Below are 112,519 nucleotides of genomic sequence, written 5' to 3' on the forward strand. Positions count from 1 at the left end.
ACGTCGTCCCACCGGGGGTCGTCCTTCACCGACCGCCGGCGCTGCTCCCGGAACACCCGGTCCAGCTCGCTGCGCAGGTAGTCCCGCGTGGCGACCTCGCCGACGGCGATCCGCAACGCCGCCAGCTCCCGGGCCAGGTACTCGGTGTCGGCCTTGGTCTGGGCGGCCCGCGCCCGGTCCTCCTCCAGCGACACCCGGTCCCGGTCGTCCTGCCGGTTCTGGGCGAGCAGGATCAGCGGCGCGGCGTACGCGGCCTGCGTGGAGAACGCCAGGTTGAGCAGGATGAACGGGTACGGATCCCACCGCAGCGACACCGCGACCAGGTTCAGCGTGATCCACACGATCACGGTCAGCGTCTGCCAGAACAGGAACTTGCCGGTGCCGAGGAACCTGGCGAGCCGTTCGGAGAACCGCCCGAACGCCTCCCGATCCAGCTCGAACCGGAACCGGCCGGGCGTGCGCGGCTGGTCGAGCCGGCGGCGGGGCAGCAGCTCAGGCATGGGTCAGCCCCGTTTCCCGCCAGTTGTCCGGCAGCAGGTGGTCCAGCACGTCGTCCACGGTCACCGCGCCGAGCAGGTGGTCGGACTCGTCCACGACCGGCCCGCAGACCAGGTTGTAGGCGGCGAAGTACCTGGTCACGTCGCTCAGCGACGCGTCAGGCCCCAACTTCGCCAGGTCGAGGTCCAGCACACCCGCCACCAGGTCGGAAGGGGGCTCCCGCAACAGCCGCTGGATGTGCACGCAGCCGAGGTAGCGGCCGGTCGGCGTCGCGGTCGGCGGGCGGCACACGAACACCATGCTCGCCAGCGCGGGCGTGAGGTCCGGATTGCGCACGTGCGCCAACGCCTCCGCCACGGTCGCGTCCGGGGCCAGCACCACCGGCTCGGGCGTCATCAGCCCGCCCGCCGTGTCGAAGCTGTACTCCAGCAACCGCTTGACCGGCGCGGACTCCTCCGGCTCCATCAGCTCCAGCAGCCGGTCCTTGTCCACCTCGGGCAGCTCGGCGAGCAGGTCGGCGGCGTCGTCCGGGTCCATCGCCTCCAGCACGTCGGCGGCCCGCTCGTCGTCCAGGTGCGCCAACAGGTCCTTCTGGTCCTCTTCGCCCAGCTCCTCGATCACGTCCGCCAGCCGCTCGTCGTCCAGCGCCTCGGCCACCTCGTACCGCCGCTTCACGGGCAGGCTGTGCAGGGCCAGCGCGACGTCGGCGGCCCGCATCGTCTCGAAGACGGCGACCAGGTGCTGAGCGCCCTGCGGCTGCCCGGCGAGTTCCGTCACGGAGAGCCCGGACAGCTCCTCCCACCGCAGCACCTGCACCGGCCCGCGCCGCCCCAGCCGCCCGGTCCGCTCCCGCACGGCGACCCGCGTCATCCGCCAGTCCCGCGTCCGCGTCGGCTCCATGGCGGCGTCCACCAGCACGGCGCCGGTCCCGGAGTCCATCCGCACGCGGGCGTCCAGCAGCTCCCCGACCACCAGCACCTCGTTGGTGCGCTGGTGGAAGTGCCGCAGGTTGACCGACCCGGTGGCCAGCGTCACGGCGTTGGGCTCGATCGAGGTGACCCGCAGCATCGGCACGAAGATCCGCCGCCGGGTGGCCAGCTCCAGCACCAGCCCGAGCACTCGGGGCGGCTGCCGGTCCACGCGCAACCCGATGACCAGGTCACGCACCTTGCCGATGGATTCCCCGTCGGGCCCGAAAACGGGCAGTCCGGCGAGCTGAGCGGCGAAAACCCGGTTCACGGCGACCACGCCGTCAGGCTAGTCAACGGAAGGCCGCGCCGCCGCGCTCGACGGGTCGCGTGAGTCCACCGCCACCTCGAAACCCCGTCGCGGCCCGGTGCTGGGGCTAGGGTCGGTGCCGTGCGCAGCTACGACGTGGTGGACGTGTTCACCGACCAGGCCTTCACGGGCAACCAGCTCGCCGTCGTGCACGGTTGCGAGGATCTGACCGACGCGCAACTCCAGGCCATCGCCCGCGAGTTCGGCTACTCGGAGACGGCCTTCCCGCTGCCGCCGACCGATCCCGCCGCCGACTACCGGCTGCGCATCTTCTCCCCGCTCGGCGAGATGCCGTTCGCGGGGCACCCCAGCATCGGCACGGCCTGGCTGCTCGGCAGCACCGGCGCGCTGCCGCTCGGCCCGGTCACCCAGCAGACCGCCCGCGGCCTGCACCGGGTCGTCGTCGACGCGGATCGCGCCACGTTCTCCGGTGACGTGCCGACGGTCGGCGACTACCTCGACCCGGCGCCCCTGGTCAACGCGCTGGGCCTGTTCCTGTCCGATGTGGACGGACACGCGGAGGCCGGGGTCGCCGGCGCGGGCCTGGACTTCACGTTCCTCCCGGTCCGCGAGGACGCCGTCGCCCGCGCCCGCCCGTGCGCGGACCTGACCACGGTCGTCGCGACCCGGGGCCTGGTCCCGGTGTCCTACGCGGCGGGTGTCGCACACGTCCGGATGTTGCGCGCCACCGGCGGCGAGGACCCGGCCACCGGCTCCGCCGCGCTCGCGCTCGGGGTGTGGCTGGTCGACCGGGGGTTGCTCCCGCCGGAAGGCGAGCACGACTACACCGTCCACCAGGGCGCGGAGCTGAACCGACCGTCTACATTGGACTGCTCGGTCACCGCGGTCGGCGGCGTGGCGACGCACGTCAGCGTCGGCGGCCGGGTGGTGCCGGTGGCCGAAGGCCGGATCAGAGTCCCTTAGCGCTCAACGTCCGCGCGAAGCCCTCGCACACCGCGGCCATCTCGGCCTGACCCGCGTCGGTGCACCACAGCCAGTTGTCCACCGCCCGGTACACGGTCCACCGCCGCGCCCGCTCCGCGTCCAGCTCACCGATGTCGCACAACGCGGCGAACCGGTCCCGGAGGCCACGCGAGCCGTCCATCTCGGCCGCCCGGTTCCACAGCAACGGGATCACGCCGAACTCGCGGTCACCGCTGAGCGGCTTCGGGTCGATCATCAGCCACGGCTCACGCGTGCCCCGCAACACGTTGGCGTAGTGCAGGTCCTCGTTGACCAGCGTGTTCCCGGCCGTGGCGGCAAGGTCGCGGCCCAGCTCGTCGGCCATCTCGATGAAGTAGCCCGGCACGGGATTGCCCAGCTCCGCGTTGTCCTCGGCCAGGTCGTCCACCTCCACCCGCCGGAACTCGGGGCCGGCAGGCAGCCGAAGGCGCCGCAACAGCCCGCCCGTCACCTCCAGCGCCTCCTCCATGGAGGTGTCCAGCAGCGACCGGGTGTGGTCCAGCCGTTCCAGCAGCAGCGCGCCGTGCTCGTCGTCGTTGTCCAGCAGCCGCACCACGCCGGCGCCGTCCCACGCCTTGAGCGCCAACGGCTCCTGCCTGGTCTCGGTGTCCAGCCAGGTCAGCTTCAGCACGGCCGGGTGCCCGTCGGCCCGGCGCACCGGCAGCACGACGGCCACGTAGCCGTTCATCAGCCCGCCGTCGGGCGTGAGGTCCCAGCGCGCGCAGAACTTCGTGGCCAGCGCGGGCAGGGTCTCCCGCCACGCCAGGGCTTCCTCGCCGAGTTCGACGGCGAAGTCGGGCGGCACGGTGATCACGCGAACTCCCAGCGGTAGACCGACTCCCAGCGCGGCGTGGTGTTCAACCGCGCGGACCGCAGCGCCGCCGCGGTCTCCTCGTCCACGTCCACCAGCCGGGCGGTCGCGGTGACCTCGGCGAGGTGGGAGTGCGTCGACGGCGAGCGGACGGTGAGCACGCACGGCACGCCGTCCGCCAGGCCGGGCACCTCCTGCTCCGTCCCGCCGACCGCCACCAGCAGGGACTCGTCCCGCCACAGCGCCCACACCAGCCGGGCCGCGTGCCCGTCCGGCGCGACCCAGACGGCGGCGGCCTTGCGCAGCGCGTTGTCCAGCACCCGGGTGATCTCCACCGGTTCAGCCTGCCACGGACCTGTGAGTCGGGACTCACGAAATAGCGGGGGACCATCCCGCGTGCCACCCTTCGCACGACGAGAGTTACCGGTCGGTACGAGGAGGTACCCCAGTGGTCGACCAGCAGCGTCCCCGTCGCTCGTGTCTGGCCGTGCCCGGATCGAGCCAGAAGATGATCGACAAGGCCCGCACGCTGCCCGCGGACCAGGTCTTCCTGGACCTGGAGGACGCCTGCGCGCCGCTGGCCAAGCCGGGCGCGCGCAAGACCATCGTGGCCTCGCTCAACGAGGGCGACTGGGGCGACAAGGTCCGCGTGGTCCGCGTGAACGACTGGACCACCGAGTGGACCTACCGCGACGTCACCGAGGTCGTGGAGGGCGCGGGCGCGAACCTGGACTGCATCATGCTGCCCAAGGTGCAGACCGCGGAGCAGGTGCACGCGCTGGACCTGCTGCTCACCCAGATCGAGAAGACGATGGGCTACGAGGTCGGCCGGATCGGCATCGAGGCGCAGATCGAGAACGCCCTCGGCCTGACCAACGTCAACGCGATCGCCACCGCGTCCCCGCGCGTGGAGACCATCGTCTTCGGCCCGGCCGACTTCATGGCGTCGATCAACATGAAGACCCTGGTGGTCGGCGAGCAGCCGCCCGGCTACGACGTCGGCGACGCCTACCACTACATCTTGATGCAGATCCTGATGGCGGCGCGGGCCCACGACAAGCAGGCCATCGACGGCCCGTACCTGCAGATCCGCGACGTGGACGGGTTCAAGCGGGTGGCCGGCCGGTCGGCGGCGCTGGGCTTCGACGGCAAGTGGGTGCTGCACCCGGGCCAGATCGACGCGGCGAACGAGGTGTACAGCCCCAAGCAGGAGGACTACGACCACGCCGAGAACATCCTCGACGCCTACGACTACTTCACGTCCGAGGCGGGCGGGAAGCGCGGTGCGGTGATGCTCGGCGACGAGATGATCGACGAGGCGTCCCGCAAGATGGCGCTGGTCATCTCGTCCAAGGGCCGCGCGGCGGGCATGTCCCGCACCGACATCTGGTCGCCGCCCGAGCAGTGACGGTGGGTGCCGGTGGGGCCACCCAAGGGTGGCCTCGCCGGTGAGCATGCACACAAACCACCTCGCGGATTGGCGATCAAGGGGTGGTGCGTGTGCATGGTGACCCCCATGTCACGTTCCCGTAACGCGAGGCCCCGGATGCGCCTGTTCCGCCGTCGCCCCGCCGACGACCTGCTGGAGCGCAGCTTCCGCACCTGTCCCGGGTGCTCGGCGGAAGTCCACGTGTTCGCCGACGTGTGCCGGCACTGCGGCGGCACCTTGGAGCAGTTCGCGTCCTGACCGGCCCGAGCCGTCAGCGCGTGGTCGGGAAGTCGGTCACGACCACGTTGCCGGTCTTCACGACCCAGGCGACGAACACGAACCACAGCACGACGGCGATCACGCTGAGCAGCGTGAACACGGTCCCCAGCACGATCCCGGCAGTGGCCAGCCCCCGCCCGTCCTCGCCGGTCTGCTTGATCTGGTTGCGGGCGATGACCCCGAGCACGATGCCGGCCGGTGCGACCACGAACGCGCAGACCAGCGCGGCGATCGCGAGGCCGTTGGTGCGTCTGGGCGGCGGGTGGTAACCACCCTGCTGGTAGTAGCTCATCCGGGGCTCCCCTCTCGGCGGTGGGGGCACACGGTAACGGCTGTTTCGGTTCAGCGCGTGGCGATGAGCACCTTCGTGACGCGAACGCGCGTTAACCGGTCCATACTCGCCGGTAACCCGGAGCTACGAAGGGATTGAGTGCGATGGCGCGCCTGGCCCAGACCGCTGGACTCACCGATATCCAGGAGGAGATCCTCGCGACGGTCCGCTCCTTCGTGGACAAGGAGATCATCCCGCACGCGCAGGCGCTGGAACACGGCGACACGTACCCGGCGGACATCGTCGAGGGCATGAAGGAGATGGGCCTGTTCGGGCTCACCATCCCCGAGGAGTTCGGCGGCCTCGGCGAGTCGCTGCTGACCTACGCCCTGGTGGTCGAGCAGATCGCCCGAGGCTGGATGTCCGTCTCCGGCGTGATCAACACGCACTTCATCGTGGCCCACATGCTCAAGCAGCACGGCACCCCGGAGCAGCAGCAGAAGTACCTGCCCCGCATGGCGACCGGCGAGGTGCGAGGCTCGTTCTCGATGTCGGAACCCGAACTGGGCTCCGACGTGGCCGCCATCCGCACCCGCGCGGCGAAGGAGGGCGACGGCTACGTCATCAACGGCCAGAAGATGTGGCTGACCAACGGCGGCACGTCCAACCTGACCGCCGTGCTGGTGAAGACCGACGAGGGCGCGGCGAAACCGCATCAGAACCTGACCACGTTCCTGGTGGAGAAGCCCGAGGGCTACGGCGAGGTCCTGCCGGGCCTCACCATCCCGGGCAAGATCGACAAAATGGGCTACAAGGGCGTGGACACCACGGAGATGGTGTTCGACGGCTTTAAGATCGAGGCCGACCAGATCCTCGGCGGCGCCTCGGGACAGGGCTTCCGCCACATGATGGACGGCGTCGAAGTAGGCCGGGTCAACGTGGCGGCCAGGGCGTGCGGCATCGCGCTGCGCTCGTTCGAACTGGCCATCGAGTACGCACAACAGCGCCGCACCTTCGGCAAGGCGATCGCCGACCACCAGGCCATCGCGTTCAAACTGGCGGAGATGGCGACCAAGGTGGAGGCGGCCCACCTGATGATGGTGAATGCGGCCCGCCTGAAGGACTCGGGCGCCCGCAACGACGTAGAGGCAGGCATGGCGAAACTGATCGCCTCCGAGTACTGCGCCGAGGTAACCCAGGAAGCCTTCCGCATCCACGGCGGCTACGGCTACTCGAAGGAGTACGAGATCGAACGCCTGATGCGAGAAGCCCCGTTCCTGCTCATCGGCGAGGGCACGAGCGAAATCCAGAAAACCATCATCAGCCGAGGCCTACTCCGCGACTACCAGTCCCGAGGCTGACAGACCAAGACCACCGCCCCTTCGCAGTGGCGCGCGCAGCGCGCACACCCCCGGGTGGGCTGCGTGTCATCCCCGTATGGCCTGCCCGCAGGGCAACCGCGCTTGGGTGGGGAGTGCAAGCACGCTTTCCGCTTGCGCTCCCCACCCAAGGGTGGTGGTCTTTGACCAGGCCATACGGGGATGACACGACGCCCGAGTCCTGCTTTTGTGATCATCCTTGGCGGCCAGCCCAGCGGCGAGCGTCGCTCTTCGTCACGAGCCAGCGAGCACGCTCGAACGCTCTTCAACCACACCCAAGCCCTCACCCACCCGCACCCAAACCTTCACCCATCCGCCACACCACCCCACCCACAAGCACCCCGCTTACCCACCCCAACCACCCACCCCACCCCTTCAGCATCGGCCAATCGAGGTCACGGAAGCGTTGAGTTCCGCGTCACCCGTTTCGCGCTGTTCGCCCGCTGTTGGCAGGATGGGGGGTGATCAGCAGAAGAGGTGGTCACCGTGACGAGTTCCTTCTCCGGCCAGAACCGACCCGGTATGCCGCCGCGCCTGCCCACACCCCCCAGCGGCTGGCCGATCGGGTCCTACGGCACCTACGAGGAAGCGCAACGGGCCGTCGACTTCCTCGCCGACGACGACTTCCCGGTCCAGGAGGTCACCATCGTCGGCGTAGACCTGATGCTCGTGGAACGGGTCACCGGCCGCCTGACCTGGGGCCGAGTCCTGGGCACCGGGGCCGCGTCGGGCGCGTGGTTCGGCTTGTTCGTGGGTGTGCTGCTGTCCCTGTTCAACACCAACACCGGGGCCAGCTTCGGACCCATCCTGGTCGGCCTGGTCGTAGGCATCGGGTTCGGCCTGATCTTCGCGGCCGTCGGCTACGGCTCCGCGCGCGGCAAACGGGACTTCCAGTCGGCCAGCCAGCTTGTCGCCGGGCGATACGACGTGCTCTGCCAGCCACGCAGCGCCGAACGCGGTCGGGACCTGCTGGCCAAGCTCGCCATGCGCCCCACTGACGCCCCGAAAGACTGACCCAGAACCGACCCAGAACCGACCCCGCGCGGCTGGCCCCCAACCGCGGCCCCAACCGCGGCCCCAGCCGCGATCCCCTAACCGAGCCCCCCGAAGCCCCCCGAAAGAGCAACCCGCACCCCCGCCAACCCGAAAGATCCGCCCGACCTCCCCGAAGTCCGGAGGTTTCACGGAAGTGATCACCGGGTAGAGCCGTTCCGGGCTTCGGTGGTTGCGGCACCTGATCACCGGGCCTACGTTCGTCCCACCGGTCGGCCCACGGCTGACCGGCGGGGCACGACGAGGTGCCGGGCGCTGCGGTCTGGCTCCTCCGTTGTCGGGAAGGGAGGCAGGGCCGATGAAGCGCTCAGGTCATCGGTTGGCCGCCGCCGGGAGCGCCGCGCTGGTCGCGGCGTCCGTGCTGGCGGGGTGCGGCTCGGGTGACGGCGGGATCACCATCAACGTCTACAAGTACCCGCAGGAGAACTTCCAGAAGATCGTCGACGGGTGCAACGAACAGGCCGACGGCTACCGGATCGTCTACCACAAACTGCCCCGCGAGGCGGACGGGCAGCGGGAGCAGATGGTCCGCCGGCTCGCCGCCGAGGACACCGGCATGGACGTCCTGGCGCTCGACGTGACGTGGACCGCCGAACTGGCCAAGGCCGGGTGGATCAAGGAATTCACCGGCTCGGCCAGGTCGCAGGTCGAGAACGGCACGCTTGAGACGCCCCTGAACACCGCCCGCTACGAGGGCAAGCTGTACGGCGCGCCGGACAACACCAACGTCCAACTCCTGTGGTACCGCAGCGACCTGGTGCCCACTCCGCCGAAGACCTGGGACGAGATGATCGCCCTCGGCACCCAGCTCAAGCAGCAGAACAAGCCCGGCCTGGTCGAGGCGCAGGGCAAGCAGTACGAGGGCCTGGTCGTGCTGTTCAACACCCTGGTCAACTCCGCGGGCGGCCAGATCCTGGACGAGAACGGCACCAAGGCCATCGTGGACGACAAAGCCGTGCAGGCCTTGGAGGTGCTGAAGAAGTTCGCCACGTCCGAAGTGGCCGACCCGTCGTTCTCGAACTTCGCCGAGGACGACGCGCGGCTGGCCATGGAGGGCGGCAAGGCCGCGTTCATGCTCAACTGGCCCTACGTCTACGCGGCGGCGCAGAAGCTGCCGGAGTTCGCGCCGAACTTCAAGTGGGCGCCCTACCCGTCGATCGACGGCGGCGACGCCAAGGTCACCGTGGGCGGCATCAACTACGCGGTGAGCGCGTTCACCGAGCACTCCGAGCAGTCGTTCGACGCGGTGATGTGCTTGCGCAGCGCGGAGAACCAGAAGTTCGCGGCCATCAACGACGGCGTGCCGCCGACCATCGAGTCGGTGTACGAGGACCCGGAGATGGCCAAGCCGTACCCGATGAAGGACGTGATCCTGGAGACGCTGAAGAACGCGAGCGTCCGCCCGCGCACCCCGGCGTACCAGAACGTCTCGACGGTGATCTCCACGATCCTGTCGCCGCCCGCGGACATCGACCCCCGACCCACCGCCGACCGGCTGCGCGCCGAACTGCAGGACGCGCTCGACTCGAAGGGGGTGCTGCCGTGAGCCACGCACTGACCGAGGAGACCGACCAGGTCCCCCCGAAGCCGGACGCCAAGGCGAAGGCCGCGCTGTCCGAGGGCAAGAAGGCCGAGCGCCGGCTGGGCCTGCTGCTCTGCGCGCCGGCGGTCATCGTGATGGCGGCGGTCGCGGGCTGGCCGATCATCTACTCGCTCTGGCTGTCCCTCCAGCGCTACGACCTCAAGTTCCCGGACCGGCAGGAATTCGTCGGCCTGGACAACTACGTCACCGTGCTGACCAACCCGTACTGGTGGAACGCCATGTGGATCACCATCGTGATCACCGTGGTGTCCGTGGTGATCGAGTTGGTGCTGGGCATGGCACTGGCCCTGATCATGCACCGCACGCTGGTCGGCCGCGGCATCGTCCGCACGTCGACGCTCATCCCGTACGGCATCGTCACGGTGGTCGCCGCGTTCTCCTGGCGCTACGCGTGGACGCCGGGCACCGGCTACCTGGCCGAGACCATCGCGGGCGGCGACCCGGTGCTGACGCAGAAGATCCCGGCGCTGATGGTGGTCATCCTCGCCGAGGTCTGGAAGACCACGCCGTTCATGGCGCTGCTGCTGATGGCGGGCCTCGCGCTGGTGCCGGACGACCTGCTCAAGGCCGCGGCGATGGACGGCGCGAACGCGTGGCAGCGGTTCACCAAGGTCATGGTGCCGGTGATGAAGCCCGCGATCCTGGTCGCGCTGCTGTTCCGCACGCTCGACGCGTTCCGCATCTTCGACAACCTGTTCGTGCTGACCGGCGGCTCGCAGGGCACCACGTCGGTGTCGATGGTGACCTACAACAACCTGATCAAGGGCCTCAACCTGGGCATCGGCTCCACCATGTCGGTGCTGATCTTCATCGCGGTCGCCCTGATCGCGCTCATCTTCATCAAGCTGTTCGGCACCGCTGCCCCCGGCAGCGACAACGGGAGGCGCTGATGGCCGGCATCGGTGGCGCCGTGACCACGGGCCGCAAAGCCCGCTGGACGGTGCTCAACATCCTCGTCGTGGCGTACGCGCTGTTCCCGGTGCTGTGGATCGTGTCGCTGTCGTTCAAGACCAAGGCCACCCTCGCGGACGGCAACTTCATCCCGCGCGAGTGGACCCTGGACAACTACACCGCGATCTTCGCCACCACGGAGTTCGTGCGGGCGCTGGTGAACTCGATCGGCATCGCGATCATCGCCACCGCCATCGCGGTGGTGTTCGGCACGATGGCCGCGTACGCGATCGCCCGGCTGGACTTCCCCGGCAAGCGCGTGCTGGTCGGGATCTCCCTGCTGGTGTCGATGTTCCCGCAGATCTCGCTGATCTCGCCGCTGTTCGAGATCGAGCGGACGCTCGGGCTGTTCGACACCTGGCCGGGCCTGATCCTGCCCTACATCACGTTCGGGCTGCCGCTGGCGATCTACACGCTGTCGGCGTTCTTCCGGGAGATCCCGTGGGAGCTGGAGAAGGCGGCGAAGATGGACGGCGCGACGCCCGGCCAGGCGTTCCGCCGGGTGATCGCGCCGCTGGCCGCGCCGGGCGTGTTCACCACGGCCATCCTGGTGTTCATCTTCTGCTGGAACGACTTCCTGTTCGCGATCTCGCTGACCTCCACCGAGAACTCGCGCACGGTCCCGGTGGCGCTGTCGTTCTTCACCGGCAGCTCCCAGTTCGAGGACCCGACCGGGTCGATCGCCGCGGCGGCCGTGGTGATCACCATCCCGATCATCCTGTTCGTGTTGTTCTTCCAGCGTCGGATCGTCGCCGGGTTGACCTCCGGCGCCGTCAAGGGGTGAAGCAATGGCCGAGATCGTGCTGGACAAGGTGAGCAAGCAGTACCCCGATGGCGCAGTGGCCGTGCGGGACGTGGACATCGAGATCGCCGACGGCGAGTTCATCATCCTGGTGGGCCCGTCCGGCTGCGGGAAGTCCACGACGTTGAACATGATCGCCGGCTTGGAGGACATCACCGCCGGCGAGCTGCGCATCGGCGGCGAGCGCGTCAACGAGCGCGCGCCCAAGGACCGGGACATCGCGATGGTGTTCCAGTCCTACGCGCTGTACCCGCACATGACGGTGAAGGAGAACATGGCCTTCCCGCTGCGGCTGGCGAAGGTGGACGACGCGACGGTGGAGAAGAAGGTCCGGGACGCGGCGGAGATCCTCGACCTCATCCAGCACCTGGACCGCAAGCCGGCCAACCTGTCCGGCGGCCAGCGGCAGCGGGTCGCGATGGGGCGGGCGATCGTGCGCAGCCCCAAGGCGTTCCTGATGGACGAGCCGCTGTCCAACCTGGACGCCAAGCTGCGCGTGCAGATGCGGACGTCGGTGTCCCGGCTGCAGAAGCAGCTCGGCACCACCACCGTGTACGTGACGCACGACCAGACCGAGGCGATGACGCTCGGCGACCGGGTCGTGGTGATGCGCGGCGGCGCGGTGCAGCAGATGGGCGCGCCGCAGTACCTGTACGACCACCCGGCGAACCTGTTCGTCGCGGGGTTCATCGGCTCGCCGTCGATGAACTTCGTGCCGGCCGGGCTGGAAGGCGGGACGCTGCGCTCGCCGTTGGGCGACATCCCGCTCACCGACCGGGTGCGGGGGCTGCTGGCCGCCGCGGACGCGCCCCGCGAGGTGATCGTGGGCCTGCGGCCCGAGCACTTCGAGGACGCCCGGCTGGTGGACGAGTCGGTGCGGTCCGGCGGCGTCACGTTCACCAGCCACGTGGACGTGCTGGAGTCGATGGGCTCGGACAAGTTCGCGTACTTCAGCCTGTCGGGCGAACAGGCCACGTCGGCGGAACTCGCCGAACTGGCCGCCGACGCGGGCTCGGCCGACGTGCCCGGCGACGGCGTGTCGCTGGTGACGAGGCTGTCCGCGGCGTCCACCGCCACCGAGGGCGAGCAGGCCGAGATCTGGTTCGACGCCGACAAGGTGCAGCTCTTCGACCCCGGCACCGGACGCAACCTCACGTATTCCGGGGATTGAGCGGTTTCGGGGGCCATCCGACCGGCGCGGATGGCCCCCATTTGTCCTACGTCACGCGGAGTTACTGACCAGCCGGGACCATCGGTCGGACCGAACTCCATAGGCCATTCAGCGCAGCAAACGCGCAGTTCACCGCTTTCGTGCGGCGCTCGCTCCGGTCCATCTCCACCCTGGTCGAAGGCGGGGATAACCCCGAACAACGGCGTCGGGGCAGGGGAGACCGCCGAGCACAGAAGAGAGCGCGCGATGGGGATTCTTGACGGAAAAGCAGTCGTGATCACCGGTGCGGGGCGTGGGTTGGGAGAGGCCTACGCGATGCACGCGGCGCAGGCCGGTGCCGCGGTGGTGGTCAACGATGTCGATGCCGACCTCGCCGAACAAGTCGCGGAGCACATCCGGGGGTACGGCGGGCGGGCGGTGGCCAGCACCCACACGGTCGCTGACCCGACCGAGGCGGAGAAGATCGTCGGAATGTGCGTGACGGAGTTCGGCAGGCTGGACGGCTTGGTGAACAACGCCGGGTTGAACTACGAGACCCAGCCGTGGGAGGACGATCCCGACTCGGTGCGCCGAACGGTCGAAGTGAATCTGCTGGGTGTCATATACACCGGAATGGCCGCCATGCGGGTGATGCGTGAACAAGGCGGCGGTTCCATCGTGAACATTTCGTCCGGAGCGTTCTTCGGTCAGCGCAAACTGGCGACCTATGCGGCGACCAAGGGCGCCGTGGCGTCGTTGAGCACGTCCTGGGCGTTGGACCTGGAAGCCGAGGGCATCCGGGTCAACGCGGTCTGCCCGGTGGCCCACACCCGCATGGTGTGGAAGTCCGAGCGGTCACTGCGGGCGATCCCCGCCGACCGCACCCCCGGCAAGGTCGCGCCGCTGGTGCTGTTCCTGCTCAGCGACGCCGCCGAGGGCATCACCGGCCAGATCGTCCGGTGCAACGGCCGGCAGTTGCACCTCGTCGGGCACCCGTACTTCAAGCAGCCGATCCTGGAGAGCGACACCTGGGACACGACCTCGGTGAAGCGCGCCTTCGACGGCGTCCTGCAGGCCCACTTGGAACCGTTCGGACTGGAGAAGCGCATGCCGCCCCGGCTGCGCGAGTTGGTGGAGCCCGGCCAGACGGCCTGATCCGGGGCACGGGAAGTGTTGTCGGCTACCCCTGGGCGACACTTCCCGACCGGTGACTCCGCGGGCCGGTTTCGGCGCGATTCCCGCGTGTTCACTCAGTTGGGTGATCGCAGAATTGTCGTACCCCCCTGCCACCATCAATTCATGGGTACGCGCAAACCGAGGGTCACAGATTGGCGGCTGGTGGTGCAGTCGCGGTTGGACCGTGTCCGGGCGGATCTGGCCGCGCTGGGGCCGCCCGATCCGCTCGATCCGGAGAGTGCGCAGTGGCGTGCGGTGGCCGAGCAGGAGGCGGCCGTGGTCGAGGACATGATCACCCGGGAGGAGCCGCGGTGGCGTGCGGTGGCCTCGTGGTGGTCCGGGTGGCACATCGAGCGGGCGTGGCGGTCGCTGCACGAGGCCGAGATCGCCGTGGTGGCGGCGGGGAGCGGCTTCCTGGGGCGGTTACCCGGGTTGCGCGCGCGGGTCGCCGAGAACCTGGACGAGGACGATCCGCGTCGGCGCGCGTTGGAGGAGCTGCGGCCGGGCGAGTTCCCGTTGGCGATCGAGCGGGAGCTGGTGGTCGACGCGTTGCGGGCGGCGTTCGACCGGTCCGACTTCGCGCACGTCGGGTCTCGTGCGCTGCGGAACAAGCTGATCGCCGCGTCGGTGGTGTTGTTCGCGGTCAACACCCTGTTGGGGATCATCGGGCTGGCGAAACCGGGGCTGATCCCGATGTGCGTGGGGTCGGAACGGCTGCCGACGGTGTGCCCGTCGGGGAAGGCCGCGGCCGGCGCGGACGTGTGGCTGATCCAGGTGCTCGGGGCGTTCGGGGCGATCCTCTCGGCCGTCGTCCTGCTCCTGCGGCGGCGGCCCAGCCTCTCGCCGTACGTGATGATCGGGTACCAGGCCACGATCAAGATCCTGTTGGGTGCGGCGCTCGCGGTCATCGGCATCCTCGCGTTGGGTGCGGGGGTCACCACCGGGTTGATCGGGGTGGCTTCGCAGGCGGCGTTGTTGCTGTGGGCGGTGATCCTCGGGTACTCGCAGCAGGTGGCCACGCGCTTGCTGGACAGTTATGCCGATCGGGTGATGGATCAGGCTCGTCCATTGCCCAGATTGGAGGGGCAGCGATAGCGAATCGGTTCGTCGGTGGTCTTCGCTCGGGCGCGTGATCCCTCTGCGGTGTCGCTGTCGCGTGAATCCGATCGCGGCTACAGGTGATCCCGGTGGCTGGTGGTTGCTGTGGCCGGCGGGCTGTTGTGGCTGGTGGTTGCTGTAACTGGTGGTTGCTGTGGCTGGTGGTCGCTTTGTCGGTCAGCGGTAGATGAGGCCGGAGAGGCGCATGGCCAGTTTGCGGCGTACTACGGGCAGCGTGCCCAGGGCTCGTAGCACCGCGTTGCGGATCGGCCTCAGCTTGCGGTCGGCGGTCGCCAGGCGGGTCAGGCGGTCGGCGAAGGTGACGACCTGTTCGGCGACGGGCCTGCGGGTGGCCTCGTAGGTGTCGAGGGGCTGCTTGTCGCCGCGCAGCGCGTCGGCCAGGGCGTTGCCCAGTTGGACGCCGTCCTGGATGCCGGTGTTCATGCCCTGCCCGCCGGCGGGGGAGTGGACGTGCGCGGAGTCGCCGGCGAGGAGCACCCGACCTTCGCGGTAGGCCGAGGCGACCCGGTGGTGCACGCGGAACCGGGAACCCCAGACGACCTCGTGCACCTGTGCCTTGGTCCGCTCGGGGCCCCGGGTGTCCAGCAGGTGTTGGACGAAGTCGGTCGTCGGGTGTTCGGGGGCCTCGTCCACCGTGGCGACGATCCGGTGCACGCCGCCGGGCAGTGGCGCCACCACGACCATGCCCGCCGGGGAGAAGTACAGGATCACCTCGTCGGCGGGGAGGTCTCCGGTGAGGCGGACGTCGGCGAGGCTGAACGACTCGGCGTAGGTGCCGCCGGCGAAGCCGATGCCGGCCTGTTCGCGCACGGTGCTGTGCATGCCGTCCGCGCCGACCAGGTATGCCGCCCGGACGGTCTCGCCGTTGTCCAGGGTCGCCGTCACGCCCGACCGGTCCTGGATCAGCGTGGTGAGCGTCCGAGGGCGCAGGACCGTGCCGCCCAACGCGGTGAACCGGGCGAGCAGGGCTGCCTCGGTCTGCGCCTGGGACACCAGCAGCGTGTACGGGTACGCGGTCGACAGGTCGGTGAACCCGATCGGCAGCAGCACCCGGTCGCGGTCGCGGATGGTGAAGCGGCGGGCGTGGATGCCCTGGTCCACCAGGATGTCCGCGACACCCAGGGGTGCCAGCACCTCCAGCGTGCGGGCGTGGACGACGGCCGCACGGGACGTGTTCGCGCCCTCCGCCTGGTTGTCGATCACGGTCACCGCCACGCCGGACCGGGCGAGTGCGGTCGCGGTGGCGAGTCCGGCCGGGCCGGCTCCGACCACCAGCACGTCGGTCGTGGTCATCAGGTCCTCCTTCGAAGTCAACGGGTGTTGACTTCGAAGTTAGGGCCATGTCGACGGCCTTGTCAACGCTTGTTGGCCAACAAGCGTTGACAAGGCGTCGGGCAGTGGGTGCTAGCTGCGGCGGGACGTGCGGATGGCGTCGATCACAGTGGAGTCCCAGCGGTGGGTGCGGATGAGCCGGTAGCGCTCCGCCGCCACCCACATGTAGGCCTCGGTCTCGGTGCGGTCGCCGATCAGGTCGGCCTGGCGCAGCATGTCGACCACGGGCACGTACTCCTCCTGGTACCAGCGCAGGGCCACGGTCGGGCGGTCCAGGAAGGCGCCCTCGTCCTGCATCAGGCGGAACCCCCAGGCTTCGACGTGCTCGCCCAGTTCGGCGTAGTCCCACGGGTCGGAGAGCAGCACCGCCGCGCGGGCCTCGCCGGACAGCGGCACGCGTTCCAGGAACAGCCGCCGGTAGTCCTTGACGATCAGGTCGCCCCGGTGGCGGATGCCGTGCGCGTCGATGCGGGTCACGATCTCCGTCACGTAGGCGTCGATGACGGCCAGGCCGAGGGCGTGGGCGACGGACACGCGGTGGTGGCCGTCGTGGACGAAGTGCAGGTCACCGACCCGGTAGACCTCGATCGGCGGCACGGCCTCGCCCCGGCGGGCGGCCAGCGCCAACCGCTGCCACCGCTCGCGCACCCGCGCGGACGTGGGCCGGAAGCGCCGGTCGAAGTCGCGGGTGCGGTCGACGCTGCCCACGATCGAGTCCAGCCGGATGGTCTGGAGCCCCCGCCGCCGTTCGCTGAGATACCCCAGCGCCTCCACCACCTCGTGGAACGGCAGCATGATGTTCACGTCGTCCGGCTCGCGACGCAGCCACGTCGCCAGCCGGGACAGCACCTGCCGGCGACGGGCCCGCAGGAAGTCGTTCTCCGCGTCGGCGGCGGGGAACCCGGTGTCACGACGCATCGCCGTCCTCCTCTCGCCTCGACCCGGACCCGCCGGAAGCCCGCTCCCGCCGGTCCGGGGCCTGTTCCGGCACGTCCAGCACCTGGTAGCCGACCACGTTGACCACCCGGGTCCGCCCTAGCCGCCGGTCGGGTCTGGGCGTGCCGTGCGGGTGGATGTGCCCGTGCAGCAGCAGTGAGGGGTGCAGCCGGCGCACCGCCTCGTGCAGGCACGCGAAGCCCCGGTGGGGCGGGTCCGGCTCATCACCGCAGTCCAGCGGTGGTGAGTGGGTCAGGAGGAGGTCCACCGCCCGGCCGTCGCGCAGCCTCCGCCACGCCGCCAGCCGCACGACCCGGCGCATCCGCCGGGCCTGCTGGCGCTCGGTCCACTGGTTCGGCCCGGCGTTGTAGCGGATCGAGCCGCCCAGCCCGGCGATCCGCAGGCCCGCCACGTCCACCACCCGCCCGTCGGCGTTCACCCCGCCCGCCGGGCCCGGCCACCGGGACGGGATACCCGCCTTCGTCCACAGCCCGCGCACGTTCGCGTAGCCGGTCAGGTCGGCGTCGTGGTTGCCCGGCACGAACACGCACGGCCGGTCCAGCGCCGAGGACAGGAACTCCAGGTAGTCGAACGGCAGGTCACCCGCCGCGACGATCAGGTCGACCTCGTGCCGCCGCACCTGTTCGGTCCACAGCCGCTCGACCACCTCGTCCGCCACCGCGAGCACCTTCGGCATCCATCGAGCCTAAAGCCACTCGCGGCGGGCTACCCGTCGCCAGTGAAAGGGTGAAATGCGGGATTCCCCTGCTGCCGCACGGCAAAAATCGGACTAGCGTCCTGAGGGTGCTCGCCGAGCTGTTCCTCGACGCGGCCCGCGTCTGCCAGGACTACAGTCCGCTCACCCACACCCTGCTGGTGTCGGCGGCGGACGATCTGGTGCGCGGCGGCGTCACCGCGCAGGTGATGGCAGGCGCCGAATGCGACCGGAAGAGCACCGTGCCCGGCCTGCGGTTCGCCAGCGCCCTGCACCGCCTGGTGCTGGAGGGCCGCGCGCCCGGCCTGGCCAAGCACTACCCGACCGCCGGCGGCCAGCCGCACCTGCACACCCTGTGGGACGACGCCCTGCCCGTGCTGCGCGAGCACACCGACGACCTGCGGGCACTGGTCAGCTCGACCGTCATGCAGACCAACGAGCCGGGCCGCAACGCGCCGCTGTTCGGCGGCCTCCAGACGGCGACGCACCTGGCGGCGGGCGTGGTCGGCAGGCGCACGACGTTCCCGGTGCGGCTGCTGGAGGTAGGCGCGTCAGGCGGCCTGAACCTGCGCCCGCACCGCGTCGCGTACCGGGCCGGCGACGAGGTGTTCGGCGACGCGGGCAGCCCGTTCGCGCTCGACACGCAGTGGACCGGCCGGCCACCCGTCGACCTGTCGCACAATCTCCGCCTGGTCCGCCGGGCAGGCTGCGACCTCAACCCGGTCGACGTGTCCACCGAGGACGGGCGGCTGCACCTGTCGTCGTTCGTGTGGGCCGACCAGACCTGGCGGTGGGAACGCCTCCGCGCCGCCCTGGACCTGGCCCAACTCGACCCGGTGCCGGTCCAGCAGGCCACCGGTCCGGAGTGGCTGGCCGACCAACTGGCCCGCCCGGAACGCGACGTGCTGACGGTCGTGTGGCACTCGGTGGTGTGGCAGTACGTGTCGCCGGCCGACCGAGCCATGGGCCGCGCGATCCTGGCCGACGCGGCAGCCCGAGCGAAACCGATGGCGCCGCTCGCGCTCCTGGTCTTCGAGCCGCGGCGGGCTCACGAGGACGGCGGGTACGAGTTCCAGCTCTTGCTGAAGCTGTGGCCGAGCGGCATCTCACTGCGCCTGGGCTCGGGCGCGGGCCACGGCGTCCCCTTCACCTGGGACACCCAACCCTGGAACTAGACCCCGCCACACGCCACGAACCCACAACTCGCCGCGAACGCGCAACTCGCCGACCGAACCCGCAACTCGCCGACCCAACACGGCGACTGCCCGTCCGGAACCCACAACTCGCCGCGAACGCGCAACTCGCGCGCCGTGAACCCGCAACTCGCCGCGAACCCGCAACTCGCTCTCAGTCCGCGACTCGCCGCGAAAGCGCAACTCGCCCCAAATCCGCGACTCGCCAGCGGTGGAAGCGCTCTCACTCGGCGAGTTGGGGGTTCGCGGCGTCGGAGGCGTGTGTTCGAGGCGAAGGAACCGCGGCGCGCCCGGCCGAATAGGGGGCGGCCGTGGCGGGCACGTGTACCCAAGCGCGTTCGTCGACCTCCTTGCGCACCACGCGAACAGGACGGTAGTCGGCGGTTCGCAAGCCCTTGTACCCGTGTCGCACCACGGCCCGGTGCACGTCGTCCGACACGATCACCACCAGATCGGCCGCCGGCGACTGCCGCTGTGCCCGGTACAGCGCGGGGCTGTCCACGAGTCGGCACGCGGTGTTGAGGTCCGTCCCCACCCAGCCGTACGGGTCGCGCACCAAGTCGCCCGCGTGCACGGCCATCCGCAGTCGCACCCGCGAGGAAGCCGGCACCCGCCCCAGACCGAAGACGAGCAACTGCACCAACGGGTCCAGCAAGTCCACTTTGGACACCGACGGCGGCACGAGCAGGATCAGCCCGTCGCCCCGGTCCTCCACCACGAGTCGCCACCACGGCACGCCCGCCGCGCGGAAAGCCCGGCGCACCACGGTGTGCAGGGTTTCCCGCGCGCGCACCTGCGCGCGGTTGTCCAGCCGGCCGTAGCCGGCGATGTCGAACACCACGATCGAGCGGTGCAACGGGCCGCGCAGCCTGATGTCCATGTCCCCACCTCCGCGCAGGACGTGGGCCGGCCGGGCGTGATCTCCCCTAGTTGCCGTTCGCGATCAGCAGCGTCACCGTGGCGAGCCAGCCGATGAGGAACGCCAGGATCCAAAAGCGCAGGTTGGTCAGCATTCTGGTCATGTCGGAACATCCCGTCGGGGTCGGGGGGACTGGGGGCTACAGCCAGCGGTTCCGACGGAATATTCGGTAGAGCGTCAGGCAGGCGACCAGGATCACGGTGATCACCATGGGGTAGCCGTACTTCCAGCGCAGCTCCGGCATGAAGTCGAAGTTCATGCCGTACACGCCGACCACCATGGTCGGCACCGAGATGATCGCGACCCACGACGAGATCTTGCGCATGTCCGAGTTCTGCTGGAGCGTGATCTTCGCCAGCGTCGCGTTGACCAGCGTGGTCAGCAGCTCGTCGAAGTTGATCACGCGCTCGGACACCTCGGTGAGGTGGTCGTCGACGTCGCGGAAGTACGAGCGCACCTGCTCGGGGATCAGCGGCGTGTACCCCTCGGCGAGCCTGCGCAGCGGCACGGCCAGCGGCATCACCGCGCGGCGCAGTTCCAGCACCTCGCGCTTCATCAGGTAGATCTGGTCGGCGCTGACCCGGCTGCGCGGCGCGAACACCAGCGCTTCCATCTGGTCGATGTCGTCCTCGATGTGGTCCGTCACCTCGAGGTAGTTGTCGACCACGTGGTCGGCGATCGAGTACAGCACGGCGGCCGGGCCCACGCGCAGCTTCTCGGCGTCCTCCTCCAGCTCGCGGCGGACGGCGGCCAGGCCCGAGTGGTTGCCGTGCCGGACCGTGACCACGAAGTCGCGGCCGAGGAAGACCATGATCTCGCCGCTCTCCACGATCTCGTTGGCCGTGTCCGGGGACGCGTTCTGCACGTACCGCACGGTCTTGAGCACCATGAACAGCGTGTTGTCGTAACGCTCCAGCTTGGGCCGCTGGTGGGCGTGCACGGCGTCCTCGACGGCCAGCTCGTGCAGCCCGAACGTGTCCGCGACGCCCTGGATCTGCTCCTCGTCCGGCTCGTGCAGGCCGATCCAGACGAACCCGTCGCCGCGCTTGCGCACCTCGTCCACGGCGTCCGTGTGCGACCAGCGGCCGGGCAGGCGGGCACCGTCGACGTACACGCCGCAGTCGACCACGTACGCCGACAGCGGCACGGGGATGGGCACCGCCGGTCGGTCGCGATCGGGCACGCGGCCTCTCAGGCCGCCTAGCGAGGGCAAGCTGGGCACGGGTCCTCCAGGCAGGGGAGCGTCGACTTGCGGACCAAATGACGACGGCACGTCCCCGACCGGACAGCGCTGGGCCTAGCTGCGAAAAGCCGACCCTCCGCGGAGGACGCGCGAGGTACTCGCAGGATGGGGGTCATTACTCATCGGTAGCCCTCACCTCCTCGGGTCGGTCGTCCGTGGCGGTGGAGTCGCTCACAGACCAGTTGCCGAGGGTACTCCTCCCGCGTTCACACTGTCGTCCCGGTCATGAGGGTTCTCGATCACAAGCCCTCGACCACGAAGCCAACGGAGGCGTGCGGTGCAGTTCGGGCGTTACTACGAGGAGTTCGAGGTCGGCGCGGTCTACAAGCACTGGCCGGGGAAGACGGTCACCGAGTACGACGACCACCTGTTCTGCCTGCTGACCATGAACCACCACCCGCTGCACATGGACGCGCACTACGCGGCGGAGACCACCGACTTCGGCAGGAACGTGGTGGTCGGCAACTACATCTACTCGCTGCTGCTGGGCATGTCCGTGCCGGACGTGTCGGGCAAGGCGATCGCGAACCTGGAGGTCGAGTCGCTGCGGCACATCAAGCCCACTTTCCACGGCGACACCATCTACGGTGAGACCGAGGTGCTCGACAAGACCCCGTCGAAGTCGAAGGACGACCGCGGTGTCGTCTACGTGGAGACCCGCGGCTACAAGCAGGACGGCACGGTCGTCTGCGTGTTCCGCCGGAAGGTGATGGTGCCCAAGCGGTCCTACGGCGACAGCCGTGGTGGCGAGCAGCCGGGCCGCCCGGAGCCTTCCGCCGGCTGAGCCGCGAGGTGGGTGGAGCCGGCTGAGCCGCGAGTGGGGCGGAGCTAGCTGAGCCGCGAGTGGGTGGAGCCGGCTGGGCCGCGAATTTGGCGGAGACGGCTGAACCTCGGATCGGGTAGGAACGGCTGAACCGGAGTCGGACGAAGGAGTGACGTGACGTCGCTGGAGCTGGTGCGACAGAGACTGGCCCGGTTCGCCCAGCGGGAGGCGGACGGCTCCCCGCTCTACCAGCACCTGGGCGCGCACGCCGCCGACGATCCCGAGGTCGCCGGCCTGCTCACCGCCGCCCCGGAGCAATTCGCGCACGCGACCCTGCTCCTGGCGGCGGCGCACCGGCTGGTGCAGGCCGAGCCGTTCCACGAGCTGTCGAACTACTACCCGTCGCTGGGCGGCACGTACGGGGCGGACGAGCAGACCTGGCCGCTGTTCCGGTCCTTCGTGCTGGACCGGGCGGAGCGGATGCGGGCGCTCATCTCGTCCCGGCCCACCCAGACCAACGAGGTGGGCCGGGCCGCGCTGCTGTACCCGGCGATCGCGATGGTGAAGGGGCCGGTCGGGCTGCTGGAGGTGGGCTGCTCGGCCGGTCTGCTGCTGGGGCTCGACCAGTACGGGTACCGGTACCAGACCGAGCAGGCCGGGCCGCTGGCCGCCGGGCCGGCCAAGGCGGCGCTGGGGCTGCACTGCGCGCTGGAGCTGGCGCCGGGCGCGGACCTGCCCAAGATCCCCAAGTCGGTCAAGGTGGCGGCCAAGGTGGGCCTGGACCGCGCGCCCGCCGACCTGACCGACGAGGACACCTACGCGTGGCTGGAGGCGTGCGTCTGGGCCGACCAGCCGGAGCGGCTGCGGCTCTTCGGCGTGGCCGCGACCGTGCAGCGCAAGTCACCGCCCGAGTTCGTGCCCGGTGACGCCGTGGCCGACCTCGGCAAAGCCGCCGCGCGGCTGCCCACCGAGCTGCCGCTGGTGGTGCTGACCAGCAGCGTGCTGTCGTACGTGCCGGGCGGGGACTTCGTGCGGGCGCTGGCCGCGCTGGACCGCCCGGCGTGGTGGGTCAGCCACGACTCGTACGCCGAGGGCCTGGCGCACGTGCTGCCCGGCCGGGACGACCTGTCCGGTGGCGGGACGCTCGGGCTGGTGCGGTTCGAGGACGGCGAGGTGGTCTCGGCCAAGGCGCTCGCCAAGACCGGGCTGCACGGCCAGCGGCTGGTCTGGCTGCCCTGAACGGAGACTTGACCAGCCGTGAACAGGGCCTGAACATGCCTGGTGTCGCGCCACGATCGGGCGAAGCCGCTCACGTCCGGGGGAGCTGTCCCCACGCCCGGAGCGCCTCCCGGAGGCCCTCCGCGAGCGGAAGTGTGGCCAAGATCGCAGCCGTCGCCCACTGTGCGTCGACCGCGTCGTCCCCCGCTCGGAGCACACCGGATCGCACCTGGCAGGCGTAGTCGTAGATGTCGTAGAGGCCGTCTGCCGCCGGTCGGGTGACGTTCCCCAGCAACGCGCCCACTGTCACGGAGAGTCCTGTCTCCTCGCGGATTTCGCGCTCCACGGCCTGCTCATCACCCTCGCCGGGCTCGACTCGTCCACCTGGTACCGACCACCGTCCCTCACCTGGGGGATTCCTCCTCCGCACGAGTAGTAGTCGCCCGTTCGAGTCATGGACGACGCCGCCGACACAGCGGATCAAGGGAACGCGTTCGGCCGTCACGGTGACTCACGGTAGCCACCCCGGAACGGCGGTGCAGGCCGCTACCCCAGGTGCGGTACAAAACTCCCAAGGTGCCGCGCTGTGCGGTACAACGGTTTTCACTGGCGCCAAACGGGTGCGGGTAGCGAACGGGGTTGATCACCGTGAATCTGAAGAAGATTCTCACTTTCGCCGGGGTCGGCTTGCTCCTGTTCTTCCTCATCGCGGAGCCGCAGCAGGCGGCTCAGCTTGTGCAGAACATCCTGAGCACGCTGCGGGAAGCTGCTGAGGCGCTCATCACCTTCGTGAAACAATTGTTCTGAGTCGCCCGGCTCCTCCCTCCCTACGGCGAGAGGTCGAAGGCATGTTCGCACCACGTGACCCCGACGAGTACCTGCTCCCCACGGAGCGTCGGGTCATCCGGGTTCGCCGGCACTGGAGCAGCCTGCTCTGGGATCTCCTGGAGGCGGCGGCACTGCTCGCCGGCGCCATGATGATCTCGTACCTGCTGCCCGAGAACCTGGGCGTGGTCCAGAACATCCTCTGGTACGCGGCACTGTTCGTGCTGCTCAGGCTGGCCTACTTCGTCATGGAGTGGTGGGTCGAGCGCATCGTCGTCACCGACAAGAGGTTCATGATCTCCTCGGGGGTCTTCGAGACCAAGGTGGCCATGATGCCGATCAGCAAGGTCACCGACCTGACCTACGAGCGCACCGTGCTCGGACGCATGTTCGGCTTCGGCACCCTGGTCGTGGAGTCGGCGGGCCAGATCCAGGCGCTCAACCGGATCGAGTTCCTGCCCAACCCCGAGGAGGTCTACGACGCCATCTCGGAGTTGACCTTCGGTGACAAGAAGGCGCAGGCCGAGCGCTTCTCGATGATCAAGGCGCAGCGGGCGGCGCGCGGGAAGAAGATGGTGCCGTAGGTCAGACTGGGCGGGTGCGAATCGACCTGCACACCCACTCGACCGAGTCCGACGGCACCGACACGCCCGCGGAGCTGGTGGCCGCCGCGGCGGCCACCGGGCTGTCCGCTGTCGCGCTGACCGACCACGACACCGCTGCCGGCTGGGCCGAGGCGGCCTCCGCGCTGCCCGCCGGCCTGCGGCTGGTGCGCGGCGCCGAGCTGTCGTGCGCGTCCGACAACGGTCGAGGCAGGGTCATCACCGTCCACCTGTTGGCCTACCTCTACGACCCGACTTCGCCCGCGCTGGTCGAGGAGCAGTTGCGACTGCGCTTCGAACGGCGTCAGCGGCTGCGCACGATGGCGCTCCGCATGGTCGAGGACGGGTTCCCGATCGACCCGGACGAGCTGATGGCGGCCATGCCCGCCGACGCGCCGGCCGGACGCCCCCACCTGGCCATGGCGCTGATCCGGGCCGGCGTGGTGAGCACGGTGGACGAGGCGTTCGCCCGCTACCTGACCGGCGGGCGGTACTACGTGCCGCGCACCGACACCCCGGTGGCGAGGGCCATCGAGATGATCACCGAGGCGGGCGGGGTGACGGTGCTCGCGCACCCGTTCGCCTCCTCGCGCGGGCCGATCGTGGCGGACCCGGTGCTGGCGGACCTGGCGGGCCTGGGCCTGGCCGGTGTCGAGGTGGACCACCCCGACCACGACGCACCGACGCGGGACCGGCTGCGCGGGCTCGCGAGGGATCTCGGGCTGCTCGTGACGGGGTCTTCGGACTACCACGGGACCAACAAAACCGTGCGGCTCGGTGCGGAGACCACATCGCCTGATGTGTTGGACGCGATCGCCGACCGCGCGACGGGCTGCAAGGTGCTGGTCGGTTAGGCCACCCGTGTGAAGAGTCATCGGCCGGTTGCAGGCAGTGCCGGCGCTGTCGGTCCCCCTCGGTAGCTTGTGCCCGTGCAGGAACAGTTGGGGTTCGACTTCGGCGCCATGCCGAAGAAGCTGGTGCGGGTGACGCCGGCGAAGCTCGCCACGTGGGCGGACTGCCCGCGCCGCTTCCGCATGGCCTACCTCGACCGGCCGACCCCGCCGCGCGGCGGGGCGTGGGCGCACAACACGCTGGGCGCGGTGGTGCACAACGTGCTGAAGGCGCTGTTCGACCTGCCCGAGGCCAAGCGCACGCCCGACCAGGCCGTGGCGCTGCTGCACCGCCAGTGGAAGAACGACGGGTTCCGCGACGCCGAGCAGGCCGCCGGGTACCGGGGGCGCGCGGAGGGCTGGCTGAGGGACTACGTGGGCGAGCTGGACACGTCCATCGAGCCGGTCGGCATCGAGCGCTGGGTGTCCGCGCCGACCTCGAAGATCGTCGCGGAGGGCCGGGTCGACCGCATCGACCTGCGGGACGGCGAGCTGGTCATCGTGGACTACAAGACCGGGCGGCACGCGCTGACCGTGGACGACGCCCGCGGCTCGCAGGCGCTGGCCTTGTACGCGCTCGCGGCCCGGCGTACCTTGCGCAAGCCGTGCCACCGGGTGGAGCTGCACCACCTGCCCACCGGCACGGTCGCGGTGTGGGAGCACACCGAGGAGAGCCTGGGGCGGCACGTGTCGCGGGCGGAGGAGTCGGCGGACGAGCTGGGCCTGGCCGGCGACACCCTCGCGGCCGGCGGCGACCCGGAGATCCTGTTCCCGCCGCGCACCGGCAGGCAGTGCACGTGGTGCGACTTCCGCCGAAGCTGCCCGGAGGGGCAGCAGGCGGCCCCGACACTCGATCCGTGGGCTCTGCTCGCGCCGTAGGGAGATTTGTGACGAAGGTGGAGACCGAGCCTCGGGTGCTGCGGGTCTGGCGCGGTGTGAGCGGCGCCGTGGCCGTGGGTCTCGTGCTGTTGGCTTTGGCCCTCATCGGCGTGCAGGTCTACGCCGGCACACGAGACCTGCCCGGTCCGGGCGTGGACGTCGTTCTCTGGCACGTGCTGGCCGCCGCGCTGGCGGTGGTGGCGCAGGTCTTCGCCGACCGCCGCAGCCGCTGGCCCGCCGTCGCGTGCGGCCTGGCCGTGCTGGTGGTCGGCGCGATCACGCTGTGGCTGTTCTGGTGGGCCTAGCGCCTCGGGCACGGAGCCGGGAGTCAAGCGGTGAGCCAGGCTCGCCAGGTGGGCAGCAGGGTGGCCAGCAGCGCGTCGGGCGCCTCGACGTTCGGGGAGTGCATGACGCCCTTGAGCACGGCGAAATCCGCGTCCAGGCGTTCGGCCATGTCCCGCTGGCTCGGGGCGGACCACGCGTCGTCCAACTCGCCGCACACCACCAGGCAGGGCACGCCCTTGGTGCGCAGCGTCCGCGCCAGCTTGGCCACCAGGTCCGGCTCGGTGCGCAGCGAGTCGCCCATGCCGAGCAGGCCCGCGGTCGTCGAGCGCAGGAAACGCTCCCGGTGGAAGTCCTTCAGCTCCTGCGGCATCCGCGCCCACAGCGGGTGCAGGGCCGCGCGCACCTCGTTGAGCCGCTGTGACGCCTCGATGCCCTGCTCGCGCAAGGTGACCTCGCCGTAGTCGAGCGCGGTGCGGCGGTCGCCGGGCGGGAGTTCGGACGGGCCGGACGCCAGCAGGGTCAGGCCGGTGACCGGCGCGCCCGCCAGCACCGCGCCCCGGGCCACCAGGCCGCCGTACGAGTGCCCGAGGAGCAGCACCCGCCGGCCGTCCGCCGCCAGTTTCCCCACCAGTTCGGCCAGCGCCGCGCCCAGCGGGGCCGGGCGGTAGTCGGACTCGGCGGTCGGGCCAGGTGACTCGTACTGGCCGGGCAGGTCGATCGCCACGACCTCCAGGCCCGCGTCCGCGATCGGGTCGAGCAGCGGCGCGAAGTCCTCTTTCGAGCCGGTGTAGCCCGGTACGAGCAGTGCGGTCGCGCCCAAGCCCGCGCCCGCGGCCGGCGCGCGCAGCGCCGCGACGGGCCCGTACCGGCCTGGCAGGTCCACGCGCTCCGCGCGGTGCGGACTGAGCTGCGAGTACACGTCTCGCAGTGTGCCGCACGAAGCGCGGACGCGCGTGGGCGAGTTACCGCAGTGCGACCAGCGTGTCGCCGCGCTGCTCCAGCACGACGGGCCCCTCGGTGGCCAGCTCCACGGGGCCGTCGTAGCCGCCCCGGTCGACCGGGATCCGGCCGACCTCCGCGCCGCTGACCTGGTCGACGACCTGCAACGCGCCCTCGACCGGGATCAGGGCGCGGCCTGCGAGCGTCGTGCCCGGACCCTTCGACGGGGTGGACCACAGCGGGTTGAGGTCGACCAGGGACAGCGCGACCGTGCGCGACCCGGTGAACCAGTAGACGGCGGCCGTGCTGGTCATGGTCGGCACCACCCGGCCGGGCGGGTCGCCGCGCAGCTCGTCGGCGGACACCTCGACCGGGTACTCCGCGACCAACCCGCCGGTCTCCGTGTCGAACACGATGAGCTTGTCCGGCACCGCCACCGCGACCCGGTTGCCGGTCACCGCGACCACCCGAGCGCCCTTCTCGCCGATGATCACACTGCTGATCACCTGTGGCTCGTCGGACTTCTCCGGGTTCGGCTTGAGCACCGTGATGCGGTCGGACGGGTCCTGGTCGTAGCAGCGCTCGATCACCGCCGCCTTGCCGCCGGTCACCGCGAACGACCCGTACCGGCAGCCCGGCCGGGGCTGCTTGCCCGAGTTCACGATGGCGCGCAGCGTGCCGTACTCCAGCGACCGCACGAGGTCGTCCCGCCGGTACACCTCGAAGTACGTCTCACCGGTGGCGAGCACGTGCGAGCCCTCGTTGAGCAGCCGGGTGTCCAGGGCGGCGTCGCCGTTGCGCTGCGGTCCGCGCTTGCCGGACGCCGCGTCCAGCGTGGTCAGCTCCGAGCAGTTGGTGTCCTTGCGGTACAGCGCGAACACCCTGCCCCACGCCGTGCTCACCGTGCACAGCGGCCAGTCCCGGCTGTACTTCCAGCGCACGTCGCCGGTCAGCGCGTCCCGGCCGGTGACCTCGCCGCCGTCGCCGGTCACCACCACCGAGTCGAGGCTCACCGGGGTCCGCGTGGCGTTGCTGGGCGCACGCCACACCTCGGCCAGCGTCGGCGGCAGCACGGTCACCGGCGGCAGCGCCGCGACCTGGCTGGGACCGGTCTGCGAGACGGTGTTGCGGGCGTCGCTGAACACCCACACCAGGATGCCCGCCACCAGCACCGCGACGGTGACGAGCGCGAGGGCGAGGTAGTCGCCCCTGGTCCGCCACGTGCGGACCGGGCCGACGGGTTCGTCGTCCCGCGCTTCGGAGCCGGGCTCCGCCAGGACGTCCTCGGTGTCGACGGCGGACTGCTGATCGGTCGCGGCGGCCTGCTGGTCGTCAGACTCCAGCACGACCTGACCGTTCGACTCCGCCTGTTCCGGCTGGCCCACTGCCCGGCTCCCGATGGGTTCGGTGATCTGTCCGGCCACATGCTGCCGCACGTGGCCGGTGATCCGTGTAAGGAGTCAGTCTGCCGACGGGAGTGCGTCGGCGGAACCTTCGGTTTCCGCGCCCGCACGGCGGCGACGACGCCTGCGGGGGCGTTCGGCGGAGTCCTCCGCGTCCGGCGCTTCGGCCTTGCGGCTGGGCGGGCGCTCGGTCTCGGGGGACGTCTCCGCCGGCTTGCGCCTGCGGGTGCGGGTCGTGCCCTCAGCCGTGCCGTCGGTGCCTTCGGCGGTGGCTTCGGTGGGCGCGTCCGCGGTCTTGCGCTTGCGGGTGCGGGTCGTGCCCTCGGCCGGCGCTTCGGCGGCCTCGGTGGACGACTCGCCAGACGACTCGGCGGGAGCGTCGGCGGCCTTGGCCCTCGACCTGCGCCTGCGGGGGCGTTCCGCACCGTCCGCCGCCGGAGTCTCGGCGGTGGCCTCGGACGAGTTCTCCGCGACCGGAGCGCCCTCGTCCGGGGTCACGCCGGCACGGCTGCGGCGACGTCGGCGCGGCTTGGCGCCGGTCTCCTCGGTCGTGCCGTCGGTGGCCGGGGGCCCGCCCTCGCCCGCGGACGAGCCACGGCGGCGACGGCTGCGCGTCTTGCGCTCGCCCTTCAGGTTCTCCTCCGGTTCGGCGCCCAGGCCGGCGCGGGTGCGCATGCCCATCGGCAGCCGTCCGGTGGAGCCCGCCGGGATGTCCAGTTCGGCGAACAGGTGGTCGGACGTCGAGTACGTCTCCACCGGCTCGGGCTTGCCCAGGTCGAGCGTGTCGCTGATCATCTTCCAGCGCGGCATCTCGTCCCAGTCCACCAGCGTGACGGCGACACCCGTGCGGCCCGCGCGGCCGGTGCGGCCGATCCGGTGCACGTAGGTCTTCTCGTCGTCCGGGCACTGGTAGTTGATGACGTGCGTGACGCCCTCGACGTCGATGCCGCGCGCGGCCACGTCCGTCGCCACCAGCACGTCGATCTTGCCGCTGCGGAACGCCCGCAGGGCCTGCTCGCGCGCGCCCTGGCCCAGGTCGCCGTGCACCGCCGCCGCCGCGAAGCCGCGTTCCACGAGTTCGTCCGCGACCTTCTGCGCGGTGCGCTTGGTGCGGGTGAAGATCATGGACAGGCCGCGCTCGCGGGCTTGCAGCGCGCGGGCCAGCAGCTCCGTCTTGTCCAGCGCGTGCGCGCGGTAGACGAACTGCTCGGTGCGCTCGTGGATCGCGTTGGCGTCGTTCTCCTCGGCCCGCACGTGCGTGGGCTGGTTGAGGAACGTGCGGGCCAGCGTGATGATCGGGCCCGGCATGGTCGCCGAGAACAGCATGGTCTGCCGCTCGTCGGGCACCATCCGCAGGATGCGCTCGATATCGGGCAGGAAGCCCAGGTCGAGCATCTCGTCGGCCTCGTCCAGCACCAGCCCGCGCACCTTGCCCAGCACCAGGTGGCGCTGCTCGGCCAGGTCCAGCAGCCGGCCCGGCGTGCCGACGACCACGTCGACGCCCTTGCGCAGGGCCGCGATCTGCGGCTCGTACGGCCGGCCGCCGTAGATGGCCAGCACGCGCACCCCGAGGTGCTTGGCCGCGTCGGTCAGGTCGTGCGTGACCTGGAGGCACAGCTCGCGGGTCGGGACGACGACCAGGGCCTGCGGCGTGCCGTCCCCCGGCACGGTGATGCGCTGGAGCAGCGGGATGCCGAAGCCCAGCGTCTTGCCCATGCCGGTGCGGGCCTGCCCGATGACGTCGTCACCGGCCAGCGCCAGCGGGAGCGTCAGCTCCTGGATGGCGAAGGTCCGCTCGATGCCCGCCTCGGCCAGCGCGCGGACGATCTCGGCGCGCACGCCGAGTTCGGCGAACGTGGGCGAGTCGGACAGGACCGGGGCGTCGGCCGCCAGCGGGTGGGAGGTGTCCTCTGCCGGGACACCCGCCTCGCTGTGCTCCAACGTCACCGGGTCCAGATGAGTCTCTTCGTTTGTCGCGGTCAGGATGATCGCCTCTCTCGTACCAGCGCGCACGGCCTGTACGGGCCGCTCGACCGCGCCGGACGCCTCTCGGCCGAGGGGGCGGCCGGGCGTGACGCGGGAGGGCCTGCGAGGTATGTGCGCGCACCCTCTCCTGGCGGCACGGTGCCGCCGTAAAACGCCGTCGGCACCGCTGCGGGCCCCTGCTGGGCCGCGCCGCGCCGGGCGTCGGAACGCAACTCTACCTCCCGACTAGGCCGTTCGTGCTGGAACGAGTGTGCGCGGTGCGGACTCGCGTGCCTGGGGTGTTGCCAAGGACACCCCGACTAGGCTCGCGGGCATGGGTGACGCGGAGGCGAGTCAGACGGCGGTGTCCGGCCAGGTGGCCGAAGGTGTGGTCGATCTGCTGGGCGCGCTGGCCTACGGCGAGCTGTCGGCGTTCGACCGGTTGGCGGAGGACGCGCGGACCGCGCCCACGCTGGCCGGGCGCGCCGACCTGTCCGCGATGGCGGCGGCCGAGATCGGGCACTACGCCCTGATCGAGCGCTACCTGGCCGACCACGGTCACTCGCTGGAGACGGCGATGCGCCCGTTCGTGGCGGGCTTCGACGCCTTCCACGCCTCCACCGCCCCGAAGTCGTGGCTGGAGTCCCTGGTCAAGGCCTACGTGGGCGACGGTCTGGCGGCGGATTTCTACCGCGAGGTGGCGCAGTGGCTGGACGAGCCGACCAAGGAGCTGGTGCTGGCGGTGCTCGCCGACACGGGTCACTCGGCGTTCGCCGAGCGCGAAGTCCGGGCCGGGTGCGAGGCCGACCCGAAGCTGAAGGACCGGCTCACGCTGTGGGGCCGCCGGCTGCTCGGCGAGGCGTTGACGCAGGCCCAGTACGTGGTGGCGGAGCGGGACGGGCTGGCCGAGCTGATCGTGCGCGGCTCCGGCGACCTCGCGGGCATCGCCGGGCTGTTCCGGCGGCTCCAGCAGAGCCACACGCGGCGCATGGCGGCGCTCGGGCTCGGCTAGGGTTGATTTCGACAGTTGTCTGACCGCCACCGCCGGCGGTCAACGCGTGTACGGAGGTCAGCGTGGAGGTCAGGGTCGGCATCGCGGACAGCCCGCGTGAGCTCGTGGTGTCGAGTTCACTCTCGCCCGACGAGGTGGAGACGCAGGTCGCGGACGCGCTCAAGGCGGGCAGCGGACACCTCACGCTGGTCGACCAGAAGGGCGCCCGTTACGTGGTGCCCGCGGCGCGCATCGCGTACGTGGAGATCGGTCCGAGCGACTCGCGCAGGGTCGGGTTCGTCACCGGAGATTGAGCTTCGAGCAAGAGGAGGGGCGTCCCACGAGTGAACCGCTCCCCAGAAGTTGGACTGGGAATCCAGTTCCGACTTCCGGGGAGCGGTTTGGTGCATCCACGAAGTTCGTTGTCCGAGGGGCAGCGGGAGTCCGCTGTCGGGTCGTTCGAGGCCGGGTATGGTCCGAAGGCTGTGGCAACCCGGTTGGGTGTGTCGCGGACCGCGGTGCGACGCTTGCATGATCGTTGGAGGTTGAGAGGCGCGGGAGCGCTGATGAACAATCCGGGCAAGCGGTCGTTCACGTTCGAGTTCAAGCTCGGGGTCGTGCGCCGGTTCGTGGCGGGTGAGGCGACCGCGGCCGAGCTGGCGCGCGAGCACGACCTGTCCTCGTCCAAGCTGGTCGAGAACTGGGTGCGGGCGTATCGGCGCGAGGGAGAGGAAGCGTTGCGCCCCAGGCGGAAAGGCCGGCCCGCGGCGCCACCGGCTTCGGAACCGGATGAGCTGGAACGGTTGCGGGCCGAGAACCTGCGGTTGTCCGCGAAGGTGGCCTACCTGGAAAAATTGCGGGCCTTGAGGGAGCAGGGGCGAGGGTGAAAACCCAGGTCATCGCCGCCCTCAAGGCCGACTACCCGCTGCCGGTGCTGCTGGCGGTCGCCGGCCTGGCCCGGTCGACGTTCTTCCATCACCAGGCCCGGCTCACGCGACCTGATCCGCAGGCCGGGCTCAAGACCGCGATCATCGAGGCGTTCGAGGCCGCCCGTGGCCGCTACGGGCATCGGCGGATCCACATCATGCTGATCCGTCAAGGCCGGCAGGTGGCCAAGAAGACCGTGCTCAAGCTGATGAACATCCTCGGCCTGGTCTGCGAGGTCCGGCGGCCACGCCGGTATCGGTCCTGGCTCGGGCAGACCGGCACGACCGCCGAGAACACGCTGAACCGCCAGTTCACCGCATCGGCGCCGGACACGAAGTGGGTCACCGACGTCACCGAGTTCCGCATCGGTGACCGCAAGCTCTACCTGTCCCCGATCATCGACCTGTTCGACCGATCCGTGATCGCTTACTCCTGTGGCCCGTCGCCAACGCTGGAGCTGACCAACTCTTCACTCCGCGAGGCGATCGCCACCCTGCCCGCCGGCACCTCGCCGCTGGTGCACTCCGACCAAGGGTTCCAGTACCAGCACGCCTCCTGGCGGAAACTGCTTGACGACGCGGGCCTGACCCAGTCGATGTCACGGCGGGCCAACTGCCTGGACAACTCCATAGCCGAGAACTTCTTCGGCCACCTCAAGGAAGAACTGTTCCACCACACCAAGTTCGACACCGTCACCGAGTTCACCACGGCGCTGGACGAGTACATCGACTGGTACAACACCACCCGCATCTCGACCACGCTCAAGGGCCTGAGCCCGGTCGAGTACCGAGCCCAGGCCCTCACGGCCTAACCTTCAGTTAGCCAGTCCAACTTCCGGGGACCAGTTCAGAGTGGGGCGCCCCTCCTGCTTTCTCCGCTCAGAACTGCTCGGCCGGCTCCGGCGCGGGCTGGATCGTGAAGGGCGGCGTGCTCGTGCCTGCCACGCGGTAACGCTGCCAAGGGTCCGGGTCGGTCAGCGAGCCGGTCGCGGAGCCGTCCGGGGTGCGCAGCAGCGCGGTCCGCGCACCGCTTTCCACCAGCTCGGTGACCTGCTCGTTCGCCACGACCCGGCCGTACCAGTGGTACCGCCCGTCGATGGGCTGGAAGTACCCGCGCAGTTCGACCTCCACCGGCACCTCGCGCTGGTCGAAGACCAGCACCGCCTCGCCGGTGTAGCCGTCCTCGTCGTGCCCGTGGTCCTCGGACATCACGCCTCCTCGCCGTTGACGAGCCGCAGTGGGATCGGCTCGGTGGTGAAATCGGTGGTCAGCGGCGCGTCCGGGTCGAGTTCGATGCCCGCGGAGCGGAGCAGGCCGTCGATGGCGTGCCAGATGATCGTGGTGAGGTAGTCGCTCAGGTTCGACCGCGTCATGGACTGGCGGTCCAGCCACCAGTCGCCGGCGTTCTGCACCATGCCGACGAGGGCGTGCGCCCACGGCTCGGCGCCGCCGGAGTCCATGTCGAACGCCCTCAGGTAGTCGCCCAGCAGCCGGGCCAGGGCGGCGGCGATGAGCTGCTTGTCCTCGTTGACGACGTCCTGCTCGACGGGGCGGTCGGTGAACGACTTGCGCACGACGAACCGGTAGAGGTTCGGGTTCTCCTCGATGACGGACAGGTAGGCGTCCACGATGCCCTTGATCCGGGCGCGGATCGGGCCCTCGTGGCTGATCGCCGGGACCATCTTGTCCATCAGCATCTCGGTGCCGCGGGTGCCGACCGCGAGGTACAGGTCGGACTTGTCGGCGAAGTGCCGGTACAGCACGGGTTTGCTCACGCCCGCCTCGGCGGCGATCTCGTCCATGCCGACCTCGGGGCCGTGGCGGGCCACCGCCCGGATGGTCGCCTCGACGAATTCCGCCCGGCGCGCCTCGCGGTGCCCCTTCCAGCGCTCCCGGCGTGCGTCCGTTCCGCCCTTGACAGTTCGAGCCATGTGACGCACGCTACCAGAAGTAACTGTTACCTCAAGTCACAGATATCCCTACCGGGGAGGGCCCGATGACGAGGACCTTGAAGGTCGCCGATCGCGAGAAGACCGCCGAGCGGCTGCTCAACTCCTCGGCGGACAAGTTCTACGACCCCGAGGTGGACATCGACTGGTCCGCGCCGCTGGTCGACGGGCTGCGGTACACCCCCGAGCACCGGTGCTCGCTCTACGGCACCGAGCTGTGGGACCGCATGACCCCGGAACAGCGGATCGACCTGTCGCGGCACGAGGTGGCCAGTGTCGCCAGCGTCGGTTTGTGGTTCGAGATCCTGCTGATGCAGATGCTGCTCAAGGAGGTGTACCGGTCCGACCCGACGACCAAGCACGCGCAGTACGCGCTGACCGAGGTCGCGGACGAGTGCCGGCACTCCACCATGTTCGCCCGGATGGTGGAGCGGATCGGCTGCCCGCCCTACGGACCCCGCAAGTACACCTACCACCTGGGCAAACTGCTCCCGGTGATCGGCTACGGCCCCGCGCTGTACGGCTCGATCCTGGTCGCCGAGGAGATCCTGGACCGGTTGCAGCGCGAGACCATGGCGGACGAGACCGTGCAGCCGCTGGTGCGCATGGTCAACCGCATCCACGTGCTGGAGGAGGCCCGGCACGTGCGGTTCGCGCGGGAGGAGGTCCAGCGCGGCATGGAGACGCTGACCAGGAAGGAACTGCCGTACCAGCGCTGGCTGATCGCCACGACGTCCATGTTCATCACCCGGTCGATCATCAACCCGGACGTGTACGCGGCCGTCGGCCTGGACAAGGACGCGGCGCACAAGGCAGCGCTGGGCAACCCGCACTGGCAGGAGACGATCCGCTGGTCCGGTGAGCGGATCATGAAGTTCCTGGACGAGGCCGGTCTGGTCGGGAAGCCGGGGATGCGCGCATGGCGCCGCTCGTTCCTGCTCGGGTGACCGCTCCGGTGACCGCTCGGACGAGTGCGCCGTGGGAACCGGACCACCGGTTCGTGACCTCGGACGGAACGGCGCTGCACGTGCTGGACGACGGGCCGCGCGACGCGCCGGTGACGACCGTGCTGGTCCACGGTTGGACGCTGGACCACACGTCGTGGGACCTGGTGGCCCCGGCACTGCCCGGTCGGGTGCTCCGCTACGACCACCGCGGCCACGGCGGGTCCGCGGCGTCGTCGGCGGACGGCTCGTCCATCGCGCGGTGCGCGGACGACCTGGCCGAGCTGCTCGCGGCACGGGTGCCCACCGGGCGCATCGTGTTCGCCGGGCACTCGATGGGCGGCATGACGCTCATGGCGCTGGCCGAGCAGCACCCCTCGGTGTTGCCGCGGGTCGCCGGGATCGTTCTGGTCAACACCTCTTCGGGTGATCTGTCCGGGACGACCCTCGGGCTGCCGGGCGCGTTGGGGCGGGCGTTCGTGGCCGGTGAGGCCGCGTCCAACCGGCGGCTCGCCAAGCTCCGGCGGGCGCAGCTCCTGAAACGGACCGAGGTGCTGCGGCCGGGGCTGCGCTGGCTGCTGTTCGGCAAGCGGCCGTCGTGGTCGCACGTCGCTTCGGCGGCGGCCATGGTCGGGCGGTGCAACCCGGTGGCCATGGTGGCGTTCCGGGGATCTCTCGACGAACACGACCGGGTGAAGGCGTTGAAGGAGTTCGCCGGCATCCCGACCGTCGTGCTGGCGGGCGGGTCGGACCGGCTGACCCCCGTGCGGCACGCGCGGGTCCTCGCGGACGAGCTGCCGCACGCGGAACTGGTGATCTACCCGGGGGCGGGCCACATGCTGCCGCTGGAGAGATCCGCAGAGGTCACAGCACACATCGCCGCGCTGCTGTGAACGGTCGGCGGGGCCACTTCAAGAGGTGGTCCCGCCGTGTTCATCGAGTCCGCTGTAGGTGGAGCAGCGGCCATTCAATGCTGCAACGGGAAGCCTCCGCCGATGCCTCGCCAGGCGAGGTTGGAGATGAGGGCTACCGCGTCTTCCTTGCTGACCTTGCGGTCATCCGCCAGCCACGCGCGGGCCGTCACCTGGCTCAGCCCGACGAGGCCCACGGCGAGCAAGCGCGCCCGGTGCTCGTCCAGGCCCGTGTCGGCGGTGATCGTGTCCGTGATCGCGTCCACGCTGTCGGTGGTCGCCCGCTCCACGGCCTGCGCCACGGCGGGCTCACCCCGCAGGTCGGACTCGAAGACCATGCGGAACGCCTGGCCCTCGCCGTCCACGAAGTCGTAGAACGCCCCGACCGTCGCCTTGACGCGCTGCTTGTTGTCCGTCGTGGAAGCCAGCGCCCGGCGCACGCGGTTCACCAGCTCGTCCACGTGGGACTCCAGCAGCGCCATGTACAGCTCCAGCTTGCCGGGGAAGTGCTGGTACAGCACCGGCTTGCTCACGCCCGCGCGTTCGGCGATCTCGTCCATCGCGGCGGCGTGGTAACCGTTGGTCACGAACACGTCCTGCGCCGCGGCCAGCAACTGGGCACGCCGAGCGGTGCGTGGGAGTCGGACTCCTCGTCCCGCGCCGCCGTTGTGCCCGACCGTGGTCTGGGCCGTCTCCGTCATGGTGCCTCCAGCCAACCTGTGCATCGCGGAACCGGGCAAGGGGTTGCCCCGCCGGCTCGTCGGCAACCTTACTCGCTGGTAGCAGCGTTCCGGCAAAGCTTCTCGTTTCACGGGACGTCCGAGAAGGCATCCTGGAATGGTGACCGACACCCTGGAGGCGAGCAGACCCGCCATCACCCATGTGCCCCTGTCCGCCGCGCCGCTACCTCCGCTGGACACAACGATCCAGCCGTGGCCTGGTGACTACGTCGAGGTGGCCGGCCATACGATCCACGTCCGGCGCACCCCCGGCCCCACCGCGTCGACCGCCGTCTACGTGCACGGACTGGGTGGCTCGTCGACCAACTGGACCGATCTCGCGGCCCAGTTGTCCGGGCACGTCGACGGGCACGCGGTGGACCTGCCGGGGTTCGGGCGGTCGGAGCCGATCCCGGGCTACACGTTCAGCATGGCCACGCACGCCGAGGTCGTCACCGGGTTCGTGGAGTCGCTCGGCGTCGGTCCCGTGCACCTGTTCGGCAATTCCATGGGCGGCGCGATCGCGCTGATGGTGGCCTCCTCGCGGCCCGACCTGGTGCGGACGCTGACGCTGGTGTCGCCGGCGGTGCCGGACCTGCGGCCCAGCCTGCGCCGGGTGTCCGACCCGCGGCTGCCGCTGGCGTTCCTGCCCGTCGTTGGCGCGCGGGTGCGGCAGAAGCTGGCGGAGGTCACGCCGCACGAGCGCGCCCAGCAGATGTTGCGGCTGTGCTTCGCGGACCCGTCGCTGGTGCCGGACTGCCGGATCGACCAGTCGGTGGAGGAGTACACGGAGCGGTCCGCCCAGCCGTGGGCCGGGATGGCGCTGGGGCGCAGCACGGTCGAGCTGATCCGCACGTGGCTGGTGCCGCGGTCGAAGTCGATGTGGCTGCTGCCGCCACGGGTGACCTCGCCCACCCTGGTCGTCTGGGGCACGGAGGACCGGCTGGTCAGCGTGCGGAAGGCGCCCCGGATCGCGCGGCTGCTGCCGCGCGGTCGGCTGCTGGTGCTGCCGCGGACCGGGCACGTGGCCCAGATGGAGCGGCCGGTGTCGGTGGCGCGGGCCGTGCTCGGCATGTGGGAGTCGGGCGACACCTGGTAGATCGGTTCAGGTGCGCTCACCTGGTCGGGGCCGCGACGCGGAGCACCAGAGTCCACTGGATGGGCGGCGTTGTGGCACTCTGGTCGCCGTGAACCGGACATCACAGGGTGGGCGTGAGACGGCGCCCGCCTCGGGTGCCCGACCACCTGATGACCGCTACCGCCGGGGCTCCCGCCGGACCGGGGCCGAGCCGCTGACCGCGTCCTGGGAACCGGCCGGCCGGCACCGCCGCAGCCGTCGTCGGGGGCTGAAGGGCCTGGTCGCGAACTACGGGTGGCGCATCTACGCCGTGCCCGTGCTGCTGGTGCTGACGGCGCTGGTGGTCCTCGACACGGCCACGCCCACGCGGATCGGCTCGGTGGGCGAGGAGGTCTCCGCCCCGCCGTCGACGTCGACCCCGGCGGGCCCGCCGGCCGCCAGCGAGACGCCGCCCGCGAAGGTGGACCTGGTCAACATCCCCACGGCCGTGCTGCCGGACGGGCCGAAGTTCTCCGAGCAGGGCACCGGGACGTGGCAGGTCATCCCCGGCACCACCGGGCAGGTGGGGCAGGGCAGGCTTTACAAGTACCTGGTCGCCGTGGAGGACGGGGTCGAGGCGGCGGACTACGGCGGTGACCGGGAGGCGTTCGCCCGGACCGTGGACGGGATCCTGGCGGACACCCGCAGTTGGATCGGCACCGGTCAGGTGGCCATGCAGCGGGTGGAGGGCGGTCAGGTCGACTTCACGGTGAGCCTCACCACCACCGGCACCACGCACGGCATCTGCGGGTTCCAGATCCAGTACGAGACTTCCTGCTGGCACTCGCCCACCAAGCGGGTCGTGATCAACACGGCCCGGTGGGTGCGCGGGGCCAAGGTGTTCAGCAACGATCTGTCCACTTACCGTGCCTATGCGATCAACCATGAGGTCGGGCACGCGCTGAGGAACCCGCACGAGGGGTGCAAGGAGAACGGTCAGCCTGCCCCGGTGATGATGCAGCAGACGTTCGGGGTGGCCAATGACTACGTCGCCCAGTTGAACGAGGTGGATTCGTCCAACCGGGGCATTGTGGCCGCGGACGGCAAGGTCTGCACACCCAACGCCTTCCCCGTCGCGCCTCGGTAGGTTTTCGGCGGTCTGCGGCATCCTGGGACGGCAGAGTGCTTCGTGTCCACGCACTGGGACGGCTTCCCATCCGGGAAGACGGTGGAGCAGGCTGGTGTTGTCCGTCGGTACAGGACAGGTTTCGTCGAGGAGGATCAGATGGCGCTTCCGCCGCTCGTGGAGCCCGCAGCGGAGCTGACCAAGGAAGAAGTCGCGCGGTACAGCCGGCACCTGATCATCCCGGATGTCGGGGTTGACGGGCAGAAGCGGCTGAAGAACGCGAAGGTCCTGGTGGTCGGCGCGGGTGGGCTGGGGTCGCCGGCGTTGCTGTACCTCGCGGCGGCCGGGGTCGGCACGCTCGGGGTTGTCGACTTCGACATCGTGGACGAGTCGAACCTCCAGCGGCAGGTCATCCACGGGCAGTCGGACATCGGGAAGCCGAAGGCCGAGTCCGCCCGCGACTCGGTGGCCGAGATCAACCCGTTCGTGAAGGTGGTGCTGCACCAGACCCACCTGAACTCGGAGAACGTGCTCGACATCTTCCGCGATTACGACCTGATCCTGGACGGCACGGACAACTTCGCCACCAGGTACCTGGTCAACGACGCGGCGGTGCTGCTCGGCAAGCCCTACGTCTGGGGTTCGATCTTCCGGTTCGAGGGCCAGGTCAGCGTGTTCTGGGAGGACGCGCCGGACGGCCAGGGCCTGAACTACCGCGACCTCTACCCCGAGCCCCCGCCGCCCGGCATGGTCCCCTCGTGCGCCGAGGGCGGCGTGCTGGGCGTGCTGTGCGCGTCGATCGGCTCGATCATGGTCACCGAGGCGATCAAGCTGCTCACCGGCATCGGCGAGACGCTGCTGGGCCGCCTGATGGTCTACGACGCCCTGGAGATGTCCTACCGGACGATCAAGATCCGCAAGGACCCGGCGAGCGTCAAGATCACCGAGCTGATCGACTACGAGGCGTTCTGCGGCGTGGTGTCCGACGACGCCCAGCAGGCGGCGGCCGGCAACACGATCACGCCGTTGGAGCTGAAGCAGAAGCAGGACAGCGGCGAGGACTTCCTGCTGGTGGACGTGCGCGAGCCGCACGAGTTCGAGATCGTGCGGATCCCCGGGTCCGTGCTGATCCCGAAGGACCGGATCCTGTCCGGTGAGGCGTTCGCCGAGTTGCCGCAGGACAAGCAGGTCGTGCTGCACTGCAAGTCGGGCGCGCGGTCGGCGGAGGCGCTCGCCGCACTGCACCGGGCGGGCTTCAAGGACGCCGTGCACGTCGGCGGTGGAGTCCTGGCCTGGGCCCGCGAAGTAGACCAAAGCTTGCCGACTTACTGAATTGAATGGCGCCGCCTCCGGCGTCGCGGGCGAGGCCGCCGGCAAGTCGGCCTCGCCGCCGTGTGGGCGACGCGTGGCGGTTCGTAACCGCAATACTGCGGTTACGCCGAATAGGTGTACACCACGCGGTGGGGTTCCGAGGTCCACCACCTGCGGCGCTTGTGCAGGTAGCGTGCCGGCGTGACCCCATCTCCGGAGCCGCCACCGTCGCACGTGCGGGCCGCGTTCGGCGCGCGTGACGCCGAACCGGAGCTGATCGACGCCGGTCCGGTGTGGCGGTGTGGCGACGCGGCGATCCGGCCGGCCGGCAAGCCCGCCGAGGCGACGTGGGTCGCCAAGACGCTCGACGTGCTGGACGTCGACAACCTGCGGATCGGCAGACCCCTGCGGTCCACGGACGGGCGGTACGTGGTCGGGGGGTGGGCGGCCACCAAGTACCTGTCCGGGCGGGCCGAGCCCCGGCACGACGAGATCGTGGAAGTCGCCGTCAAGCTGCACGAGGCGACGAAGGACCTGCCCAAGCCCCGGTTCCTGGACGCCCGCTCGGACGTGTTCGCGGTCGCCGACAGGTGCGCGTGGGACGAGGAGAAGGCCGAGCTGGCCGCCGAGCTGGGCGGTCGGCTGTTCGAGCTGCTCAGCGCCTACCGCAAGCCGCTGGCGCTCAAGCCGCAGGTCGTGCACGGCGACCTGTTCGGGAACGTGCTGTTCGCCGGTGACGCGGCCCCGGCCATCATCGACTTCGTCCCGTTCTGGCGGCCGGGCGAGTACGGCGCGGCGATCGTCGTCGTGGACGCCATGTCCTGGGGTGGCGCGGACCACGGCCTGCTCCAGCGGTGGGCCCACCTGGCGGAGTGGCCGCAGGTGGTGTTGCGCGCGACGCTCTTCCGCCTCGCGGTGCACGCGCTGCACCCGATGTCGAGCCCGCAGTCCCTGGTGGGGCTGGAGCGGACGGCGACGAAGGTGCTCGAACTGCTCTGACCTCACGCTTGCCCCGAGCGTGCTGAGTGGGCAAGTTCGCGTGGACGAAACACGGTGCGGCGCGGCGTTAACAGCCCCTTTCTACCGTCGGCCCCGTGACCGACACCCATTGCCCGTACTGCGCCTTGCAGTGCGCGATGTCCCTGACCGACGGCAAGGTGTCGCCGCGGGAGTTCCCGACCAACCGCGGCGGCCTGTGCCAGAAGGGCTGGACGTCCGCCGAGCTGCTGTCCTCGCCCGCCCGGCTCACCTCGCCGCTGGTCCGCCGGGACGGTGCGCTGCGCCCGGCGCAGTGGGACGAGGCGCTCGACGTCGTCGCCGACAAGCTGCGGGACCTGCGTGACTCGCACGGCCCGGACGCGGTCGCCGTGTTCGGCGGCGGTGGCCTGACGAACGAGAAGTCGTACCTGCTCGGCAAGTTCGCGCGAGTGGCGTTGGGGACGTCCCAGATCGACTACAACGGCCGGTTCTGCATGTCGAGCGCGGCGGCGGCCGGGTTGCGGGCGTTCGGGCTCGACCACAGGCATCGGCCCAAGTGCGGAAGGTCGCCGCCGCTCTTTCGCGCCGGGTGGGTCCGGTCGCCATCGGCTACGCCGCCACGGCGTCCCCGCGCATCTCGGACGTGGTCGCGGCGACGCCGGGGCGGGTGGCGGTGGCGTCCTGGCTGCTGGCTCCCGGTCTCTTCCACCGCGCCGTGGCCCGGTCGGGCGCCGATGTCGTGGCGGCTCCCATCGGCGCGCATCCGCGAGTCGTGGAGGCCGTTCTGCTGCGTTACTACGAGGCGCGTCGCTTCCAGGACGTGGCCTGAGGACGGCGGAATAGTTGAAACGTCAACTAGGTTATCGGGACTGAGCGACCCCGAACCCCTCGGAGGTCCCGCCGAAGGAGGCAGCGATGCCCGCCGTGACCGCAGACACCCTGACCCTGCCGAGGCTGCCCGAACTGCCGGCAGCCACCACCGCGTGGCGTCCGGTGCGCAAGGTGGTCCAGGCGCGGAAGTCCCTCGAAGGCGAGGGCTTCCAGGTCCGCCGCCCGTTCCCCGGCGTCGACCTCGCGCTGGCCGACCCCTTCCTGCTGCTCGACCACATGGGTGCGGTCGAGTACGGGCCGGGTGAGGCGAAGGGCGCGCCGTGGCACCCGCACCGGGGCTTCGAGACCGTCACCTACATGATCGACGGCGCGTTCGAGCACCAGGACTCCACCGGGGGCGGCGGGCTGATCAAGGACGGCGCGACCCAGTGGATGACGGCCGGCAGCGGCGTGCTCCACAGCGAACTGCCGCCGCAGGACCTCGTGGCCAAGGGCGGTCTGTTCCACGGCGTGCAGTTGTGGGTCAACCTGCCCAAGGCCGCCAAGTGGACGCCGCCGCGCTACCAGGACATCAAGGCCCACGACACCAAGCTGCTCTCCAGCGACGACGGCGGCGCGCTGGTGAGGGTGATCGCGGGCGACGTGGCCGGCTACCAGGGGCCGGGCATGACGTATACGCCGATCACGTACCTGCACGCGACCGTCGCACCCGGCGCGCGCCTGGCGTTCCCGTGGCCGGAGGACTTCAACGCGATGGTGTACGTGCTGTCCGGACGGGGCGTGGTGGGCGCGGAGCAGCGTCCGCTCGAAGAAGGCCAACTCGCCGTATTCGGGCACGGCAAGGCGCTGACCATGCAGGCCGCCACCGAATGGGACGTGCTCGTGCTCGGCGGTCTGCCGCTGAACGAGCCCGTCGCACGCTACGGGCCGTTCGTGATGAACACCCGCCAAGAGATCCTCGACGCCATCGAGGACTTCCAAGCCGGGCGACTGGGTGGGACGCACGTCCCGCACGTCGGCTCGGCGGACGAGGAGCTGTAAGTGACCGACATCCGCGAACTGCTGGACCGCGGCCGGGAATTCCGCGCCGCGGGCGACCCGAGCAGCGCCGCGCGGTTCCTCACCGAGGCCGCGTCGCACGCCCCCGGTGACCGGACCGTCCTGACCGAACTCGCGCTGGCGCACTTCCAGTCCGCCGCGTTGGGCAAGGCCGAGGGCGTGCTGAGGGAACTGGTCGACCTCGACCCGTCCGACGGCTACACCCGGCTGCTGCTCGGTCGCACGCTCAGCCGGCAGAGCAGGCACGAGGAGGCGTTGCCGCAACTGCGGCTCGCCGCCGCGCTGACCCGTGACCCGGAGGTCGGGACCGAGCTGGCCCGCGTGACGCGGCGGGTCACCACAGACCGGGCGGCTCGTCCTCTTTCTCCTTGACCGCCTCTTCCCAGCGGTACGTGCGCAGGTCGACCTTGCCGTTGTCGGCCACCACGCCTTCCTCGCGCAGCAGTTGCAACTGCTCGTCGGCGATGTGCGGCGCGCACGTGCCGTTGGCCCGCAGTACCCGGTGCCACGGCAGGTCGTGCCCGTCCTGGTTCAGGACCTGGCCGACCAGTCGGGGCGACGGGGCGCGGGACAGGTCCGCCACGTCCCCGTAGGTGGCGACCCGGCCGCGGGGGATCGACCGCACGGTGTCGCGGACCATCTCGTGCAACTGTTCATCCACCCCGCACAGCTTTCCATGCGGTGACCCCGGTGGCCGGAACGGGTCGGGAGTCCCGGACCGGCCACCGGAAGGGCACGTCAGCCGGTGTAGCCGGCCACGATCTTGGTGAAGTCGTAGGTGCCCTGGTTGGTGCCGCTGCAATCGCTGCCGGAGCCGCCGCAGTTGCCCTTGTCCCGGTTGGTGGCCCAGAACGTGAAGCGCCCCAGGTGTTTCGTCGTGGACCAGTCGCGGATGGCGAGGAACTGCGCGGTGGTCACGGTTTCCCCGGTGTCGGTGATCCCGTTCATGGACGACAGGCCGCTGCGCCGGTACGCGGCGTCGTCGGTCAGCCCGAACGTGGTCTTGACGTGGTTCTTCAGCCCGTCCACGGCGGACTTGGTGCCCGCCACCAGATCGCTCGGCCCGCCGAAGTTGAACGGCATCACCGCCCACACGTCGACCGGCGCGGCGAGTTCCTTGGAGCGGGTGATCAGCCGGAGGCCCCAGGTGTTCGGCCCGGACCGGTTGGTGGGGAAGGTGACCACGGTCTTGAGGTCGGGGTTGTTCTGCTTGACGATCTTCAGCGCGCCGAGCACGCGGTCCTGCACGGCCGCGTTCTCGAACTCGGCGGCCTCGATGTCGATGTCGATCGCCTTGAGCTGGTAGGCGGTGATCACCTTCTGGTACGCGTCGGCGAGTGCGGTCGCCGACGAGCAGTGCTGGCCGAGCTTGCGGCCGGACCAGCCGCCGAACGACGGGATGACGTCCCCGCCGGCCGCGCGGATGTTCCGGATGAGCGTGGCATCGGCGCCGGTGAGGGGACGGGTGCCGTCCCACGCGGGGTTGCACCCGCCGTCCGAGAGGATGAACGCCAGCGTGAACGCCTTCACGCCGGTCTGGTTCATGACCGTCACGGGGTTGGGTTTCGCACCCCACTGGTAGAGGTACGGGGAGTTCAGGACGGTGTCCGGGGCGGCCTGGGCGGCCGGTGCCAGGGCCATCGCCGCGACGCCCGCCGTGAGCACGATCATCAACCGTCGCAAGGGTTTCATCGTTCCTCCGCACAACCAGGGGAGCCCGCGCGGGCGACGGAGTTCGCGTGGCTCGGTGGTCCCAAAGTGGCCTAGACCACTTCTCTTTGTCAAGAAGGTGTACGAATTCCACGGCTGAGGGCCTTCTCAGGGCGCCGCCGGCTTTGTCGGTGCCCCGTGGTTCCATCGGCACATGGCAGTGCACAGAGCGCCGATGCTGGTGCGCCGGGTGCGGGAGGAGCGCCCCCGGCGTGTCTGGAGCGTGCCCGCGCGGGCGGTGTTCGACCACGCGGGCGGGCCGCTGCGGGTGCTGGGCGGTCCGGGCACGGGCAAGACGACGCTGCTCGCCGAGGTGGTGGCGGACCGGGTGCTGCGCGGCGGGGCGCACCCGGAGAGCGTGCTGGTGCTGACGCCGAACCGGCGGGCGGCGGTGGCCATGCGCGCGCACATCACCCGGCTGCTGACCGGCTCCGCCGAGGGCGAGGTGCTGCCGACGACGCAGGAGCCGCTGGTCCGCACCGTGCACTCGTACGCGTTCGCGGTGCTGCGCGCCCAGGCGGTGCGGGCGGGGGAGCCGACACCCCGGCTGCTGTCCGGGCCCGAGCAGGACGCGGTGGTGCGCGAGCTGCTGGCGGGCGACGTGGGCATGGGCGCGCGGAAGTGGCCGGAGCGCCTGCGGCCCGCCCTGCCGCTGCCCGGCTTCGCCCAAGAGCTGCGCGACCTGCTGCTGCGGGCGACGGAACGCGGGCTGGCCCCGGAAGACCTGGTCGAGCTGGGGCGGGCGCAGGGCCGTGACGAGTGGGTCGCGGCCGGCCTGTTCGGCGAGCAGTACGAGCAGGTCAACCTGCTGTCCGGGGCGGGGCAGGGGGTGGCGCCGTCGTTCGACGCCGCGGAGCTGGTGGGCAGCGCCCTGCTGGCGTTCGAGACCGAGCCGGACGTCCTGCACGCCGAACGCCTCCGGGTGCGCCACCTCCTGGTGGACGACGCCCAGCACCTGGACCCGTTGCAGCACGCGCTGATCTCCCGGCTGGGCGCCGCCGCGCACGAGTTCGTCCTCGCCGGCGACCCGGACCAGGCGGTGTTCTCGTTCCGCGGCGCGGACCCGGTGCTGCTGTCCGCCGCGGAAGGCCCGACCGTGGTGTTGCGCGAAGGCCACCGGATGGCGCCGGAGATCCGTGCGGCGGTGGGCCGGCTGGCCGGTCGCCTGCCGGGCGCGTCGCCGGCCCGCGAGGTGGCTCCGGCGGCCGGCGTCGGCAACGTCCAGGTGCGGCTGTTCGCGTCCGGCGCGCAGGAGGCGAGCTGGGTGGCGGACCAGTTGCGCCGCGCGCACCTGATCGACGAGGTGCCGTGGTCGGAGATGGCGGTGGTGGCCCGCTCCGCGACCCGGTCGCTGCCGGTGCTGCAACGGGCGCTGCTGGCCGCGGGCGTGCCCGTGGCCGTCCCGACCGACGAGATCCCGTTGGCCCGGCAACCCGCGGTCGCCCCGTTCCTGGCGCTGCTGAGGTGCGCCGCGTCGCCCGGCACCCTGGACGAGGACACCGCGGCGATGCTGTTGGCGTCCCCGCTGGGCGGTGCGGACCCGCTGGCCCTGCGGCGGCTGCGGCGAGGCCTGCGCCGGCTGGAGATGGCCGCCGGCGGCGACCGGCCGAGCGGCGAACTCCTGGTCGAGGTGATCGAGTCCGACGATCGCCTGGCCGCCCTGGAGGACGCCGAAGCCCAGCCCGCGCGGCGGATCGCGGGCCTGCTGCGCAAGGCGCGCAAGGGGATCGCCGAAGGGCAGAGCGTGGAACAGGTCCTCTGGGACCTCTGGCAGACCACCGGCCTGGAGAACCGCTGGGTCGCGCAATCCGCCCGGCACGGCACCGTGGGCATGCAGGCCGACCGGGACCTGGACGCGATCGTCGGCCTGTTCGAGGCAGCGGCGAAGTACGTCGACCGCCTCCCCGGCGCGGGCGCGGACGGCTTCGCGGACTACCTCGCCGCGCAGCAGATCGTCGGCGACACCCTGGCCGCGTCCGCGCCGGTGGGTGACGCGGTGACCGTGCTGACCGCCCACGCGGCGGCCGGGCGCGAGTGGACCGTGGTGGCCGTGCCCGGCGTGCAGGAGGGCAGTTGGCCGGACCTCCGCCTGCGCGGCTCGCTGCTGGGCGTGGAACGCATGGTCGACGTCGTGTCGGGGGTCGGCGAGCAGGTGTCGGCCATCGCGCCGCTGCTCGCCGAGGAGCGCAGGCTGCTGCTGGTGGCCGCCAGCCGGGCGAGACGGACCCTGCTGGTGAGCGCCGTCCGCGGCGAGGACGAACAGCCGTCCCGCTTCCTGGACGAGTTGGAGGAGCTGTCCACCGACGAGCCGGAGCGCCCGACCTTCACCCCCGAACGGGGCCTGGTCCTGGCGGAACTGGTGGGCGAGCTGCGCCGGGTGGTCTGCTCGGACGACGAGCCGGCGGACCGCCGCACCCGTGCGGCGGCCCAACTGGCGAGACTCGCGGCCGAAGGAGTCCCCGGAGCCCACCCGGACTCCTGGTACGGCTTGGCGCCCGTGACGTCCACCGATCCGCTGTGGACCGAGGAACACACGGTGAGCGTGTCCCCGTCCACGGTGGAGGTCCTGGCGAAGTGCCCGCTCCGCTGGGTGGTGGAACGCCACGGCGGCCAGGACCCGGCGGAGCTGGCGTCCATCACGGGCACGCTCGTCCACGCCTTGGCCCAGGCGGCGGCGACGGGAGCGGACGAGAAGGAGCTGCGGGTCAGACTGGCCGAGGCCTGGTCGGCCGTGGACGCCGGCGCGCCCTGGTTCTCCCGCCGGGAACGCCAACGCGTGGAACGGATGCTGGACACGTTCCTGAGCTGGCTGGCCGCCAGCCGGAGCCAGTTGACGCAGGTGGCCGTGGAACAGGAGATCGCGGTCGAGGTCCCCAAAGTGGATGGCGGCCCCTGGCTGCGCGTGAAAGGCCGGGTGGACCGCCTCGAAACGGACCGCGAAGGCCGTCCGGTGGTGATCGACCTGAAAACCGGCAAGTCGCCGGTGACCAGGGAAGAGGCCCGCCAACACCCCCAGTTGGCGGTCTACCAGTTGGCGTCGGCCCTGGGCGGCTTCACCCACCTCGGCCTGGGCACCGACCCCGGCGGCGCCCGCCTGCTCTACGTGGCGAAGGAGAACAGGAAGACCGGCGCGACCGAACTGGAACAGGCCCCGCTCGACGAGCAAGGCGTACGGGTGTGGCTGGAGGCAGTGCAGGCAGCCGCCAACTCCAGCGTGGGCCCGACCTACACCGCCACCGAAACCGCCGACTGCGACCGCTGCCCAGCCCGCACCACCTGCCCGGTCCACGCCTCAGGCAGGCAGGTGAGCCACTAACCGGTCCGCCCACCCACACCGTCGGACCGTGCAGCCGCCCCGCTTCGGCCCCGTCCAAACCCCAAGCCGCCCTCTCTCCGACTCCGCCGGCCCCACTTCCCGGGAATTGGCGTCAGCCGCCGGTCTCTGACACAGTCGTGGGCCGCTGAGACCAGGTCAGCGACGTCGACCCACATCGCCGGCCACCTCGTCGGGCTCGCTGCTGCGGGTCGCCGAAGTTTCGGGCGACCGGAGTCGGAGAATGCGAGTCGTGGCAGTGCCGGGCAGTGATCGAGAGCGGGTGGGTGAGCTGGACCAGCTCGCCAGTCCGTTCGAGGTCGCCGAAGCCCTCGGCCTGCCCAAGCCCACGCCCGAGCAGGCCGCCGTGGTCGCCGCCCCGAACGCACCCGCCCTGGTGGTGGCGGGCGCGGGCGCGGGCAAGACGGAGACCATGGCCGCGCGGGTCGTCTACCTCGTCGCCAACGGCTTCGTCACCCCGGACCGGGTGCTCGGCCTCACGTTCACCCGCAAAGCCGCCCGCCAGCTCTCCGAACGCGTCCGAGCCCGCCTGCGCCGCCTCGGCGGCTCCCCGCTGCTGGACCGCCTGGACCCGAGCGGCGAACGCCGGGCCGCCGTCCTCACCACCGAACCGGTGATCCTCACCTACCACGCCTACGCGGGCCGCCTGGTCGGCGAGCACGGCCTCCGCCTGCCGGTGGAGCCCGGCGTCCGGCTGCTCACCGAGACCGCCTCGTGGCAGCTCGCGCACCGCGTCGTGTCGACGTGGGCGGAGGACATCGACACCGACAAGGTCCCGGCCACCATCACCGGCTACCTGCTCGCACTGGCCGGCGAACTCGGCGAGCACCTGGTCGAGCCGACCGACCTCCGCAAGCACGCCGAGTGGCTGGCCACGATGATCGAGTCCGCCCCCAAAGCCCCGCGCCAGCGCGACGGGCTGCCGGAGAAGCTCAAGGACATCATCAACGCCCAACGCCTCCGCGTGAACCTGCTACCCCTCCTGGAGGCGTACCAGGCCCGCAAACGCCGGGAAGCGGCAATGGACTTCGCCGACCAGATGTCGCTCGCCGCACGACTGGCCGACGAACACCCCGAGGTCGTGCGCGGTGAGCGTGAACGGTACGGAGCCGTCCTCCTGGACGAGTACCAGGACACCGGCCACGCACAACGCGTGCTGCTCAGATCCCTGTTCGGCCGAGGCGAGCCGATGGCCGTCACGTCGGTGGGCGACCCGGCGCAAGCCATCTACGGCTGGCGCGGCGCGTCGGCGGCCAACCTGCCCCGCTTCGTCCACGACTTCCCGCCCGCCCGCAAGTTCGGCCTGCTCACCAGCTTCCGCAACCCACCGGAAGTGCTGGCCTTGGCGAACGCGGTGTCGTCCCCGCTCCGCGCGGCCGGGCTGGACGTGGACGAACTCCGCGCGCGCCCCGGCGCGGGCCCCGGCGACGTCCGACTGGGCCTGTTCACCGACGTCCGAGCCGAACTGGACTGGCTGGCCGACACCGTCGCGGCCCAGTGGGAAGCCCACCTCGACGCCAGCGACGAGCCACCCACCGCCGCCGTGCTGGTGCGGAGGCGTGCCGACATGGCCAACATCGCCGCCGCCCTGCGCGAACGCGGCCTGCCGGTCGAAGTCGTGGGCCTGGGCGGCCTGCTGGACGAGCCGGAAGTCCGCGACCTGACCAGCGCCCTCCGAGTCCTGGTCGACCCGCTGGCCGGCACCGCCGCGGCCCGGCTCCTCACCGGCTCGCGCTGGCGGATCGCCGCCGTGGACCTCGCCGCCCTGTGGCAACGCGCCCGCGAACTGGCCGGCGCACCCAGCCGCCAGTCCGTGGCGGACGACCCGCTGGCCGTCCTCGCCGACGCCCTGCCCGGCGAACACGCCGAACAAGCCGGGCTGGCCGACGCCCTGGACGATCCCGGCGACCCGACCGTGTACTCGGCCGAGGGCTACCGCCGCATCCGCCGGCTCGGCGCGGAGCTGTCCGCGTTGCGCCGACGCCTGGACCAGCCGCTGCCCGAGCTGGTGGCCGACGTGGAACGCACCCTGCTGCTCGACATCGAGGCCATGTCCCGACCGGGCGGGGTCGGCCGGGCACACCTGGACGCGTTCGCCGACGTGGTAGCCGACTTCGCGGCAGCCAGCCCATCGGCCACCCTGCCCGCGCTCCTGGACTACCTCTACACCGCCGAACACGCCGAAGACGGCCTGGAGCCCGGCGAAGTCGAGGTGGCGGAGAACCGCGTGCAGGTGCTGACCATGCACTCGGCCAAGGGTCTGGAATGGCACATCGTGGCCGTGCCGCACGTGGTGAAGGACGTGTTCCCCGGCCGGAAGAAGACATCCTGCTGGCTGAAGGCGGTGGCCGAACTGCCCGCCGACCTCCGAGGCGACGCCGAAGACCTGCCGAAACTCCGCATACCGGGCGGCAGCAACCGCAAAGAGGTCGAAGAGGCCCTGGACCGCCACGCGGACGACTTCGAGGACCGCCGCCTAGTGGAGGAACGCCGCCTCCTCTACGTGGCATTGACCAGGTCCGAACACAGCCTGCTCGTCTCCGGCCACTGGTGGGCCGAAACCGGCGACAAGCCGAAAGGCCCGTCGACCTTCCTCACCGAACTGCGCGACGCGGTCCTGGCCGCCGACCACCCGCCGGCGGACATCGCCCACTGGGCGGCGCACCCCGCCGAGGACGAGCCGAACCCCCTGGCGTCCCAGGTGAAATCCGCCGACTGGCCCGCCGACCCCCTGGGCAAACGCCGCGCGGCCGTAACCGAGGGCGCGGAACTTGTCCTGGCCGCCCTGGAACGCCACCTGTCCACTCCCGCCGAACCCACCCCAGCCCAGACCACTCCTCACCTCGAACCCGCTCCCGAGGAACCCGCTCCCGAGGAACCGGCCACCGAGGAACCCGCCACCGAACTTCCGCCCGAGCCTGAGGATTACTACGACGACCTCGCCCCGGAGCCCCCACCCGACCACGACGACCTCCCGCCAGAGCCACCCGAGGACTACGCCGAACCACCTGAAACCGAATCGACCGACCTCCCCGCGGACGACCCGGACGACCCGGACCACTCGGACGAACCGGACGACCCGGACGATCCGGAGGGCTGGGCGCGGGACGTCGACGTGCTGCTCGCCGAACGCGCCGCCGCCGCGGACCGCCGCGAACGCGTCGTCCTGCCCGAGCACCTGTCGGTGAGCCAACTGGTCGAACTCGCCGCCGACCCGGACCTGCTGGCCCGCCGCCTGCGCCGCCCCCTGCCGTTCCCCCCGAACCCGCTGGCCCGCCGAGGCACGGCGTTCCACACCTGGCTGGAACAGCGGTTCGGCGCGAGCAGACTGCTGGACCTGGACGAGCTACCCGGCGCCGCCGACGAGGGCGCCGCGCCGGACACCGACCTGTCCCGGCTCCAAGAGGCGTTCCTGGCGAGCAAGTGGGCCGACCGGGCGCCGCACGACGTCGAGGTCCCGTTCGAAGCCGAGATCGACGGGCTGTCGGTGCGCGGACGCATGGACGCGGTCTTCGCCGACCCCGACGGCGGCTGGACGGTGGTCGACTGGAAGACCGGCGCGGTGCCCGACGAGGAGAGGCTGCCGGCGCTGTCGGTGCAGCTCGCGGCCTACCGACTGGCCTGGGCGGCACTGTCCAAGACACCGGTCGAACGCGTGCGCGCGGCGTTCCACTACGTCCGACACGACCACACGCTGCGCCCGGCGGACCTGCTGGACGCGAACGGCCTGCGCGAACTCATCCGCAACGTGCCGTCCTGATCCGTCCCGTGCGCGTTTGGTCGGCTCCGTGCCGTTCTGCGCTCAACCAGGGTGCCGTTCTGCGCTCAACCGCGGCCCAGCCCGGAACGCAGGGCGCTAGCTGTTCACCCGAGCGTGAGCGGGGACTTCCTTGAGCACGCGGTCGTACAGGACTTCGAGCAGCCAGCGGCCGAACAGCGACGGCCCGAACTCGGTCGACCGGTCCTCCGGCGGCACGAGCAGCTCAGCCGCCCCCGCCTCGTCCACGGCCACCACGCCGATGCCGTAGTAGTCCAGTTCGATCAGCGGCCACGACTGGCCGCCCTGCGGCGCGGGCAGCACCACCGAGCACGGCGCGAGCGTCATCAGCGTGCCGCACGATTGCAAGGCGCGGTCCACGGTGGACTCGCCGACCAGCACCCCGACCAGTTCCACCGCGGACACCGGCAGGCGGTCGTGCGCGGCGGGCTCGAACCACGAGCGGAACCACGACGGGTCCGCCTGCGGTGGCCAGCCGTTCGCGGTGCGCCACTCGTGCACGTCGGCACGGACCCGCACGACGGCCGACACCTGGTGACCCAGCACGGCGACGTCGGGTACGACGATGCCGCGCCAACCGAGTGCCGACGCGGCATGGTGGAGGAGCGGTTGCACTCGGGCATCCTAGGGCTGGTTGCGGTTTCAATGACAGACCTCGGGCGCGGTGGGTGTCGAGCCCTGCGCCCAGCGTGATCAGGCGGTCGAACGGCGGACGCGCAGCGCCCACAGGATCAGCGGCACCTGGAGCGGCAGCCGGCCGTAGGCGACGGCCTTCGCCCTCGGCGACCTCGTCCGGTAGTCATAAGCCATTTTCACGTTCGCCGGGAACACACCCGTGAAGAAACCGGCCGCCAACAACGCGCCGAGACCGCGGGTGCGCGGCGCGGCGACTGCGACGGCCAACGCCACTTCCGCGACTCCCGAGGCATAAGTCCAGGTCCGGGGTTTGCCAGGCAGCGCGCGAGGGATGATCGCGTCGTACGGCTTCGGCTTCGCGAAGTGCGTGACGCCCGCCGCACCGAGCAACCCGGCCAGCGCGAGCGCCGACCAGGAACGGGAACGAGTGGGTTCCATAGGGTCCACCCTGTCATGTCACCCGCCCGCCGGCCCGCCCAGGGTTATCCTCCCGCACCGTGAGTGGTGATCCGGAAAATCCCGAACATCCCGAACGCGCGGCGGTGACGTCGCTCGCCGACGACTTCCTGGCGGGCCTGCGCGAGTGGCTGGCCATCCCGTCCATCGGCACCGACCCGGCGCACCACGGTGACGTGGGCAGATCGGCCCGCTGGCTGGCGGACGCACTGCGCCGCGACGGATGGCCCGACGTCCAGGTCTGGGACACCGGCCCCGCCCTGCCCGCCGTGTACGCCTGCTGGCCCGCCGCCGACCCCGACGCGCCGACCGTGCTGGTCTACGGACACCACGACGTGCAGCCCGTCGACCCGGTCGAGCAGTGGCACCACCCACCGTTCGAGGCGACGTTGGTGGGAGAGGAGCTGTTCGGCCGCGGCGCGAGCGACGACAAGGGACAAGTCGCGATGCACCTGCTCGGCGTCAAGGCACACCTCGCGGCACTCGGCGCCACCCAGCCGGCCGTGACGATCAAGCTGTTCGTGGAAGGCGAGGAGGAGTCCGGCTCGCCCCACCTCGCCCGACTGATCGACGACCACCGCGACGACCTGACGTGCGACCTGGTGGTGTTCACCGACACCCCGCTGTACGCCCGCGACGCGCCCACGATCTGCACCGGACAGCGCGGCGTCTACGGCGCGGAAGTCGTGTTCACCGGCGGCACCTCCGACGTCCACTCGGGCCGCGCGGGCGGCAGCGTGCCGAACCCGGCCACCGCGATCGCCCGCCTCGTCGCCGCACTGCACGACGACAAGGGCCGCGTCCGGCTGCGTGACTTCTACGCCGACGTCGTGGAACCCACCGAAGCCGAACGCGCCGACTACGCCGCCCTCCCGTTCGAAGAGCACGTGTGGCTCGCCAACTCCGGCGGCGCGCAGGCCGTGTCCGGCGAGGAGGGCTGGTCCACCCTGGAACGCGTCTGGGTGCGCCCCACCGCCGAGGTCAACGGCATCCACGGCGGCTACACCGGCCCCGGCCTGAAGACGATCGTGCCCGCCCAGGCGTCGGTGAAGCTGTCGTTCCGCCTGGTGCCCGACCAGCGCCCGGAACGGATCGCCGACGCCCTGCGCGAGTTCGTCGCCGCCCACACCCCACCAGGCCTGCGCGCGGAGATCATCCCGCGCGGCGACGGCGTCCCGCCCTACGCGATGGACGTGACGCACCCGGCCGTCGGCGCGCTGAAGGAAGCGGTCGAAGCCGCGTTCGACCAGCCGGTCCACTTCAGCCGCACCGGCGGCAGCGGCCCGGCGGCCCTGCTGCACGGCTGGCTCGGCGTGCCGGTGGTGTATTTGGGCGCGACGTTGCCGGATGATCGCATCCACGCGCCCAACGAACGCGTCGTCGTGCCGCTGCTCCTCCGCGGCGCGGAGGCCGCCGCCCGCCTGTGGCGGACACTCCCGGAGAGGCTGACATGATCCGCCGGTTCCACCAGGGCGAACCGCTCAGCGAACGGCCCGGCCACTCGCTCGTCGGCGTGATCAGGATGCCGGACACGATCCAAAGCCCGGTCCGCGCGATCATGAAGCGGGTCATCGGCGCACTGACCGCACTGATGTCCGCGGTGCTGATCGTCTACTTCGACCGCGACGGCTACCGCGACGTCAACGAGGACGGCCTGTCGTTCCTGGACGCCGTCTACTACGCCACGGTCTCCCTCTCCACCACCGGCTACGGCGACATCACCCCGGCCAGTTCGTCGGCCAGGCTGGTCAACGTCCTGGTGATCACCCCCCTTCGCGTGCTGTTCCTGATCGTGCTGGTCGGCACCACCCTCGAAGTGCTCACCGAACGCTCGCGGCAGGCGCTGCGGATCCAGAAGTGGAGGACCAAGGTGCGGGACCACGTGGTCGTCGTCGGGTACGGGACCAAAGGACGCTCCGCGGTCAGCGCCCTGCTCGGCGACGGGATGGAGCCCGGCGGCATCGTCGTGGTCGACACGTCCCAAGAGTCGTTGGACGCGGCGTCCGCGATCGGCCTCGTCACCGTGCACGGCTCAGGCACCAGCAACGACGTGCTCCGCGTAGCCGGTGTCCCACGAGCCCGAGCCATCGTGGTAGCCGCCAACCGCGACGACACGGCCGTCCTGGTCACCCTGACCGCGCGCGAACTGGCACCCAAGGCCCAGGTCGTCGCGTCGGTACGGGAACGCGAGAACGAACACCTCCTCCGCCAGTCCGGCGCGGACTCGGTCGTGGTGTCGAGCGAAACGGCAGGCCGCCTCCTCGGCATGGCCACCGCGACCCCGTCGGTGGTCGACATGGTCGAAGACCTCCTCACCCCCGACGCCGGCCTGGCCATCGCCGAACGCGACGTCGAACCATCGGAAATCGGCGGCTCCCCTCGTCACCTACCCGACATAGTGCTGGGCGTAGTCCGAGCCGGAACCCTCTACCGCGTGGACGCCCCGGAAGCCGACGCGGTGGAAGCCGGCGACCGCCTCCTGTACGTGAAGAAGGTGACCCCGCCCAGGGAATCCTGACCCAGGGAATCCTGACCCAGGGAATCCTGATCCCGGGAATCCTGACCTCCCGGCGAGAGCCCCGACCTCCCTGCCGCGCACACCGGCCAAGCGGTCACGGGTGGCCGAGATCGCCGCCCGTCACCAGGTGCCCGTGGTGGAGGACAACGCGTACATGTCGGTCGGCACGGGCGGTCTGGCGATCCCGCCGCCGATCGCGGCGTTCGCCCCGGCCCGCAGCGAGGTGCTCACCGTCGGCTCGCTGGCCAAGGCAGCCTGGGGCGGGCTGCGGATCGGCTGGCTGCGCGCGTCCCGCGACGTGGTGGAACGGCTGGCCCGCTACAAGGTCCGCGCCGACCTGGCCGGCCCCGTGCTGGACCAGGCGCTGGCGGCCAGGGTGCTGCCGCGGCTGGACGAGATCGTGCCCGGCGCGGCGACCGACCCGTCCGGCGGACACGACAACTTCATCCGCCTGCCGTTCACCCTGCCCGCCGCCACACTCACCGAACTGGTCCACCGACTCAACCGGGCCTGGCAGGACCTGCACCGCCGGGGCGCGGACAGCCGGTTCGCCCAACTGGCGACGGTCGCCGAAGTGGTCGTGCCCCGCGCCGTGGTCGTGCCCTGCGCCGTGGTTGTGCCCTGCACCGCCGACCGCGCCTTGGCACGGGCCGCACGCGACGGCACGCCGTTGACGTCCTCGGTCGACATCGCGCAAGTCCCCGCCACGAAGGCGATCGAGTCTGCGTTCGTGTGCAGGACCGTGCGGTCGATGTTGCCGAGGTTGTTGCACGCCGCGTCGTCTCCCGCCGAGTAGCCCGACAGCCTCAGGGCGGCGGCGACATACCGGCGAGCGCGGACCACGTCGGTTCGCACCGCGATCACCCGGCCGACGTGCCCTCGTCTGCCAGTGGGATGCGGACCTGGAAGGCCGCGCCCAGCCCTGCCGGTTCGATGCAGGACAGCTCGCCGCCGTGGGCTCGGACCACGCCGCGGGCGATGGGCAGGCCCAGGCCTGAGCCGCCGGAGCGGCGGTCCCGGGCCTCGTCCAGGCGGACCAGGCGGTCGAAGATGTGCTCCCGGTCTTCTGGTGGCACACCCGGCCCGTTGTCGGAGACCACCAGCCACGCGTAGCTGCCGACGGCCGACACGCGCAGCCGCACCTGACCGGCCGCTCCGGTGGCCTGGCGGGCGTTGTCGGCCAGGTTCGCCAGGACCTGGGCCAGCCGTTGCGGATCGCCCGACACGTAGACCGACGTGCCCTCGGCGGCGATGTCGAAGTCGGGTGCGAGCAACCGGGTGCGGCTCACCTCCGCCTCCGCCAATGCCAACAGATCCACGCGCTCCCGGTGCAGCTCCAGGCCCGCTTCGATCCGCGCCAAGGCCAGCAAGTCGTCCACGAGGCGGCCGGCTCGGCGGGACTCCCTCACCAACAACAGGTTCAGACGTTCCCGCTCCTCGGCGCTACCGGTCTGCATCAGCGCCTCGGCCACCGCTTGCACGCCCGCGATCGGCGTCCTCAATTCATGCGCCGCGTCCGCGACGAATCGTTTGGTTCGTTCCTCTGATCCCTCCAATGAGTCGAGCATGTCGTCGAACGCCGCCGCCGTCCGGCCGAGTTCGTTGTCCGTCCTCGCCGGACTGAGGCGGTGGCCCCGGTCGCCGCCCGCGATGGACTTGGCCAACGTCGTCATCGCGTCCAGCGGGGCCAACGCCCTTCGCACCACCCACACCATGGCCACCGCTGTGACGGCCAACGCCCCGAAGCCGACCAGCAGCAGCAGGCGCCGCAGCCGCGCCTGCGTGGCAGTGATCACCGACGACTCGGCGTAGAGCGTGATGGTCGACCCGTCCGCGAGGTCACGGGTGACCTTGTTGCTCACGTCGGCGTCCGGCAGATCGCCGAACACCGTGCCGTCCGGCATCACCAGCCGTGCCTGCACACCCCGGTTCTCCAACCGGTTCACCAGGTCCGAGCCCCGCACCCGCTGCTTGACCAGCGACTGTGCGTGGCGGGCCTTGTCCAGCAGCGCCGCCTCCACGTCCCGCTTCGACTGCGCCCCGAACGTAGCGTCCACCACGAGCACCAGACCGACCAGGACGACGCCGAGCACCGCGATCGCGGAGAGGGTGACCCGACGCCGCAGGGACACGGTCCGTAGGCTCACGAGTCTTCCGCCCGCAGCACGTACCCCAAGCCCCGTACGGTGTGCAGCAGGCGGGGACCGTGTTCCTCCAGCTTCCGGCGCAGCGCGCTGACGTGCACCTCCACCAGATTCGGGTCGTAGTCCTCGTAACCCCACACCGCGGTCAGGATCTGGGTCTTGCCGACCACCCGCCCGCGCTGGGCGGCCAGGTAGCGCAGCAGCCGCAGCTCGGTCGCGGTCAGCTCCACGGGCGCGTCCCCGCGCAGCACCACCGCCGAGTCGGCGTCCACGACCAGGTCACCGATCTGCACGGTCGACGGCGTCCGCCCCAGCCTGCGGAGCACCGCGCTGACCCGAGCCACCAACTCGGCCAGTACGAACGGCTTCACCACATAGTCGTCCGCGCCCCCGTCGAGCCCGCGCAGCCGGTCCGACACATCGTCCCGGGCCGTCAGCATGACCACGCCCGCCCCGCTGGCCCGCCGGATGACCTCCAGCAGCATGAACCCGTCCCGGCCGGGCAGCATCACGTCGAGCACCACCAGATCGGGGCGGAACCGGGTGAGTTCGCCCTCCAGGTCCCGACCGTCCGGACGGAGCTGGACCTGGTACCCCGCGTCGCGCAGGGCCGAACTCACCGCGGCGCCGATGGCTTCCGCGTCTTCGATCACCAGCACCCTGGCAGCATTGGACACCTCCTCATTCTGCGTGGTGGGACCAGAGCCCCGCCCGCGTCTTCAGCCTGCGCTCAGGCACTAGGTCGGATAGTGGGTGGAGCGATGGAGCGAATGGCCGGTGCGAGGGTTGGGCGGTCACCCTGCCGGGTGGGCAGGCCCGGCAGGAGCGGAGCGGACGTCAAGGGTCGTGGGCGGTTGGGAGAACCGGTCTGGAGTGGACAAAGGATGGGCCGGCCGTGATCGGCCGCCACCGGGTGGAGGGGTTTGTCGTGGATTTGTTCATGGATCCATCTTCGAACAGGGGTTCGAGGTGGTCAAGATCACTATCGGGTGATGTGGGTGGGGGCGGACCAGCCGCCCACCCCCACGACAACAGGGCACTTCGTCTGCGACCATCCACCCTGTGGCGGTTCGGCTGAGCCCAGTCCGATGGGCGCTGATCCTGCTGGTCATCGGACTGGCGGGAGTCGCGGCGGCGGTCGCGATCTGGTGGCCGGGCGGCTCGTCCGCCGAGGTCCGGCGGGTGGCGGCGACCGTCGTCACCCCGGCGTCCTGCGGCGGGGCCGACGCCTACGACCGCGTCGAACTCAAGATCGGCGACCAGACCCGCACCGCCCGGCTCGACGGCTGCGGTCACCAGGCGAACGAGGTGGTCGACGTGGTGGTCCCGGCCGACACCAGCGGCGACTTCATGGTGCAGGTGGCCGACAGCGCTCCGGCGAACATGCCGTTCGGGACTCGGCTGGCCGCGATGCTCGTGTGCCTGAGCGGCCTGGCCGGCGGGCTGTACGCCCACCTACTGGGCAGACAGACTCAGGCGACGGCCTCGGCCGACGCCGTATAGGTGTTGCACGACGTGGTCACGCCGGAAGTGAACCCGTAAGACGCCCACTCGGCCTGGTTATCCGGGCTGCCGTGGGCATTTTTGTCGGCCGGCTCCTCCACGGCGTACTGGAAGTCGTCCGCCGCCTCCTGCGCCAGCTCGGACCCGATGGACCCGGACACGACGGTGAGGAACATCCCCGCGAAGCAGTTGGCCTGCAACTCGATCCGGCGCGACATCTCCAGGCCGGCGGGCGTGCCCTCACCCGCGTCGACGATCTTGCTGTCCGCAGCGCGCAACATCCCGGTCAATGCCTGCACGTGGTGCCCGTACTCGTGTGCCAACGTCGCCAGGTGCGTGCTGGGCCGATCACCGCCGCCGTTGTCACGCAGCCGCGACGTGGGCATGTAGATGGTCCGGTTGCGCCCGCAGTAGTACGCAACCGCCTCGGTCTCGGAGGGCGCCGCGCCGCACGGCCCGTCCTTCAGGTCCGGCGACGTGTCCAACGCGGGTGCCTCGAACGGCAGGTTCCCGTTCCCCAACGCCGGCTGCCACGCCTGGTCGAGGCACGCGACCCCGGCCGTGTAGTACGCCGTCAGCTCCGCGTCAGACAGACCGAACGCGGGCAATGCGCACGTGGCGTCCGCCAACCGCACCGGGGACGTAAGTAGCGGGTGGTCCGCCAGCCGGTGCACCGCACGCGGCCGAGGCGGCTCGGTGGCCGTTGCCGCCGCCGGGGCCTGCGGCGCGGCCACAGGCCGCCCGCTGACCCGCCTGCTGGTGTCCAACTGGGTGACGAGGCCGAGGCCCAGCACGCACAACACGATCAACGAGAACACGCCGATGAGGACGATCGGGTTGTTCTTAGGCTCCTCGGGCGTGTGCACGGTCCTCCAGTCGGGTTAGCTGACGTCCGCCGCGCTCGCCAACCAAGTGTTGCACGCGCTCGTTTCGTTGTTCTTGAATCCGTGGTTGACCCATGCGGCGTTCCGCTCCGGCGCGCCGTGGTCGCGGTTCGGGTAGATCGGGTAGTCACCCCGGCTGCCCGCGTCGCTCAGCGCCACCGAGATGACGTCACCGGGCACCGCTCCGTGTGACAGCGGCGCCAGCGTCATCCCGCCGAAGCAGGTGGCCTGCAGCTCCTTGCGCCGGTTCAGGTCGAGACCCGCCTCGGTGTCCCAGCCGCCCTTCTCGTACTGGGCCTGGCTGGACGCGCGCAGGATGCCGGACAACCACTGGATGTGGTGGCCGTATTCGTGCGCGAGCTGCCCCAGGTACTTGCCGGGGTGGTTGGGGTTCGCAGAGCCCTGCTCGTTCGCGTAGTGGTTCGGCGTCCAGTAGATGGTGCCGTCGCAGTACATGGCGGTGCGGTCGGGCCCCATGGAGCCGCACGTGTTGGTGATCTGCGACGTCACCATGACCAGCTCAACCGGCTGATACGGCAGGTTCGCCTTCTGGAACGACGGCTTCCACATCGCTTCGATGCACGGCAGCGCGGCACGCAGGAACTCGTCCTGTCCGCCGGGTGAGTAGTTCATGCCCGGCAGCGGGCAGCCGTCGATGTTGAACGCGCCCAGGCCCGAGCCGTGGATCGGGTTGTCACCGAGCGTGATCACGGCCTTGGGGCCGGCTTTCGTGGTGCTGGTCGACGTGGACCTGGTGCTGCTCGACGACGTGGTCGTTGTGGTCGTCTCGGCCGTGGTGGTCGTCGTCTGGTTCGTGTACGTGTAGTTCGAGTAACCCGAATACGCGGGATCGTCCACGCTCTTGCGCATGCTGGTCGCGGCCACGATCCCGACCGTCGCGATACCCAGGACGACGACTCCGATGAGCACGCCCGCGATGAGCGGACCGTTGCTCTTCTTGCGCGGCAGCGGCTGATACGGCTGTCCAGGACCCCAACCGGGCTGGGGGCCCCAATTCACCGGCGGCGGCTGCGGCGGGGCCATCGGCGGCGGGGCCTGTTGCTGCCACGGCTGTCCGGGCGGCATCTGCGGGGGCTGTTGGGGTTGCTGCGACGGTTGCTGGGTAGGCCACGGACGGGCCGGCTGGGGGTTCAGCGGAGCGGGCATGGGCGGTGGCCCAACCGGTCGTGGTGGCGGCCAGCCACCCGGCGGCGGTGGTTGCGTCATCGCTGGTGGTCCCCCATATCGCGGATGCCCGAATCAGCACAGAAGCATAGGCGGACTCCGCTATTCTCCGCGGCCGTGTTGAAAAACTGGGGAGCGGCGATCACCTGCGCCGTCGCGCTGTGTTCGTTCCCGGACACCGCGTCGGCGCAGCCGAGCAGTCCGGTCGGCCTACCCGGCACGGTCGGCGCCGACGTGCGCCTCAAATTGGAGCGCGACGGCAAGCTCACCGTGACGGAGGTCGTCAGCGTCCCCGAAGGCAGGACCGCCAAGCGGGTGGTTCCGCTACGCATCGCCGTGAGCGACACCCGGGACCGGGTGTTCGAGGTCAGCGGCGCGTCCGTCCAGGGCAAGGGCGCCACCACGGTGTCCTCCGACGAGCTGACCATCGCGCTGGAGCCGGGCACCTCCACGGTCACGTACGCCGTGGTCGGCGCGGTCGCCAAGATCGGCGACACGTTAGAACTGCGCTGGCAACCCGCGAGTGGCTGGGACACCGCGCTGGACTCGGTGAAGGTCTCGGTCATCACGCCGGATGCCCCCAAGTCGGTCAACTGCCTGGCCGGCGCGCCCGGCACGTCCAGACCGTGCACGACCGCGGAGCTGGGCGACGGCCGCGGCGTGCGGGCCACCGAAATCGGCCTTCCCACAGGTGAGCGTATCGATGTGGCGGTCGGCCTGCAGGACGGTGCCGCGCCCGCGAACGCCCGGATCGAGGAAACGTCGGGGCTGGCGGCGGCGTTCGCGCTGACGCCCGTGACCGGGGTGGGGCTGGGCGGCCTCGTCGTGTTGTTGTTGGGCGGCGTGCTGCTGCTCTGGTACCTGCGCGGCCGGGACGCACGGGCGTTGGCGAGCGAGGTCGGGCCGGTGAACGTGCTGGTGTCCGACGGGACCGGGCGGGTGGCGTTCGCATCCCCGGACGGTGTGCTGCCGGGCCAGGTCGGGACCGTGGTGGACGAGCACGTCGACGTCGTGGACGTGACGGCGACGATCGTGGACCTCGCGGTGCGCAACTACCTGTGGATCGAGGAGGTCGGCGGCTCGGACTGGCGGTTCGTCCGGCGCAATCCGGCGGACCCGTCGCTGTCCGGTTACGAGCGGGCGGTGTACTCGGCGCTCCTGCCCGACGGGGTGGACGCGGTGCTGCTCTCCGAACTGCGTGGTCGGCGGATCGACCTCAGCCGGGTGCGGGACGCGCTGTACGCCGATGTGGTGGCGAAGAACTGGTTCGTGCGGCGGCCGGACTCCGAGCGCAGCCGGTGGTGGTGGGCCGGGATCGGGCTGGCGATGCTGGGCGTCGCGCTGACCGTGGTGTTGGCGCTTGTCACCGGGCCCGCGCTGTTCGGTCTGGTGGTCGTCGTCGCGGGTGGCGCGCTGGCGCTGGGAGCCCGGACGATGCCGGCCCGGACCAAGCGGGGCAGTGCTCTGCTGGAGCACGTGCGCGGGTTGCGCGGGTACCTGGGTTCGGCGACTCTCGGCGACATTCCCGAAGCCGATCGGGAGATGGTGTTCTCGCGGTCGCTCCCCTACGCGGTGGTGCTCGGTGAGACCGAGCGCTGGCTCGGCGCCTTCGCCGGCGGCCAGTCCGGGCTGTACTGGTTCGGTGAGGCCGAGCAGGCCGGTGACCTGCGGCGATTCGCCCAGCGGTTCCCGACTTTCCTGGGTGCGGTGGACGGTGTGCTGGCCCAGGCGGGGCACCTGAGGTCGTTGCGCGGCTGACGTTCACCCGATAGTGATCTTGCCCTTCTCGAACCCTTGTTCGATGATTGACCTGTCCGACCACACAGCTCCGATGGGCAGCGGAGCCTGGTGGGAAGGGCGCCTGCCGAGGTCTCGGCAGGCGGGCTAACGGTCGGTTCGCGGTGGGCGGACACGGACGTTGCTCCGGGCAGGCCACCTGCGGTCCTCGCGGGGGTGGAAACCCGTAGGCTGCGTCCATGGCGCTACCCGAACTGCACAGGTTCACGCTTCCCAACGGCCTGCGGGTGGTGCTCGCCCCAGACCCGAGCGCCCCGGTCGTCGGGGTGAGCGTGCACTACGACGTGGGATTCCGCTCGGAGCCGGAAGGCCGGACAGGGTTTGCGCACCTGTTCGAGCATCTCATGTTCCAGGGCAGCGAGAGCTTGGAGAAGCTCGCGCACTTCCGGCACGTGCAGTCCTCGGGCGGCACGTTCAACGGGTCGACCCACCCCGACTACACCGACTACTACCAGGTTCTGCCGTCCGCTGCGCTGGAGCGGGCGTTGTTCCTGGAGGCGGACCGCATGCGTGCGCCGAAGATCACCGAAGAAAACCTGCGGAATCAAATCGACGTGGTGAAGGAGGAAATCCGACTCAACGTGCTCAACCGGCCGTACGGCGGGTTCCCCTGGATCCTGCTGCCGCCGGTCCTGTTCCAGACCTTCCCGAACGCCCACAACGGCTATGGAGACTTCACCGACCTGGAAAACGCGACGGTCGACGACTGCGCGGCGTTCTTCGACACGTACTACGCGCCGGGGAACGCGGTGCTGACCATCGCGGGCGACTTCGCACCCGAGGCCGCCAAGGGGCTGGTGGAGAAGCACTTCGGAGACGTGCCCGCGCGTCCCGTGCCGGTGCGGCCGTCGTTCGCGGAGCCGGCGCCGAAGGGCGAGCTGCGCGCCGAGCACACGGACAAGCACGCTCCGATGCCCGCCATCGCGATGGGATACCGCATCCCGGACCCGGTGAGCGAGGTGGAGGGCTACCTGGCTTACCTGGTGCTGGCGGGGGTGCTGACCGACGGTGACGGTTCGCGGCTCCAGCAGCGGCTGGTGCACCGGGACGCGATCGTGGTCGACGTGGGTGCCGGGTGCGGGCTCTTCGGTCCGTTGGAGGCTCGCGACCCGGACACGTTCAGCGTCACTGCGATCCACCCGCCGGATGTCACGGCCGAGCAGGTGGTGGCGGCGGTGGACGAGGAGCTGCTGCGGCTGGCCGAGGAAGGGCCGACGGAGCAGGAGCTGGCGAAGGTCACCGCGCGGTGGGTGTCGACCATGCACCGCGAGCACGACCGGCTGACCAGCCGCACGCTCGGGCTGGGTTCGGCGGAGCTGCTGTTCGGGCGCGCCGAGCTGCTGTACGAGCTGCCGGACAAGCTGGCCGCGGTCACCACCGACGAGGTCGCCGCGGCGGCCAAGGCGTTGCGGCCGGACTCGCGGGCCGTGCTGGTTCTGAACCCTGCCGGCGCGGACGGCGCCGCTGCTGACAACGGAGGTACCGAGTGAGCGCCCCGACGACGCACCGCAGCGCCGAGGAGATCGGCCGCACGGAGCTGGGGCCGCGTCCGCTCCCGGAGCTGGGCGAGCAGCGGGCCAGCGCCGACCTGTCCACGGTGGACACGGTGCTGGGCAACGGGCTGCGGGTGATCGCGGTGCGCCGGTCGTCGGTGCCGCTGGTGGAGGTGCGGCTGCGCGTTCCGTTCGCGGACCCGGCGTCCTCCAGCGTCGGCTCGACGCACGCGGCGCGGGCCGAGGTGTTGGCCAACACGGTCCTCACCGGCACTGCCACGCGCAACCGGGTGGCGGTGGACACCGAGCTGGCTCTGGTCGGCGGCGAGCTGGACGCGGTGGTGGATCCGGAGCGGCTGGCGTTCTCCGGCAACGCGCTGGTGTCCGGGCTGGGCACCGTCCTGGACGTGCTGCGGGACGTGCTGACCGGTGCGGTCTATCCGGCCGAGGAAGTCGAGCGGGAGCGGGCGCGGCTGGTCGAGCGGATCCGGCTGGCGCGGTCGCAGCCGAACGTGATCGCGCGGGAGGCGTTGCAGAAGCACCTCTACGGCGACCACCCGTTCGCCAAGGAGATGCCGGAGGCCGAGGAGGTCGCGGCGGTCACGCGGGACGAGGTGCTGGCGCTGCACGCGTCGGCCGTGCTGCCGCGGGGCTCGGTGCTGGTCGTCGTCGGCGACGTCGAGCCGGACGCCGCCGTGCGGGCCGTGGAGGGCGCGCTCGGCGAGTGGACCGGTGAGGGCACCGCGGTGTCGCTGTCGCCGTTGCCGGTGGTGCGCGGCGGGGATGTGCGGCTGGTGCACCGTCCCGGCGCGGTCCAGTCGCAGATCCGGCTGGCCGGGCGAGGGCTGGTGCGGACCGACCCGCGGTACCCGGCGCTGCAGATCGCGAACCTGGTGTTCGGCGGGTTCTTCTCCTCCCGGCTGGTGGAGAACATCCGGGAGGACAAGGGCTACACCTACAGCGCGCGGTCGCACCCGGAGTTCACGCCGGACGGCGCGACGCTGCTGGTGGACGCCGACACGGCGAGCGAGGCCACGGCCGCCGCGCTGCTGGAGACGCGGTACGAACTGGGGCGGCTCGGGCTGGTGCCGCCGTCGGAGTCCGAGGTGGACACCGCGCGCCGGTACGCGATCGGGTCGTTGCTGACCGCGACGTCGTCGCAGGGCGGGCTGGCGTCGTTCCTGGTGAACCTCGCCGGGCTCGGGCTGGGCCTCGAGTGGTTCACCGGGCATCCCGAGCGGTTGGCGGGTGTCACGGTGGAGCAGGTCGCCGAGGCGGCGCTGGAGTTCTTCGCGCCCAGCGCGTTCACCGGGGTCCTGGTCGGTGACGCGGAGCTGCTCGCGCCGCAACTGCGGTCGTTGGGCGGGGTCAGCCTGCCGTGAGCTTCGAGCTGGTGGAGCTGCCGGCCCTGTCGCGGTTCACGGTGGACCGGCGGGAGCTGTTGCGCAACGACGCGGAGCGGCTCGGGCAGCTATGGCCGAAGGCGCGTGTCATCACGGTCGACACGCGTGGTCGGACGTTGGTGGCCGACCGGGCTTCGCGCCTGGTCGACCGGCCCGCCACCGAGTTCGGTGACGGGCCGCCGGACGACGCTGTCCTGCTCGGCGAGCAGGACGGTGTCGCGTACTGGGCCGTTCCGCTGGCGGAGGACGAGACGGACGTGGCCGCGTCGTCCGGCCGCGCGTGGTTCGCGGTGGAGCCGACGGACGAGCCGCAGTGGCTCGACCTGAGGGCGTGCGGCGCGTTGCTGGACGACACCGGCGCGGGGTTGTTCACCTCGGCGGTGGCGTTGTTCCACTGGCACCGGTCGGCGAAGTTCTGCGCGGTGTGCGGTGGTGGCCAGGAGTCCGCGAAGTCCGGGTGGGCGCGGGTGTGCTCGCAGTGCGGGCGTGAGGAGTACCCGCGCACCGACGCGGCGGTGATCTGCCTGGTGCACGACGGCGCGGACCAGGTGCTGCTCGCTCGTGGCGAGGGGTGGCCGGAGGGGCGGTACTCGGTGCTGGCCGGGTTCGTCGAGGCGGGCGAGTCGCTGGAGGCGTGTGTCGCGCGGGAGATCGAGGAGGAGGTCGGCGTCGGGGTGAGCGACATCCGCTACCTCGGCAGCCAGCCGTGGCCGTTTCCCCGGTCGCTGATGGTCGGGTTCCAGGCGGTGGCCGACCCGGCCGAGCCGCTGCGGCTCGCCGACGGGGAGATCGCGCAGGCCAAGTGGGTCAGCCGGGCCGACGTGCGGCAGGCGCTGGAGGTGTCGGGCAGTGTGCCGGACCTGCTGCTCACGCCGGGCGCGTCGATCGCGTACCGGATGATCCAGTCGTGGGCGGCCGTGGACTAGAGCAGTTCGCTCCACGGCACGGTGCGGGTGATGTCGGCGTAGCTGTGCCAGGTGATCTCCGGTAGCGCCGCGTGCAGTGCGGGCAGGTCGATGTCGGTGCCCACCTCGGCGAAGTATCGGAACATCGCGGCCAGGTCGGACGAGTGGCGTTCCACCACCTCCAGCGGCGGCTGGTGGTGGTGGATCGGCCTGCCGGTGGCCGTGGTGAGGATGTCCGCCATCTTCGCCGGGGTGAGGGCTTCGCCGGCGAGGTCCAGGCGCGTGCCGGCGAAGCGGTCCGGCTGTTCGAGGGCGAGCACGGCGACGGCGGCGATGTCCGCGACGGCGACCAGGTGCAGTGCGCGGTCCGACGGCATGGGCAGGGCCAGGGCGCCTCGGCGCAGGCCGCTGAGGGTCCACTCGCCGAACTTGTCATCGATGAACGCGGCCGGGCCGAGGATGGTCCAGGGTACGTTTCCGCTGGTCAGGTGTTCCTCGATGCGGTGCTTGCTGTCGAAGTGCGGGATGCCGGTGCGCCGGTCGGCGTTCGAGGCCGAGGTGAACACGATGTGGTCGGCCTCGTGCGCTGCGTCGACCAGCGCGATCCCTTGACGGACCTCGGTGTCCGGGTCGGTGCCGAACGGCGTGGTGACGGCGAAGACCGAGCGGACGCCGTGCAGGGCCTCTTTCAGGGTGGCGGGGTCGTCGAAGTCACCTTGGGCGACCTCCGCGCCGGCGGCGTGGAGTCGGTGTGCGGCAAGGCTTTCGGGGTTTCGGGTGAGGGCTCGGACGGGGTGGCCCCGGTCGAGCAGGAGGTGGGCGACCGCGCCGCCTTGGGCTCCGGTCGCGCCGGTCACCAATGTCAGTTCCATGAGCAAAGGTTGACAGTGAAAATGTTCTGGAGTCAAGTGAGTTGGGTAGGATGCCGTTGTGGAACGGTATGAGCCGAGCGACGCGCTGCTGGCGTGGCTCTACGTGCAGCAGGGTGTGGACGCGGTGCGCGTCGCGATGAGCGAGCGGGTGGAGGCGGTGGCCGGCTGTTCGCTGCTGGAACACGAGGCGATGTACCGGATCGGGATGAACGGGCGGCTGCCGATGTCCGAGTTGTCCGAGTTGCTCGCGGTCAGCCCGAGCGGGGTGACGCGGCTGGTCGAGCGGCTCGTGCGGCGTGGCTGGGTGGAGCGGTCGCAGCCGCCGGAGAACCGGCGGGTGGTGTACGCGGCGCTCACCGAGGAAGGGCGGCGGGTGGTCACGGCGACGACCGGACCGACGTATCGGGCGGCGGTCGCGGAGGAGTTCGCGGGGACGTTAACCGACCGGGACCTCGCCGACCTCAAGCGGATCGGGCGGAAACTGTTGGAGGCACACGGGAAGTGGGACGCGCAGCGGTTCGCGCCGAACTGAGCCGGGTTGGGCCTCGAGTCGCAGCGCCGCACTGAGCTGGGCGTCAAGGATCGATGCGGTCCAAGGCTGCGCCGTCCCAGGTCGTCTGGGTGCACGCGACGCCACGGCCGTTCTTGGGACGCAGCACGTCGTAGATGTGCATCCGCGGGATCTTGTCGGACACGCCCCAACCGCTCGGCCACGTGATGACCCAGTCCATGTCGAGGTCCACCAGCAGGCCCAGCATCCTCGCGATCGTCGGGTCGTCCAGCCGCTCGAACGCCTCGTCCAGCAGCACCAGCCGCAGTGGCGAGAAGTCGCCGCTCACCGCGTCGTAGAACGACGCCGCCGCCGCGAACAGGGTCACGTACGAGATCAGCCGCGTCTCACCGGACGACAGTTGCCGCAGCCGCCGCTCCCGTGGGTTGCCGTCGGGACCGGTGTCGGCGACGGTCACGGTGAACTGGTGCCAGGTGCGGTAGTCCAGGGCACGCGACAAGATTTCCGCGTAGCTGCCGGAGTGCGAGTCGCGTTCGGCCTCGATGCGTTCGGTGAACACGCGGCGCAGGACGGCGTCCTGCTCGGGGTTCCGGTCGGCGTACGGCAGGCGCACCAGTGCCAGCGCGTCGCGTGTTTCCTCCTCCAGCGACGCCGACGGCTTCCACGCCAGCTTCACGTGCACGCCCTGGCTGGAGCGGGCCCGGCCGAGCACCTCGTTCATCCGCTTGCACAGGTCCTCGGCCACGGCGATCTGCCCGCGCAGCCACTCGGCGAGGTCCCGGATCAGGTAGTCCGCGAAGATGTTCTGGTACCGCTCGTCCAGGAATCCCCGCTGCTCGGCCAGTTTCTCCGTCACCTGACGGGCCGCGACCGCCACCGGACGCGCGCCCTCCTCACCGGTCACGGTCACCGTCAGCAGGCCCTCGTGCTGCTCGGCGGCGATGTCGTGGCTGCCCGCCAAGGACGTCTGGAGAGCCTGGAGCTTGGTGATCACCGTCGCCTCGCCCGCGCCCCGCCGGTCGGACATCGCCAGTGCGGCGCGCACCGACTCGACGTCCTCCGGCACGTCCGGCAGCGCAGCGACCAGCACGCCGGGCGCCTGGACGGTGGCCTTGAAGTGCTCGACCGCCCGCACCCGCGCGTCTTGCGCGGACATTAGCTGTTCGGCGGTCGTGTCCAACTGGGCCGAGAGCTTCGCGGCCTGCTCACGAGCCGACGCGACGCGTTCGCGGACTCCCTTGAGCTCGTCCCGCATCTCCCGCCGGGAACGCTCCGCCGCGGAGAGCTGGTCGGCGATCTCCCTCGCCTCCCCGCCGATCGCCTCGGTCAGCTCGGCCAGCGTGCCGGCCTGCGTCGCGTAGTCCACGCACCGCGCCTCGGCGTCGGACTCGGCGGCCACCCGGTCGTCCACCGCCGCGTGGTAGCGGTGGGCGGCGTCGGTCAGGTCGGCCACCGTCGACCGGCACTGCCTGCGCAGCACGTCACCCAGCCGGTCGGCGGTGCGCTGGGCCTCGGCGGCGGCGCTCTGGGCTTGGCGGAGACCTTCGGTGGTCGCGGGCAGTCCGGCGTCGCCTGCCTGGCGCACGACCTCGGCCTGCGCCGCCGCGCCGCGGGACTGCGCGGACTCCAGTTCGGCGCGCAACTCCTCGGCACGGCGTGCGGCGCGGTCGGCGGACTCCTGCGCGGCTTGGAGGCGGCCGTGCTTGGCGACGAGTTCGCGGTCGGCGGGGAACCGGTCCAGGTGGGATTCCCACTGCTCGACCAAGGCGTGCGCGGCGGCGAGTTCGGCCTCGGCCTGGCCGAGTTCGGTGCGGAGGGCGGCGAGTTCGTCCTCCAGTTCGGCGATGCGGCGCTGACGGGCGGCTTCGCGGGCACCCGCGCCGATGAACTCGGCGGCGTCCTTGTGCCACGCGCCGGTCAGGACGCCCGCCTGCCAACGGCCGTCGAGGGAGACGGCGAAAGCGCCTTCGTCCAGGGAGACGGACGCCAGCAGGGACGCCACGACCTCGGCCGGCACCGGGGAACTCGGCTCGACGGCAGGGACCAGCACGGATGCGAGGGACATGCCCGCCACCGGCTCACACGGCACCGCGACGACATCACGCGTCGCACCGCCGGCGCCCCGAGCGCCGCTGACGCCGGGGACACCGCTGAGGCCGAGGTCACCGCTGACGCCGCTGCTGACGCCGGGGACACCGCTGCCACCGCTGCTGACGCCGAGGTCACCGCTGACGCCGCTGCTGACGCCGGGGACACCGCTGCCACCGCCGCTGTCCACGTGGTCGCCGGCCATGGCGTCGACCGCTGCCCCGGAGTCCACCGCACCCGACGCGGTCACCCACGCGTCGAGCAGCCCGCACGCCTCCAGCGCCGCCTCCAGGCCCGCGCGTCGCGACTCGTCCACATCGTCCTGGAAGTCCACCAGCCGGTAGAACGGCGAGCCCGCCGCCGGATCCCGCGAGGCCACCGCGAACCGACCCCGCTCCGGCGCTCGGGCCGTGCCCGACCGCAGTGCCGCCAGCTCGGCGTCCAGCGCGTCGATCGTCCCGTGCAGCTCGCCCCGCCGCTGCGCGACACCGTGCGCGGCCTCCCGAGCCGACGCCATCAGCGGACCGACCCACTCCCGTGCGGCGGACGTCAGTTCACGGGCGGCGGCCGGATCGACCGACGCGGGCAGTGCCAGACCGGTCTCGGGCTGCCCCGGGCCCGAGGACTGCCAGGCGCGGACGTCGTCCAGCCACCGCAGGGCGACCTCGGCGAGTTCCTGCGCCTCCTGGTTGCGCAGCGCCGCCGACTCGGTCGCGGCGTGTTGCGCGTCCCGTGCGGTCTGGCGGAGGGTGTCCACCTTGCGTTGCGCCGACTCCAGCTCGTCCGCCTGCTGGTGCAGCGCCAGCGCCAGCGCCCCGCGTTGACGGGCCAGCGAAGCGATCTCCGACGTGCGCTCCGCCGCCGGCGTCAGGTCCAGGTCGGCCGACGGCGGTGGCACGCGGCGTTCGATGGGCAGCGGTTCGGCTTCGGGGTCGGGCTTGGCGCGGACGGACTCCGTGCGTGCTTCCGCGTCGACGACCGACACCCTTGGCACGTCGGGGACCAGCGACGCGTCCAAGCCGGCGGCCCGTAGCTGGTGGCGCAGCGGCTCGACCAGTTCCTCCGCCGCGCCCAAATCTTCCGCGAGCCGGCGCAGCAGCCGCAGCACGCCGTCGACCGCGCCGTCCTCCTGCAACCGCTGCTTGTTCGCCATGTCCAGCGCGGCGACCGCCGACGAGCGCTTCTCCTCCACCAGCTTCTCGCGCGTCTGCAAGTCCTGGAGGTCGCGGAACGCCGGCAGCTCCTTCAACGCGCCGATGGTCTCCTCGGCCTGCTGCTCGCCCGCCTCCAGCGACACCAGCGAGTGCTCCGCCGAAGCCCGTTCCGCCAACGTCTCCGACAGCGACGCGGACAGCTTCGCCGACGAGCGTTCCAGCTTCCGCACCGCGTCCTCGGCCGCGCCCAGCCGCTCCGCCGACGTCCGCAGACCGCCGAACGCGTAGTCGGAGTACGTCTTCAGGAACGTCCCGAGAGCCGCGTCCGCCGACGACAGCCGGACGATGTTCTCCCGGATCGACTCCAGGTCGTCGAACGACGTCGCGAGCTGCTCCACCATCGCCTGGTCCAGCGGCGGCAGGGCGTCGGACAGGATCTGCTCTAGCTGCCCTTCCAGCACCTTCAGACCGACGTCCGGGTTGCGCAGGGTCCGTTGCAGGTGCAGCAGGTCGCCGTAGCGCGCGCCCGGCACGCCGTACACGGTCTCGGCGATCTTCGCCCTGAACGCGGCCTCCTCCAGCACACAGTCCGCGCCGATCAGGTCACGTAGCTGCGCCGGGCCGAGGGGTGTGCGCTCGGCGCCGACCAGTTGGAGGTCGTGGCCCACGCGTCGGGCGGTGACGAAACGCCACGAGTCGGTGATGGCCTGGGAGGTCTTCGACGCCTTCACGCCCAGGCCGCACGTCAGGTACTCGCCGTCGCGGACCAGCTCGACCCACGCATACCCGATCCGGTTCGGGCCGCCGTCGTAGTCGTCCAGCATCAGGCGGCGCAGGCTGACCGTGTCGAAGCCCTTCGAACCCACCTGGCGCAGGTCGCCGTCCAGGCACAGCGGCAGCAGCAGTTCCAGCGTGCGCGACTTGCCGGACCCGTTGGTGCCCTGGAAGATCGCGCGGCCACCCGAGAAGTCGAACGTCTGCTCGGTGTACTGCCAGATGTTGACGATGCCGCCGCGGTGCAGCCGCCACCTGTTCACACGTTCTCCTCATCAAACAGCGACCAGCTAGGCACCACGACCGGTTGCTCCACTTCACGTTCCGGGTCGCCGTCGGGCACGGGTATCCACCGGTGCGCGGCGGCGTCGAGCAGCCACCCCTCGTCGGCGCGCACCGCCAAGCCCATGCGCCGCAACAGTTCCAGCACCTCGTCGGCCAGCCGTTCCAGGTCGTCGGTGAACTGCTTGGACCACGCCGTCGGGTAGTCCTCCACCAGCCGCGCGCACACGGAGACCAAAGTCTCGCGCACGACCGGGTGCCGCCCCGCGACCGGCTCGTCGGACACCAGCTCCGGCAACGCCAGCAGCGCGATCCGCGCCACCGTGGACGTGCCGGGGAAGTACAGGTCGGTCAGGTAGTCCTCCGGGTCGGCCGCCAGCACGCCCTCCGCACGCGACTCCGTGTACAGCCCGAAGAACGTCTCCAGCAGCACGGACTCCTTGCGTTGGTTGCGCCGCAGCCACTCCGCCTGCTCGGCCGGCAGGTTCGCGTACAGCACCACGGGGTTCTCCACCAGCTTGCGCCGCACCGCGTGCTCCACGCCGCGCGGTCCGGGCCGGGCGGCCAGTTCCACCAGGCGCTCCCGTGACGACGCCTCCGCCACCGGGCCGGTCAGTAGCTGCCCGAGCAGGTCCGTGTCCACCGTGATCAGGGCCTCGGTCTGCATGTCGACCGTGCCCTCGGTCTCGTGCAGCACACCCTGCGACACCAGGTGCCGCAGCGCCGCCGTCAACGCCCGCCGGTCGGTCACGTCGTCCACGACCTCGATGCCCGCCTCCACCGCCGCCGCACGGATGTCGGACACCAGCCGGGACAGCAGGGTCTGCCGCCCGATGCCGGTCAGCACCGCCATGGTCAGCGCCACGTACGCGTAGCCGCGGGGTGACATGCCCAGCACGCCACGCGTGTCGTCCGCGCCGGGGCCTGCCTTGTAGAGGCGCGCGAACCGGCGTTCGACCACCAGCCGGTAGCCGAGTTGCCGCGCGAACAGGTCCTGGAGCACGAAGCGGTGCCGGTACACCAGCGTCAGCAGCTCGCCGTCCGGGCCGTCGGCGCGCAGCAGCGGCCGGCGCAGCAGGGTGCGGGCGCAGCGCACCACGTTGGCGGCGTCGATGTCGGAGAGGTCGTCGAACATCAGTCGAGCACCAGCGTCGAGTCGTGCAGCGTCAGCGTGCCCGCGTGCGAGTGGATCCGGGTGGACCGGCCGGCGGCGTGTGCCACGGTCACCCGCAGGCCGCGCACCGGGTCGGTGGCCGAACCGGAGTCCGCCGCCGTGTCCCGTTGCGCCATCGCCAGCGTGAGCAGTTCGCACAGCACGCCCAAAGCCTCGCCGGACAGCCTGGTGGTGCTGAGATGCGGCGCGGCGGCGGCCAGTTCGGCGACGGAGGCGGCGCGGCGTTCGTCGGCTTCGCGGGCTTCGGCCAGGAGGGACTGCTCGGTCATCGGGTCGTCCAGGATCTTGGACGTCCGGCCGCGCGCGCCCCGGTCGCCCCGGCTGCGCACGCTGACCGGCACGTCGTGCACCGGACCGTCGCGCCACGACGTGCGTTCGTTGTCGCTGTCGTGTTCGGGCGCGGGGGACAGGTGCCGCGCCGAGTACAGGCCGAAGGCCGCCGCGTACAGCTCGTGCGCCTCGGCTCTGGTGCCGGAGTCGAACCACGCCGCGAGCTTCAGCAGTTCGGCCCGACGGCCGGGGAGCAGGCCGCCGCCCGAGGTGGCGCGCTTCACCGACGCCAGGAGCGAGCCGATCGCCCGCGCCGTGGCGTCCCGGAGCGCCGTCACCTGGCTGGGGCGTCCGGGGCGGTCCACGAACCAGTCGGTGAGTTCCTGCCAGTCCTCCGCCGAGCGCCCGCGGGCCCGTTCCACCCGGTCGCCCAGGTCCGCGCGGCCGAGCAGCCGGAGGAGTTCCGCGCGGGCACCGGTCAGGCGGGCCAGCGCGTCGGCGATCGCCGGGGTGTGCCGGAGCACGTCCTCCACGACCATCTGGATGTACTCGACCAGGAGGTTGCGGAAGCCGGAGATCTCCTCGGGCGCCAGGTGGTGCCGGGTGACCACCTGGCCCAGGTAGGCGTAGAAGTCGCGGACCGTGGCGGCCAGCTCGGCGTGCTGGAGGAACAGCGTGGTGACCTGTTCGGCCAGCACCTCGCGCGGCCGGCGGGCCTCGCTGACCAGCGCCTCGGAGAGGGACCGGCCAAGCTGGTCCAGGCCGCGCTCCACGGCGGGCAGCAGCTCGCGGGAGACCTCGCGCGCGCCCTCGGGGACGCGCAGCAGCTCGTCCACGTCGCGCTGCACCCGCACGGCCAGCTTGGACACCTGGTAGCGCACGCTGCCGTGCTGGAACTCCGCGATGCTGGACGCCACCACCTCGCGCCGGCCCTGCACGAGGTTGCCCCACTCGACGAGCTGCCTGAGCCGGTTGATCACGTTCTCGATGCGCGACTCGCCCGGTTCGACGCGGCCCTCGCGCTCCGCACCGGCCAGCGCGCCCGCCACCTCGCCCGCCGACAGGTCGGCCAGCAGGGTGGACGTGAACAGCCGCATGATCGCCAGGTACGTGCGCTGGTGGTCGCGCGCGTCCAGGTACGCGTAGAGCTTCAAGCGGGCCGGTTCCACGGGACGCACCCTAATGCGGGCTACCGACAGCCGCGGGATACCGTGCCGGTGTGAGCGTGGGACGCGCGGTCGGGTTGTTGCTGGGCGTGGCCGCCGACGCGGTGCTCGGCGACCCCCGGAAGTATCACCCGGTGGCGGGATTCGGGCGGGTGGCCGCCGCCGTGGAGCGGAAGGTCTACCGGGACCACCGGGCGGCGGGCGCGGCGCACACCGCGACGCTGGTCGGCGGCGCCGTGCTGGCCGGGATCGCCGTGGAACGGCTGGGCAAGCGCAGCCCGGTGCTCCAGGCGTTGACCACCGCCGCCGCGACGTGGGTCGTGCTGGGCGGCTCGTCGCTCGCCGACGAGGGCACCGCCATGGGGCGCGAGCTGAACGGCGGGGACCTGGCCGCGGCTCGTCGCCGGCTGCCCCACCTGTGCGGGCGCGAACCCGCCCGGCTGGACACCATGGGACTGGCCAAGGCGACCGTCGAGTCCGTGGCGGAGAACACGTCCGACGCGGTGGTCGCGCCGTTGTTCTGGGGCGCGGTCGCCGGGGTGCCCGGCCTGCTCGGGTACCGGGCGGCGAACACGCTGGACGCCATGGTCGGGCACCGCAGCGAGCGCTACCGCCGGTTCGGCTGGGCCGCGGCGCGGCTGGACGACCTCGCGAACCTGGTGCCCGCCCGGCTGGCGGCGCTGTTGACGGCGGCGGGCGCGCCGGTCGTGGGCGGGTCGTCCGGCGAGGCCTGGCGGGCGTGGCGACGGGACGCCGCGGCGCACCCCAGCCCGAACGCCGGGCAGGTGGAGGCCGCGTTCGCGGGCGCGCTGGAGATCCGGCTGGGCGGTCGCACGGTGTACTCGCACGGGGCCGAGGACCGGCCGGTGCTGGGGCACGGGCGCAACCCCGACGCCGGCCACGTGACCAGGGCGGTGGAGCTGTCGCGGGTGGTGGGCGCCTCCGCCGCGGCGGTCAGCGCGGTGCTGGCGCTGCTTCGTCCTCGGCGAGCAGCTCGGCGACGGACTTCCGCCTAGCCCTCGGCTCGGTCAGCGCGCCGCCGGGACGGGCTTCGCGCACCGTGAAGTACAGCCAGCCGCCGAGGGCCATCACGCCGAAGGCGATCCACTGGAGCGCGTAGGAGAAGAACGGGCCGGCGTCCAGCTTGGGCAGCGGCAGGGCTTCCTCCACCCCCGGCTGGCCCTCGGTGAGCTGGAAGTAGCCGGGGCGGAGGTCCATGCCCACCGCGCGGCCCACCACGGCCGGGTTGATCGCGTAGACCTCGCGGTGGCCGTCCCGCTCGATCGCGTCGCGGTCGTCGGACTCGCCGGCGCGCACCATGGCGACGATCGTGACCGTGTCCCGGGGGACCGGTTTCAGGTCGGGGACCTTCAGGCCGTTGACCGGGCGGACGTAGCCCCGGTCGACCAGCACCGTGGGGCCGCCGTCCAGCGCGAACGGGGTCAGGATCTCGGACGCCGCCTCACCCTGGACGGTGCGCAGGCGGGCCACCGCCTGGCCCTCCGGCAGGTAGCGGCCGGTCATGGTGACCCGGCGCCACTCGTGCTCGGCGTTGGACTCGTCCAGGATCTCGGCGACCGGCACGGGGTCGGTGCGGACCGACGACGTGACCGCGTCGTTCTGCGCCGCGCGCTCCTTGTCGCGGCTGAACTGCCACGGGGCGAGCAGCGTGAAGCACGCGCCCGCGAACACCCAGACCGCCAGCGTCAGTGCCAGCCAGCCCGGCCGCAACAGAAACCTCAACCGCACCCGTCCACGGTAAGCCCTAGGCCGTGGTGACCCGCACCCGGTCGAACCTGGCCACGAAACCCGGCCCGGTGGGTGCGGCGGCCATCACACCCGCGAGCGTCGCGACGTCCGGCGGGAAGTAGCCGAGGCGCAGCATGGTGGTGGGCTCGGCGCCGTCCAGGCCGTACCGGACGGTCACGGTGTCGCCTTCGCGGGCGGCCGAGACGGTGACCCGGGACACGCGGCCCGCCGGGACCACCGACCAGTCCGAGAAGTCGCGGGTGACGACCGTGCTCACCTGGAACTCGTCGTCCACCAGCTCCACCCCGGCCTTGATCCAGTTCCGGTGGTCGACGCGGAGCGCGATGCCCGCCTGGTCGTACTGGGTGGCGTAGTCGGCGGTGAAGGACGCCACGAGGGTGAAGTCGCCGGTCAGCGGCACGCCCAGCAGGTGGCCGGTGTCCCGGTCGAAGCCGTAGTGGGTGGTGCGCCAGAAGTCGGTGTCCGGGTCCGTGGTGATGCTCAGACCGCCCTCGTCGGACCAGGAGGCCGGTTCGTTGAGCCACTGCCAGTCGTCGCGGTCGAACGCCTCGATCCCCATCGCTTCATCATGGCAGCGCCCGGGCGGCGGACAAGGCCTCTCCGCGCGCGTCCGGCGGCGGTCACAGCCGTTCGCGCACCCACGCCAGCAGGCCGGGCACGGCGGCTTCCACCTGGGTGATCACCAGGTCGAACCCCGCGCGGTCGCCGTAGTACGGGTCGGGGACGTCCACGCCGTCCGCGTCGGGGTCGAAGGAGCGCAGGAGCCGGACCCGGTCCGCGTCCGCGCTCCGCGTCAGCGCCCGCAGGTGGCCGGAGTCCAGCGCCACCAGGAGGTCCGCGGCCAGGTGCTCCTCGGACACCTGCGCGGCGGTGTGGTCGGACCGGTACCCGTGGTCGGCGAGGGACTTCGCCGCACGGTGGTCCGCCGGCTCGCCGACGTGCCAGCCGCCGGTCCCGGCGCTGGACACCGTGACAAGACCACCCAGGCCCGCCCGGTCCAGGTGCTCGCGGAATATGATCGCGGCCACGGGGGAACGGCAGATGTTGCCGGTGCAGATGAAGGAGACGTGCAGGGTCACGGCAGGCGAGTCTGCCAGGTTGCGCGCTCTGGGTGAGGGTGCCGGACGTCGCGTCCGGGACGCCTGACCATCGAATCGACCGGCTCGTTGGGGGATCGATGTCAGGCGTTGTCGGCGTGCTGTTGCTGCTCGTCGTGGGGTTCGCGGCGTTCGCGGCCATCTCGCTGTGGCAGCGCTCGTGGCCGGAGACGCCCGCGTTCGCCCGGCCCCGGCCGTCCGTGCCGAGTGGTGAACTGCACGTCGACCCGAACGCCGGGTTCTTCACGGACCGGGGGTTTCTGTTCCGGAAACGCCATTTCTTCGTCGCCACCGGGTGTCCGCCGGTGCGTATCGCGGACTATCCGTCACTCGATGTGCGCAGGCGGGGACAGGCTGTGCGTATCGCGCGGGTGGGACTGCGTTCCTGGTGGTGGTTCGAAGAGGGTTTCTACCGCGAATCGGCGGGTCTGCGGCCTGCCGACGTGGTGCACCTCGTACACCACCGAGAACGTCGTGAGCAGGCGAAACGCGAGCGCGCGAAGCTGTTGGCCGAGGTGGAGGCGAACTTGCGCAAGCGTACGCACGAGTAATGTCCCGGTGTTTAGTAACGATCCCCGCTTTCTCTGCGACGATATTGTCGTAGTGAAAACTCGGGGAGAGAAACATGAGCGACCCCCTACTGCGGGACTTCGCGGCGGGTGACGCCCGACCACCGATGCGGTGGCATTGGATCCTCTGCGTCGCAGTGGTGTTGATCGCAATCGCGGCGTCCGTGCTCTGATCTCAGCGGCCTCTCAGGCGTGGCGCGCGAGGATCTGTGGTGTGCCGACCACGACCATGCCCACCATCCCCGCGCTGGCCGACGCCCTGCCCAGGGTCGAAGACGAGATCCGGAAGCTGGCGACGTCCTCCACGCTGCCGATCGTCAACACGTTCTCCGGGCGCATCACCGCCGCGGGCGGCAAGCGCCTGCGGTCCGTGGTGATGCTGGCCGGGTCGCTGGCGCTGGCGGGCGAGATCACCGACCGGGCCGTGACGGCGGCGGCCTGCGTGGAGCTGCTGCACGCCGGGTCGCTGGTGCACGACGACCTGATGGACAACGCCGTGGAGCGGCGCGGGGTGCGGACGGTGAACGCCGACTGGGGCCCCGGGCCCGCGGTGCTGGTCGGCGACTTCATGCTGGCTCGGGCCAGTCAGGCCGCGCTGGACTCGATCTCGCCGTACGCGGCGGGGAAGCTCGCGGCCGCGGTGACGGACCTGGTGGAGGGCCAGGTGCTGGAGGTGCTCGACCTCTACGACGCGCACCGGTCGCCGGACAGCGCGTTGCGGTCGATCGCGTTGAAGACCGGGGCGTTGTTCCGGGTCGGGTGCGTGCTGGCGGCCCATTGCGCGTCGGCCTCCGAGGAGGCGACCACCCGGCTGTCGGAGTACGGGGCGCACTTCGGGTTGCTGTTCCAGATCCTGGACGACCTGTTGGACCTGGCGTCCACCACGGAGCGGCTGGGGAAGCCGGCCGGGAACGATCTTCGACAGGGGGTGTACACCTTTCCGCTGCTGCGTGCGCTGACCGAGGAGCAGCGGGAGCTGCTGGCGGTGCGGGGGCGCGGGATGGGCGACGCGGAGGTGGAAGGGCTGCTGCGGGAGCTGAGAGGCGGTCGGCTGGTGGCCGACACGCTGGCCTACTGCGGTGGGCTGGCGGCGCAGACCGTGCGGGCGCTGCCCGACGTGCCGGAGTCCGAGGCGCTGGGCATCCTGCGGGAGCTGCCGCCGGCTTATCTGGCGTGGGCCGAGTCTCAGATCGGGTGACCTTCCGGCGGGTGCTCGTCGGGCGGAGGCTTCCGGCGGGTGGTCGCCGGGCGGTGGATCCACCGCGGGTGCTCGGTGGGCGGTGGGCTGCCGGTGGTGTGCCCGCGCACCGCTGGTGCCGGGGCGGGTCGCCGGTCGCCTAGACTTCCCGCGATGACCAGCCATGATTCGGGCCGGGCGCTGTTGCGTCACCACGGGGACGTCGATGCCGCTCCCGGCTTGGCCGACTTCGCCGTGAACGTCCGGATGCCCGCGCCGCCCGCGTGGCTGCGGGACCGGCTCGTCGGTGTGCTGGACGGGCTCGGCGGCTACCCGGCTCGGGCCGCCGACCTCCGGGCTCGTGAGGCGGTCGCGGCGCGGCACGGGCGGCGGGCGGACGAGGTGCTGGTCCTCGCCGGGGCGGCGGAGGGGTTCGCGTTGCTGCCCTCGCTGCGGCCTTCGCTGGCGGCGGTGATCCACCCGTCGTTCACGGAGCCCGAGGTCGCTTTGCGGGACGCCGGTGTGCCGGTCGTGCGGGTTCCGCTGTCCGCCGAGGACGGGTACCGGCTCCGGCCCTCGTCGGTGCCGGACGAGGCCGACCTCGTGGTGTTGGGCAACCCGACCAACCCGACGTCGGTCCTGCACCCGGCGGAGCTGGTCGCCTCGGTGAGCCGGCCTGGGCGCGTGCTGGTCGTCGACGAGGCGTTCGCCGACACGATCCCCGGCGAGCCGGAGTCGTTGGCGGGCCGGACCGACGTCCCCGGTCTGCTGGTCCTGCGCAGCCTGACCAAGACCTGGGGGCTGGCGGGGCTGCGCGCCGGGTACGCGCTGGGCGCGCCCGAGCTGCTCGCCGCGCTGTCGCTGCACCGTCCACAGTGGCCGGTCAGCAGCCTCGTGCTGGAGGCCGTCACCGCCTGTTGCGAGCCGGCCGCGGTCGCCGAGGCCGAGGCCTTGGCCGCGCGGTGCCGGGAGCACACCCGGTCGGCCGTGCGGGAACTCGGGGAGCTGGTGGTCGTGCCGCCGGAGGCCCCGTTCATCCTGCTGCGCGTGCCGGACGGCGAGCGGGTGCGGCACGGGTTGCGGGACAAGGGCATCGCGGTGCGGCGTGGGGACACGTTCCCCGGGCTGACCGTCGACCACCTGCGCGTCGCGGTGCGCGCGCCGGAGGAGTTCGCGTTGTTGGTGGACGCTTTGCGGGTTGTGTTGGGGGAGCGGTGAGCAGCACTGTCGGCGAGGTCCTCGCCGTGCTGGAGGCGGCCTATCCGCCGGCCACGGCGGAGTCGTGGGACGCGGTCGGGCTGGTGTGCGGCGACCGCGGTGAAGCGGTGAAGCGGGTGTTGTTCTGCGTCGACCCTGATCAGTCCACTGTGGACGAAGCGGTCGAGGTCGGCGCGCAGTTGCTGGTGGCGCACCACCCGCTGTTGTTGCGCGGTGTGAACGGTGTGCCGGCCGACGACCCCAAGGGCGCGCTGGTGCACCGGCTCATCCGCAACAACATCGCGTTGTACACCGCTCATACGAACGCCGACGCGGCTCGTCCGGGTGTCTCGGACGCGTTGGCCGAGGCATTGGGGCTGGTGGTCACCGGGCCGTTGACGCCCGCGCCCGCTCGTGAGCTGGACGTGCTCACCACGTACGTGCCGGTCGACCGGGCCACTCGGGTGTTGGACGCGCTGCACGGGGCCGGTGCGGGGACGGTGGGCGACTACCGGGATGTCGCCTGGACCGTGGACGGCGTCGGGCAGTTCCGGCCGGTCGACGGGGCTCAGCCGGCGATCGGGACCGTCGGCTCGCTGGAGCGGTTGCCCGAGACGCGGATCGAGGTCGTGCTGGACCGCGCCCGGCGTGCCGATGTGGTGGCCGCGCTGCGTGCCGCGCACCCGTACGAGGAAGTCGCGTTCAACCTCAACGAGATCGCCGGGCTGCCGTCCGACCGGGGTATCGGGCGGATCGGCGAGCTGGCGCGGCCCGAGCCGTTGCGGGAGTTCGCCCAGCGGGTCGCCGACGCCCTGCCCGCGACGGCGTGGGGTGTGCGGGCCGCCGGCGACCCCGAGCGGCCGATCCGGCGGGTGGCCGTGTGCGGTGGCGCGGGCGACAGCTACCTGGCCGCCGCCGCGCGGGCCGGCGTGGACGCCTACGTGACTTCCGACCTGCGGCACCACCCGGCGGGCGAGCACCTCGCCCGCGGTGGGCCGGCGTTGGTGGATGTGGCGCACTGGGCCGGCGAGTGGCCCTGGTGCGGGCAGGCGGCGGACATCGTGCGGGACGCGTTCGACGGTACGGTCGACGTTCTCGTCTCGACTCGCCGGACCGATCCGTGGACCGTCGGCGCGACGACCCGAACTGGAGGCCGCTGAAGTGAAAGCCGACCCCGCCGTGCAGCGCAGGCTGCTCGACTTGGCGCAGGTGGACGCCGAGCTGGCGCGCGTCACCCACCGCCGCCGCACGCTGCCGGAGATCGCCGAGATCGCCGAGGCGGAGAAGGTGCTGCGGGCCAAGCAGGACGCCCTCACCACGATCGAGACCACGCTGGGCGACCTCTCGCGGGACGTCAAGCGGCAGGAGACCGAGATCGACCAGGTGCGCGCCCGGAAGGAGCGGGACCGCGTGCTGATGCAGTCCGGGTCCGTGGGCGCCAAGCAGCTCACCGACCTGGAGCACGAGCTGGCCACGCTGGAGCGGCGTCAGTCGGCGCTGGAGGACGACCTGCTGGAGCTGATGGAGCGCCGCGAGGCGGTCGAGGCCGACGTGCAGCACGCCCGGATCGAGCTGGACAAGGCCCAGGAGGCGTTGTCGGACGCGGCGCGGCGGCGGGACAGCGTGCTGGCCGACCTGGAGTCCACCGAGGCCAAGCGCACGGCGGACCGCAAGCGGGTCGAGACCCAGTTCCCCGCGCCGTTGCTGGCGCTGTACGAGCGGGTGCGCGCGCACAAGGGCATCGGCGCGGCGCTGCTCCGGTCCCGGCGGTGCGGCGCGTGCCGGATCGAGCTGGACCGCAACGCGTTCGCCAAGGTCAAGGAGTCCGCTCCGGACGAGGTCATCCAGTGCGAGGAGTGCGACGCGATCATGGTCCGCACCGGGGAGTCCGGGCTGTGAGGGCGTCGCGGTGAAGGTCGTCGTCGAGGCGGACGGCGGTTCACGGGGGAACCCGGGGCCCGCCGGCTACGGCGCCGTGGTGCGGGACGCGGCCACCGGGGCGGTGCTGGCCGAGCGGTCGGCCGGGCTCGGGGTGGCCACCAACAACGTCGCCGAGTACCAGGGGCTGATCGCCGGGCTGCGGGCGGCGGCCGAGCTGGGCGCCTCGGTGGTGGACGTCCGGATGGACTCGAAGCTCGTGGTCGAGCAGATGTCCGGGCGCTGGCAGGTCAAGCACCCGTCCATGCAGCCGCTGGCCAGGGAGGCGCGCGAGGTCGCGGGCGCCTTCGACCGCGTGGCCTACGAGTGGATCCCGCGCGAGCGCAACAAGGACGCGGACCGGCTGGCCAATGCGGCGATGGACGAGCAGGCCGGGATCGTGCGGACGGTCGACAAGCCGGGGACCTCCTCGGCCGAGCACATGACGCCCTCGTCGTGGTCCGGCGCCGTGGGCGAGCCGACCCGGCTGTACCTGCTGCGGCACGGGCAGACGGAGCTGTCCGTCGAGCGGCGGTACTCGGGCCGCGGCAACCCGCCGCTGACCGAGGTGGGCCGGCGGCAGGCCGAGGCGGCGGCGGAGCGGTTGGCGAAGATCGGCGGCGTGACGGCCGTGGTGTCGTCGCCGCTGGACCGGGCCTGGCAGACGGCGCGGGCGGTGGCGCGGTCGGCCGGGGTCGAGGCGACCGCGCACGACGGGCTGATCGAGACGGACTTCGGCGCGTGGGAGGGGCTGACGTTCGCCGAGGCCGCCGAACGCGACCCGGAGCTGCACCGGCGGTGGCTGGGCGACCCGTCCGTGCCCACGCCCGGCGGCGAGAGCTTCGACCAGGTGCACCGCCGGGTGCGGAAGGCGCGGGACGAGGTGCTCGCCCGGCACGGCGGCGGGACGGTCGTGGTGGTCAGCCACGTCACGCCGATCAAGTCGCTGGTGCGGATGGGTCTCGACGTGGGGCCGTCGCTGCTGTTCCGGCTGCACCTGGACCTGGCGTCGTTGTCGGTGGTCGAGTTCTACCCGGACGGCCACGCGTCGGTCCGGCTGGTGAACGACATTTCACACCTTGACTGAGTCCTTCAACGGTCGGGCCTTTCAATGCCCGCTTGTTTGCCCCCTCTACTGGTCGTACGGTGCTGTTCCGCCCTACGACCAGTAGTCCTTTTCAGGGGGAATCATGCGATTACTTCTCCGACTTTCCGCTGCCCTGATGGCGTTCGTGGCCACGTTCGCCGTCGTCCAGCCCTCGGCGTCGGCCGAGACCCGCGCAAGCTGGGAGGTCGTGACCGGTGGCGAGGTCTCGGCGCTGGCGACCAACTTCTACTCGGCCGCGAGCAAGCGCTACGTGTCGGCCGAGATGGGGTACCAGGGCGGTGACCACGCGATGCTCCGCGCGCGTGCCGACAAGGTGGGGCCGTGGGAGCAGTTCTCGCTCTACTACAGCGACGGCGCCAAGGCGTGGGCCATCCGTTCGAACCACAACGACTTGTACGTCTCGGCGGAACTGGGCTACGGGGGCGGCGACTACGGCATGCTCCGCGCCCGCGCCAAGGCGATCGGCCCGTGGGAGAAGTACGACCTGCTCTACAACTCCGCCGAGAAGCGTCACGCGCTGCGCTCCCAGGCCAACGACCGGTACGTCTCGGTCGAGATGGGGTACCAGGGGGGTGACCACGCGATGCTCCGCGCGCGTGCCACCGAGCTGGGCCCGTGGGAGAAGTTCATCATCTGACGCGGGGAACGCCCGGTTCACACCGCCGGCCGAAGCTGGGTGCGCTTGCGGCGGAACCGGGCGTCTTCGACGGCCAGCGTGAAGCGGTTCACGGCGGCCTCGATGGCATCCGCCGACGCCGGGGCGATGGTGTCGCCGACGATGTCCGGATCGAGCACGAATTCACCGCGCAGCACATTGTCCGCGCCCTTCCCGACGAGCAGCGGGTTGAGCGCGTAGTCCATCGCGACGAGGAATCCCTGGCTGCCGCCGGTCGCCAGGGGAAGGATCACCCGACCGCGGAGCGCCTTCTTCGGCAACAGGTCGAGCAACGCCTTCACCAGCCCGCTGTACGCCGCCCGGTACACCGGGCTCGCGACCACGATGCCGTCCGCGCGCAGCACGGCGCCCACCGCGTCGCCGATCTCCGGGTCGTGCATGTCCTCGGTGAGCAGCGACAACGTCGGCAACTGCCGGACGTGCAGGGTGCGCACCTCGTACCCCGCCCGGCGCAGCAGGTCGTCGACGTGCGTCACCAGGATCCCGGTGCGCGACGCGGGTGAAGGACTGCCGGATATGACCAGAATGGTGGACATGGCTCGCTGACACCCTCCTGAAAAAGGTTCGGACTACGAGCAAAAAGGCTCGGACTACGAGCGGAAACCTGTCAGCGACAACAGATCGCGGCAGCCGTGCGACCGAAGTCGACGTGCCGACGGCGGGTGAGCACCCCGATTCCGGCCATGTTTCGAGTAGAGCAGTACGTCCCACATCACGACAAGGTTTCGGGTGCCTGGTTCCACCGCCTGGGACGCCGCCGACTATGCTGTCCGTGCGGATGAGTCGGCAGGGCGGTCGCGTCGGCAGAGGTACCTCTGCCGCCGAGGAAAGTCCGGACTCCACAGGGCAGGGTGGTTGTCAACGGCAACCAGGGGCGACCCTCGGGACAGTGCCACAGAGAACAGACCGCCCCGGCGCGAGTCGGGGTAAGGGTGAAACGGTGGTGTAAGAGACCACCAGCGCCCCCGGTGACGGGGGCGGCTAGGTAAACCCCACCCGGAGCAAGGCCAAGAGGGCGCCGTGACCCGGCGCCTGCGCAGGCGATCGAGGGCTGCCCGCCCGATGCCTGCGGGTAGGCCGCACGAGCCTGTCGGCGACGGCAGGCCGAGATGGATGGCCGCCGAACGGTGCCGCCGCGAGGCGCCCGTGAACAGAATCCGGCTTACGGCCGGCTCATCCGCGCACGCTTCCGGCCTTGTGCCGGGCCGCTTCGCCCTGTCGACGCCTTGGCGACGGCCTCCGCGCGCAGCGGGCCGCTTGGCCCTGCCGCCGATCTCCACGCGCTTGGCCCTTCGCCATCCCGAAGCGCGTGAGGGCACACGGGTCCGCCTATAAATCCCTTGCGCGCCAACGGTGTTACACAAGTGAGGCCGTTCGAGTGGTCCTCGTATCAACCTGTCCGGGGCCGCGTCCTCCTCCCGAACCGCAGGCCCTGCTCTGCGGTCACGACGAGGAGGGAAACCCATGTCCACCACCAAGCGGGCCTTCACCTGGCTCGCACTGACCGGTCTGGTCGGCGCGGCGGCCGTCACCAGCACGGTCACCGCGACGGCCGCGACCGCCGAACTGCCCGTCTACGAGGTCAAGAGCGCCGGGCTCAGCGCCGACCAGGCGGCGGCGTTACAGCGGGCGTTCGGCCTGAAGGACGTCCACAGAGCCCAGGACGGCTCCGTCTCCTTCGCCGACGAGGCCACCTACCTCAAGGTGCCCGGCCTCGACCGGGGCACCGGCAAGCCCGACGAGGACGGCTTGGAGACCGCGCAGACCCAGCTCGACGTCGAAGCCATCAAGCAGTTGCGCGCCATCCCGGTCGACACGGCCGCCAAGCGCGCCCAGGAAACCCTGCGCGGCGTCGGGCTGCTGCCCGGCAACGCCACCGCGAACGCCAAGCACACGACGTTCGAGATCGTCGACGCCAACAACAAGGCGGTCGTGTCCGCGCCGCTGGACACGGCCGTGTCGTTCACCTTCGCCCTCGACGGCGTGCCGCTGGAAGGCGCGGGCGCCAAGATCCGGATCGCGTTCGACGGCCAGGGCGCGGTCGCGGGCCTGACCTACAGCACCCGTGAACTGGTCAGGGCGGGCACCGTGCGGGTGCTGGACCTGACCGAGGGCCGCGCGCGCTGCGCCAAGGTCATGACCAGCAGCGTCCGGCTGACCGACGTGTCCTACGTGTACGACGCGCCGGCGCTGTCCGAGCGGATCGGCAAGCTGGAGCCCAGCTTCCGGTGCGCGGGCGTCAACCCGGACGGGGCAGCCGCCCAGTCCGTCACCGTCGGGGCCGCCGTGGACGCGGCCCTGCCCGAGCCCGGTCCCAGCCAGCCGCCGCGCACCGAGGGCATCTCGCCGCAGTGGACCAACCGGATCGACGTCGGCAGCGAGGGCACCGGACCGTGCTCCGGCCTGCCGTGGACGTCGAACAACATCAACGCGTTCAACAACCAGTTCTCCAGCCGGGGCATCCCGGTCCAGTTTAGCTGGACCAACGGCAACGCCTGGGAGCGCGACTTCAAGGACCCGGCGTTCCCCGGCGGCTGGGACCACCTGTACGCCGACGACGTGGACATGACCTACTGGCAGGGCCACGGCTCGCCGACCGGGTTCTCGTTCGCCGGGTGCAGCAGCAACACCGACACGTTCCTGTCCAACAACGAGGCCCGCTGGGGCAACCGGGACGTCGAGTGGATGAGCCTGTTCACCTGCTCGATCCTCCAGGGCTCGGCGGGCGGGCAGAGCTGGGCGCAGCGCTGGGGCCGGGCGTTCCGGGGCCTGCACCAGATCAACAGCTTCGACACCGTGTCAATGCACAGCGCGGTGCACGGCGGCAGGTTCGGCAACTACCTGCTGCGCACGCCGTTCCTGTGGTGGAACCACCCGATGAAGGTGCGTGACGCGTGGGCGCAGGCGTCCATCGACACGCAGCCGGCGTGGGTCGTGTGGGCGACCATGGGCCCGATCGGCAACTCCTGGATCGCGAACTTCAACGACTACTTCTGGACCAAGGGCCCGGTGGGCCCGGACACCCTGCCGACCGTCGGCTACTGGCGGATCTCCGGCACGAGCTGATCGCGTGACCTGAGGGGCCCTTCCGCCGAACTGGGGGTGGAAGGGCCCCTTCCGCGCCGTCAGAAGCGCCAGCGGGTCTGGCTGTACGGGGCCTTGCCGAACCCGAAGGCGGTCGCCGGCTCGACCCGGAACACCAGCGCCACGCCGTGCGGGTTGGCGAAACCGCCGTCGGCCACGTCGAAGTGCCAGTCGGGGCCGTACTTGGCCTCCCACACGTCGGCCAGCGCCTGGAGCTCGGTCGGGTCGACCACCCTGGTCGCCTCGCCCTCGACCACCACGTCGAGGCCGCCGTGCAGGGCGTTGGTCCCGGTGGTCAGCACCACCTGCGGGTTCTCCGCCAGGTTGCGGGCCTTGCGCTCGTCCTGACCGGTGCAGACGTGCAGCGCGCCGCCGTGCCAGACCGCCAGCAGCGGCGTCACGTGCGGGCGGCCGTCCGGGCGGACCGTGGACAGCCAGAACAGCTCGGCGGTCGCGAGCCGTTCCTCGGCCGTGGACCACGGGGTGGGCGTCGCACCCGGATCGCCGTAGCGCGGGTCGATGTCCGTCGCGGGCATGGCAGCTCCTCGTCGTCCGCGCCGGGATGGTCCCGGAGTCACGAGTGTTCAGACCGGATCAATGTCCGGAAGTCATCGGCGTCAGTCATCGGCCTCGGGGAGTCATCGGCGCTCGGCGGTCATCGCCGCGCGGGACGGCCCGGCGGCATCCGGTGCACCGGGCGGAACGCCTCGCCGCCGTTGTACCGGCGCTCCAGCTCCGCCACGTACGCCTCGACCGCCGGGTTCACGATGTCCGCGAGGCTCCGCACCTCCGCCGCCGGCTCGTACGCGGCCAGGTAGGTCGCCGCCGCGCGGGCCCGCTCCAGCACGTCCTGGTCGAAGTTGACCGTCCGCTGCACCCGCCGCCCCGAACGCCCGTCCGTGCCGGTAACCTGATCACTGCCCGAGACGGCCACGGACACGGTGATTTCGTTCACTCCGGTGGCTGGTTCGGGTGCGGCTTCGGGCGGCTGGGTCATCGGCGAGCCTCCTCGGCGTCGTCACTCCGGGATGCGGCCCGATCGGGTCCGCCTTTCGGCCGGACGGGTCACTGGCGCGGTGGGGGTGGACAGGGGGTCCGAGGTCGTGCGCACAGTGCGTGACCAGGGTGTTCGCACTCGGGTGAACTCTCTCGGCAACCGGGAGAATCCGGTATCGCCGGTTCTCCACCGGCTCCCCCCGAACCATGATGACGGTGACCAGATTAGACGTAATCGACTGCCAGGGGAACGGTTATTGATCTACCCAGTGCTAGCCGACCGATACACCTCGTGACGAAGACGTGTTCTACTCGATAGCGCACGAACCGGACGGGCACCCCTCGGCTCGCCCGGCGAAGTCCTGCGTACTCAGGAGTACGAGATGACCGCCATGACCCTGGTAACACTCGCGCAGCAGACAGAACCCGCCCTTGGCACCGGTGGCGTGCGCCAGTGGATCCTCGACAACCTGGTACCCCTGCTGCTGCTGACCGTCGCGGTCCTGCTGCTCTGGCTGGGCGGCGGCAAGGGCGACAACGCCGGGGTCATGCGCCGCCTGGGCGGCGTGATCATCGCGCTGGCGATCATCGGACTTGCCGTGACCACGAACGCCGGCGCGAACATCGGCCAGTGGATCGCCGGCCTGTTCACCGGCGGGTGACCCTTGCGGGTACGCACTGACGACGAGGTCTACCGGGTCGACGCCGTCTGGCTCGGCCCGCCCAAGGCGACCTTCCCGTGGCGGGCGCGTTACGTGGCATGGGGCGTCGGCATCGTGGTGTTCCTGCTGGTCACGGCCGTGCAGCGGCAGGTTGGCTTCGGGTTCGACGTCATCAACACCGGCTGGGGCTTCGTGATCACGGTCGCGCTGACCCGGTTCATCTGCTCGCGGATCAGCCACGAGCGCCCGCTGTCGTCGGTCGTGACGATGTGGGTGCGCGAGCTGAACTCGCCGCGGGAGACCTCCTCGGGGACGGGTGGCGCGGCCAGCGCGGCCCGCATCCGGGTGAACCCGCAGCGGCCTCGCAAGCGTCTTCGAGACAAGGGGGCGAAACGCTCGGCGCGCGCCACCCGATCCCAGCACCGCAGGCAGGCAGACCGCCGTAAGAAGGAGGTTCGCGGTGTTCGGACGCCGGCGTGACCGCACCCGACGCTCCGCAGCGCAGCACGTGGCCCAGCACGCCGCTGCCGGGCGGGACGACCGGAAGGTCTACAGCAAGCGTGGCCGCCGCCTGCCGGGCGAGCAGGCCGTGCCCAACTACACCCCGTCGATCGCGGCGCGCAGCATCGACGGCCACCTGCTGCGCACCGGCCAGGAGGTCTACGCCTGGTACAAGCTCGCGCCGCAGCGCTGGTCGTTCCGGTCGGACTCGCAGCGCCAGGACCTGATCGCGGCGATCGCGGGCCAGTACGCCGAGCTGCAGGGCCGCTGGATGCACCTGCGGGTGACCACGCGCCCGTACCCGATCCGCATGTGGGCCGAGGCGCACGTGCACAACGCGGTGCGCCGGCTGCCGGACACGCCGGGGACGCTGTCGTTCGACGACTACATGGTCGGCGAGCAGCAGCAGCTCATGGGCCGCTCGATGGCGGAGAAAGAGGTCTACCTGGGCGTCCAGGTGCAGACCCGGAACATGATGGACCGCGCCGTCGAACGGGCAGCGCCCGTGCTGCGCAAGGTGTTCCCGGACGCGGTGGACGCCGAGCTGGTCGCCATCGAGTCCGAGGTCGACCACCTGGACCAGGTGATCGGGTCGGCCGGGCTGGAGGGCCGTCCGGTCACGGCCGAGGAGATGTCCTGGCTGATGCACCGGTCGTGCTCGCTGGGCCTGCCCGCGCCGCGCAACCTGCCCGCCGTGCCCGGCGCACCATGGGAGCCGGAGGACCTGGCCTCGTTCACCGACGCGGCGGACTTCCACCAGGAGCCGTACTCGCCGACCGTGACCGTGCGGGGCCGCACCGGGTCGAACGCGGGCATCAAGCGGCACGTCGCGGTGCTCACCGTGGGCCTGATGCACGGCCTCCAGATCCCCGAAGTGGACGACCCCTGGGTGCAGCGCTCGGACCGGCTGCCGGCGGCCGTCGAGTGGTCGGCGCGGATCTACGTGCGGCGGCCCGAGGAGGTGTCCGGCGAACTCCAGCGGCAGATGAACAAGGTCCGCTCGCAGGTCCGGCACTACACCGACGAGCACGAGCTGGAGCCGCCGCAGTCGCTGGCCCGGCAGGCGTCGCGGGTGCTGGAGATCGATGACGAGATGACGTCCGGCTTCACCGCGCTGGGCACCCGGGTGCGCTCGTGGTGGCGGCTCGCGGTGTCGGGTCCGACCGAGCGCGAGGCGCTGCGGCTGGCCCAGTCGCTGCTCGACCTGTACAAGCCGAAGGTCGCCATCGAGCACCCCGAGGCGCAGTACGCGATCGCCCGCGAGTTCATCCCCGGCGAGCCGCTGTCGTCGTCCGCCTACCTCCGCCGCGGTTCGGTGCTGTGGGCGGCTTCGGCCGTGCCGACGGCGACCGCCGAGGTCGGCGACCGGCGCGGCATCCTGCTCGGCGAGACCGTGACGGCGACCCGCCGTCCGGTGGCGTGGGATCCGTGGATGGCGCAGGAGCTGCGGGACGCGTCGGGCCTGACGGCGATGGTCGCGGGACTCGGCGCCGGCAAGTCGTTCCTCGGCGGCGGCATCGTCTACAAGACGCTGCGCGCCGGGGCGCACTGGACGCTGCTCGACCCGTCCGGGCCGCTGGCGGCGCTGTGCGAGCTGCCCGAGCTGCGGCCGTACGCGCGGCCGATCAACCTGCTGAACGCCCAGCCCGGCATCCTCAACCCGTACCGGGTGGTCGCGGAGCCGCAGTTGGACCACTTCATGGACGAGGAGGACCCGGAGCGGGCGTGGCGGCGCGAACGCGCGCTGGCCGCGGCCACCCGCCGTCGTCTGGTGCTGGACGTGCTGAGCGGTCTGCTGCCGTTCGAGGTGGCGCGCCTGCCCCAGACCCGGATCGTGCTGCTGCGCGCGGTCCGCACCGTCGGCGGCCGGCCCGACGCCCACCCCGGCCAGGTCTTCGAGGCGCTGCGCCGGGACGCGTCCGAGCACCACGAGCACGCCGTCGTGGTGGCCGACTTCCTGGACGAGATGCGCGAGCGGATGTCGCTGCTGATCCCGGAACAGGACGCCGACCCGTACAACGAGCAGCGCGACGACCGCCTCACCGTGCTGACCATGGCGGGCCTGAACCTGCCGAAGGACGGCGTGGGCCGTGAGCACTGGACCGACGCGGAGGCGTTGGGCGTGGAGATGCTCAACCTGGCGGCGTGGCTGACCCAGCGCTCGATCTACGAACGCCCCAAGGACCTCCGCAAGGGCGTGTGGATCGACGAGGCGTTCTTCCTCTCCGAGGTCCCGACCGGCCGGGTCCTGATGAACCGCTTCGCGCGCGACTCGCGCAAGTGGAACGTCCGCGTCCTGCTGTCATCCCAGATCCCGGCCGACTTCCTGAAGATCCAGGGCTTCGTGACCCTGCTCGACTCGGTCTTCGTGGGCCGCCTGGACGACGACCAGGCGCAGGCCGACGCGCTGAGGCTGCTGAAGGTCCCGGTCGGAGCGGGCTACGAGCAGGTCGTGGCGTCCCTCGGCCGCCGCCCGGGAGGCGTCCGCAACAACACCGAACGCGACCTCGCGCCCCGGCAGTTCATCTTCGGCGACGGCGCGGGCGGCGTCGAACGCATCCGCATCGACTTCTCCGGCCCCCACCTGGAACACCTCCGTACCTCCCTCGACACGACCCCGGACGCCATGCGCGAGGGCCCGGAGCCGGCCCAGGCGGAACTCTCGTCGCCACCCCAGGACCCGTTCGCGTACGCCGAGGACCACCCGGCCGACTACGACGACGAACTGGCCGCCGACCTGGAGGTCGGTCTGACGGACGAACTGGTCGAGTCGACACACGGTGAGGGAGGAAACCGCCGTCCGGGCCGGGAAGGCGCGGCATGAGCACCCTCCTCCTGGTGGCGGCCATCGCCGCCGCGCTCTACGCGCGGCGACGGTTCAGCCGCGCCCGGGCCGCGGACAACGCGGCCACCGGCAGCGATGCCGGCACTGTGGAAGTGCCCCACACCCGGCGGAGTCGTACGCGTTGGGTCTCCATGGCGGCGGTGGCGGCGATCGTCAGCCTCCAGGTGGTCATCGGGGCGCCTTCGGCCAGTGCCGCGGACTGCGGTGAGGCGCCCAACCCGGAACGTCCCGGCTCCGGCATGGTCGGCGCGCTCGACCCGCCCGACGGCCAAGGTCTCAAGGACACGCCCTACCTGACCCACGGGTACGCGGGCATGGTGTGGCACGCCTACCAGGAGAGCTGCCTCAAGCTGCCGGACACCGCCGCGGTGCTCGACACCTGGATGGGCAACGAGCTGTTCAACGTCGCCAAGACCATCGTCGGTGTCACCAACGCGCTGCACTACACGGTGATGGGCAACGGCCTGCTCAAGCCGCTCGACGACGCGGTGAAGAACGGCGTGCAGCGGGTCTACGACAACGTCTACCTGCGCTGGTTCGGCCTGGTGGCGCTGATACTCGCGATCCTCATGTTCCGCCAGATCTGGCGGGGCGACCTGGCCACGATCAGCAAACGCGGGCTCTGGGCACTCGCGGCCATGTGGCTCGCCACCTCGGCGCTGGCGCTGCCCCAGTTCTACAAGATGCTGGACGACACGCTGGTCACGAAGACCGCGGAGATCCAGGCCGGGTTCATCGAGTCGCCCGAGGAACAGGGCACGCTGCACGTCCTGCCGTCCCGGCTGCACGATTCGGTCGTCTACCAGAGCTGGCTGCGCGGTGAGTTCGGCACGCCGGACGCGGCGCAGGCCAAGGAGTTCGGGCCGCGCCTGCTCAACGCCCAGGCCTGGACCGTGGTCGAGCTGGACCAGCAGAAGGACGGCGACGCGAGCGCCCTGCAGGCGAAGAAGGACGAGTACAAGAACATTGCCAACCAGCTCGGCCCGGTGAAGGGCTACTTCACCGGGTCCGACGGCGGCCGGACCGGCGCGGGTTTCCTGTCGCTGCTCCAGGCGATGGCGTTCTCGCTGTTCCAGTTGTTCGCGAAGGCGGCCGTGCTGCTCGCCCAGCTCCTGCTGCGCATCCTCACCCTCGCCGGGCCGCTGATCGGCCTGGTCGCGCTGCTGCACCACGACCTGCTGCGCAAGGTCGGTCGCGCGGCGGCGGTGACCGTGTTCAACGTGCTGATCCTGGCCGTGCTGGCGGGCACGCACGCGCTGCTGCTCCAGGCGATCTTCAGCGCGTCCGGGCTGTCGCTGCTGACGCGGACACTGCTCGGTCTGATGTTGACCTTCGTGTGCTTCATGGTCGGCAAGCCGATGCGGCGCATGTGGCAGATGGTCGAAGTGTCGGTCGGCCCGGTCGGGAACGCGTTGCCGATGGGCGGTGGCCTGCTGTCCCGGCTGCGCCGGAAGAAGGACACCGGGCCGTCGCCGCAGGAGGAGTTCTGGGACACCGTGCGCGACACGGACCCGGACGGTCCCGAGGTGCCGCAGCGGGGGCGGGGGCGGGTTCGGCCGGAGGCTGCCAATCCTGTTGTCGCCACTGCTCATCGGCTCGACCGTGCCGGTCGTCCGGCGGGGGAGTTGGCCGGTGGTGTCGGTGGTGGTGGGGTGGCCGCGTTGCCCGCCGCCGGGTATGGCGGGCCGGCGGCCCTGCCGTCCGGGCGGTCGCGGGTGGTGGATGCTCCGCCGGTGGCCGATCGGGGTTGGGATCGGGTTGACGACGCCGTGCTGGTTCCTTCGCGGGTGACGAACGGGTTTTCGCGGGTTGCCGACAGTCCGGTGTTGCCGGGGCCTCGGCGGGCCGAGACCGAGGTGGTGGCGGGGCGGCAGGTCCACGTGATCTACCGGCCTTCGCGTGGGCTTGAGGTCAGGGACAGCTAATGCCGATCAGGACGAACCGGGGACGTGCGGCGGTGTACCGCCGGTTGTGGGGATGGCCGTTGCGGTCGCCTCGGCACCTTGTCGCGACGATCGTGCTGCTGATCGCGGTGGTCACGACGATCGGCATCGTCGCGGACAAACTGGTCGGGCCGCGGTCGAGTGCCACGTCCGGACCGACGACGTCGTCGTCCCGGACGTCGTCGTCGGGGAGCGGCAACCAGGTCGGCGTGCTGCCGTCGACGACCGGCACGACGTCGCCGTTGCCGACCAAGGCGCCGAGTCCCACGCCCGCGCCCACGTCCGCGCCGGTCAGCCCGGACGCCCAGCTCGTCGCCGAGAGCTGGATCGAGGCGTGGCTGGACCATCCGGACGGCGTCACGAACGCCAAGTGGCTGGCCGGGTTGAAGCCGTGGACGTCGGACGAGCTGCTGCCCACGTTGCAGTCGGTGGACCCGGCGAACGTGCCGAAGGAGATCAAGAGCCCGGTGAAGGCGAGTCGGTCCACCACCGATTCGGTCGATTTCGAAGCTGACCTCGAAACCGGCAAGCTCGTGCTGACCGTGGCCAAGCTGCCCGAGGGCTGGCGCGTGCACAAGTACAGCAGGGTGGGCTGAGATGCTGAAGATCGCGCTGGTGGTCGCCGCGGTGGTCGCCGTGGTCGTGGTTGCCGTGACCAACGGGGTCTCGACCGTCGTCAACGGCACCACGCCGGCCGACGGCGCCGGCGGCGTCGGTATCCGCAACGTCGGCTGCAACGCGTCCATCGGCCCGTGGGAGGGCGGCGGCGCGGAGAAGGGCCGCAACGACGCGAGCCGGCTCAACGAGGAGCAGCGCGGCACCGTCGCCAAGATCATCTCGATCGGTCAGGAGCGCGAGCTGCCGCCGCTGGCCTGGCAGATCGCCATCCAGGCGGGCATGACCGAGTCGGGGCTGCGCAGCCTGGACTACGGCGACCGGGACTCGCTGGGCATCTTCCAGATGCGCCCGTCGATGGGCTGGGGCTCGCCCGCCGAGGTGACCGACCCGGTGTACGCGATCAACAAGTTCTACGACGTGCTGGTCAACGTGCCGAGCTGGGAGGAGCGCCGGCCGGGCGACTCCGCCCAGGCCGTGGAGCGCTCGGCGTTCCCGGACCGGTACCACAACTGGGAGGCCATGGCGGCGTTCCTGATCGGCGAGCTGGGCAACGTGGTGGACCCGGCGGGCTGCGGCGAGAGCGCCGGGCAGTTCCTGCTGGCGTCCTCGGCGGCCGGGACGGCCATCGAGTTCACCAAGCAGCAGCTCGGCGAGCCGTACCTGTGGGGCGGCAACGGCCCGGACCAGTGGGACTGCTCCGGCATCCTGGTCAAGGCGTTCGCGGCGGCCGACGTGAAGATCCCGCGGGTGGCGAACGACCAGTACATGTCCGGTGGGGCGCACCTGCCCGTGCGGGAGGCCAAGGCGGGTGACCTGATCTTCTGGGCGACCAACCCCGCGAACCCGGTCACGGTGCACCACGTGGCGATGTACCTGGGCAACGACGAGTACATCCACGCGCCGCAGACCGGCGACGTGGTGAAGATCAGCAAGATCAACTGGGACTACCACGAGTTGATGCCGCTGGCCGTCCGGCCGGGCGTGTGATCGCGTGAGGGAGGCGCCACCGATGTTCACCCCCGACCCCATCCAGCGCCACGCCGGGCCGCCCGCGTCCAGCACGCCGCTGCGGGACTACCTGTCCGCGCTGCCGCCCGGCGTGAACCCGGCGTACGCCGTGCTGCCCCGGTCGCTGGTGGAGGCCATGCCGTTGCCCTGGCAGCAGCAGTTGACGCACCTGCTGGCCGAGTTCCACCGGTCGTTCGCGCACCTGGGCTGGCCGATCTACCGGGTCGTGCCGTCGCGGCGGGAGCGGCTGGTGGACCTGGACGAGGAGCAGTTGGCCGAGGTGGGCGTGCTCGTGGAGATCGACTCCGACGGGGAGCTGGTCTACCGGGACCGGTCCGGGACGCGGATCGACGATCCCGAGCAGCGCGTGGTGCTGGTGTCGGTGCTGGACCCGATCCCCGGTGACTACGCCAACGCCAACCAGAACACGCCCGCTCGCGGGTTTCCGGTGCCGCAGCCTTATCCGCCGTCGGGGCCGTTGCCGGTGCAGTCCCCTCATCAGCGGTGACGGGTGTACTGCCTGGAGGCCGTTGTCGGCTCGGAGCTCGTGTTGCGGGAGTTGGCCTGGGGCACGCACCTGGTGCCGTTGAGCGGTGAGCTGTGGTTGTTGCCGGTGACCGATTTCGCGGTGGTTCCGCGGGTGGTCGGGGAGTTGCCCGGGTTCTGGAAGGCGCCTGACGGGGCCGGGGCCGTGTTGGCGGCGTGTTCCGGTGCCGGGCCGGTGGCTTATGTCGAGGCTGAGTACTTCGGTGGGGTGGGGCAGCAGGCCGCTCAGGTCTGGGATGGCGGGGCGGTCGTTCTCGGGCCGCTCTGGTTGGGGATGGGGTCGCCGCTGCCGGCTGCCGGCGGGCCCATCTCGCGGGCTCTTCGGCGGCTCGGGGTCGTCAAGGGAGAGCACTTCGACGAGTTCGACGCGGTGGGGTTGGGGCGGCGGCGCCGCACTGGGGATTGGTTGCCGGTCGGCGCTTGATCGGGTGCTGGTCGAAGGACTTCCGAGCGTCGCGTCGGCGCCGGGTCGCAGAGCGCGCTCGCCGCTGGGCCGTCGGGTCGGACATGACATGCGGGAGTTCGCGTGTCAGCCTTGGGGTATGGGTGATCCGAATGCCTGGTACTACTGCCTGACCCACCAGACGGCCGAGAAAGGGGTCGGGTGTCGTGGTGGGGACCGGATGGGGCCCTATCCCGATGAGGCCACGGCTCGGCGGGCGTTGGAGCTGGCCCGTCAGCGCACCGAGGACGAGGACGAGGCCGATCGGCGGTGGAAGGAGCGTTAGGCCCGGGTCCGGATGGCGGGCGCGTTAAGGTGCAGTTGTGGCCTCGATGGTGATCCGTACCGGGCGGGTGGAGCTGGACTTCAGTGGGATTCGGGTCGAGTTCGGCCTGCCCGCCGAGTTTCCGGCTGCTGCCCTGGCCGAGGCGCAGCAGGCCGTCGGGCGGGATGTCGCTGTCGGCGACCGTGAGGATGCCACGTCGTTGCCGTTGGTGACGATCGATCCGCCTGGCGCCAAGGACCTCGACCAGGCTCTGCTCATCGAGCGGGTCGGGGTGGGGTTCCGGGTGCACTACGCGATCGCCGATCTCGGCGTGTTCGTCGTGCCAGGGGGCGCGTTGGACGCCGAGGTCCGCAAGCGTGGTCAGACGCTCTACCTGCCCGACGGCAACGTGCCGTTGCATCCGACCGTGTTGTCCGAAGGGGCCGCCAGCCTGTTGCCCGACCAGACGCGGCCCGCTGTCCTGTGGACGTTCGACTGCGGGGCCGACGGTGAGCCGCGGGACGTTCGGGTCCGGCGGGCGATGGTCCGGTCCAGGGCCCAGTTCGACTACGAGGGTGTCCAGGCTTCCTTCGACGCGGGGAATCCGCACCCGTCCGTCGAGGCGTTGCCCGAGTTCGGCCGGCTTCGCCGGGAACGGGCCACCGAGCGTGGTGCGGTGGAGTTGCGGCTGCCGGAGCAGGAGATCGTGCCCAACGGCGACGGGGACTGGAAGCTCGTGGTCCGGCCCCGGGCGGACGTCGACTCCTGGAATGCCGAGATCTCGCTGCTCACCGGGATGGCCGCGGCTCGGATCATGTTGGACGCCAAGGTAGGCGTCCTCCGCACGTTGCCGGATGCGGACGATGGCGCGGTCGACGCGTTGAAGCGGTCCGCGCACGCGTTGGGTGTGCCGTGGCCGGATGGGGTGACGCCCGCACGGCTGCTGGCCGGGCTCGATCCGGGTCGGCCCGAGTCGTTGGCGTTGTTCGTGGACGCGACCCGATTGCTCCGGGGCGCCGGGTACACCGCGTTCGACGGCACGATCCCGCCCGTGTCGACGCACGCCGGACTTGCCGCGCCGTACACGCACGTGACGGCGCCGTTGCGGCGGCTGGTGGACCGGTTCACGACCGAGGTCTGCCTGGCCGTCACGGCCGGGCGGGAGGTGCCGGACTGGTTGCGGCGGGCCTTGCCGTTGTTGCCCGGTCTGATGGGTGGCTCCGACACGCTGGCGGGCAAGGTCGACCGGGCCTGTCTGGACCAGGTCGAGGCGTGGGTGCTGGCCGATCGGGTCGGGCAGGTGTTCGAGGCCGTCGTGCTGCGGGCGGACGGCAACGGGGCGGACGTGTTCGTCTCCCAGCCGCCGGTCATGGGGCGTTGCGCGGGGCCTGGCCTGCCGGAAGGCGAACGGATCCGGGTCCGGCTCACCGAGGCCGATCCGGAGCGGCGCAAGGTCGCGTTCGTCCGGGTGGCCGGCTGATGTTGCCCGTCGACGACCTCGGCGAGCCGGTTCCGCTGCCGGGACCGCCCCGGCGGGTCGTGAGCCTGGTGCCGTCGTTGACCGAGGCGGTGGACCCGGCGGTGCTGGTCGGCGCCACGGACTACTGCACCCACCCGCCGGACCTGGCCGTGACGAGGGTCGGCGGGTCGAAGTACCCGAAGGTCGACCGGGTGCTGGCACTCCGGCCGGACCTGGTGCTGGCGAACAGCGAGGAGAACCGGCCGGAGGACGTCGAACGCCTGCGTGCCGACGGCATCCCGGTGTGGGTGACCGCCGCGCCGGCTTCCGTGCCGGCCGCGCTCGGCTCGCTGCGCCGGCTGCTGGGCACCGCCTGGGACGTCGAGCCTGGCTGGCTGGTCGAAGCCGAACGGCTGTGGCGGGACGTCCGGCCGCCGTGGGCGAAGGCGGTCGTCCCGGTCTGGCGCAAGCCGTGGGTCGTGGTCGGGCGGGACACGTTCGCCGGCGATGTGCTGCACCGCCTCGGCGTGGTGAACGTCTACGCGGACCACGCCGAGCGCTATCCGCGTCCCTCGGTGGACGAACTCCGAGCGCTGGACGTCGACCTGGTGGTGCTTCCTGACGAGCCGTATCTCTTCACGCCCGACGACGGCCCGCAGTTCTTCCCGGGTCTACGCCCCGTATACGTCTCCGGGCGTCATCTGACCTGGTACGGGCCGTCGTTGGTAGCGGCGAGGGCGGCGTTGGAGCAGGCCCTCGCCTAGAGCCGGAACCGGTCGGTCGCGTCGACCAGGGCTTCGAGGATGCCCGGCTCGTCGAACGCGTGCCCCGCGTCGGGCACCATCACCAGTTCGGAGCCCTGCCACGCCCGGTGCAGTTCCCACGCCGTGGTGGCGGGCGTGGCCACGTCGTAGCGGCCCTGCACGATGACGGCCGGGATGCCCGCGAGCTTGCCCACGTCCCGCAGTAGCTGGCCCTCGTCCAGCCAGCCCCGGTTGACGAAGTAGTGGCTCTCGATCCGGGCGAACGCCAGCGCGTACCGGGGCTCGGAGAACGCCGCCACCAGGTCGGGACGCTCCCGCAGGGTCACCGTGGAGCTTTCCCACACGCTCCACGCGACGGCCGCCGGCTCGTGCACGGCCGGGTCGGGGTGGCTCAGCAGGCGCGCGTACGTGGTGATCACGTCGCCGGCCGGCGCGAGCGCCGTCACCCGTTCCCACAGCTCGGGGAACAAGGCCCCGGCCCCGCCGCCGTAGTACCAGTCCAGCTCGCGCTTGCGCAGCGTGAAGACCCCGCGCAGCACCAGCTCGGTGACGCGCGCCGGATGGGTCTGGGCGTATGCCAGGCCGAGGGAGCTGCCCCACGACCCGCCGAACACCTGCCACCGGTCGACCCCCAGGTGCTCGCGCAGCCGCTCCAGATCCGCGACCAGGTGCCACGTGGTGTTGGTCGACAGATCCGCGCCCGGCCCGCCGGCGTGCGGCACGGACCGGCCGCATCCGCGCTGGTCGAGCAGCACGATCCGGTACACGGCGGGGTCGAACAGCCTGCGGTGCACGGGCGCGCTGCCGCCGCCCGGACCTCCGTGCAGGAACACCACGGGTTTGCCGTAGGGGTTCCCGCACACTTCCCAGTAGACGCGGTTGCCGTCGCCTACGTCGAGCAGGCCCTGGTCATAGGGCTCGATCTCGGGATACATGACGCTTACTCTGCCCGACCGCGGACCGCTGATGATCAGCCCGCCGGGGCTGTCGGACAAGCCCGACAGCCCCAACGGGATGTCGCCCGATCAGTGGAACGTGTGCTCCGGGCCGGGGAACTGGTGCCCGCGGACCTCGGCGGCGAACTCCCGCGCCGCGCCCAGCATGACGTCGGCCACGTTCGCGTACCGCTTGACGAACTTCGGGGCCTTGCCGCGCCGCAGACCCAGCATGTCCTGCCACACCAGCACCTGGGCGTCGGTGTCCGGGCCCGCGCCGATGCCGACGGTCGGGATGCGCAGGTCGTGCGTGATCTGCTTGGCGACCTCGCCGGTCACCATCTCCAGGACCACCGCGAACGCCCCGGCCTCCTGGACGGCGTGCGCGTCCGCCACCACGGAGTCGAACGCGTCGTTGCGGCCCTGCACCCGGTAGCCGCCGAGCTGGTGCTCGCTCTGCGGGGTGAAGCCGATGTGCGCCATGACCGGGATGCCCGCGTTCACGATCGCCTCGATGTGCGGCGCGAAGTGCCGGCCGCCTTCGAGCTTGACGGCGTGCGCGCGGCCTTCCTTCATGAACCGCACCGCCGTCGCCACGGCCTGCTCGACGGACACCTGGTAGGAGCCGAACGGCAGGTCGGCCACGACCAGAGCCCGCTTCACCGACCGGGTCACGCCCCTGACCAGCGGAATCAGCTCGTCCACGGTCACCGGCAGCGACGTGTCGTAGCCGTAGACGTTGTTCGACGCGGAGTCGCCGACCAGCAGGACCGGGATGCCCGCCTCGTCGAACAGCTCGGCGGTGTACATGTCGTACGCGGTGAGCATGGGCCACGGCTCGCCGCGTTCCTTCAGCTCACGCAGGTGGTGGATGCGCACCTTCTTGACCGGCCCGGGGGCACTGGCCCCGCTGCCGTAAGGCGCGGCTACCTCAGGCGCAGAAGTCATCGTCGACCGTCCTCCCTCGAAGCCCGCTTCGTCGCGGGTCTCCGGGCCTAGTTGCACGGTTACCCGACCAGCGTGACACCGCAGGGGGCGGTTGTGCGCGGTGTGCGAGTAGCCTCACAGCCCGCGTAGCGCCTTGATGACGGCCGGTGCGACGGCGTCCGGCCGGTCCACCGGCATCAGGTGCCGGCTGCCAGGCACCGGCACTCCGTACAGACGGCTCTCCTTGGAGTGTGACGTGGCGGTGCCCCGGTGGAAGTGGCGGGCGGCGGGTGTCGTCGCCACGGTCGTGCAGCTCGCGGCGCTGGCCTCCCTGGTCCTGCTGGTCGTGGGCGAGGATTCCGACCTCGGCGAGGCCATCGTCGCGATGTCGTCGTGGCTCGGCCTGCCGGTCGACGCGAACCTGTTCATCGCCCTGGTCCTGGTGGTGCTCGGCGCCGCGGCCCGCCGCCGCAAACGGGCCGCGCTGTGGACGTTGCTGCTGTTCGAGGCCCTGAACCTGACCGCGGTGCTGGTCGTGCTGTTCGCCTACTCGGTGGACCCGACCCAGTTCCTCGGCCCCGACGAGCAGGTGGACTGGACCGAGGTGCTGACGACGCTCGTCGGCGGTGCGGTCGTCACCACCGCGATCATCGCCTTCCTGTGGACGTTGCGCCCGGCGTTCCCGGCGCGGCTCGCGCCCGGCGCGTGGCGGCAGGGGCTGGTCGTGTTCCTCGGCGGCCTGGCGGTGCTGTGCCTGGTCGGCTGGGGCTTGGCCGAGGTGTTCCCCGGCCGGCTGGAGGGGGTCGGGGAGAAGCTGGTCTGGGCGGCCAACCAGGTCACCGGCGAGGTGGTGCCGCTGCACGGCGCGGGCGTCCGCGAGGGGCCGCCGTGGTTGAGCGTCCTGCTCGGGCTGGGCGGCACGCTGGTCGCGATCGGCGCGCTGTACGTGTTCTTCCGGGGCGAGCGGTCCAGCCGGGTGCTGGACTACTCCGAGGAGCTGGGCGTGCGGCGGCTGCTGGCGGCGCACGGCGAGCGGGACTCGCTGGGCTACTTCGCCACCCGCCGGGACAGGAGCGCGGCGTTCGCCGAGAACGGCCGGGCCGCGCTGACCTACCGGGTCCTCGCGGGCACCACGCTGGCCGGCGGCGACCCGGTCGGCGACGAGGACGCGTGGCCGCTCGCGGTGCGGGCGTGGCTGGACGAGGCGCGGCGGTACGGCTGGATACCGGGCGTGCTGGGCGCGAGCGAACGCGGTGCGCACGTGTACGCGGCGGCGGGCCTGAAGGCGCTGGAGATCGGCGACGAGGCCGTGTTGGACGTGCGCGAGTTCAGCCTGGCCGGGCCGGAGCGCCGGGCCGTGCGGCAGGCTGTCAGCCGGGTGGAACGCGCCGGGTACACCGCGCGGGTGCGGCGGCACGCGGAGATCCCGCCGGACGAGATGGCGGCGATCCTGGACCTGGCGCAGCGGTGGCGGGGCGCGGAGACCGAGCGCGGGTTCTCGATGGCGTTGGGGCGCTTGGGCGATCCGACCGACGGCCGGTGCGTGATGGTGGAGGCCTACGACGCCGACGGTCGGCTGCGCGGGCTGCTGTCGTTCGTGCCGTGGGGGCGGCGAGGTGTGTCGCTGGACCTGATGCGGCGTGACCGGACCGCGGAGAACGGGCTCAACGAGTACCTGGTCGCGGCGCTCGCCGACGCGGGCCGACGCCTTGGCGTGCAACGGATTTCACTGAACTTCGCGATGTTCCGCGCGGTGTTCGAGGAAGGCGGGAAGATCGGCGCGGGGCCGGTGCTGCGGGCGTGGCGGGCGGTGCTGGGCCTGGCGTCGCGGTTCTTCCAGTTGGAGTCGCTGTACCGGTCGAACGCCAAGTACCAGCCGGACTGGGAGCCCCGGTTCCTGTGCTACGCCCGCACCCGGCACCTGCCGTGGGTGAGCATGGCCGCCGGTGTCGCCGAGGGGTTCGTGCCGAGTCTGCGGTCGCTGTTCAAGCGCGGGTCCGGACGGGCGTTGCGGCACGAGACGACCGGCACGAAGTTCACCACCGCCGTGGCCGAGATCGAGGCGCTCAAGGTCGAGCCGAAGCCCGTGCGGCGGCCCGAGCAGGTGCGGGTGCGGATCGCGAAGCTGGACCGGTTGCGTGCGGACGGCATCGACCCGTACCCGGTGGGGTTCGACCGGGACTGCGCGCTGACCGAGGCGTCGGAACGCTTCGGCGACACGGTTTCGGTGACCGGGCGGGTGGTGGCGCTGCGTGAGCTGGGCGGCCTGTGCTTCGCCCGAATCCGCGACCTGACCGGTGAGCTGCAGTTGATGCTCGACGCGGAACACCTGGGGGACGACGGGTTGGCGTCCTGGAAGGCCGGGGTGGACCTGGGCGACCACGTGGGCGTGCGCGGCGAGGTGGTCCGGTCGCGGCGCGGTGAGCTGTCCGTCCTGGCGGACGAGTGGACCGTCACCGCGAAGTGCCTGCACCCGTTGCCGGACAAGCGGAAGGGTCTCGCCGACCCGGAGGCGCGGGTCCGCCGCCGGTACCTCGACCTGGTGGTGAACCCGGAGTCCGCCCGGATGCTGCGGGTGCGCAGCGACGTGGTGCGCGGCATCCGGGAGTTCCTGCACGGCAGGGGATATCTCGAAGTCGAGACGCCGATGCTGCAATCCGTGCACGGCGGCGCGAACGCCCGACCGTTCGTCACCCACATCAACGCCTACGACATGCGCATGTACCTGCGCATCGCGCCGGAGCTGTACCTGAAGCGGCTGTGCGTGGCGGGCGTGGACCGGGTGTTCGAACTCAACCGGAACTTCCGCAACGAAGGCGCGGACGCCTCCCACAACCCCGAGTTCACCATGTTGGAGGCGTACCAGGCGTATGCCGACTACACCGACATGATGCACCTGATGCGTGAGCTGGTGCAGCACGCGGCCGTTGCCGCACACGGGAAACAGGTCGCGCTGCGGGATGGCGAGGAGGTCGACATCTCGGGCGAGTGGCCTATCGTCACGGTCCACCAGGCCGTGTCGCGCGCGTTGGGCGAGACCGTCACGGCCGACACGCCGTTGCCGATCCTGCGTTCCCTGGTGGGCGAATTCGGCATCACGGCGGACGACGACGCCGACCACGGGCGGATCGTCCTGGAGGCGTACGACAAGCTGGTCGAGCCGCGGACCGTCGAGCCCGTCTTCTACACCGACTTCCCGCTCTCGGTGTCGCCGCTGACCCGGCAGCACCGCGCCGACCCCCGCCTGGCCGAACGCTGGGACCTGGTGGCGTTCGGGGCGGAGATCGGCACGGCGTACTCGGAGCTGACCGACCCGCTGGAGCAGCGGCGGCGGCTGGAGGCCCAGTCGTCGCAGGCGGCCAGCGGCGATGTCGAGGCGATGGAGCTGGACGAGGACTTCCTGGCGGCGCTGGAGCACGGGATGCCGCCCACCGGCGGTCTCGGCATGGGCGTCGACCGGGTGCTGATGATGCTGACCGGCGCCTCGATCCGGCAGACGGTGCTGTTCCCGTTCGTCAGACCTGCCGAGTAGGCAGCACCACGATCTGCCGCAGGTTGACGTGCTTGGCGCGGCTGGTGGCGTAGGCGACGACGTCGGCGACCTCGGCGGCGGTCAGCCTGCCGACGCCGTCGAACCACGTGTCCAGGTTCGCGTTGATCGCGGGGTTGTCGATGTGGTCGATCAGCTCGCTGTCCGTGTAGCCCGGTTCGACGTTGGTCACCCGCACGTCCAGCGGGCCGAGTTCGGTGCGCAGGTTCGCTGCCAGGTGGGTGACGGCGGCTTTCGTCGCGGTGTAGACGGCGAAGCCCGGGAACGTCTGGTGCGCGCCCACGGACGAGATGGTGACCAGGTCCGCAGCACCCAGTCGAGCGGCCTCGACCAGGTCCTTCGAGAACGCGTTGGTCACGTTGAGCACACCGCTGATGTTGGTGTCGACCATCCGCGACCACTCGTCGGTCCGGCCCTCGGTGATGGGGTTGCCGAGCATGACGCCCGCGTTGTTCACCACCAGGTCGACCCGGCCGTAGGCGTCGTGGACGGCCTGGACGGCTTCGGACAGGTCCCGCGTCACGTCCGCGGTGACCGCAAGCGCTTGGCCGCCCTCGGCGGTGATGGTGTCGGCCAGTTCGGTGATCCGCTCGGTCCGCCGGGCCAGCAGCGCGACCCGTGCGCCGGAGCGGGCGAGCGCCAGGGCGGTCTGGGCCCCGATGCCGCTGGCGGCGCCCGTGACCACGGCGGTGCGGTTGGTTAGGTCGTATGTCGTCATGGGGACCAGCCTGGGGCCGCCGGCCGGGGGTATCGAAGGCTCCGGTTTTCCCTAGGTCTGGCAGGACCAGGATGAGCCGGGCGATCGGGGCCATACTGGGTGGCGTGAACCACGACCTGGGCGAGTTCCTGCGGACCCGGCGGGCCCGCGTGCGACCGGACGACGTGGGGCTGCCCGGCGGTGGCCGGCGACGCGTCCCGGGACTGCGGCGGGAGGAGTTGGCGCTGCTCGCGGGTGTGAGCGTCGATTACTACATGCGCCTGGAGCAGGGCCGGACGCCGGCCGTGTCGGACGCGGTGCTGGACGCCGTGGCCCGCGTCCTGCGACTGGACGAGACCGAACGCGTCCACCTCCGCAACCTCGTCCGCCCGACCACAGCGCGTAAGGCCGTGCCGCAGCGGGTGCGACCGGGTCTGCGCAGGCTGTTGGACAGCATGGAAGAGGTCCCGGCGTTCGTGATGGGCCGCCGCACGGACCTGCTGGCGTGGAACGCGCTGGCAGACGCCCTTTATGGCTTCTCCGACTTCGAACCCGACATGCTCAACAACGCGCGCCACACGTTCCTGCAACCGGAGACCCGGCGGTTCTACCGCGACTGGCCGGCGGTCGCCGCGGACACCGTGGCCACCCTCCGGCTCGACGCGGGCCGGCACCCGGACGACGCCCGGCTGGCCGAGCTGGTGGGGGAGCTGTCGGTCAAGGACGAGACGTTCCGCAAGCTGTGGGCGCAACACGCGGTGCTGGAGAAGACCCACGGCGTCAAGCTGATCCGCCACCCCGTGGTGGGTGACCTGGACCTGGACTACGAGATGCTGCGCCTGCCCGGTGACCCGGGACTGCACCTCGGGGTCTACACGGCCGAGGAGGGCTCGCCGACCGAGGAACGCCTGCGCCTGCTGGCAAGCTGGTCCGCGTCGGTGGACGCCTAGGCCCGCCTCACCGCTGCGAGGAACGCGGCCAACCTGGTCGGCGGAACCTCAAGCACCACACCGCTGTTCTTCGAGTCCCGAACGGCCCCGAGCCCGGCCCGAAGCTCGACACAATCGCCGCCGCTGTTGCCGCTATAACTGCTTTTACGCCACAGAACTGTCACGGAGCGAGCTTATCCATCAAACGGGTCGCTTCCCCACCCCCGACCGAGACCGCCAGCAGCTCCTTGAACACCACCTCGTAGTGCGCGATCCGTTTTTCCTCATCGACCAGCAGACCATCGGTCAAGGTCTCGACGTACACCGTCTTGCCGCGATCGCCGGTCGGTGTGAGGATCATGAAGGGGAAGTACAGCGCACTGGTGAGCCCCACGCGGTCCGGGATGATCCGGATGGTGATGTGCGGCAGCTTGACCAACTGCCGCAGCCGCCCGAGTTGCTCCCGCCGCGTTTCCGCGCTGCCGACGGGTGCCCGCAGCACGGCTTCTCGGATGATCAGCGTGTAGTCCGGAGGATTCGGTCCGGTCAGCCGCGCCTGGCGGGCCAGCCGGGCCTGCACCAGGCGTTCGATCTCGTCGCGCCGCAGGGTCGAGTTGGTCTCGATCACCGCTCGCGCGTAGTTCTCGGTCTGCACCAAGCCGTGCAGCAGATCCGGCCGGTACAGCTCGATGCGCTGTGCGGTCTCCTCGGTGTTGAAGAACTTCCGCAGCCGGTCTGGAATGGCCGAGCCCCAAGGTGTCTTCGGTCTACGGCGGCGACCTTCCTCGCCCAGGTGCAACAGATCGGACCGCTCGGGATCCTGGACGCCCAGCCGGTCGAGCACAGCCGCAAGTTCAAGCGGCGCGACGGAGTGGTCTCCGCGCAGGATCTTGGCGACCTTCGAGTCGGAGCAGCCGCCCAACGTCTCCTGGATGTCGGCCTTCGTCACGCCGGCCTGCCGCATCAGTTCCCGCAGCCGCTCGCCGAGTCGTGCGCGGTAGTCGGTCGGGCTCTGGCCGCTCGTCATGGCGGCCAGTCTGCCCGAGTCGTACTGCCCGGCAATCGCTCGAACGAGCGACTAGGCAACATGACATGTCGGGTTTACCGTCGAGTTATGGACGAATCGCTGATCCAGGACATGGTCACCGGCAGCGCCCCGCGCATGTTCGCCGTCGTGGAGGAAGACGAGGATGAAACCTGGGTGGCCGCCTGGGGCCTGGTGTTGGAAGAGCACACCGAGGTCATCTCGGTGGACGGCGACTTGCGGATGAGCCTTCAAGAGCCTGAAGGCGCTCTCGACATCTTCAACGCCGTCGACAACATCGCCCGACTCGTCTGGGTCTAGACCCGTCCGGGCTCAGGAACAGACCTTCCCCGCCGCCGGCAACTTCAGATCGATCAAGTACTCGTCCCCGACCGGATCCACGCACTCATTGCCCTGCAAGTACACGGTGTGCTGGTTCCCCTCGAACGTCAGCAATCCACCGCCCAACGCCTGAGCCAGACTCACCCCGGCCTGGTAAGGCGTAGCCGGATCACCGGTAGTAGAGATCACCAACGTAGGCGGCAACCCGGCCACGGGCTTCTCCGACTGCACAGAAGGCGGCACAGGCCAGAAAGCGCACGAATCCAGCGCACCCACCGGAGGGTTGCCGTCGTCCATGAACGGCGCGGCGGCCTTGTACCGCCGAGCCACGTCGTCGAGCACCGCACGATCCGTCACCCGAGGCTCGTCCACGCACTTCACGGCCGTGAACACATCGGTGATCGTGCCGTACTTCCCCTCCTGGTCACGGTCGTAATAAGCGTCCGCGAGCTGCATCAACACCTCGCCGCGGTTGTTCTTCAGCTCCGTCAACGCGGAGTTCAGCGGCCCCCACAGCTCCTCCGAGTACATCGCCTGGACCGCCCCGGTGATCGCGTCGTTGTACGACAGCTTCCGCGACCCCACGTCGACCGGCCGCTGTGCCAACGGCAGCGTCAGGTCCCGGAACGCCTTGCTGGCGCCCGCCGGGTCCGCCCCCAACGCGCAGTCCTGGCGCTTGGCGCACCACGCCGCGAACGCGTCGAACGCCTTCTGGAACCCGGCGGCCTGCGCGATCAGCGACTCGACCTGGTTCTGGGTCGGGTCCACCGCGCCGTCGAGCACCAGCGCCCGCACGTTGCCGGGGAACGCCGCCGCGTACCCGGCCCCGATGTGCGTCCCGTACGAGTACCCGAGGTAGCTCAGCTTCTCGTCGCCCAGCGCCGACCGCATCACGTCCAGGTCCCGCACGACGTCCCGGGTGCCGACGTTCGCCAGGAACTCCGGCCCGCTGGCGGCGGCGCACTTCTCGGCGTACGCCTTGTTCTCCGCCTCGGTCTGCGCGATCCCGGCGGGCGAGGTGTCGAGGTCCACGTCCAGGCGGTCGACGTCCCGCTCGGCGTCGGTCAGGCACCGCACCTGAGGCTGACTGGCCCCGACCCCGCGCGGGTCGAAGCCCACCAGGTCGAACCGCTCGCCGAGCGCGGTCTTGCCCACCCGTGTGCCGAGGCCGGCCGCCGCCGACATGCCGGACCCGCCGGGGCCGCCGGGGTTGATGATCAGCGACCCGATCCGGTCGCCGGTCGCCTTCTGCCGGAGCAGGCCGAGCCGGATCGTCCGGCCGTCCGGCTTGGCGTAGTCCAGCGGAACTTCGAGGCGTGCGCACTCGATGCTCTTCTTGTTCCGGTACTGCGCCCGGGTGGTCCCGGTGGTGGCGTACTCGCCGCAGTCCTCCCACCCGAGCTGCTGGCCGTAGAAGCGCTCCAGCCCGGCGGGCACGGCGCCGGCGGGTCCGCGCTGTTCGAGTGCCGTGCCGGGGGTCGGTGAACCCGGCAGGACCGACGTGCAGGACGCCAGCACGGGCAGGACGAGGAACAGGGTGAGGGAACGGCGCACACCCCGATGGTAGGTGTGACTCGCCGGCCACATCGGCCACCAAGCCCGCCCCACGTGAGCGAGAATGCCCCCATGCCACAGCTCCGACTCGCCCTCGCCCAGGTCAACGCCTGTGTCGGCGACCTGGCCGGCAACACCGAACTCGTGCTCGACTGGTCCCGCAAAGCCGTCGAGGCCGGCGCGCACCTGGCCGTCTTCCCGGAGATGGCGCTCACCGGCTACCCGGTGGAGGACCTCGCGCTGCGCGCGTCGTTCGCGGAGGCGTCCCGGCAGGCGCTGACCGACCTCGCGACGCGGCTGGACGAGGCGGGCTGCGGCGACCTGCCGGTGTTCGTGGGCTACCTGGACCGCGACGAGCGCGGTATGCGCAACGCGGCGGCCGTGCTGTGGCGGGGCGAGGTCGTGGCGCGGCAGTACAAGCACCACCTGCCGAACTACGGCGTGTTCGACGAGCGCCGCTACTTCACGCCCGGCGACACGCTGGACGTCGTCCGGCTGCACGGCGTCGAGATCGGCATGGTGATCTGCGAGGACCTGTGGCAGGACGGCGGCCCGGTCGCCGCCCTCGGCGCGGCGGGTGTGGACCTGGTCGTCTCGCCGAACGCCTCGCCGTACGAGCGCAAGAAGGACGACGCCCGCCTGCCGCTGGTGGCCCGCCGCGCGGCCGAGGCGAAGGCCCCGCTGGCGTACGTGAACCTGATCGGCGGCCAGGACGAGCTGGTGTTCGACGGCGACACGATGGTGGTCACCGCGGACGGCACGCTCGTCACCCGCGCGCCGCAGTTCGTGGAGCACCTGGTCGTGCTCGACCTGGACCTGCCCGGCGGCGCGGCGCGCACGGAAGGCCTGGTCGACGGCTTCACCGTGCACCGCAGGACGCTGACGGAGGACCCGCTCCCGGCGTACGAGCCGCTCCCGGCGCCGCAAGCCGCCGAACCGCTGTCCGACGAGGCGGAGGTGTGGCACGCGCTGGTCACCGGCCTGCGCGACTACGTGCACAAGAACGGCTTCCGCTCGGTCGTGCTCGGCCTGTCCGGCGGCATCGACTCGGCGGTCGTGGCGGCCCTGTCGGTGGACGCCCTCGGCGCGGACTCGGTCTACGGCGTCTCGATGCCGTCGGACTACTCGTCCGAGCACTCCAGGTCCGACGCCCACGACCTGGCCCAGCGCACCGGCCTGCACTACGACGTGCAGCCGATCGCCGACCAGGTCCGCGTGTTCGTGGACCAGCTCGGTCTGACCGGCCTGGCGGAGGAGAACGTGCAGGCCAGGTGCCGTGGCGTGACCTTGATGGGCCTGTCGAACCAGCACGGCCACCTGGTGCTCGCGCCCGGCAACAAGACCGAGCTCGCGGTCGGCTACTCGACCATCTACGGCGACGCGGTGGGCGGTTTCGCGCCGATCAAGGATGTGCTGAAGACCCTGGTGTGGGACCTGGCGCGGTGGCGCAACGCGCAGGCCGAGAAGCTCGGCGAACTGCCGCCCATCCCGGAGAACTCGATCAGCAAGCCCCCGTCGGCCGAACTCCGGCCGGGTCAGGTGGACACCGACTCGCTGCCCGACTACGAGCTGCTCGACGCGGTGCTGGACGACTACGTCGAGGGCGACAAGGGCTACCGCGACCTGATCGCGATGGGCTTCGCCCACGAACTGGTCGACAAGGTCCTGCGGATGGTCGACCGGGCCGAGTACAAGCGCCGCCAGTACCCGCCGGGCACCAAGATCACCTTCAAGGCCTTTGGCCGCGACCGCCGGCTGCCGATCACCAACGGCTGGCGCGAGGGCTAACCGGCGAGCTGCACGCCGGACCAGTAGACCGGGGTGCTCGCGTGCAGCCCGCGAGGGTGGCGCGACACCTCGAAATCGCTGGTGAACGGCGTCCCGTCGGCGCGCACACCGCGCAGGTGGAGCACCACGCCCGACTTCGGCGTGCTCATGCCGACCACTTCGGGCCGGTCGGGGCCCGGAGACCACCCCGATTGCCGCGCGCTGTCCACCAACTGCCGGCAGACGCCGCCGGCGGCCAGCTCCGACTCGCACAGGCCGGTGTAGTCACCCGCTCGGGCGAACCGGACGACGTCGTCCAGCACGGCCTCGGCTTCGGCCCGGGTGGGTGGCGGCGGCTCGTCCGGCTCGGCCAACGCCGACGCTCCCACCAGCAGCGACAAACCCACGATCGCCGCGCATGTCCACCGTGCGAGTCGCTGCA

The 112,519-nt window shown here is 71.1% G+C and carries 109 protein-coding genes, 1 other RNA gene and 2 pseudogenes (2 of these 112 cut by a window edge); 70 read left to right on the forward strand and 42 right to left on the reverse strand.

Going from position 1 to position 112,519, the window contains the following annotated elements:
* On the reverse strand, positions 1 to 500 hold the 5' portion of the coding sequence (locus ACQPZF_RS04740; RefSeq protein WP_433268640.1) for a DUF1003 domain-containing protein. It extends 10 nt beyond the left edge of the window; the window shows 500 of its 510 coding nt (coding positions 1-500); the start codon lies at positions 498 to 500; the stop codon falls past the left edge of the window.
* Complete coding sequence (locus ACQPZF_RS04745) at positions 493 to 1,746, reverse strand: magnesium transporter MgtE N-terminal domain-containing protein (protein WP_433268643.1); 1,254 nt, start codon at positions 1,744 to 1,746, stop codon at positions 493 to 495. The genes ACQPZF_RS04740 and ACQPZF_RS04745 overlap by 8 nt, the downstream gene beginning before the upstream one ends.
* Positions 1,747 to 1,857: 111 nt before the next feature.
* Between ACQPZF_RS04745 and ACQPZF_RS04750 the strand changes: the two genes are divergently transcribed.
* A complete protein-coding gene (locus tag ACQPZF_RS04750) occupies positions 1,858 to 2,700 on the forward strand; it encodes a PhzF family phenazine biosynthesis protein (RefSeq protein WP_433268646.1) in 843 nt (280 codons plus the stop codon).
* Here ACQPZF_RS04750 and ACQPZF_RS04755 read toward each other — a convergent pair.
* Both ACQPZF_RS04755 and ACQPZF_RS04760 read right to left on the reverse strand, forming a co-directional pair.
* A complete protein-coding gene (locus tag ACQPZF_RS04755) occupies positions 2,687 to 3,553 on the reverse strand; it encodes an aminoglycoside phosphotransferase family protein (protein WP_433268649.1) in 867 nt (288 codons plus the stop codon). The genes ACQPZF_RS04750 and ACQPZF_RS04755 overlap by 14 nt on opposite strands.
* Positions 3,550 to 3,885 (reverse strand): hypothetical protein, encoded by a 336-nt coding sequence (locus ACQPZF_RS04760; RefSeq protein WP_433268652.1) that lies wholly within the window; start codon positions 3,883 to 3,885, stop codon positions 3,550 to 3,552. Before ACQPZF_RS04760 ends, ACQPZF_RS04755 begins: the two co-directional genes overlap by 4 nt.
* 113 nt (positions 3,886 to 3,998) lie before the next feature.
* Here ACQPZF_RS04760 and ACQPZF_RS04765 point away from each other — a divergent pair, with 113 nt between their 5' ends.
* Both ACQPZF_RS04765 and ACQPZF_RS04770 read left to right on the forward strand, forming a co-directional pair.
* Entirely contained in the window at positions 3,999 to 4,958 is a 960-nt protein-coding gene (locus ACQPZF_RS04765) for an HpcH/HpaI aldolase/citrate lyase family protein (protein WP_433268654.1), read from the forward strand.
* Positions 4,959 to 5,066: 108 nt separating this feature from the next.
* Positions 5,067 to 5,237, forward strand: a complete 171-nt coding sequence (locus tag ACQPZF_RS04770; RefSeq protein ID WP_433268656.1) for a hypothetical protein — start codon at positions 5,067 to 5,069, stop codon at positions 5,235 to 5,237.
* A 13-nt stretch (positions 5,238 to 5,250) separates the two neighbouring features.
* Here the strand turns inward: ACQPZF_RS04770 and ACQPZF_RS04775 are convergent, their stop codons facing one another.
* Positions 5,251 to 5,550 carry a DUF4190 domain-containing protein gene (locus ACQPZF_RS04775; RefSeq protein ID WP_433268658.1) on the reverse strand — a complete coding sequence of 100 codons (300 nt, stop codon included), beginning with the start codon at positions 5,548 to 5,550 and terminating at the stop codon, positions 5,251 to 5,253.
* 143 nt (positions 5,551 to 5,693) lie between these two features.
* Between ACQPZF_RS04775 and ACQPZF_RS04780 the strand changes: the two genes are divergently transcribed.
* The 8 genes from ACQPZF_RS04780 (at position 5,694) to ACQPZF_RS04815 (ending at position 14,738) form a co-directional block, all read left to right on the forward strand.
* Positions 5,694 to 6,890: an acyl-CoA dehydrogenase family protein gene (locus ACQPZF_RS04780; protein ID WP_433268661.1), complete on the forward strand. Its 1,197-nt coding sequence runs from the start codon at positions 5,694 to 5,696 to the stop codon at positions 6,888 to 6,890.
* Positions 6,891 to 7,430: 540 nt separating this feature from the next.
* Positions 7,431 to 7,922 (forward strand): general stress protein, encoded by a 492-nt coding sequence (locus tag ACQPZF_RS04785; RefSeq protein ID WP_433274436.1) that lies wholly within the window; start codon positions 7,431 to 7,433, stop codon positions 7,920 to 7,922.
* Between the two features lie 337 nt (positions 7,923 to 8,259).
* On the forward strand, positions 8,260 to 9,507 hold the full coding sequence (locus tag ACQPZF_RS04790; protein ID WP_433268664.1) for an ABC transporter substrate-binding protein: 1,248 nt from the start codon (positions 8,260 to 8,262) through the stop codon (positions 9,505 to 9,507).
* Positions 9,504 to 10,454 (forward strand): carbohydrate ABC transporter permease, encoded by a 951-nt coding sequence (locus ACQPZF_RS04795; RefSeq protein ID WP_433268667.1) that lies wholly within the window; start codon positions 9,504 to 9,506, stop codon positions 10,452 to 10,454. The genes ACQPZF_RS04790 and ACQPZF_RS04795 overlap by 4 nt, the downstream gene beginning before the upstream one ends.
* Positions 10,454 to 11,299: a carbohydrate ABC transporter permease gene (locus ACQPZF_RS04800; protein WP_433268669.1), complete on the forward strand. Its 846-nt coding sequence runs from the start codon at positions 10,454 to 10,456 to the stop codon at positions 11,297 to 11,299. The genes ACQPZF_RS04795 and ACQPZF_RS04800 overlap by 1 nt, the downstream gene beginning before the upstream one ends.
* A gap of 4 nt (positions 11,300 to 11,303) precedes the next feature.
* Complete coding sequence (locus ACQPZF_RS04805; RefSeq protein WP_433268671.1) at positions 11,304 to 12,488, forward strand: ABC transporter ATP-binding protein; 1,185 nt, start codon at positions 11,304 to 11,306, stop codon at positions 12,486 to 12,488.
* A 246-nt stretch (positions 12,489 to 12,734) separates the two neighbouring features.
* Positions 12,735 to 13,622 (forward strand): SDR family NAD(P)-dependent oxidoreductase, encoded by an 888-nt coding sequence (locus ACQPZF_RS04810; protein WP_433268673.1) that lies wholly within the window; start codon positions 12,735 to 12,737, stop codon positions 13,620 to 13,622.
* 144 nt (positions 13,623 to 13,766) lie between these two features.
* Complete coding sequence (locus ACQPZF_RS04815; protein WP_433268675.1) at positions 13,767 to 14,738, forward strand: hypothetical protein; 972 nt, start codon at positions 13,767 to 13,769, stop codon at positions 14,736 to 14,738.
* Between the two features lie 180 nt (positions 14,739 to 14,918).
* On the opposite strand, the gene ACQPZF_RS04820 is transcribed toward ACQPZF_RS04815, so the two are convergent.
* From ACQPZF_RS04820 to ACQPZF_RS04830, 3 genes are all read right to left on the reverse strand, one after another.
* Entirely contained in the window at positions 14,919 to 16,055 is a 1,137-nt protein-coding gene (locus ACQPZF_RS04820) for an FAD-dependent oxidoreductase (RefSeq protein WP_433268677.1), read from the reverse strand.
* Between the two features lie 111 nt (positions 16,056 to 16,166).
* Positions 16,167 to 17,012 carry a chromosome partitioning protein ParB gene (locus ACQPZF_RS04825; RefSeq protein WP_433268679.1) on the reverse strand — a complete coding sequence of 282 codons (846 nt, stop codon included), beginning with the start codon at positions 17,010 to 17,012 and terminating at the stop codon, positions 16,167 to 16,169.
* Positions 17,002 to 17,727 carry a metallophosphoesterase family protein gene (locus ACQPZF_RS04830; protein ID WP_433268681.1) on the reverse strand — a complete coding sequence of 242 codons (726 nt, stop codon included), beginning with the start codon at positions 17,725 to 17,727 and terminating at the stop codon, positions 17,002 to 17,004. The genes ACQPZF_RS04825 and ACQPZF_RS04830 overlap by 11 nt, the downstream gene beginning before the upstream one ends.
* Positions 17,728 to 17,834: 107 nt before the next feature.
* On the opposite strand from ACQPZF_RS04830, the gene ACQPZF_RS04835 reads away from it, so the two are divergent.
* Positions 17,835 to 18,920 carry a DUF2332 domain-containing protein gene (locus ACQPZF_RS04835; RefSeq protein WP_433268683.1) on the forward strand — a complete coding sequence of 362 codons (1,086 nt, stop codon included), beginning with the start codon at positions 17,835 to 17,837 and terminating at the stop codon, positions 18,918 to 18,920.
* A gap of 241 nt (positions 18,921 to 19,161) precedes the next feature.
* Here ACQPZF_RS04835 and ACQPZF_RS04840 read toward each other — a convergent pair whose 3' ends face one another.
* Positions 19,162 to 19,818 carry a hypothetical protein gene (locus ACQPZF_RS04840; RefSeq protein ID WP_433268685.1) on the reverse strand — a complete coding sequence of 219 codons (657 nt, stop codon included), beginning with the start codon at positions 19,816 to 19,818 and terminating at the stop codon, positions 19,162 to 19,164.
* A gap of 178 nt (positions 19,819 to 19,996) precedes the next feature.
* Positions 19,997 to 21,079 carry a magnesium/cobalt transporter CorA gene (gene corA, locus ACQPZF_RS04845; RefSeq protein WP_433268687.1) on the reverse strand — a complete coding sequence of 361 codons (1,083 nt, stop codon included), beginning with the start codon at positions 21,077 to 21,079 and terminating at the stop codon, positions 19,997 to 19,999.
* Positions 21,080 to 21,377: 298 nt separating this feature from the next.
* On the opposite strand from corA, the gene ACQPZF_RS04850 reads away from it, so the two are divergent.
* Together ACQPZF_RS04850 and ACQPZF_RS04855 are read left to right on the forward strand one after the other, a co-directional pair.
* Positions 21,378 to 21,884, forward strand: coding sequence for a MaoC family dehydratase (locus ACQPZF_RS04850; protein WP_433268689.1), 507 nt, complete (start codon positions 21,378 to 21,380; stop codon positions 21,882 to 21,884).
* Positions 21,885 to 22,037: 153 nt separating this feature from the next.
* Positions 22,038 to 23,102, forward strand: coding sequence for a DUF2332 domain-containing protein (locus ACQPZF_RS04855; protein ID WP_433268691.1), 1,065 nt, complete (start codon positions 22,038 to 22,040; stop codon positions 23,100 to 23,102).
* Between the two features lie 70 nt (positions 23,103 to 23,172).
* On the opposite strand, the gene ACQPZF_RS04860 is transcribed toward ACQPZF_RS04855, so the two are convergent.
* Positions 23,173 to 23,586: an NUDIX hydrolase gene (locus ACQPZF_RS04860; protein WP_433268693.1), complete on the reverse strand. Its 414-nt coding sequence runs from the start codon at positions 23,584 to 23,586 to the stop codon at positions 23,173 to 23,175.
* Between the two features lie 143 nt (positions 23,587 to 23,729).
* On the opposite strand from ACQPZF_RS04860, the gene ACQPZF_RS04865 reads away from it, so the two are divergent.
* From ACQPZF_RS04865 to ACQPZF_RS04885, 5 genes are all read left to right on the forward strand, one after another.
* Positions 23,730 to 23,888, forward strand: a complete 159-nt coding sequence (locus ACQPZF_RS04865; protein ID WP_433268695.1) for a hypothetical protein — start codon at positions 23,730 to 23,732, stop codon at positions 23,886 to 23,888.
* 41 nt (positions 23,889 to 23,929) lie between these two features.
* Entirely contained in the window at positions 23,930 to 24,490 is a 561-nt protein-coding gene (locus ACQPZF_RS04870) for a PH domain-containing protein (RefSeq protein ID WP_433268697.1), read from the forward strand.
* 14 nt (positions 24,491 to 24,504) lie between these two features.
* Positions 24,505 to 25,362, forward strand: coding sequence for a PHP domain-containing protein (locus ACQPZF_RS04875; protein ID WP_433268699.1), 858 nt, complete (start codon positions 24,505 to 24,507; stop codon positions 25,360 to 25,362).
* Positions 25,363 to 25,437: 75 nt separating this feature from the next.
* Positions 25,438 to 26,277, forward strand: coding sequence for a RecB family exonuclease (locus tag ACQPZF_RS04880; protein ID WP_433268701.1), 840 nt, complete (start codon positions 25,438 to 25,440; stop codon positions 26,275 to 26,277).
* A gap of 8 nt (positions 26,278 to 26,285) precedes the next feature.
* Complete coding sequence (locus tag ACQPZF_RS04885) at positions 26,286 to 26,582, forward strand: hypothetical protein (protein ID WP_433268703.1); 297 nt, start codon at positions 26,286 to 26,288, stop codon at positions 26,580 to 26,582.
* 23 nt (positions 26,583 to 26,605) lie between these two features.
* On the opposite strand, the gene ACQPZF_RS04890 is transcribed toward ACQPZF_RS04885, so the two are convergent.
* From ACQPZF_RS04890 to ACQPZF_RS04900, 3 genes are all read right to left on the reverse strand, one after another.
* On the reverse strand, positions 26,606 to 27,481 hold the full coding sequence (locus ACQPZF_RS04890; protein WP_433268705.1) for an alpha/beta fold hydrolase: 876 nt from the start codon (positions 27,479 to 27,481) through the stop codon (positions 26,606 to 26,608).
* Between the two features lie 43 nt (positions 27,482 to 27,524).
* Positions 27,525 to 28,847, reverse strand: a complete 1,323-nt coding sequence (locus ACQPZF_RS04895) for an Rv3212 family protein (RefSeq protein ID WP_433268707.1) — start codon at positions 28,845 to 28,847, stop codon at positions 27,525 to 27,527.
* Between the two features lie 114 nt (positions 28,848 to 28,961).
* Positions 28,962 to 30,851, reverse strand: coding sequence for a DEAD/DEAH box helicase (locus tag ACQPZF_RS04900; RefSeq protein ID WP_433268709.1), 1,890 nt, complete (start codon positions 30,849 to 30,851; stop codon positions 28,962 to 28,964).
* A gap of 352 nt (positions 30,852 to 31,203) precedes the next feature.
* On the opposite strand from ACQPZF_RS04900, the gene ACQPZF_RS04905 reads away from it, so the two are divergent.
* The 5 genes and pseudogenes from ACQPZF_RS04905 (at position 31,204) to ACQPZF_RS04925 (ending at position 33,598) form a co-directional block, all read left to right on the forward strand.
* A complete protein-coding gene (locus tag ACQPZF_RS04905) occupies positions 31,204 to 31,881 on the forward strand; it encodes a ferritin-like fold-containing protein (protein ID WP_433268711.1) in 678 nt (225 codons plus the stop codon).
* A gap of 62 nt (positions 31,882 to 31,943) precedes the next feature.
* A complete protein-coding gene (locus tag ACQPZF_RS04910) occupies positions 31,944 to 32,174 on the forward strand; it encodes a DUF3107 domain-containing protein (RefSeq protein ID WP_433268713.1) in 231 nt (76 codons plus the stop codon).
* 90 nt (positions 32,175 to 32,264) lie between these two features.
* Positions 32,265 to 32,405 (forward strand): annotated as a pseudogene (locus ACQPZF_RS04915) (helix-turn-helix domain-containing protein); the annotation flags it as partial.
* Between the two features lie 21 nt (positions 32,406 to 32,426).
* Positions 32,427 to 32,747, forward strand: coding sequence for a transposase (locus ACQPZF_RS04920; protein WP_433274416.1), 321 nt, complete (start codon positions 32,427 to 32,429; stop codon positions 32,745 to 32,747).
* Positions 32,744 to 33,598 carry an IS3 family transposase gene (locus ACQPZF_RS04925; protein WP_433267953.1) on the forward strand — a complete coding sequence of 285 codons (855 nt, stop codon included), beginning with the start codon at positions 32,744 to 32,746 and terminating at the stop codon, positions 33,596 to 33,598. The genes ACQPZF_RS04920 and ACQPZF_RS04925 overlap by 4 nt, the downstream gene beginning before the upstream one ends.
* A gap of 67 nt (positions 33,599 to 33,665) precedes the next feature.
* Here the strand turns inward: ACQPZF_RS04925 and ACQPZF_RS04930 are convergent, their stop codons facing one another.
* The gene (locus ACQPZF_RS04930; protein WP_433268715.1) at positions 33,666 to 33,995 is read right to left on the reverse strand and encodes a DUF4873 domain-containing protein; all 330 of its coding nucleotides are present in this window, start codon (positions 33,993 to 33,995) and stop codon (positions 33,666 to 33,668) included.
* Positions 33,995 to 34,717, reverse strand: a complete 723-nt coding sequence (locus ACQPZF_RS04935) for a TetR/AcrR family transcriptional regulator (protein ID WP_433268717.1) — start codon at positions 34,715 to 34,717, stop codon at positions 33,995 to 33,997. The genes ACQPZF_RS04930 and ACQPZF_RS04935 overlap by 1 nt, the downstream gene beginning before the upstream one ends.
* 65 nt (positions 34,718 to 34,782) lie before the next feature.
* Here ACQPZF_RS04935 and ACQPZF_RS04940 point away from each other — a divergent pair, with 65 nt between their 5' ends.
* Positions 34,783 to 35,682: an AurF N-oxygenase family protein gene (locus ACQPZF_RS04940; protein WP_433268719.1), complete on the forward strand. Its 900-nt coding sequence runs from the start codon at positions 34,783 to 34,785 to the stop codon at positions 35,680 to 35,682.
* Positions 35,655 to 36,572, forward strand: coding sequence for an alpha/beta fold hydrolase (locus ACQPZF_RS04945; protein WP_433268721.1), 918 nt, complete (start codon positions 35,655 to 35,657; stop codon positions 36,570 to 36,572). Before ACQPZF_RS04940 ends, ACQPZF_RS04945 begins: the two co-directional genes overlap by 28 nt.
* 74 nt (positions 36,573 to 36,646) lie before the next feature.
* Here the strand turns inward: ACQPZF_RS04945 and ACQPZF_RS04950 are convergent, their stop codons facing one another.
* Positions 36,647 to 37,291: a TetR/AcrR family transcriptional regulator gene (locus ACQPZF_RS04950; protein WP_433268723.1), complete on the reverse strand. Its 645-nt coding sequence runs from the start codon at positions 37,289 to 37,291 to the stop codon at positions 36,647 to 36,649.
* A gap of 136 nt (positions 37,292 to 37,427) precedes the next feature.
* Between ACQPZF_RS04950 and ACQPZF_RS04955 the strand changes: the two genes are divergently transcribed.
* The 8 genes and pseudogenes from ACQPZF_RS04955 to ACQPZF_RS04990 all read left to right on the forward strand — a co-directional run bounded on the left by ACQPZF_RS04955 (position 37,428) and on the right by ACQPZF_RS04990 (position 44,043).
* The gene (locus tag ACQPZF_RS04955) at positions 37,428 to 38,408 is read left to right on the forward strand and encodes an alpha/beta fold hydrolase (protein ID WP_433268725.1); all 981 of its coding nucleotides are present in this window, start codon (positions 37,428 to 37,430) and stop codon (positions 38,406 to 38,408) included.
* Between the two features lie 88 nt (positions 38,409 to 38,496).
* Positions 38,497 to 39,513 (forward strand): DUF3152 domain-containing protein, encoded by a 1,017-nt coding sequence (locus tag ACQPZF_RS04960; RefSeq protein ID WP_433268727.1) that lies wholly within the window; start codon positions 38,497 to 38,499, stop codon positions 39,511 to 39,513.
* Positions 39,514 to 39,651: 138 nt separating this feature from the next.
* Complete coding sequence (gene moeZ, locus ACQPZF_RS04965) at positions 39,652 to 40,824, forward strand: adenylyltransferase/sulfurtransferase MoeZ (RefSeq protein ID WP_433268729.1); 1,173 nt, start codon at positions 39,652 to 39,654, stop codon at positions 40,822 to 40,824.
* Positions 40,825 to 41,004: 180 nt separating this feature from the next.
* A complete protein-coding gene (locus ACQPZF_RS04970) occupies positions 41,005 to 41,802 on the forward strand; it encodes a TIGR02569 family protein (RefSeq protein WP_433268731.1) in 798 nt (265 codons plus the stop codon).
* A gap of 95 nt (positions 41,803 to 41,897) precedes the next feature.
* Positions 41,898 to 42,320 (forward strand): annotated as a pseudogene (locus ACQPZF_RS04975) (molybdopterin oxidoreductase family protein); the annotation flags it as partial.
* 17 nt (positions 42,321 to 42,337) lie between these two features.
* A complete protein-coding gene (locus ACQPZF_RS04980) occupies positions 42,338 to 42,610 on the forward strand; it encodes a sirohydrochlorin chelatase (RefSeq protein ID WP_433275000.1) in 273 nt (90 codons plus the stop codon).
* A gap of 86 nt (positions 42,611 to 42,696) precedes the next feature.
* Positions 42,697 to 43,653, forward strand: coding sequence for a pirin family protein (locus ACQPZF_RS04985; RefSeq protein WP_433268733.1), 957 nt, complete (start codon positions 42,697 to 42,699; stop codon positions 43,651 to 43,653).
* Positions 43,654 to 44,043 carry a tetratricopeptide repeat protein gene (locus tag ACQPZF_RS04990; protein WP_433268735.1) on the forward strand — a complete coding sequence of 130 codons (390 nt, stop codon included), beginning with the start codon at positions 43,654 to 43,656 and terminating at the stop codon, positions 44,041 to 44,043.
* Here the strand turns inward: ACQPZF_RS04990 and ACQPZF_RS04995 are convergent.
* Positions 44,006 to 44,332 carry an MGMT family protein gene (locus ACQPZF_RS04995; protein WP_433268737.1) on the reverse strand — a complete coding sequence of 109 codons (327 nt, stop codon included), beginning with the start codon at positions 44,330 to 44,332 and terminating at the stop codon, positions 44,006 to 44,008. The genes ACQPZF_RS04990 and ACQPZF_RS04995 overlap by 38 nt on opposite strands.
* A gap of 77 nt (positions 44,333 to 44,409) precedes the next feature.
* Positions 44,410 to 45,363 (reverse strand): chitinase, encoded by a 954-nt coding sequence (locus ACQPZF_RS05000; protein ID WP_433268739.1) that lies wholly within the window; start codon positions 45,361 to 45,363, stop codon positions 44,410 to 44,412.
* A gap of 172 nt (positions 45,364 to 45,535) precedes the next feature.
* Here ACQPZF_RS05000 and ACQPZF_RS05005 point away from each other — a divergent pair, with 172 nt between their 5' ends.
* Both ACQPZF_RS05005 and ACQPZF_RS05010 read left to right on the forward strand, forming a co-directional pair.
* Positions 45,536 to 48,697, forward strand: a complete 3,162-nt coding sequence (locus tag ACQPZF_RS05005; protein ID WP_433268741.1) for an ATP-dependent helicase — start codon at positions 45,536 to 45,538, stop codon at positions 48,695 to 48,697.
* Positions 48,698 to 48,938: 241 nt separating this feature from the next.
* Positions 48,939 to 52,475, forward strand: a complete 3,537-nt coding sequence (locus ACQPZF_RS05010) for an ATP-dependent helicase (RefSeq protein WP_433268743.1) — start codon at positions 48,939 to 48,941, stop codon at positions 52,473 to 52,475.
* 96 nt (positions 52,476 to 52,571) lie between these two features.
* Here ACQPZF_RS05010 and ACQPZF_RS05015 read toward each other — a convergent pair whose 3' ends face one another.
* Entirely contained in the window at positions 52,572 to 53,108 is a 537-nt protein-coding gene (locus ACQPZF_RS05015; RefSeq protein WP_433268745.1) for a hypothetical protein, read from the reverse strand.
* A gap of 78 nt (positions 53,109 to 53,186) precedes the next feature.
* Entirely contained in the window at positions 53,187 to 53,567 is a 381-nt protein-coding gene (locus tag ACQPZF_RS05020) for a DoxX family protein (protein ID WP_433268747.1), read from the reverse strand.
* Positions 53,568 to 53,626: 59 nt separating this feature from the next.
* Between ACQPZF_RS05020 and ACQPZF_RS05025 the strand changes: the two genes are divergently transcribed.
* The 3 genes from ACQPZF_RS05025 to ACQPZF_RS05035 all read left to right on the forward strand — a co-directional run bounded on the left by ACQPZF_RS05025 (position 53,627) and on the right by ACQPZF_RS05035 (position 56,899).
* Positions 53,627 to 55,039: a M20/M25/M40 family metallo-hydrolase gene (locus ACQPZF_RS05025; protein WP_433268749.1), complete on the forward strand. Its 1,413-nt coding sequence runs from the start codon at positions 53,627 to 53,629 to the stop codon at positions 55,037 to 55,039.
* On the forward strand, positions 55,036 to 56,103 hold the full coding sequence (locus tag ACQPZF_RS05030) for a potassium channel family protein (protein ID WP_433268751.1): 1,068 nt from the start codon (positions 55,036 to 55,038) through the stop codon (positions 56,101 to 56,103). The genes ACQPZF_RS05025 and ACQPZF_RS05030 overlap by 4 nt, the downstream gene beginning before the upstream one ends.
* Positions 56,104 to 56,203: 100 nt before the next feature.
* Positions 56,204 to 56,899 carry an aminotransferase class I/II-fold pyridoxal phosphate-dependent enzyme gene (locus tag ACQPZF_RS05035; RefSeq protein ID WP_433268753.1) on the forward strand — a complete coding sequence of 232 codons (696 nt, stop codon included), beginning with the start codon at positions 56,204 to 56,206 and terminating at the stop codon, positions 56,897 to 56,899.
* Between the two features lie 64 nt (positions 56,900 to 56,963).
* On the opposite strand, the gene ACQPZF_RS05040 is transcribed toward ACQPZF_RS05035, so the two are convergent.
* Complete coding sequence (locus ACQPZF_RS05040; protein ID WP_433268755.1) at positions 56,964 to 58,250, reverse strand: sensor histidine kinase; 1,287 nt, start codon at positions 58,248 to 58,250, stop codon at positions 56,964 to 56,966.
* Entirely contained in the window at positions 58,247 to 58,924 is a 678-nt protein-coding gene (locus ACQPZF_RS05045; RefSeq protein WP_433268757.1) for a response regulator transcription factor, read from the reverse strand. The genes ACQPZF_RS05040 and ACQPZF_RS05045 overlap by 4 nt, the downstream gene beginning before the upstream one ends.
* A 385-nt stretch (positions 58,925 to 59,309) precedes the next feature.
* On the opposite strand from ACQPZF_RS05045, the gene ACQPZF_RS05050 reads away from it, so the two are divergent.
* Positions 59,310 to 59,750, forward strand: coding sequence for a hypothetical protein (locus ACQPZF_RS05050; RefSeq protein ID WP_433268759.1), 441 nt, complete (start codon positions 59,310 to 59,312; stop codon positions 59,748 to 59,750).
* Here ACQPZF_RS05050 and ACQPZF_RS05055 read toward each other — a convergent pair.
* Positions 59,720 to 60,616 carry a neutral zinc metallopeptidase gene (locus ACQPZF_RS05055; protein WP_433268761.1) on the reverse strand — a complete coding sequence of 299 codons (897 nt, stop codon included), beginning with the start codon at positions 60,614 to 60,616 and terminating at the stop codon, positions 59,720 to 59,722. The genes ACQPZF_RS05050 and ACQPZF_RS05055 overlap by 31 nt on opposite strands.
* A gap of 15 nt (positions 60,617 to 60,631) precedes the next feature.
* Positions 60,632 to 61,720 carry a neutral zinc metallopeptidase gene (locus tag ACQPZF_RS05060; protein WP_433268763.1) on the reverse strand — a complete coding sequence of 363 codons (1,089 nt, stop codon included), beginning with the start codon at positions 61,718 to 61,720 and terminating at the stop codon, positions 60,632 to 60,634.
* Between the two features lie 216 nt (positions 61,721 to 61,936).
* Between ACQPZF_RS05060 and ACQPZF_RS05065 the strand changes: the two genes are divergently transcribed.
* The 4 genes from ACQPZF_RS05065 to nudC all read left to right on the forward strand — a co-directional run bounded on the left by ACQPZF_RS05065 (position 61,937) and on the right by nudC (position 67,438).
* A complete protein-coding gene (locus ACQPZF_RS05065; RefSeq protein WP_433268765.1) occupies positions 61,937 to 63,577 on the forward strand; it encodes a DUF2207 domain-containing protein in 1,641 nt (546 codons plus the stop codon).
* A gap of 218 nt (positions 63,578 to 63,795) precedes the next feature.
* Positions 63,796 to 65,106: a M16 family metallopeptidase gene (locus ACQPZF_RS05070; protein ID WP_433268767.1), complete on the forward strand. Its 1,311-nt coding sequence runs from the start codon at positions 63,796 to 63,798 to the stop codon at positions 65,104 to 65,106.
* Positions 65,103 to 66,491: a M16 family metallopeptidase gene (locus tag ACQPZF_RS05075; RefSeq protein ID WP_433268769.1), complete on the forward strand. Its 1,389-nt coding sequence runs from the start codon at positions 65,103 to 65,105 to the stop codon at positions 66,489 to 66,491. The genes ACQPZF_RS05070 and ACQPZF_RS05075 overlap by 4 nt, the downstream gene beginning before the upstream one ends.
* Positions 66,488 to 67,438, forward strand: a complete 951-nt coding sequence (gene nudC / locus ACQPZF_RS05080) for an NAD(+) diphosphatase (protein WP_433268771.1) — start codon at positions 66,488 to 66,490, stop codon at positions 67,436 to 67,438. Before ACQPZF_RS05075 ends, nudC begins: the two co-directional genes overlap by 4 nt.
* On the opposite strand, the gene ACQPZF_RS05085 is transcribed toward nudC, so the two are convergent.
* Complete coding sequence (locus ACQPZF_RS05085) at positions 67,435 to 68,289, reverse strand: NmrA/HSCARG family protein (RefSeq protein WP_433268773.1); 855 nt, start codon at positions 68,287 to 68,289, stop codon at positions 67,435 to 67,437. The genes nudC and ACQPZF_RS05085 overlap by 4 nt on opposite strands.
* Before the next feature lie 58 nt (positions 68,290 to 68,347).
* Between ACQPZF_RS05085 and ACQPZF_RS05090 the strand changes: the two genes are divergently transcribed.
* Positions 68,348 to 68,821, forward strand: a complete 474-nt coding sequence (locus ACQPZF_RS05090) for a MarR family winged helix-turn-helix transcriptional regulator (RefSeq protein WP_433268775.1) — start codon at positions 68,348 to 68,350, stop codon at positions 68,819 to 68,821.
* A 43-nt stretch (positions 68,822 to 68,864) separates the two neighbouring features.
* Here ACQPZF_RS05090 and ACQPZF_RS05095 read toward each other — a convergent pair whose 3' ends face one another.
* The 3 genes from ACQPZF_RS05095 to ACQPZF_RS05105 are packed head-to-tail and all read right to left on the reverse strand — an operon-like array spanning position 68,865 to position 75,711.
* Positions 68,865 to 73,079, reverse strand: coding sequence for an SbcC/MukB-like Walker B domain-containing protein (locus tag ACQPZF_RS05095; protein ID WP_433268777.1), 4,215 nt, complete (start codon positions 73,077 to 73,079; stop codon positions 68,865 to 68,867).
* The gene (locus ACQPZF_RS05100) at positions 73,076 to 74,233 is read right to left on the reverse strand and encodes a TIGR02678 family protein (RefSeq protein ID WP_433268779.1); all 1,158 of its coding nucleotides are present in this window, start codon (positions 74,231 to 74,233) and stop codon (positions 73,076 to 73,078) included. The genes ACQPZF_RS05095 and ACQPZF_RS05100 overlap by 4 nt, the downstream gene beginning before the upstream one ends.
* Complete coding sequence (locus tag ACQPZF_RS05105) at positions 74,233 to 75,711, reverse strand: DUF2397 domain-containing protein (RefSeq protein ID WP_433268781.1); 1,479 nt, start codon at positions 75,709 to 75,711, stop codon at positions 74,233 to 74,235. The genes ACQPZF_RS05100 and ACQPZF_RS05105 overlap by 1 nt, the downstream gene beginning before the upstream one ends.
* A gap of 50 nt (positions 75,712 to 75,761) precedes the next feature.
* Between ACQPZF_RS05105 and ACQPZF_RS05110 the strand changes: the two genes are divergently transcribed.
* Positions 75,762 to 76,724: a cobalamin biosynthesis protein gene (locus tag ACQPZF_RS05110; protein WP_433268783.1), complete on the forward strand. Its 963-nt coding sequence runs from the start codon at positions 75,762 to 75,764 to the stop codon at positions 76,722 to 76,724.
* On the opposite strand, the gene ACQPZF_RS05115 is transcribed toward ACQPZF_RS05110, so the two are convergent.
* The 3 genes from ACQPZF_RS05115 to ACQPZF_RS05125 all read right to left on the reverse strand — a co-directional run bounded on the left by ACQPZF_RS05115 (position 76,663) and on the right by ACQPZF_RS05125 (position 78,551).
* Positions 76,663 to 77,457, reverse strand: coding sequence for an SURF1 family cytochrome oxidase biogenesis protein (locus ACQPZF_RS05115; RefSeq protein ID WP_433268785.1), 795 nt, complete (start codon positions 77,455 to 77,457; stop codon positions 76,663 to 76,665). The two genes, ACQPZF_RS05110 and ACQPZF_RS05115, sit on opposite strands and share 62 nt — an antisense overlap.
* 16 nt (positions 77,458 to 77,473) lie before the next feature.
* Entirely contained in the window at positions 77,474 to 78,037 is a 564-nt protein-coding gene (locus ACQPZF_RS05120; protein WP_433268787.1) for a DUF1349 domain-containing protein, read from the reverse strand.
* Between the two features lie 61 nt (positions 78,038 to 78,098).
* Positions 78,099 to 78,551, reverse strand: a complete 453-nt coding sequence (locus tag ACQPZF_RS05125) for a low molecular weight protein-tyrosine-phosphatase (RefSeq protein WP_433274438.1) — start codon at positions 78,549 to 78,551, stop codon at positions 78,099 to 78,101.
* 44 nt (positions 78,552 to 78,595) lie between these two features.
* Here ACQPZF_RS05125 and ACQPZF_RS05130 point away from each other — a divergent pair, with 44 nt between their 5' ends.
* From ACQPZF_RS05130 to ACQPZF_RS05160, 7 genes are all read left to right on the forward strand, one after another.
* Positions 78,596 to 79,126: a hypothetical protein gene (locus ACQPZF_RS05130; RefSeq protein ID WP_433268789.1), complete on the forward strand. Its 531-nt coding sequence runs from the start codon at positions 78,596 to 78,598 to the stop codon at positions 79,124 to 79,126.
* Between the two features lie 232 nt (positions 79,127 to 79,358).
* Positions 79,359 to 80,342, forward strand: coding sequence for a polyprenyl synthetase family protein (locus ACQPZF_RS05135; RefSeq protein WP_433268791.1), 984 nt, complete (start codon positions 79,359 to 79,361; stop codon positions 80,340 to 80,342).
* Positions 80,343 to 80,495: 153 nt separating this feature from the next.
* Entirely contained in the window at positions 80,496 to 81,539 is a 1,044-nt protein-coding gene (gene cobC / locus ACQPZF_RS05140; RefSeq protein ID WP_433268793.1) for an Rv2231c family pyridoxal phosphate-dependent protein CobC, read from the forward strand.
* Positions 81,536 to 82,678: a Nif3-like dinuclear metal center hexameric protein gene (locus ACQPZF_RS05145; RefSeq protein WP_433268795.1), complete on the forward strand. Its 1,143-nt coding sequence runs from the start codon at positions 81,536 to 81,538 to the stop codon at positions 82,676 to 82,678. The genes cobC and ACQPZF_RS05145 overlap by 4 nt, the downstream gene beginning before the upstream one ends.
* Before the next feature lies 1 nt (position 82,679).
* On the forward strand, positions 82,680 to 83,417 hold the full coding sequence (locus ACQPZF_RS05150; RefSeq protein ID WP_433268797.1) for a zinc ribbon domain-containing protein: 738 nt from the start codon (positions 82,680 to 82,682) through the stop codon (positions 83,415 to 83,417).
* Positions 83,418 to 83,427: 10 nt separating this feature from the next.
* Complete coding sequence (locus tag ACQPZF_RS05155; RefSeq protein ID WP_433268799.1) at positions 83,428 to 84,522, forward strand: bifunctional RNase H/acid phosphatase; 1,095 nt, start codon at positions 83,428 to 83,430, stop codon at positions 84,520 to 84,522.
* 136 nt (positions 84,523 to 84,658) lie between these two features.
* Positions 84,659 to 85,180, forward strand: coding sequence for a fascin domain-containing protein (locus tag ACQPZF_RS05160; protein WP_433268801.1), 522 nt, complete (start codon positions 84,659 to 84,661; stop codon positions 85,178 to 85,180).
* Between the two features lie 17 nt (positions 85,181 to 85,197).
* Here ACQPZF_RS05160 and ssuE read toward each other — a convergent pair whose 3' ends face one another.
* Complete coding sequence (gene ssuE, locus ACQPZF_RS05165) at positions 85,198 to 85,755, reverse strand: NADPH-dependent FMN reductase (protein WP_433268803.1); 558 nt, start codon at positions 85,753 to 85,755, stop codon at positions 85,198 to 85,200.
* Positions 85,756 to 85,998: 243 nt separating this feature from the next.
* On the opposite strand from ssuE, the gene rnpB reads away from it, so the two are divergent.
* Together rnpB and ACQPZF_RS05175 are read left to right on the forward strand one after the other, a co-directional pair.
* An RNA gene (rnpB, locus tag ACQPZF_RS05170) (RNase P RNA component class A) lies at positions 85,999 to 86,399 on the forward strand.
* A gap of 284 nt (positions 86,400 to 86,683) precedes the next feature.
* Positions 86,684 to 88,285, forward strand: coding sequence for a DUF6345 domain-containing protein (locus ACQPZF_RS05175; protein ID WP_433268805.1), 1,602 nt, complete (start codon positions 86,684 to 86,686; stop codon positions 88,283 to 88,285).
* A gap of 59 nt (positions 88,286 to 88,344) precedes the next feature.
* Here ACQPZF_RS05175 and ACQPZF_RS05180 read toward each other — a convergent pair whose 3' ends face one another.
* Together ACQPZF_RS05180 and ACQPZF_RS05185 are read right to left on the reverse strand one after the other, a co-directional pair.
* Positions 88,345 to 88,839: a pyridoxamine 5'-phosphate oxidase family protein gene (locus ACQPZF_RS05180; protein WP_433268807.1), complete on the reverse strand. Its 495-nt coding sequence runs from the start codon at positions 88,837 to 88,839 to the stop codon at positions 88,345 to 88,347.
* Between the two features lie 119 nt (positions 88,840 to 88,958).
* Positions 88,959 to 89,300: a hypothetical protein gene (locus ACQPZF_RS05185; RefSeq protein WP_433268809.1), complete on the reverse strand. Its 342-nt coding sequence runs from the start codon at positions 89,298 to 89,300 to the stop codon at positions 88,959 to 88,961.
* A 382-nt stretch (positions 89,301 to 89,682) separates the two neighbouring features.
* Between ACQPZF_RS05185 and ACQPZF_RS05190 the strand changes: the two genes are divergently transcribed.
* From ACQPZF_RS05190 to ACQPZF_RS05240, 11 genes are all read left to right on the forward strand, one after another.
* Entirely contained in the window at positions 89,683 to 89,961 is a 279-nt protein-coding gene (locus ACQPZF_RS05190; protein ID WP_433268811.1) for a hypothetical protein, read from the forward strand.
* A gap of 3 nt (positions 89,962 to 89,964) precedes the next feature.
* Positions 89,965 to 90,441, forward strand: coding sequence for a hypothetical protein (locus ACQPZF_RS05195; RefSeq protein ID WP_433268813.1), 477 nt, complete (start codon positions 89,965 to 89,967; stop codon positions 90,439 to 90,441).
* Between the two features lie 28 nt (positions 90,442 to 90,469).
* Complete coding sequence (locus tag ACQPZF_RS05200) at positions 90,470 to 93,286, forward strand: ATP-binding protein (RefSeq protein ID WP_433274440.1); 2,817 nt, start codon at positions 90,470 to 90,472, stop codon at positions 93,284 to 93,286.
* Positions 93,283 to 95,232, forward strand: a complete 1,950-nt coding sequence (locus ACQPZF_RS05205) for a hypothetical protein (protein ID WP_433268815.1) — start codon at positions 93,283 to 93,285, stop codon at positions 95,230 to 95,232. Before ACQPZF_RS05200 ends, ACQPZF_RS05205 begins: the two co-directional genes overlap by 4 nt.
* The gene (locus ACQPZF_RS05210) at positions 95,232 to 95,846 is read left to right on the forward strand and encodes a hypothetical protein (RefSeq protein WP_433268817.1); all 615 of its coding nucleotides are present in this window, start codon (positions 95,232 to 95,234) and stop codon (positions 95,844 to 95,846) included. The genes ACQPZF_RS05205 and ACQPZF_RS05210 overlap by 1 nt, the downstream gene beginning before the upstream one ends.
* 1 nt (position 95,847) lies before the next feature.
* Entirely contained in the window at positions 95,848 to 96,855 is a 1,008-nt protein-coding gene (locus ACQPZF_RS05215; protein ID WP_433268819.1) for a C40 family peptidase, read from the forward strand.
* 22 nt (positions 96,856 to 96,877) lie between these two features.
* The gene (locus tag ACQPZF_RS05220) at positions 96,878 to 97,384 is read left to right on the forward strand and encodes a hypothetical protein (protein WP_433268821.1); all 507 of its coding nucleotides are present in this window, start codon (positions 96,878 to 96,880) and stop codon (positions 97,382 to 97,384) included.
* Between the two features lie 3 nt (positions 97,385 to 97,387).
* Entirely contained in the window at positions 97,388 to 97,846 is a 459-nt protein-coding gene (locus tag ACQPZF_RS05225) for a hypothetical protein (protein ID WP_433268823.1), read from the forward strand.
* A 118-nt stretch (positions 97,847 to 97,964) separates the two neighbouring features.
* Positions 97,965 to 98,150 (forward strand): hypothetical protein, encoded by a 186-nt coding sequence (locus tag ACQPZF_RS05230; RefSeq protein WP_433268825.1) that lies wholly within the window; start codon positions 97,965 to 97,967, stop codon positions 98,148 to 98,150.
* A gap of 46 nt (positions 98,151 to 98,196) precedes the next feature.
* A complete protein-coding gene (locus ACQPZF_RS05235) occupies positions 98,197 to 99,609 on the forward strand; it encodes an RNB domain-containing ribonuclease (protein ID WP_433268827.1) in 1,413 nt (470 codons plus the stop codon).
* Positions 99,609 to 100,352, forward strand: a complete 744-nt coding sequence (locus tag ACQPZF_RS05240; protein WP_433268829.1) for a helical backbone metal receptor — start codon at positions 99,609 to 99,611, stop codon at positions 100,350 to 100,352. The genes ACQPZF_RS05235 and ACQPZF_RS05240 overlap by 1 nt, the downstream gene beginning before the upstream one ends.
* Here the strand turns inward: ACQPZF_RS05240 and pip are convergent.
* Positions 100,349 to 101,287 carry a prolyl aminopeptidase gene (gene pip / locus ACQPZF_RS05245; RefSeq protein ID WP_433268831.1) on the reverse strand — a complete coding sequence of 313 codons (939 nt, stop codon included), beginning with the start codon at positions 101,285 to 101,287 and terminating at the stop codon, positions 100,349 to 100,351. The two genes, ACQPZF_RS05240 and pip, sit on opposite strands and share 4 nt — an antisense overlap.
* A 90-nt stretch (positions 101,288 to 101,377) precedes the next feature.
* A complete protein-coding gene (panB, locus tag ACQPZF_RS05250; RefSeq protein WP_433268833.1) occupies positions 101,378 to 102,235 on the reverse strand; it encodes a 3-methyl-2-oxobutanoate hydroxymethyltransferase in 858 nt (285 codons plus the stop codon).
* Between the two features lie 235 nt (positions 102,236 to 102,470).
* On the opposite strand from panB, the gene lysX reads away from it, so the two are divergent.
* A complete protein-coding gene (lysX, locus tag ACQPZF_RS05255; protein WP_433268835.1) occupies positions 102,471 to 105,746 on the forward strand; it encodes a bifunctional lysylphosphatidylglycerol synthetase/lysine--tRNA ligase LysX in 3,276 nt (1,091 codons plus the stop codon).
* Here the strand turns inward: lysX and ACQPZF_RS05260 are convergent.
* The gene (locus ACQPZF_RS05260) at positions 105,730 to 106,482 is read right to left on the reverse strand and encodes an SDR family oxidoreductase (RefSeq protein ID WP_433268837.1); all 753 of its coding nucleotides are present in this window, start codon (positions 106,480 to 106,482) and stop codon (positions 105,730 to 105,732) included. The two genes, lysX and ACQPZF_RS05260, sit on opposite strands and share 17 nt — an antisense overlap.
* A 104-nt stretch (positions 106,483 to 106,586) precedes the next feature.
* Between ACQPZF_RS05260 and ACQPZF_RS05265 the strand changes: the two genes are divergently transcribed.
* Positions 106,587 to 107,411, forward strand: coding sequence for a helix-turn-helix transcriptional regulator (locus ACQPZF_RS05265; RefSeq protein WP_433268839.1), 825 nt, complete (start codon positions 106,587 to 106,589; stop codon positions 107,409 to 107,411).
* On the opposite strand, the gene ACQPZF_RS05270 is transcribed toward ACQPZF_RS05265, so the two are convergent.
* Together ACQPZF_RS05270 and ACQPZF_RS05275 are read right to left on the reverse strand one after the other, a co-directional pair.
* Positions 107,408 to 107,575 (reverse strand): DUF397 domain-containing protein, encoded by a 168-nt coding sequence (locus ACQPZF_RS05270; RefSeq protein ID WP_433268841.1) that lies wholly within the window; start codon positions 107,573 to 107,575, stop codon positions 107,408 to 107,410. The genes ACQPZF_RS05265 and ACQPZF_RS05270 overlap by 4 nt on opposite strands.
* Positions 107,572 to 108,417 carry a helix-turn-helix domain-containing protein gene (locus tag ACQPZF_RS05275; protein WP_433268843.1) on the reverse strand — a complete coding sequence of 282 codons (846 nt, stop codon included), beginning with the start codon at positions 108,415 to 108,417 and terminating at the stop codon, positions 107,572 to 107,574. The genes ACQPZF_RS05270 and ACQPZF_RS05275 overlap by 4 nt, the downstream gene beginning before the upstream one ends.
* A gap of 87 nt (positions 108,418 to 108,504) precedes the next feature.
* Between ACQPZF_RS05275 and ACQPZF_RS05280 the strand changes: the two genes are divergently transcribed.
* The gene (locus ACQPZF_RS05280; RefSeq protein ID WP_433268845.1) at positions 108,505 to 108,735 is read left to right on the forward strand and encodes a hypothetical protein; all 231 of its coding nucleotides are present in this window, start codon (positions 108,505 to 108,507) and stop codon (positions 108,733 to 108,735) included.
* 12 nt (positions 108,736 to 108,747) lie between these two features.
* Here ACQPZF_RS05280 and ACQPZF_RS05285 read toward each other — a convergent pair whose 3' ends face one another.
* Positions 108,748 to 110,310: an alpha/beta hydrolase gene (locus ACQPZF_RS05285; RefSeq protein ID WP_433268847.1), complete on the reverse strand. Its 1,563-nt coding sequence runs from the start codon at positions 110,308 to 110,310 to the stop codon at positions 108,748 to 108,750.
* 72 nt (positions 110,311 to 110,382) lie between these two features.
* Between ACQPZF_RS05285 and ACQPZF_RS05290 the strand changes: the two genes are divergently transcribed.
* Positions 110,383 to 112,098: an NAD+ synthase gene (locus ACQPZF_RS05290; RefSeq protein ID WP_433268849.1), complete on the forward strand. Its 1,716-nt coding sequence runs from the start codon at positions 110,383 to 110,385 to the stop codon at positions 112,096 to 112,098.
* Here ACQPZF_RS05290 and ACQPZF_RS05295 read toward each other — a convergent pair.
* On the reverse strand, positions 112,095 to 112,519 hold the 3' portion of the coding sequence (locus ACQPZF_RS05295) for a hypothetical protein (RefSeq protein WP_433268851.1). It continues 16 nt past the right edge of the window; the window shows 425 of its 441 coding nt (coding positions 17-441); the start codon falls outside the window, past its right edge; it ends in the stop codon at positions 112,095 to 112,097. The two genes, ACQPZF_RS05290 and ACQPZF_RS05295, sit on opposite strands and share 4 nt — an antisense overlap.

It is taken from the genome of Actinosynnema sp. CS-041913, assembly GCF_050942485.1.
Classification (GTDB): Bacteria; Actinomycetota; Actinomycetes; order Mycobacteriales; family Pseudonocardiaceae; genus Actinosynnema.

What these genes read in the sequence shown, in the direction of transcription:
- ACQPZF_RS04770 (WP_433268656.1), top strand. Translation starts at nt 5,067, where the DNA reads ATGTCACGTTCCCGTAACGCGAGGCCCCGGATGCGCCTGTTCCGCCGT.
- ACQPZF_RS04775 (WP_433268658.1), bottom strand. Translation starts at nt 5,550, where the DNA reads ATGAGCTACTACCAGCAGGGTGGTTACCACCCGCCGCCCAGACGCACC.
- ACQPZF_RS04780 (WP_433268661.1), top strand. Translation starts at nt 5,694, where the DNA reads ATGGCGCGCCTGGCCCAGACCGCTGGACTCACCGATATCCAGGAGGAG.
- ACQPZF_RS04785 (WP_433274436.1), top strand. Translation starts at nt 7,431, where the DNA reads ATGCCGCCGCGCCTGCCCACACCCCCCAGCGGCTGGCCGATCGGGTCC.
- ACQPZF_RS04790 (WP_433268664.1), top strand. Translation starts at nt 8,260, where the DNA reads ATGAAGCGCTCAGGTCATCGGTTGGCCGCCGCCGGGAGCGCCGCGCTG.
- ACQPZF_RS04800 (WP_433268669.1), top strand. Translation starts at nt 10,454, where the DNA reads ATGGCCGGCATCGGTGGCGCCGTGACCACGGGCCGCAAAGCCCGCTGG.
- ACQPZF_RS04805 (WP_433268671.1), top strand. Translation starts at nt 11,304, where the DNA reads ATGGCCGAGATCGTGCTGGACAAGGTGAGCAAGCAGTACCCCGATGGC.
- ACQPZF_RS04810 (WP_433268673.1), top strand. Translation starts at nt 12,735, where the DNA reads ATGGGGATTCTTGACGGAAAAGCAGTCGTGATCACCGGTGCGGGGCGT.
- ACQPZF_RS04815 (WP_433268675.1), top strand. Translation starts at nt 13,767, where the DNA reads ATGGGTACGCGCAAACCGAGGGTCACAGATTGGCGGCTGGTGGTGCAG.
- ACQPZF_RS04820 (WP_433268677.1), bottom strand. Translation starts at nt 16,055, where the DNA reads ATGACCACGACCGACGTGCTGGTGGTCGGAGCCGGCCCGGCCGGACTC.
- ACQPZF_RS04825 (WP_433268679.1), bottom strand. Translation starts at nt 17,012, where the DNA reads ATGCGTCGTGACACCGGGTTCCCCGCCGCCGACGCGGAGAACGACTTC.
- ACQPZF_RS04830 (WP_433268681.1), bottom strand. Translation starts at nt 17,727, where the DNA reads ATGCCGAAGGTGCTCGCGGTGGCGGACGAGGTGGTCGAGCGGCTGTGG.
- ACQPZF_RS04840 (WP_433268685.1), bottom strand. Translation starts at nt 19,818, where the DNA reads ATGGACATCAGGCTGCGCGGCCCGTTGCACCGCTCGATCGTGGTGTTC.
- ACQPZF_RS04870 (WP_433268697.1), top strand. Translation starts at nt 23,930, where the DNA reads ATGTTCGCACCACGTGACCCCGACGAGTACCTGCTCCCCACGGAGCGT.
- ACQPZF_RS04905 (WP_433268711.1), top strand. Translation starts at nt 31,204, where the DNA reads ATGGGTGACGCGGAGGCGAGTCAGACGGCGGTGTCCGGCCAGGTGGCC.
- ACQPZF_RS04920 (WP_433274416.1), top strand. Translation starts at nt 32,427, where the DNA reads ATGAACAATCCGGGCAAGCGGTCGTTCACGTTCGAGTTCAAGCTCGGG.
- ACQPZF_RS04930 (WP_433268715.1), bottom strand. Translation starts at nt 33,995, where the DNA reads ATGTCCGAGGACCACGGGCACGACGAGGACGGCTACACCGGCGAGGCG.
- ACQPZF_RS04935 (WP_433268717.1), bottom strand. Translation starts at nt 34,717, where the DNA reads ATGGCTCGAACTGTCAAGGGCGGAACGGACGCACGCCGGGAGCGCTGG.
- ACQPZF_RS04940 (WP_433268719.1), top strand. Translation starts at nt 34,783, where the DNA reads ATGACGAGGACCTTGAAGGTCGCCGATCGCGAGAAGACCGCCGAGCGG.
- ACQPZF_RS04945 (WP_433268721.1), top strand. Translation starts at nt 35,655, where the DNA reads ATGGCGCCGCTCGTTCCTGCTCGGGTGACCGCTCCGGTGACCGCTCGG.
- ACQPZF_RS04950 (WP_433268723.1), bottom strand. Translation starts at nt 37,291, where the DNA reads ATGACGGAGACGGCCCAGACCACGGTCGGGCACAACGGCGGCGCGGGA.
- ACQPZF_RS04955 (WP_433268725.1), top strand. Translation starts at nt 37,428, where the DNA reads ATGGTGACCGACACCCTGGAGGCGAGCAGACCCGCCATCACCCATGTG.
- moeZ (WP_433268729.1), top strand. Translation starts at nt 39,652, where the DNA reads ATGGCGCTTCCGCCGCTCGTGGAGCCCGCAGCGGAGCTGACCAAGGAA.
- ACQPZF_RS04985 (WP_433268733.1), top strand. Translation starts at nt 42,697, where the DNA reads ATGCCCGCCGTGACCGCAGACACCCTGACCCTGCCGAGGCTGCCCGAA.
- ACQPZF_RS05000 (WP_433268739.1), bottom strand. Translation starts at nt 45,363, where the DNA reads ATGAAACCCTTGCGACGGTTGATGATCGTGCTCACGGCGGGCGTCGCG.
- ACQPZF_RS05005 (WP_433268741.1), top strand. Translation starts at nt 45,536, where the DNA reads ATGGCAGTGCACAGAGCGCCGATGCTGGTGCGCCGGGTGCGGGAGGAG.
- ACQPZF_RS05010 (WP_433268743.1), top strand. Translation starts at nt 48,939, where the DNA reads ATGCGAGTCGTGGCAGTGCCGGGCAGTGATCGAGAGCGGGTGGGTGAG.
- ACQPZF_RS05020 (WP_433268747.1), bottom strand. Translation starts at nt 53,567, where the DNA reads ATGGAACCCACTCGTTCCCGTTCCTGGTCGGCGCTCGCGCTGGCCGGG.
- ACQPZF_RS05030 (WP_433268751.1), top strand. Translation starts at nt 55,036, where the DNA reads ATGATCCGCCGGTTCCACCAGGGCGAACCGCTCAGCGAACGGCCCGGC.
- ACQPZF_RS05060 (WP_433268763.1), bottom strand. Translation starts at nt 61,720, where the DNA reads ATGCCGCCCGGACAGCCGTGGCAGCAACAGGCCCCGCCGCCGATGGCC.
- ACQPZF_RS05070 (WP_433268767.1), top strand. Translation starts at nt 63,796, where the DNA reads ATGGCGCTACCCGAACTGCACAGGTTCACGCTTCCCAACGGCCTGCGG.
- ACQPZF_RS05085 (WP_433268773.1), bottom strand. Translation starts at nt 68,289, where the DNA reads ATGGAACTGACATTGGTGACCGGCGCGACCGGAGCCCAAGGCGGCGCG.
- ACQPZF_RS05100 (WP_433268779.1), bottom strand. Translation starts at nt 74,233, where the DNA reads ATGTTCGACGACCTCTCCGACATCGACGCCGCCAACGTGGTGCGCTGC.
- ACQPZF_RS05120 (WP_433268787.1), bottom strand. Translation starts at nt 78,037, where the DNA reads ATGGGGATCGAGGCGTTCGACCGCGACGACTGGCAGTGGCTCAACGAA.
- cobC (WP_433268793.1), top strand. Translation starts at nt 80,496, where the DNA reads ATGACCAGCCATGATTCGGGCCGGGCGCTGTTGCGTCACCACGGGGAC.
- ACQPZF_RS05160 (WP_433268801.1), top strand. Translation starts at nt 84,659, where the DNA reads ATGGCGTTCGTGGCCACGTTCGCCGTCGTCCAGCCCTCGGCGTCGGCC.
- ssuE (WP_433268803.1), bottom strand. Translation starts at nt 85,755, where the DNA reads ATGTCCACCATTCTGGTCATATCCGGCAGTCCTTCACCCGCGTCGCGC.
- ACQPZF_RS05175 (WP_433268805.1), top strand. Translation starts at nt 86,684, where the DNA reads ATGTCCACCACCAAGCGGGCCTTCACCTGGCTCGCACTGACCGGTCTG.
- ACQPZF_RS05180 (WP_433268807.1), bottom strand. Translation starts at nt 88,839, where the DNA reads ATGCCCGCGACGGACATCGACCCGCGCTACGGCGATCCGGGTGCGACG.
- ACQPZF_RS05185 (WP_433268809.1), bottom strand. Translation starts at nt 89,300, where the DNA reads ATGACCCAGCCGCCCGAAGCCGCACCCGAACCAGCCACCGGAGTGAAC.
- ACQPZF_RS05190 (WP_433268811.1), top strand. Translation starts at nt 89,683, where the DNA reads ATGACCGCCATGACCCTGGTAACACTCGCGCAGCAGACAGAACCCGCC.
- ACQPZF_RS05205 (WP_433268815.1), top strand. Translation starts at nt 93,283, where the DNA reads ATGAGCACCCTCCTCCTGGTGGCGGCCATCGCCGCCGCGCTCTACGCG.
- ACQPZF_RS05210 (WP_433268817.1), top strand. Translation starts at nt 95,232, where the DNA reads ATGCCGATCAGGACGAACCGGGGACGTGCGGCGGTGTACCGCCGGTTG.
- ACQPZF_RS05215 (WP_433268819.1), top strand. Translation starts at nt 95,848, where the DNA reads ATGCTGAAGATCGCGCTGGTGGTCGCCGCGGTGGTCGCCGTGGTCGTG.
- ACQPZF_RS05220 (WP_433268821.1), top strand. Translation starts at nt 96,878, where the DNA reads ATGTTCACCCCCGACCCCATCCAGCGCCACGCCGGGCCGCCCGCGTCC.
- ACQPZF_RS05230 (WP_433268825.1), top strand. Translation starts at nt 97,965, where the DNA reads ATGGGTGATCCGAATGCCTGGTACTACTGCCTGACCCACCAGACGGCC.
- ACQPZF_RS05235 (WP_433268827.1), top strand. Translation starts at nt 98,197, where the DNA reads ATGGTGATCCGTACCGGGCGGGTGGAGCTGGACTTCAGTGGGATTCGG.
- ACQPZF_RS05240 (WP_433268829.1), top strand. Translation starts at nt 99,609, where the DNA reads ATGTTGCCCGTCGACGACCTCGGCGAGCCGGTTCCGCTGCCGGGACCG.
- pip (WP_433268831.1), bottom strand. Translation starts at nt 101,287, where the DNA reads ATGTATCCCGAGATCGAGCCCTATGACCAGGGCCTGCTCGACGTAGGC.
- panB (WP_433268833.1), bottom strand. Translation starts at nt 102,235, where the DNA reads ATGACTTCTGCGCCTGAGGTAGCCGCGCCTTACGGCAGCGGGGCCAGT.
- ACQPZF_RS05260 (WP_433268837.1), bottom strand. Translation starts at nt 106,482, where the DNA reads ATGACGACATACGACCTAACCAACCGCACCGCCGTGGTCACGGGCGCC.
- ACQPZF_RS05275 (WP_433268843.1), bottom strand. Translation starts at nt 108,417, where the DNA reads ATGACGAGCGGCCAGAGCCCGACCGACTACCGCGCACGACTCGGCGAG.
- ACQPZF_RS05280 (WP_433268845.1), top strand. Translation starts at nt 108,505, where the DNA reads ATGGACGAATCGCTGATCCAGGACATGGTCACCGGCAGCGCCCCGCGC.
- ACQPZF_RS05290 (WP_433268849.1), top strand. Translation starts at nt 110,383, where the DNA reads ATGCCACAGCTCCGACTCGCCCTCGCCCAGGTCAACGCCTGTGTCGGC.